This is a genomic window from Falsiroseomonas sp. E2-1-a4, assembly GCF_051433165.1.
GTDB lineage: Bacteria > Pseudomonadota > Alphaproteobacteria > Acetobacterales > Acetobacteraceae > Falsiroseomonas.
In genome coordinates, this window is record NZ_JBHMFS010000006.1 from 109,462 (window position 1) to 220,011 (window position 110,550).

Annotated in this window: 102 protein-coding genes (2 of these 102 cut by a window edge); 55 read left to right on the forward strand and 47 right to left on the reverse strand. The window is 70.3% G+C overall.

The window, feature by feature from the left end:
- Window positions 1–372, reverse strand: partial view of an aspartate--tRNA ligase gene (gene aspS, locus ACFHNC_RS08665; RefSeq protein ID WP_437168823.1) — the 5' end (the start) only. It extends 1,446 nt beyond the left edge of the window; only the first 372 of its 1,818 coding nucleotides appear in the window; the start codon lies at window positions 370–372; the stop codon falls past the left edge of the window.
- A 111-nt stretch (window positions 373–483) separates the two neighbouring features.
- Here aspS and rnd point away from each other — a divergent pair, with 111 nt between their 5' ends.
- Entirely contained in the window at window positions 484–1,665 is a 1,182-nt protein-coding gene (rnd, locus tag ACFHNC_RS08670; RefSeq protein ID WP_437168824.1) for a ribonuclease D, read from the forward strand.
- 72 nt (window positions 1,666–1,737) lie between these two features.
- Window positions 1,738–2,304 carry a YSC84-related protein gene (locus tag ACFHNC_RS08675; protein ID WP_437168825.1) on the forward strand — a complete coding sequence of 189 codons (567 nt, stop codon included), beginning with the start codon at window positions 1,738–1,740 and terminating at the stop codon, window positions 2,302–2,304.
- A 103-nt stretch (window positions 2,305–2,407) separates the two neighbouring features.
- Here the strand turns inward: ACFHNC_RS08675 and ACFHNC_RS08680 are convergent, their stop codons facing one another.
- From ACFHNC_RS08680 to ACFHNC_RS08690, 3 genes are all read right to left on the reverse strand, one after another.
- A complete protein-coding gene (locus ACFHNC_RS08680) occupies window positions 2,408–3,907 on the reverse strand; it encodes a Ppx/GppA phosphatase family protein (RefSeq protein ID WP_437168826.1) in 1,500 nt (499 codons plus the stop codon).
- A gap of 97 nt (window positions 3,908–4,004) precedes the next feature.
- Window positions 4,005–6,236: an RNA degradosome polyphosphate kinase gene (locus ACFHNC_RS08685; protein WP_437168827.1), complete on the reverse strand. Its 2,232-nt coding sequence runs from the start codon at window positions 6,234–6,236 to the stop codon at window positions 4,005–4,007.
- 42 nt (window positions 6,237–6,278) lie between these two features.
- Entirely contained in the window at window positions 6,279–7,001 is a 723-nt protein-coding gene (locus ACFHNC_RS08690; RefSeq protein WP_437168828.1) for an HdaA/DnaA family protein, read from the reverse strand.
- Window positions 7,002–7,133: 132 nt separating this feature from the next.
- Between ACFHNC_RS08690 and ACFHNC_RS08695 the strand changes: the two genes are divergently transcribed.
- A complete protein-coding gene (locus ACFHNC_RS08695; RefSeq protein ID WP_437168829.1) occupies window positions 7,134–8,351 on the forward strand; it encodes a sensor domain-containing phosphodiesterase in 1,218 nt (405 codons plus the stop codon).
- Window positions 8,352–8,414: 63 nt separating this feature from the next.
- On the opposite strand, the gene ACFHNC_RS08700 is transcribed toward ACFHNC_RS08695, so the two are convergent.
- Genes ACFHNC_RS08700 through ACFHNC_RS08710 form a run of 3 tightly spaced genes read right to left on the reverse strand, consistent with a single transcriptional unit; the run spans window position 8,415 to window position 10,886 of the window.
- Window positions 8,415–9,626, reverse strand: a complete 1,212-nt coding sequence (locus ACFHNC_RS08700; RefSeq protein WP_437168830.1) for an AI-2E family transporter — start codon at window positions 9,624–9,626, stop codon at window positions 8,415–8,417.
- Window positions 9,623–10,198, reverse strand: a complete 576-nt coding sequence (locus ACFHNC_RS08705) for a CDP-alcohol phosphatidyltransferase family protein (RefSeq protein WP_437168831.1) — start codon at window positions 10,196–10,198, stop codon at window positions 9,623–9,625. Before ACFHNC_RS08705 ends, ACFHNC_RS08700 begins: the two co-directional genes overlap by 4 nt.
- On the reverse strand, window positions 10,182–10,886 hold the full coding sequence (locus ACFHNC_RS08710) for a hypothetical protein (RefSeq protein WP_437168832.1): 705 nt from the start codon (window positions 10,884–10,886) through the stop codon (window positions 10,182–10,184). Before ACFHNC_RS08710 ends, ACFHNC_RS08705 begins: the two co-directional genes overlap by 17 nt.
- A gap of 141 nt (window positions 10,887–11,027) precedes the next feature.
- Between ACFHNC_RS08710 and purM the strand changes: the two genes are divergently transcribed.
- From purM to ACFHNC_RS08725, 3 genes are read left to right on the forward strand one after another with little or no spacing between them, the layout of a single operon-like run.
- Window positions 11,028–12,089: a phosphoribosylformylglycinamidine cyclo-ligase gene (gene purM, locus ACFHNC_RS08715; RefSeq protein ID WP_437168833.1), complete on the forward strand. Its 1,062-nt coding sequence runs from the start codon at window positions 11,028–11,030 to the stop codon at window positions 12,087–12,089.
- Window positions 12,090–12,091: 2 nt separating this feature from the next.
- Entirely contained in the window at window positions 12,092–12,778 is a 687-nt protein-coding gene (purN, locus tag ACFHNC_RS08720; protein ID WP_437168834.1) for a phosphoribosylglycinamide formyltransferase, read from the forward strand.
- An 8-nt stretch (window positions 12,779–12,786) separates the two neighbouring features.
- Window positions 12,787–12,945: an aa3-type cytochrome c oxidase subunit IV gene (locus ACFHNC_RS08725; protein ID WP_437168835.1), complete on the forward strand. Its 159-nt coding sequence runs from the start codon at window positions 12,787–12,789 to the stop codon at window positions 12,943–12,945.
- Window positions 12,946–12,982: 37 nt separating this feature from the next.
- Here ACFHNC_RS08725 and ndk read toward each other — a convergent pair whose 3' ends face one another.
- Window positions 12,983–13,405 (reverse strand): nucleoside-diphosphate kinase, encoded by a 423-nt coding sequence (ndk, locus tag ACFHNC_RS08730; RefSeq protein WP_437168836.1) that lies wholly within the window; start codon window positions 13,403–13,405, stop codon window positions 12,983–12,985.
- A gap of 91 nt (window positions 13,406–13,496) precedes the next feature.
- Entirely contained in the window at window positions 13,497–13,988 is a 492-nt protein-coding gene (locus ACFHNC_RS08735; protein ID WP_437168837.1) for a deaminase, read from the reverse strand.
- 80 nt (window positions 13,989–14,068) lie between these two features.
- On the opposite strand from ACFHNC_RS08735, the gene ACFHNC_RS08740 reads away from it, so the two are divergent.
- The 6 genes from ACFHNC_RS08740 (at window position 14,069) to arsJ (ending at window position 21,435) form a co-directional block, all read left to right on the forward strand.
- Complete coding sequence (locus tag ACFHNC_RS08740) at window positions 14,069–15,946, forward strand: ABC-F family ATP-binding cassette domain-containing protein (RefSeq protein WP_437168838.1); 1,878 nt, start codon at window positions 14,069–14,071, stop codon at window positions 15,944–15,946.
- A 279-nt stretch (window positions 15,947–16,225) separates the two neighbouring features.
- Complete coding sequence (locus ACFHNC_RS08745) at window positions 16,226–17,185, forward strand: Bug family tripartite tricarboxylate transporter substrate binding protein (RefSeq protein ID WP_437168839.1); 960 nt, start codon at window positions 16,226–16,228, stop codon at window positions 17,183–17,185.
- Between the two features lie 5 nt (window positions 17,186–17,190).
- The gene (locus ACFHNC_RS08750; protein ID WP_437168840.1) at window positions 17,191–18,240 is read left to right on the forward strand and encodes an ArsO family NAD(P)H-dependent flavin-containing monooxygenase; all 1,050 of its coding nucleotides are present in this window, start codon (window positions 17,191–17,193) and stop codon (window positions 18,238–18,240) included.
- A gap of 53 nt (window positions 18,241–18,293) precedes the next feature.
- The gene (locus ACFHNC_RS08755) at window positions 18,294–19,163 is read left to right on the forward strand and encodes a helix-turn-helix domain-containing protein (protein ID WP_437168841.1); all 870 of its coding nucleotides are present in this window, start codon (window positions 18,294–18,296) and stop codon (window positions 19,161–19,163) included.
- Entirely contained in the window at window positions 19,160–20,203 is a 1,044-nt protein-coding gene (locus ACFHNC_RS08760) for an ArsJ-associated glyceraldehyde-3-phosphate dehydrogenase (RefSeq protein ID WP_437168842.1), read from the forward strand. Before ACFHNC_RS08755 ends, ACFHNC_RS08760 begins: the two co-directional genes overlap by 4 nt.
- Complete coding sequence (arsJ, locus tag ACFHNC_RS08765; protein WP_437168843.1) at window positions 20,200–21,435, forward strand: organoarsenical effux MFS transporter ArsJ; 1,236 nt, start codon at window positions 20,200–20,202, stop codon at window positions 21,433–21,435. The genes ACFHNC_RS08760 and arsJ overlap by 4 nt, the downstream gene beginning before the upstream one ends.
- A gap of 73 nt (window positions 21,436–21,508) precedes the next feature.
- Here arsJ and ACFHNC_RS08770 read toward each other — a convergent pair whose 3' ends face one another.
- The 4 genes from ACFHNC_RS08770 to ACFHNC_RS08785 form a co-directional block, all read right to left on the reverse strand.
- Window positions 21,509–22,330 (reverse strand): N-acetylmuramoyl-L-alanine amidase, encoded by an 822-nt coding sequence (locus ACFHNC_RS08770; protein WP_437168844.1) that lies wholly within the window; start codon window positions 22,328–22,330, stop codon window positions 21,509–21,511.
- Between the two features lie 77 nt (window positions 22,331–22,407).
- Window positions 22,408–22,866 carry a DNA polymerase III subunit chi gene (locus tag ACFHNC_RS08775; RefSeq protein ID WP_437168845.1) on the reverse strand — a complete coding sequence of 153 codons (459 nt, stop codon included), beginning with the start codon at window positions 22,864–22,866 and terminating at the stop codon, window positions 22,408–22,410.
- Entirely contained in the window at window positions 22,866–24,305 is a 1,440-nt protein-coding gene (locus ACFHNC_RS08780; protein WP_437168846.1) for a leucyl aminopeptidase family protein, read from the reverse strand. Before ACFHNC_RS08780 ends, ACFHNC_RS08775 begins: the two co-directional genes overlap by 1 nt.
- Before the next feature lie 67 nt (window positions 24,306–24,372).
- Window positions 24,373–25,881, reverse strand: coding sequence for a leucyl aminopeptidase (locus ACFHNC_RS08785; protein WP_437168847.1), 1,509 nt, complete (start codon window positions 25,879–25,881; stop codon window positions 24,373–24,375).
- A 100-nt stretch (window positions 25,882–25,981) separates the two neighbouring features.
- Here ACFHNC_RS08785 and ACFHNC_RS08790 point away from each other — a divergent pair, with 100 nt between their 5' ends.
- Both ACFHNC_RS08790 and ACFHNC_RS08795 read left to right on the forward strand, forming a co-directional pair.
- Window positions 25,982–26,740 (forward strand): 3'(2'),5'-bisphosphate nucleotidase CysQ family protein, encoded by a 759-nt coding sequence (locus tag ACFHNC_RS08790; protein ID WP_437168848.1) that lies wholly within the window; start codon window positions 25,982–25,984, stop codon window positions 26,738–26,740.
- Window positions 26,737–27,708: an L-threonylcarbamoyladenylate synthase gene (locus ACFHNC_RS08795; RefSeq protein WP_437168849.1), complete on the forward strand. Its 972-nt coding sequence runs from the start codon at window positions 26,737–26,739 to the stop codon at window positions 27,706–27,708. Before ACFHNC_RS08790 ends, ACFHNC_RS08795 begins: the two co-directional genes overlap by 4 nt.
- Window positions 27,709–27,753: 45 nt before the next feature.
- Here the strand turns inward: ACFHNC_RS08795 and ACFHNC_RS08800 are convergent, their stop codons facing one another.
- Both ACFHNC_RS08800 and ACFHNC_RS08805 read right to left on the reverse strand, forming a co-directional pair.
- Complete coding sequence (locus ACFHNC_RS08800) at window positions 27,754–28,137, reverse strand: hypothetical protein (RefSeq protein ID WP_437168850.1); 384 nt, start codon at window positions 28,135–28,137, stop codon at window positions 27,754–27,756.
- A gap of 108 nt (window positions 28,138–28,245) precedes the next feature.
- Window positions 28,246–29,307, reverse strand: coding sequence for an esterase (locus ACFHNC_RS08805; RefSeq protein WP_437168851.1), 1,062 nt, complete (start codon window positions 29,305–29,307; stop codon window positions 28,246–28,248).
- 155 nt (window positions 29,308–29,462) lie between these two features.
- Here ACFHNC_RS08805 and ACFHNC_RS08810 point away from each other — a divergent pair, with 155 nt between their 5' ends.
- The 13 genes from ACFHNC_RS08810 (at window position 29,463) to ACFHNC_RS08870 (ending at window position 45,726) form a co-directional block, all read left to right on the forward strand.
- Window positions 29,463–30,023 (forward strand): chromate transporter, encoded by a 561-nt coding sequence (locus ACFHNC_RS08810; RefSeq protein WP_437168852.1) that lies wholly within the window; start codon window positions 29,463–29,465, stop codon window positions 30,021–30,023.
- Between the two features lie 13 nt (window positions 30,024–30,036).
- On the forward strand, window positions 30,037–30,567 hold the full coding sequence (locus ACFHNC_RS08815; RefSeq protein WP_437168853.1) for a chromate transporter: 531 nt from the start codon (window positions 30,037–30,039) through the stop codon (window positions 30,565–30,567).
- 27 nt (window positions 30,568–30,594) lie between these two features.
- On the forward strand, window positions 30,595–32,031 hold the full coding sequence (locus ACFHNC_RS08820; RefSeq protein WP_437168854.1) for an FAD-binding oxidoreductase: 1,437 nt from the start codon (window positions 30,595–30,597) through the stop codon (window positions 32,029–32,031).
- Window positions 32,032–32,072: 41 nt separating this feature from the next.
- Window positions 32,073–32,741, forward strand: coding sequence for a trypsin-like peptidase domain-containing protein (locus ACFHNC_RS08825; protein WP_437168855.1), 669 nt, complete (start codon window positions 32,073–32,075; stop codon window positions 32,739–32,741).
- Between the two features lie 66 nt (window positions 32,742–32,807).
- A complete protein-coding gene (lptF, locus tag ACFHNC_RS08830) occupies window positions 32,808–33,995 on the forward strand; it encodes an LPS export ABC transporter permease LptF (RefSeq protein ID WP_437168856.1) in 1,188 nt (395 codons plus the stop codon).
- Window positions 33,996–34,002: 7 nt separating this feature from the next.
- Window positions 34,003–35,139, forward strand: a complete 1,137-nt coding sequence (gene lptG / locus ACFHNC_RS08835; protein WP_437168857.1) for an LPS export ABC transporter permease LptG — start codon at window positions 34,003–34,005, stop codon at window positions 35,137–35,139.
- Window positions 35,139–37,436 (forward strand): LPS-assembly protein LptD, encoded by a 2,298-nt coding sequence (locus tag ACFHNC_RS08840; RefSeq protein ID WP_437168858.1) that lies wholly within the window; start codon window positions 35,139–35,141, stop codon window positions 37,434–37,436. The genes lptG and ACFHNC_RS08840 overlap by 1 nt, the downstream gene beginning before the upstream one ends.
- 112 nt (window positions 37,437–37,548) lie before the next feature.
- Window positions 37,549–38,847, forward strand: coding sequence for a peptidylprolyl isomerase (locus ACFHNC_RS08845; RefSeq protein ID WP_437168859.1), 1,299 nt, complete (start codon window positions 37,549–37,551; stop codon window positions 38,845–38,847).
- Window positions 38,848–39,020: 173 nt separating this feature from the next.
- Window positions 39,021–39,872, forward strand: a complete 852-nt coding sequence (rsmA, locus tag ACFHNC_RS08850; protein WP_437168860.1) for a 16S rRNA (adenine(1518)-N(6)/adenine(1519)-N(6))-dimethyltransferase RsmA — start codon at window positions 39,021–39,023, stop codon at window positions 39,870–39,872.
- 49 nt (window positions 39,873–39,921) lie between these two features.
- Window positions 39,922–40,887, forward strand: coding sequence for a D-2-hydroxyacid dehydrogenase (locus tag ACFHNC_RS08855; protein ID WP_437168861.1), 966 nt, complete (start codon window positions 39,922–39,924; stop codon window positions 40,885–40,887).
- Window positions 40,888–41,451: 564 nt separating this feature from the next.
- Entirely contained in the window at window positions 41,452–43,284 is a 1,833-nt protein-coding gene (locus ACFHNC_RS08860; RefSeq protein WP_437168940.1) for a DEAD/DEAH box helicase, read from the forward strand.
- A 155-nt stretch (window positions 43,285–43,439) separates the two neighbouring features.
- Window positions 43,440–44,687, forward strand: coding sequence for an acyl-CoA dehydrogenase (locus ACFHNC_RS08865; RefSeq protein WP_437168862.1), 1,248 nt, complete (start codon window positions 43,440–43,442; stop codon window positions 44,685–44,687).
- 70 nt (window positions 44,688–44,757) lie between these two features.
- Window positions 44,758–45,726 carry a Bug family tripartite tricarboxylate transporter substrate binding protein gene (locus tag ACFHNC_RS08870; protein WP_437168863.1) on the forward strand — a complete coding sequence of 323 codons (969 nt, stop codon included), beginning with the start codon at window positions 44,758–44,760 and terminating at the stop codon, window positions 45,724–45,726.
- Between the two features lie 7 nt (window positions 45,727–45,733).
- On the opposite strand, the gene ACFHNC_RS08875 is transcribed toward ACFHNC_RS08870, so the two are convergent.
- From ACFHNC_RS08875 to ACFHNC_RS08915, 9 genes are read right to left on the reverse strand one after another with little or no spacing between them, the layout of a single operon-like run.
- Window positions 45,734–46,444: a PP2C family protein-serine/threonine phosphatase gene (locus ACFHNC_RS08875; RefSeq protein ID WP_437168864.1), complete on the reverse strand. Its 711-nt coding sequence runs from the start codon at window positions 46,442–46,444 to the stop codon at window positions 45,734–45,736.
- The gene (gene tagF / locus ACFHNC_RS08880) at window positions 46,441–46,959 is read right to left on the reverse strand and encodes a type VI secretion system-associated protein TagF (RefSeq protein WP_437168865.1); all 519 of its coding nucleotides are present in this window, start codon (window positions 46,957–46,959) and stop codon (window positions 46,441–46,443) included. Before tagF ends, ACFHNC_RS08875 begins: the two co-directional genes overlap by 4 nt.
- An 18-nt stretch (window positions 46,960–46,977) precedes the next feature.
- Complete coding sequence (gene tssM, locus ACFHNC_RS08885) at window positions 46,978–50,457, reverse strand: type VI secretion system membrane subunit TssM (RefSeq protein WP_437168866.1); 3,480 nt, start codon at window positions 50,455–50,457, stop codon at window positions 46,978–46,980.
- A gap of 1 nt (window position 50,458) precedes the next feature.
- Window positions 50,459–51,829 (reverse strand): type VI secretion system protein TssL, long form, encoded by a 1,371-nt coding sequence (gene tssL, locus ACFHNC_RS08890; protein ID WP_437168867.1) that lies wholly within the window; start codon window positions 51,827–51,829, stop codon window positions 50,459–50,461.
- Window positions 51,826–53,166 (reverse strand): type VI secretion system baseplate subunit TssK, encoded by a 1,341-nt coding sequence (gene tssK / locus ACFHNC_RS08895; protein ID WP_437168868.1) that lies wholly within the window; start codon window positions 53,164–53,166, stop codon window positions 51,826–51,828. Before tssK ends, tssL begins: the two co-directional genes overlap by 4 nt.
- A 16-nt stretch (window positions 53,167–53,182) precedes the next feature.
- Window positions 53,183–54,583: a type VI secretion system-associated FHA domain protein TagH gene (tagH, locus tag ACFHNC_RS08900; RefSeq protein WP_437168869.1), complete on the reverse strand. Its 1,401-nt coding sequence runs from the start codon at window positions 54,581–54,583 to the stop codon at window positions 53,183–53,185.
- A 3-nt stretch (window positions 54,584–54,586) separates the two neighbouring features.
- Entirely contained in the window at window positions 54,587–54,856 is a 270-nt protein-coding gene (locus tag ACFHNC_RS08905) for a PAAR domain-containing protein (RefSeq protein ID WP_437168870.1), read from the reverse strand.
- Window positions 54,857–54,888: 32 nt separating this feature from the next.
- The gene (locus tag ACFHNC_RS08910) at window positions 54,889–55,515 is read right to left on the reverse strand and encodes a DUF6931 family protein (protein ID WP_437168871.1); all 627 of its coding nucleotides are present in this window, start codon (window positions 55,513–55,515) and stop codon (window positions 54,889–54,891) included.
- 1 nt (window position 55,516) lies between these two features.
- Window positions 55,517–57,502, reverse strand: coding sequence for a type VI secretion system Vgr family protein (locus ACFHNC_RS08915; protein WP_437168872.1), 1,986 nt, complete (start codon window positions 57,500–57,502; stop codon window positions 55,517–55,519).
- A gap of 306 nt (window positions 57,503–57,808) precedes the next feature.
- On the opposite strand from ACFHNC_RS08915, the gene ACFHNC_RS08920 reads away from it, so the two are divergent.
- Together ACFHNC_RS08920 and ACFHNC_RS08925 are read left to right on the forward strand one after the other, a co-directional pair.
- Window positions 57,809–58,783 (forward strand): hypothetical protein, encoded by a 975-nt coding sequence (locus ACFHNC_RS08920; protein WP_437168873.1) that lies wholly within the window; start codon window positions 57,809–57,811, stop codon window positions 58,781–58,783.
- A gap of 1 nt (window position 58,784) precedes the next feature.
- On the forward strand, window positions 58,785–61,688 hold the full coding sequence (locus tag ACFHNC_RS08925; protein ID WP_437168874.1) for a caspase family protein: 2,904 nt from the start codon (window positions 58,785–58,787) through the stop codon (window positions 61,686–61,688).
- A gap of 70 nt (window positions 61,689–61,758) precedes the next feature.
- Here the strand turns inward: ACFHNC_RS08925 and ACFHNC_RS08930 are convergent, their stop codons facing one another.
- Together ACFHNC_RS08930 and tssH are read right to left on the reverse strand one after the other, a co-directional pair.
- Window positions 61,759–62,238 (reverse strand): Hcp family type VI secretion system effector, encoded by a 480-nt coding sequence (locus ACFHNC_RS08930; RefSeq protein ID WP_437168875.1) that lies wholly within the window; start codon window positions 62,236–62,238, stop codon window positions 61,759–61,761.
- A 67-nt stretch (window positions 62,239–62,305) separates the two neighbouring features.
- Window positions 62,306–64,960 carry a type VI secretion system ATPase TssH gene (gene tssH / locus ACFHNC_RS08935; protein ID WP_437168876.1) on the reverse strand — a complete coding sequence of 885 codons (2,655 nt, stop codon included), beginning with the start codon at window positions 64,958–64,960 and terminating at the stop codon, window positions 62,306–62,308.
- A 287-nt stretch (window positions 64,961–65,247) separates the two neighbouring features.
- Between tssH and tssA the strand changes: the two genes are divergently transcribed.
- The 12 genes from tssA (at window position 65,248) to ACFHNC_RS08995 (ending at window position 78,161) form a co-directional block, all read left to right on the forward strand.
- On the forward strand, window positions 65,248–66,360 hold the full coding sequence (tssA, locus tag ACFHNC_RS08940) for a type VI secretion system protein TssA (protein ID WP_437168877.1): 1,113 nt from the start codon (window positions 65,248–65,250) through the stop codon (window positions 66,358–66,360).
- A 169-nt stretch (window positions 66,361–66,529) separates the two neighbouring features.
- On the forward strand, window positions 66,530–67,036 hold the full coding sequence (gene tssB / locus ACFHNC_RS08945) for a type VI secretion system contractile sheath small subunit (protein ID WP_437168878.1): 507 nt from the start codon (window positions 66,530–66,532) through the stop codon (window positions 67,034–67,036).
- Window positions 67,037–67,039: 3 nt separating this feature from the next.
- Window positions 67,040–68,533, forward strand: coding sequence for a type VI secretion system contractile sheath large subunit (tssC, locus tag ACFHNC_RS08950; RefSeq protein ID WP_437168879.1), 1,494 nt, complete (start codon window positions 67,040–67,042; stop codon window positions 68,531–68,533).
- A gap of 3 nt (window positions 68,534–68,536) precedes the next feature.
- Window positions 68,537–70,051 (forward strand): type VI secretion system contractile sheath large subunit, encoded by a 1,515-nt coding sequence (tssC, locus tag ACFHNC_RS08955; RefSeq protein WP_437168880.1) that lies wholly within the window; start codon window positions 68,537–68,539, stop codon window positions 70,049–70,051.
- A gap of 122 nt (window positions 70,052–70,173) precedes the next feature.
- On the forward strand, window positions 70,174–70,962 hold the full coding sequence (locus ACFHNC_RS08960) for a type VI secretion system accessory protein TagJ (RefSeq protein WP_437168881.1): 789 nt from the start codon (window positions 70,174–70,176) through the stop codon (window positions 70,960–70,962).
- A gap of 31 nt (window positions 70,963–70,993) precedes the next feature.
- On the forward strand, window positions 70,994–71,491 hold the full coding sequence (gene tssE, locus ACFHNC_RS08965) for a type VI secretion system baseplate subunit TssE (RefSeq protein ID WP_437168882.1): 498 nt from the start codon (window positions 70,994–70,996) through the stop codon (window positions 71,489–71,491).
- On the forward strand, window positions 71,491–73,326 hold the full coding sequence (gene tssF / locus ACFHNC_RS08970) for a type VI secretion system baseplate subunit TssF (RefSeq protein ID WP_437168883.1): 1,836 nt from the start codon (window positions 71,491–71,493) through the stop codon (window positions 73,324–73,326). Before tssE ends, tssF begins: the two co-directional genes overlap by 1 nt.
- On the forward strand, window positions 73,323–74,294 hold the full coding sequence (gene tssG / locus ACFHNC_RS08975; RefSeq protein WP_437168884.1) for a type VI secretion system baseplate subunit TssG: 972 nt from the start codon (window positions 73,323–73,325) through the stop codon (window positions 74,292–74,294). Before tssF ends, tssG begins: the two co-directional genes overlap by 4 nt.
- Window positions 74,291–75,796 (forward strand): class I SAM-dependent methyltransferase, encoded by a 1,506-nt coding sequence (locus ACFHNC_RS08980; RefSeq protein ID WP_437168885.1) that lies wholly within the window; start codon window positions 74,291–74,293, stop codon window positions 75,794–75,796. The genes tssG and ACFHNC_RS08980 overlap by 4 nt, the downstream gene beginning before the upstream one ends.
- Before the next feature lie 14 nt (window positions 75,797–75,810).
- A complete protein-coding gene (locus ACFHNC_RS08985; RefSeq protein ID WP_437168886.1) occupies window positions 75,811–76,365 on the forward strand; it encodes an OmpA family protein in 555 nt (184 codons plus the stop codon).
- Between the two features lie 37 nt (window positions 76,366–76,402).
- Window positions 76,403–77,059 carry an OmpA family protein gene (locus ACFHNC_RS08990; protein ID WP_437168887.1) on the forward strand — a complete coding sequence of 219 codons (657 nt, stop codon included), beginning with the start codon at window positions 76,403–76,405 and terminating at the stop codon, window positions 77,057–77,059.
- A gap of 43 nt (window positions 77,060–77,102) precedes the next feature.
- Window positions 77,103–78,161: a hypothetical protein gene (locus ACFHNC_RS08995; protein WP_437168888.1), complete on the forward strand. Its 1,059-nt coding sequence runs from the start codon at window positions 77,103–77,105 to the stop codon at window positions 78,159–78,161.
- Between the two features lie 3 nt (window positions 78,162–78,164).
- Here the strand turns inward: ACFHNC_RS08995 and ACFHNC_RS09000 are convergent, their stop codons facing one another.
- Both ACFHNC_RS09000 and ACFHNC_RS09005 read right to left on the reverse strand, forming a co-directional pair.
- Window positions 78,165–80,231 carry a protein kinase domain-containing protein gene (locus tag ACFHNC_RS09000; protein ID WP_437168889.1) on the reverse strand — a complete coding sequence of 689 codons (2,067 nt, stop codon included), beginning with the start codon at window positions 80,229–80,231 and terminating at the stop codon, window positions 78,165–78,167.
- Window positions 80,232–80,455: 224 nt separating this feature from the next.
- Window positions 80,456–81,283, reverse strand: coding sequence for an FkbM family methyltransferase (locus ACFHNC_RS09005; protein ID WP_437168890.1), 828 nt, complete (start codon window positions 81,281–81,283; stop codon window positions 80,456–80,458).
- A gap of 46 nt (window positions 81,284–81,329) precedes the next feature.
- Here ACFHNC_RS09005 and ACFHNC_RS09010 point away from each other — a divergent pair, with 46 nt between their 5' ends.
- The 3 genes from ACFHNC_RS09010 (at window position 81,330) to ACFHNC_RS09020 (ending at window position 84,653) form a co-directional block, all read left to right on the forward strand.
- Complete coding sequence (locus ACFHNC_RS09010) at window positions 81,330–82,610, forward strand: class I SAM-dependent RNA methyltransferase (protein WP_437168941.1); 1,281 nt, start codon at window positions 81,330–81,332, stop codon at window positions 82,608–82,610.
- A gap of 103 nt (window positions 82,611–82,713) precedes the next feature.
- Window positions 82,714–83,718 carry an MBL fold metallo-hydrolase gene (locus ACFHNC_RS09015; RefSeq protein ID WP_437168891.1) on the forward strand — a complete coding sequence of 335 codons (1,005 nt, stop codon included), beginning with the start codon at window positions 82,714–82,716 and terminating at the stop codon, window positions 83,716–83,718.
- A 5-nt stretch (window positions 83,719–83,723) separates the two neighbouring features.
- A complete protein-coding gene (locus ACFHNC_RS09020; RefSeq protein WP_437168892.1) occupies window positions 83,724–84,653 on the forward strand; it encodes an MBL fold metallo-hydrolase in 930 nt (309 codons plus the stop codon).
- Between the two features lie 57 nt (window positions 84,654–84,710).
- Here ACFHNC_RS09020 and ACFHNC_RS09025 read toward each other — a convergent pair whose 3' ends face one another.
- Window positions 84,711–85,688: a hydroxyacid dehydrogenase gene (locus ACFHNC_RS09025; protein WP_437168893.1), complete on the reverse strand. Its 978-nt coding sequence runs from the start codon at window positions 85,686–85,688 to the stop codon at window positions 84,711–84,713.
- Window positions 85,689–85,816: 128 nt separating this feature from the next.
- Here ACFHNC_RS09025 and ACFHNC_RS09030 point away from each other — a divergent pair, with 128 nt between their 5' ends.
- Window positions 85,817–85,987 (forward strand): KGG domain-containing protein, encoded by a 171-nt coding sequence (locus ACFHNC_RS09030; RefSeq protein ID WP_437168894.1) that lies wholly within the window; start codon window positions 85,817–85,819, stop codon window positions 85,985–85,987.
- A gap of 85 nt (window positions 85,988–86,072) precedes the next feature.
- Here ACFHNC_RS09030 and ACFHNC_RS09035 read toward each other — a convergent pair whose 3' ends face one another.
- The 9 genes from ACFHNC_RS09035 to ACFHNC_RS09075 all read right to left on the reverse strand — a co-directional run bounded on the left by ACFHNC_RS09035 (window position 86,073) and on the right by ACFHNC_RS09075 (window position 93,344).
- Window positions 86,073–86,795 (reverse strand): 2OG-Fe dioxygenase family protein, encoded by a 723-nt coding sequence (locus tag ACFHNC_RS09035; RefSeq protein ID WP_437168895.1) that lies wholly within the window; start codon window positions 86,793–86,795, stop codon window positions 86,073–86,075.
- A 74-nt stretch (window positions 86,796–86,869) separates the two neighbouring features.
- The gene (locus tag ACFHNC_RS09040; protein ID WP_437168896.1) at window positions 86,870–87,235 is read right to left on the reverse strand and encodes a HesB/IscA family protein; all 366 of its coding nucleotides are present in this window, start codon (window positions 87,233–87,235) and stop codon (window positions 86,870–86,872) included.
- 14 nt (window positions 87,236–87,249) lie between these two features.
- On the reverse strand, window positions 87,250–87,645 hold the full coding sequence (locus tag ACFHNC_RS09045) for an SUF system Fe-S cluster assembly protein (protein ID WP_437168897.1): 396 nt from the start codon (window positions 87,643–87,645) through the stop codon (window positions 87,250–87,252).
- The gene (gene sufU / locus ACFHNC_RS09050; protein WP_437168898.1) at window positions 87,614–88,093 is read right to left on the reverse strand and encodes a Fe-S cluster assembly sulfur transfer protein SufU; all 480 of its coding nucleotides are present in this window, start codon (window positions 88,091–88,093) and stop codon (window positions 87,614–87,616) included. Before sufU ends, ACFHNC_RS09045 begins: the two co-directional genes overlap by 32 nt.
- Window positions 88,090–89,331 (reverse strand): aminotransferase class V-fold PLP-dependent enzyme, encoded by a 1,242-nt coding sequence (locus tag ACFHNC_RS09055; protein WP_437168899.1) that lies wholly within the window; start codon window positions 89,329–89,331, stop codon window positions 88,090–88,092. The genes sufU and ACFHNC_RS09055 overlap by 4 nt, the downstream gene beginning before the upstream one ends.
- A complete protein-coding gene (sufD, locus tag ACFHNC_RS09060) occupies window positions 89,331–90,641 on the reverse strand; it encodes a Fe-S cluster assembly protein SufD (protein ID WP_437168900.1) in 1,311 nt (436 codons plus the stop codon). Before sufD ends, ACFHNC_RS09055 begins: the two co-directional genes overlap by 1 nt.
- Window positions 90,638–91,387, reverse strand: a complete 750-nt coding sequence (gene sufC, locus ACFHNC_RS09065) for a Fe-S cluster assembly ATPase SufC (protein ID WP_437168901.1) — start codon at window positions 91,385–91,387, stop codon at window positions 90,638–90,640. Before sufC ends, sufD begins: the two co-directional genes overlap by 4 nt.
- Window positions 91,388–91,389: 2 nt before the next feature.
- A complete protein-coding gene (gene sufB, locus ACFHNC_RS09070) occupies window positions 91,390–92,883 on the reverse strand; it encodes a Fe-S cluster assembly protein SufB (RefSeq protein ID WP_437168902.1) in 1,494 nt (497 codons plus the stop codon).
- Window positions 92,884–92,894: 11 nt separating this feature from the next.
- Window positions 92,895–93,344, reverse strand: a complete 450-nt coding sequence (locus ACFHNC_RS09075) for an SUF system Fe-S cluster assembly regulator (protein ID WP_437168903.1) — start codon at window positions 93,342–93,344, stop codon at window positions 92,895–92,897.
- Between the two features lie 152 nt (window positions 93,345–93,496).
- Between ACFHNC_RS09075 and ACFHNC_RS09080 the strand changes: the two genes are divergently transcribed.
- Window positions 93,497–94,384: an alpha/beta fold hydrolase gene (locus ACFHNC_RS09080; RefSeq protein ID WP_437168904.1), complete on the forward strand. Its 888-nt coding sequence runs from the start codon at window positions 93,497–93,499 to the stop codon at window positions 94,382–94,384.
- 5 nt (window positions 94,385–94,389) lie between these two features.
- Here the strand turns inward: ACFHNC_RS09080 and ACFHNC_RS09085 are convergent, their stop codons facing one another.
- The 4 genes from ACFHNC_RS09085 to ACFHNC_RS09100 are packed head-to-tail and all read right to left on the reverse strand — an operon-like array spanning window position 94,390 to window position 97,250.
- The gene (locus tag ACFHNC_RS09085; protein WP_437168905.1) at window positions 94,390–94,716 is read right to left on the reverse strand and encodes a hypothetical protein; all 327 of its coding nucleotides are present in this window, start codon (window positions 94,714–94,716) and stop codon (window positions 94,390–94,392) included.
- Between the two features lie 19 nt (window positions 94,717–94,735).
- Window positions 94,736–95,689, reverse strand: a complete 954-nt coding sequence (locus ACFHNC_RS09090) for an ABC transporter substrate-binding protein (protein ID WP_437168906.1) — start codon at window positions 95,687–95,689, stop codon at window positions 94,736–94,738.
- A gap of 20 nt (window positions 95,690–95,709) precedes the next feature.
- Window positions 95,710–96,486 carry an ABC transporter permease gene (locus ACFHNC_RS09095; protein WP_437168907.1) on the reverse strand — a complete coding sequence of 259 codons (777 nt, stop codon included), beginning with the start codon at window positions 96,484–96,486 and terminating at the stop codon, window positions 95,710–95,712.
- Window positions 96,483–97,250 carry an ABC transporter ATP-binding protein gene (locus ACFHNC_RS09100; protein ID WP_437168908.1) on the reverse strand — a complete coding sequence of 256 codons (768 nt, stop codon included), beginning with the start codon at window positions 97,248–97,250 and terminating at the stop codon, window positions 96,483–96,485. Before ACFHNC_RS09100 ends, ACFHNC_RS09095 begins: the two co-directional genes overlap by 4 nt.
- 114 nt (window positions 97,251–97,364) lie before the next feature.
- Here ACFHNC_RS09100 and ACFHNC_RS09105 point away from each other — a divergent pair, with 114 nt between their 5' ends.
- The 5 genes from ACFHNC_RS09105 to ACFHNC_RS09125 are packed head-to-tail and all read left to right on the forward strand — an operon-like array spanning window position 97,365 to window position 102,971.
- Window positions 97,365–98,276 (forward strand): SDR family NAD(P)-dependent oxidoreductase, encoded by a 912-nt coding sequence (locus ACFHNC_RS09105; protein WP_168051738.1) that lies wholly within the window; start codon window positions 97,365–97,367, stop codon window positions 98,274–98,276.
- The gene (locus ACFHNC_RS09110; protein ID WP_437168909.1) at window positions 98,276–99,427 is read left to right on the forward strand and encodes an acyl-CoA dehydrogenase family protein; all 1,152 of its coding nucleotides are present in this window, start codon (window positions 98,276–98,278) and stop codon (window positions 99,425–99,427) included. The genes ACFHNC_RS09105 and ACFHNC_RS09110 overlap by 1 nt, the downstream gene beginning before the upstream one ends.
- Window positions 99,424–101,466, forward strand: coding sequence for an acetate--CoA ligase family protein (locus ACFHNC_RS09115; RefSeq protein WP_437168910.1), 2,043 nt, complete (start codon window positions 99,424–99,426; stop codon window positions 101,464–101,466). Before ACFHNC_RS09110 ends, ACFHNC_RS09115 begins: the two co-directional genes overlap by 4 nt.
- 22 nt (window positions 101,467–101,488) lie before the next feature.
- Window positions 101,489–102,301, forward strand: a complete 813-nt coding sequence (locus ACFHNC_RS09120) for a nitroreductase family protein (RefSeq protein ID WP_437168911.1) — start codon at window positions 101,489–101,491, stop codon at window positions 102,299–102,301.
- Window positions 102,294–102,971, forward strand: a complete 678-nt coding sequence (locus ACFHNC_RS09125) for an NUDIX hydrolase (protein ID WP_437168912.1) — start codon at window positions 102,294–102,296, stop codon at window positions 102,969–102,971. Before ACFHNC_RS09120 ends, ACFHNC_RS09125 begins: the two co-directional genes overlap by 8 nt.
- 3 nt (window positions 102,972–102,974) lie before the next feature.
- Here ACFHNC_RS09125 and ACFHNC_RS09130 read toward each other — a convergent pair whose 3' ends face one another.
- Genes ACFHNC_RS09130 through ACFHNC_RS09150 form a run of 5 tightly spaced genes read right to left on the reverse strand, consistent with a single transcriptional unit; the run spans window position 102,975 to window position 108,219 of the window.
- Window positions 102,975–103,847, reverse strand: coding sequence for an MBL fold metallo-hydrolase (locus ACFHNC_RS09130; protein WP_437168913.1), 873 nt, complete (start codon window positions 103,845–103,847; stop codon window positions 102,975–102,977).
- On the reverse strand, window positions 103,844–104,755 hold the full coding sequence (locus ACFHNC_RS09135) for a DMT family transporter (protein ID WP_437168914.1): 912 nt from the start codon (window positions 104,753–104,755) through the stop codon (window positions 103,844–103,846). The genes ACFHNC_RS09130 and ACFHNC_RS09135 overlap by 4 nt, the downstream gene beginning before the upstream one ends.
- Window positions 104,755–105,789, reverse strand: a complete 1,035-nt coding sequence (locus tag ACFHNC_RS09140) for a DMT family transporter (protein WP_437168915.1) — start codon at window positions 105,787–105,789, stop codon at window positions 104,755–104,757. The genes ACFHNC_RS09135 and ACFHNC_RS09140 overlap by 1 nt, the downstream gene beginning before the upstream one ends.
- Window positions 105,782–106,615 carry an FAS1-like dehydratase domain-containing protein gene (locus ACFHNC_RS09145; RefSeq protein ID WP_437168916.1) on the reverse strand — a complete coding sequence of 278 codons (834 nt, stop codon included), beginning with the start codon at window positions 106,613–106,615 and terminating at the stop codon, window positions 105,782–105,784. Before ACFHNC_RS09145 ends, ACFHNC_RS09140 begins: the two co-directional genes overlap by 8 nt.
- Complete coding sequence (locus tag ACFHNC_RS09150; protein ID WP_437168917.1) at window positions 106,615–108,219, reverse strand: hypothetical protein; 1,605 nt, start codon at window positions 108,217–108,219, stop codon at window positions 106,615–106,617. The genes ACFHNC_RS09145 and ACFHNC_RS09150 overlap by 1 nt, the downstream gene beginning before the upstream one ends.
- Window positions 108,220–108,406: 187 nt before the next feature.
- Between ACFHNC_RS09150 and ACFHNC_RS09155 the strand changes: the two genes are divergently transcribed.
- The 4 genes in view from ACFHNC_RS09155 to ACFHNC_RS09170 are tightly spaced (at most 13 nt apart) and all read left to right on the forward strand, a layout consistent with a single transcriptional unit that may run on beyond the window.
- The gene (locus tag ACFHNC_RS09155) at window positions 108,407–109,117 is read left to right on the forward strand and encodes a class I SAM-dependent methyltransferase (protein ID WP_437168918.1); all 711 of its coding nucleotides are present in this window, start codon (window positions 108,407–108,409) and stop codon (window positions 109,115–109,117) included.
- 13 nt (window positions 109,118–109,130) lie between these two features.
- Complete coding sequence (locus tag ACFHNC_RS09160) at window positions 109,131–110,141, forward strand: glycosyltransferase family 2 protein (protein WP_437168919.1); 1,011 nt, start codon at window positions 109,131–109,133, stop codon at window positions 110,139–110,141.
- Window positions 110,138–110,488 carry a DMT family transporter gene (locus ACFHNC_RS09165; protein ID WP_437168920.1) on the forward strand — a complete coding sequence of 117 codons (351 nt, stop codon included), beginning with the start codon at window positions 110,138–110,140 and terminating at the stop codon, window positions 110,486–110,488. Before ACFHNC_RS09160 ends, ACFHNC_RS09165 begins: the two co-directional genes overlap by 4 nt.
- A gap of 5 nt (window positions 110,489–110,493) precedes the next feature.
- Window positions 110,494–110,550, forward strand: partial view of an MFS transporter gene (locus ACFHNC_RS09170; protein ID WP_437168921.1) — the beginning only. It continues 1,089 nt past the right edge of the window; the window shows 57 of its 1,146 coding nt (coding positions 1–57); the start codon lies at window positions 110,494–110,496; its stop codon lies off the right edge, out of view.

The window sequence follows — 110,550 nt, forward strand, 5'->3', positions numbered from 1 at the left end:
GAGGTCCTCGGGAAACTCCTGCTCGCCAGCGACTTGAATCGGAAGGATTTCTGCGGCGGATTGCACGGTTACGTCGCGCACGCGCAGCTCGATTTCGCCGGTCGGCAGCTTGGTGTTGATGGTCGCACCCTCACGCGGCACCACCTCTCCGGTCACGGTCACCACGGATTCGGGGCGGGCGCCGTCGAGCGTGGCAAAACCCTCGCCGCCCTGGGCGACCACGCATTGGGTCAGGCCGTAATGGTCGCGCAAATCGACGAACAGCAGCCCGCCATGGTCGCGCTTGCGGTGAACCCAACCCGAGAGGCGAACGGTCTTGCCGGAATCGGCGGCGCGGAGGGCGCCGCAATGGTGGGTGCGGTAGGCGTGCATGGGGGTATTGGCCTGGCGGTGATGTGCTGAGACGGCAAACCGCCCGACCGGACCCGCGATGTCAAGGCCAACGCCTTCCGCAAGCGCCTCGCGGGCGCTACAGACAGCTTCATGAGCCGCCGGAACGTCGGCGCCGAAGCGGCGCCCTACCTGATCACCGATACCGAGGCGCTGGTCGCCCTGTGCACCCGATTGCGCGCCGAGCGCTTCGTGACGGTGGACACGGAGTTCATGCGGGAGCGGACCTATTGGCCCGAGCTCTGCGTCGTCCAACTCGCCGGGGACAATGAGGTGGCCGTGGTGGACGCCCTGGCGCCGGGGATCGATCTGACCAGCCTCGGCGAATTACTGGCCGACCCGGCGGTGATGAAGGTGTTCCACGCCGCGCGCCAGGATGTGGAAATCTTCCTGCTGCGCTACGGCGCCGTGCCCACCCCCATCTTCGACACGCAGATCGCGGCCACCGTCGCCGGCTTTGGCGACCAGGTGAGCTACGACCAGCTCGCCCGCTCGCTCGCCAACGCCCAGATCGACAAGGCGCACCGCTTCAGCGATTGGGCCGCCCGCCCCCTGTCCCCCGCGCAGATCGCCTATGCCGCCGCGGATGTCACCCACCTCCGCCGCATCTATACCGGCCTGACCACCAAGCTGGAGCGCGAAGATCGCACCGCCTGGGTGGCGGAGGAAATGGCGGCGCTGGCCGAGCCTGCCACTTATCGCCAGGACCCCGAGACGGCGTGGGAGAAGCTGCGCCCGCGCACAACCAACCGCCGCTTCCTCGGCGCCTTGCGCGCCGCCGCGGCGTGGCGGGAGCGGGAGGCGCAGCGCGTCAACATCCCGCGCGGCCGCCTGGTGAAGGACGAGACGCTGCTGGAGATCGCGGCCACGGCGCCGGAGACGGTGGGCGACCTCTCCCGCGCCCGCGGCATCAGCGAAGGCTTCGCCAAGGGCAAATCCGGCGCCTCCCTGCTCGTCGCGTTGCAGGAGGCGAAGGCGCTGCCGGAGTCGGCGCTGCCGGAGGCGCCGAAGGAACGCGCCAATGGCGCCAACCCCTCCCCCGCTCTGGTAGCGCTGCTGAAGGTGCTGCTGGCCGCGAAAAGCGAGGAACATCAGGTTGCCCCCCGCCTGCTGGCCAATTCCGAGGAGTTGGAACGCCTGGCGGCCGGGGAGACGGAACTGGCCGCGCTGCAAGGCTGGCGGCGGGAGGTGTTCGGCGAAGCGGCGCTGGATCTGCGCGCCGGCCGCGTGGCGCTGGGCGTGGATGGGCGGAAGGTGCGGCTGATCCAGGCTTGATTATTACCGCGCCGACGCAACCGGATCGGGTTGGCCACGTTTTCCCCGGCATCTGAAGCCGGAGCCATCATCATGCCGATCGATCGCCGTACCCTGAGCCGCCACGCCTTGCTGAGCCTGGCCGGCGGCAGCCTTCTGTCCACCCTGCCGCGCCCGTCCCACGCCGCATCGCGGGCGGAAATCCAGGCCGAGACCGATGCCGCCATTACCCGGCTGCGCGCCCAGCCCAACACCGCCGTCCTGTTCGAGCGTGCCCGGGCGGTGCTGATCTTCCCGCGCATCGTCAGCGGCGGGCTGATCGTCGGCGGGCAGTATGGCGAGGGCATCCTGTATCGCGGTGCCGAACGCCAGGGCTTCTACCGCATCGTGGGCGCCAGCTTCGGCTTCCAGGCGGGCGCGCAGGTGGCGGGGCTGGCCATGTTCTTCATGACGGATGAGGCGCTGCGGGCGTTGCAAGCCTCCGATGGCTGGGAGATTGGCACCGGCCCGTCCGTGGTGGCACTCGACCGCGGGCTGCAGGCCAACATGACCAGCACGACGCTGACCGAGCCGGTCTATGCGATCAGCTTCAACCAGCAGGGGCTGATGGCGGCGCTGGCGGTGAACGGGACGAAGATCACGGCGTTCAACCCGAGCTGACCGGCTTTCGGGGGTCGCGTTCTCCCCTCACCCAACCCTCTCCCCGCTGGGGAGAGGGCCCTTCGATTTGGGGCTGCACCCCCCGCAAGGGCGGGAGGGGCCTTCAGATCGCCGCCACCTCCACACTCGCCGTCAGCCCCACCGCGTTGGCCAGCGAATCCAGCCGCCGCTGCACACTCTCGCCCGCGAACACGCCGCTGCCCTCCACCAACCGCAGCACCAACTCCCCGCCCCGCTGCCGCAGCGCGGTGCCGGCCAGCAGTACGGGCGTGCCGCCAGACAGGGTAAAAGCCAAGCGCAGCGCGGCGCCGAGGGTTTCCGCCCGCTTCACCGCCGCCGGGTCCAGCAGCAGTCGCGCGGTGGCCAGGAAGGGGGAGGCGGCGTCGGCCTCGTAGCGCAGGGCGACGACCATCGCCAAAAAGGCGCGCTGGTGGTGGTCCAGGCCCACGCCGGGCTGGCGCAGCACGCGGAAGAAGGCCTGTTCGGCGCGGTAATCCGGGTGGTCGTGGCTGCCGATGTCGGCGATCCAGCAACTGGCCTCGCGCAGCACCGCCTCATCCGGTGTCTCCGCCTCGAACAGCGCCCCGGTCCAGGCGAACAGGGCGGGGGGCAGGTCCGGGTCGCGGCCAAAGCGCTGGGCCAGTTCGTGGCCCGCGGCCAGCATCGGGTCTTCCTGCCGCACGGCTTCGGGCAGCAGGCGCGAATACCAACCCTCCCGCAGCCCGTTGGCGGAGAACACCACGCGGCTCGCCCCGGTGGCGCGCAGCAGGCGGCGCAGCACCACGGCGGCGAAGGGCATGTCACCCAGGCGCTTGGCCGGCGCGCCGGGCATGGCGGCCAGCATCTTGCGATCCGCCTTGGCGACCACGCCGGCCAGGTCCCGTGCTTCCTCCCGCCGCAGCACGTAGTGGTGGACAATGGAGAGTGGGTAGCTGGTCTGGGCGATATGCATCCGCGCCAAGGCGCGCCAGGCGCCGCCCACCAGATACAAATCCCGCCCCTCCCCGCGCTTCAGCCAGGGCACGCGGGCCAGGTCCGATTCCACCAGGCCGCGGGCCTTGGCGATGTCGCCGCCGGCGCGGTCCGCCAGGCGGATGGCGCCGGCCGGCAGGCTGGCGGCGTTGGCGGCGCGGCCGCGGTCCAGATCCACCACCTCCAGCGACCCGCCGCCGATATCGCCCAATATGCCATCCGCCTCGGGGAAGCCGAGCAGCACGCCGTCGGCGGAGAGATTCGCCTCCTCCTCCCCGGTCAGGATCCGCACTTGCAGGTCGGGCAGGCGGTCGCGCAGCGCCTGGATGAATTGCGGGCCGTTCCCGGCATCCCGCGCCGCGGCAGTGGCCACCACCTGCAGCGACTCGGCGCCCATGGCGCGGGCGACGGCGGCGTAGCGGCCCATCACGGTCAGCGCCGGGCCGATCGCGTCCTCGTTCAGCATGCCGGTGTTCTGCAGCCCGCGGCCGAGGCCGAGCACCGCCTTCTCGTTGAATATGGTAAGCGGATTGCGGGAGAGACCCTCGAACACCACCAGGCGAACGGAGTTGGAGCCGAGGTCCACCACCGCCAGGCGGGGCGGCGGGCCGTCGATACGGTTACGGGGCATGGTGCGATGCAGCGTCCAGACGGAATGGGTGGTGCGTGGCGAAATCCGCGCGGCCCGTCAACGCCTGGGGCAGCCCTGTCCGGCAGGAGGCGAGCGATCAATCCTGCAGCACCCGGTCCTGGCGCCGGCGAACCGGGCCGGCCGGGCGTTGCAGCGCGCTGCCGCGGCCGGAGAGCGAGGGATTGGTCATAAAGTACTCATGCGCCGAGACCTGCTTCGGCCCCGGCGCCACGCGGCGATAGGTGCCATCGGCGCGAAGCTGCCAGGATTGCAACGTGTCCTGCATGTTCACCACCATCACCTGATCCAGGATCTGGGTGTGCACGGTCGGGTTCTCGATCGGCACCATCGTCTCCACCCGCCAATCCATGTTGCGCGCCATCAGATCGGCGCTGCTGATGAAGACGCGGGCGCGGCGGGATGGCAGGCGGTGGCCATTGCCGAAGACATAGACGCGGCTGTGTTCCAGGAAGCGGCCGACGATGGATTTGACGCGGATATTCTCCGACAGGCCAGGCACGCCGGGGCGCAGGCAGCAGATGCCGCGGACGACGCACTCCACCTTCACGCCGGCCTGGCTGGCGCGGTAGAGCGCATCGATCACCTGCTCATCCACCAGGGAGTTCATCTTGAGCCAGATGCCGGCGGGCTTGCCTTCGGCCGCGAAGGCAATCTCGCGCTCGATCAGGCCGAGCAGGGCGGGGCGGATGGTGAGCGGCGCGAAGGCCAGGCCTTCCATGGTCTCGGGGCGGGCGTAGCCGGTCATGTAGTTGAACAGCTTCGCGGCATCGCGGGTCAGCGCCGGGTCTGCCGTGAAGAAGGACAGGTCCGTGTAGATGCGCGCGGTGATCGGGTGGTAGTTGCCGGTGCCGAAATGGGCGTAGCTGCGGAGAATCTCGCGTTCGCGGCGGACCACGAGCGACACCTTGGCGTGGGTTTTCAGCTCGACGAAGCCGAACACCACCTGCACGCCGGCGGCTTCCAATTCGCGGGCCAGCGCGATGTTGCGTTCCTCATCGAAGCGGGCCTTGATCTCGACGATGCCGGTGACGGATTTGCCGGCCTCCGCCGCCTCGATCAGCGCGCGGGCGATCGGGCTGTCGCGGGATGTGCGGTACAGAGTCTGCTTGATGGCGACCACGCTGGGGTCGCGCGCGGCCTGGCGCAGGAACTGCACCACCACATCGAAGGATTCATAGGGGTGGTGGACGAGAATATCCTTCGCCGCGATGGCCGCAAAGCAGTCGCCGCCGAAATCCAGGATGCGTTCGGGGAAGCGCGGCGTGTAGGGGGTGAACAGCAGATCCGGCCGGTCATCGACGATGAGCTGCTTGATGTCGGCAATGCCGAGCAGTCCTTCCACCTTCACCAGGCCGGCACGGTCCGATTCCACTTCCTCCGCCACCAGCTGCACCATGTCCTCGGCCATCCGGCTGTCGACGGAGAGCAGGATGGCCTGGCCACGGCGGCGGCGCTTCAGCGCGGTTTCGTAGGAGCGGACGAGGTCTTCCGCCTCCTCCTCAAACTCCACATCGGTGTCGCGGATCAGGCGGAACAGGCCGTGTTCGGCGGCGATGAAACCGGGGAACAGGCGGCGGAGGAACAGGACGATCAGATCCTCCAGCATCACGAAGCGGATCTTCTTCGAATCCGGCTCCGGCGGCAGGCGGATGAAACGCTCGATCTGCGGCGGCAGCGGCAGCAACGCGCGCATCGTGCCGCCATCCTCCTCCCGCACCAGCTTCAGCACCATGCACAGCGCCAGGTTGGCGATGAAGGGAAAGGGGTGGGCGGGGTCCACGGCGAGCGGCGTCAGCACCGCGAAGACCCGGTCCATGAACCAGCCTTCGAGCCAGGCGCGATCCGCCTCGGTCAATTCCGCCGGCTTGCAGACGGAGACGCCGGCAACATCCAGCAGGCCGCGCAATTCATGCCAGGCCTGCTGCTGGCCCTCGATGAGGGACTGTGCGGCGGCGTTCACGGCGGAAAGCTGCTGCGCCGGGGTCAGCCCATCGGGCGAGGGCGTGGAGATGCCGGCGCGGTCCTGGCCGATCAGCCCGGCGACGCGGACGGAGTAGAACTCATCGAGGTTGGAGGCGGAGATGGCGACGAAGCGCAGCCGTTCCAGCAGCGGGTGGCGCGGGTTGGCGGCTTCCTCCAGCACGCGGGTGTTAAAGGCGAGCCAGGACAATTCGCGGTTGATGAAACGCGCCGGGCTATCGGCTGCGATCGCCGGCGTTCGCACCGCGCCGGCTGGCGCGCCGGGCTTGGGCGTGGCGGGATGGGCTGGGGTCGCAGTCGGGCCTGCGGGCGTGGGCATCGTGTCCATGCCGATCAGACTAGCCCAGCGGCCTGCCAGTCGGGAGGCTGATTACGCGGACGTCTCGGAACGGTCATCCAACGCCAGCACCTGACGTGCCAAGGGGCGCGTGATCGGCGTGGCCCCGGCGAGCGCCGCCGCATCCAGCGCCGCCACGGCACGGGCGATGGCCGCCGCATGGCGCGGCAGGCGGGACAGCAGGAAGGCCTGCACCCCCGGCTCCACCCGCAACTGCCGGTCCGCCAGATGCTTGGCCAGCAGGGCCGCCAGCAAGGGTTCAGTTGGCGTCAACACGCCCACCGCCTGGGTGGCGCGCAGCCGGCTGGCGAGGTCCGGCAGGATGGTACCCCAGCGGGCGGGCGGGGCGCGGGCGGCCAGCAGCAGCGGCGCGCCGGCCTCCGCCGCATGGTTGATCAGGTGGAACAGCGCCTGTTCGGGTGCCGCATCGGCGCGGTCCAGTGCGGTGCCGGCCACATCGGCCAGCGCCGCATCCATGGTCAGGCCCGGCCCCTCCAGCCGCCGCCAGCCGCGCTCCGCCGCCGCCGCGTGCAGCATATGCGACTTGCCCACCCCCTCCGGCCCATGCAGGGCCAGGCGGTGCAGCGGCCAGCGCTCCGGCGCCTCCAGCCAGGCCAGGGCCTCCGCGTTGCTGGCAGCCGGAATCAGGTCGGACGCCGCGGAGGACGCGATCTCCGGCAGCGGCAGCGGCAATTGCAGGGCCAGGGGGGCGAGTGCCATGAAGGCGGCTTTAGCGCAGGCCATCGGCGCCCGCATCAACCCATCCTTCACCCGCGCCCGGCCAGAGTGCCGCCGGGGCAAAGCCTGCCCCTGCCGCAAGGAATGCCGCAACACCCCCTGCAAACGCCTGCCCGGCAAGCGAAAACCGACAGGCGAATAGGACGCGGCATGTTCGACGGATTGATGACGCCCGCCAGCGCCGGGCAAAGCACCATCCAGCGTGGTCTGGAGGCGGTGCGCCGCCATCTCGGCATGGAAGTCGCCTATGTCTCCCGCTTCGAGCGTGGCCGGACGGTGTTCCGGGAGGTCGATGCCCCGGGGCTGGAAGGGCTGATCAAGCCCGGCGATTCGCGCCCGCTGCATGAGGTCTATTGCCCGCACATCCTGGCCGGGCGCCTGCCCGAGCTGATCCCGGACACCGCCGCCCTGCCGCTGGCAGCAAGCCTGCCGATCACCCGCGCGGTGCCGATCGGCGCGCATGTCTCGGTGCCGATCCACCTGCGGGATGGCCGCGCCTATGGCATGTTCTGCTGCCTGAGCCCGCACCCCAACCCGAGCCTGAACGCCCGCGACCTTCAAGTGATGCGCGTCTTCGCCGAGGTTGCCTCGCATGAGATCGGCCGCGAAGTGGCCGAGGCCGAGGCTAGCGAGGCCCGGCTGGAGGAGCTGGAGGCGGTGATGGAGGGGCGGCTTTTCACCTTCCGCTTCCAGCCCATCCTGGCGCTGCAGCCCTTCCAGGTGGTGGGGTTCGAGGTGCTGTGCCGCTTTGGCCCGGAGCCCTACCGCGCGCCGGACCAATGGTTCGCGGCCGCGCATGCCGCGGGATGCGGGGTGGAACTGGAACTGGCAGTGCTGCGGCGTGCGGTGCAGGCGGTGCGCCGGCTGAAGGCGCCGGCCTTCCTGTCCTTCAATGCGGCGCCCGCCACCGTCCTCAGCGGGCGCCTCACCGCGCTGCTCGCCGGGCTGCCGACGGAACGCCTGGTGCTGGAGGTGACGGAGCACAGCCAGGTGACGGACTACGAGGCGCTGCGCGCGGCGCTCGCACCGCTGCGCTCGGCCGGCGTAAAGCTCGCCATCGATGATGCAGGCGCCGGCTATTCCAGTCTGCAGCACATCCTGCAATTGCAGCCGGACATCATCAAGCTGGATATGGGCCTGGTGCGCGACGTGGACCGCGACCCGGCCAAGCGTGCCCTGGCCGCGGCGCTGTGCTTCTTCGCCCGCGAAACCGGCTGCCAGATCGTCGCGGAGGGCATCGAGACCGAGGCGGAAGTCGCGGCGCTGGAGGCACTGGGCGTCTCCAAGGGCCAGGGCTACCTGCTCGGTCGGCCGGGCGATCTGGCGGCAGCGCAGGAGATGGTGGGCGCGGCAGCGCCAACGGGGTAGCGGCGCCCCCTTTGCACGGTCGTGACGCGCGGGCGGCGGAGATGCCGCTGCCGCCGCGTGCCTTCAACCGCTGCCGGTGCGCGGCGGGTCCAGGTAGAGCGGGCTTTCCAGGTAGCGCCGCAGCCAGTAGCGCGCGATCACGCCGATGGCGGCCGCCATCGGCACTGCCAGCAGCACGCCGAGAAATCCGAAAGCCACGCCGCCGGCGAACAGGGCGAAGATGACCCAGACCGCGTGAAGTTCCACCCTGTCCCCCAGCAATCGGGGATAGATGACATAACCCTCGACGATGTGGCCGAGCAGGAAGACGCCGGCCACCAGAAGCACCTCGTTCCAGGTGCCGAACTGCGCCACCGCCAGCACCACCGCCATGACGAAGCCGGTCAGCGACCCGACATAGGGAATGAAGGACAGCAGGCCCGCCAGCAGCCCCACCGTCAGCCCCAGTTCCAGCCCCAGCGCCGACAGCGCCGCGGCGTAGTAGGCGGCCAGGATGGCGCAGCACAGTAGCTGGCCGCGCAGCCAGGCGGACAATACCCGGTCCGTATCCCGCGCAAGCTGGCGCAAGGTCTGGGCGGATTTGCGGGGCAGCCAGCTTTCAATCCGGCCCATCATCCGCTGCCAGTCGCGCAGCAGGTAGAAGCCCACGATCGGCGTCACCACGAGCAGCGCGAACACATTGAACAGCGCCACGCCGCCGCCGATCAACCGCGCCACGGCGGTGCCGAGGAAGGTGACGATCTGCCCGGCCTGGCCGATCACCAGGTCCCGCAACTGGGCGTCCATCACCTCCGGCCCCAGGGCGTTCTGCGCGGCTTCCAGCGCCTGGCGCACCGCTTGGCCGATGCCGGCGACATAAGCGGGCATGCGCAGCACCAGCACGCCGATCTGGGCCACCAGCAGCGGGTACAGCAGCAGCAGCGCCATCAGCGCCAGCGCCGTCAGTGCCAGCACCAGCAGGAAGGCCGCCACCGGCCGCGGCACGCCGAGGCGGGCCAGCCGTGTGGTCGGCGGGTCCAGGAAATAGGCGATGCAACCGGCCAGCACGAAGGGCGTGAGGATGGCGGAGAACAGCCACATCGTCAGCAGCAGCGCGGCCAGCGTGCCGATCACCATGCCCCAGCGCTCACCCCGCGTGGCCTGGCGGCCCGGCTGCACCGGCGGCGGCAGCGGCGCCGGGCCGGGGCGCGGCTTCGGCAGTTCGCCGGCCGGCATCTTCACGGCCGGCGGCAGTGCCGGCGGTGGCAATTGCGGTGGGGGCGGCGGGCGGCTCATCTGCCGGAACGGGCCGCCTGCACCACATAGGCGGCGCCGGAGGCGAGGGTGGTCGCAGCCACAAGCCAGATCGCCGCATCCAGCACCGCGCGGGTACCCAGGCCGTATCCGGCCATCAGCAGGGCGAAGGCCGCGAGGCCGATCTGTGCCAGAGTGTTCAGCTTGGAGATCCACAGCGGTTTGATCAGCGGCGGCTGCCCCAGCATATACAGCACGACCACGCCGCCGACGATCAGCAGATCACGGAACACCACCAGAATGGCCAGCCAGTCCGGCAGAACGCCGAGGGCCGCCAGCGTGACATAGACCGAGACCAGCAGCGCCTTGTCCGCCACCGGGTCCATCATGGCCCCCAGGGCGGAGCGGCTGTTCCGCACCCGAGCCAGCCAGCCATCCAGCCCATCCGAGATGCCGGCCGCGACGAAGACCCAGAAGGCGAGGTCCAGCCGGTTGTGCAGCATCAGCCAGATGGCGGCGGGCACCGCGCAGAGCCGGGCGAAGGTGATGGCATTGGGCAGCGTGAACGGCCCGCCATCGGGTTCATGCGGGGGCGTGTCAGCGGAACCCGGCAAGGCTCAGGCGCCATCCCTCGCCGCGCGCCGCGCCAGCGCGGGGGTCGTTGGTGGCCGGCATTGCGGGTGCCAGGGCCAGGCCTGCCGAGGCCAATGCCATCGCCGCCTCCGACGCCTCGCTCCGCAGCCCGAGTCGCAGCCTCGCCTGGTCCCCCGCCACCGAAACCACCTGCACGCGCGCCACCGGCGGGGCGGCGGAAAGCCGGCGGGTGATCTCCACCCATTCGGCGAAGCTGCGATAGCTGGCCAGCGCATCCACCGTCGTCACCGCGGGGCCGCTGGCCATGGCAGGCGGCGGGGCTTCGGAGGGTTGCACGCCTTCCCGGGGCGCCGCCGCCGCATCCGGGCTGGCGGGTATCCGGCCGCCGGCGGCGGCGACGCGCTGCGGGTTAAAATTCACCGTGATGCGGGCGGTGTAGGTCCGCGCCGTGATCCGCTCCGATTCGATCACCAGCGACCGCACCATGGATTCGATCTGCTGGGTGGAGGCGTTGGCGCTGAGGCCGAGGCTGGCGGCCATCCGCTCATAGGCCAGGCGCTGGCCGGCATTCAGCGCCTGTTCGCGCGCCAGCACCGCGGTCTCGGCCGTGGCCGTGGCCGGGACGCCGCGCTGTACCAGGGGGTCTTCCTGCGCCACGGCCGGCGCCAGCGCCATGCCGCACAGCAGCAGGAGGAGCAGACCGAGCATGCGGATTGCGGAGGCCACGCTCGCGTGGTTGTTTCCCCCCCGCTTTGCCCGCCAGGCTCGCCGCAGGCTGACCGGCATGCTTGTAACCGGCATCTCGCCATCCTTTTCCGTTCTCAGCCGCATACCCGATCGGGGGCCGCCATGACCAGCCTGACCTACCGTGACGCGGGGGTGGATATCGAAGCCGGCGACGCGCTGGTGGAGGTGATCAAGCCCCTCGCCCGCAGCACCGACAGGGCTGGAACGATGGGCGGCCTCGGCGGTTTCGGCGCGCTGTTCGATCTGAAGGCGGCCGGGTTCCGCGACCCGGTGCTGGTTTCCTCCACCGACGGGGTCGGCACCAAGCTGAAGCTGGCGATCGATTCCGGCATCCATGGCTTCGTCGGCCAGGATCTGGTGGCGATGTGCGTGAACGACCTGGTGGTGCAGGGGGCGGAGCCGCTGTTCTTCCTGGACTATTTCGCGACCGGCAAGCTGGAGGTGGCGCAGGCCGCCGCCGTGGTGGGTGGCATCGCGGAGGGCTGCCGGATTGCCGGCTGCGCCCTGGTGGGCGGCGAGACGGCGGAAATGCCGGGGCTTTATAGGGGCGGCGACTACGACCTGGCCGGCTTCACCGTGGGCGCCGCGGAGCGCGATGCGCTGCTGCCGAAGCCCGATGTCGGGCCGGGCGATGTGCTGCTGGGGCTGGCCAGTTCCGGCGTGCATTCCAATGGCTTCTCGCTGGTGCGGCGCATCCTGGAAGGCACGAACCTCACCCTGGAAGCCCCCGCCCCCTTCGCGACCGGCAAAAGCGTGGCGGAGGCGCTGCTGGTGCCGACGCGGATCTACGTGAAGCCGGTGCTGGCGCTGCACAAGGCGGGGCTGCTGAAGGCGGCCGCCCACATCACCGGCGGCGGCCTGCCGGGCAATCTGCCGCGTGTGCTGCCGGCGGGCGTGGTGGCGGCGCTGGATGCGCGTTCCTGGTCGCTGCCGCCGGTGTTTGGCTGGCTGGCGCGGAAGGGCAATGTGGCGGCGGAGGAAATGCTGCGGGTGTTCAACTGCGGCCTCGGCATGGTGCTGGTGGTGGGCGAGGCCGAGGCCGAGGCCGCCCGCGCGCAGCTGGAGGCGGCAGGGGAGACGGTGTTTCGCATCGGCGTGCTGGAAGCGGGCGAAGGTGCCGCCGCCGTGCGGATCGACCATCTGGGTGCCGGCTGGCCCGCCTGAGCATGCGCGTCGCCATCCTGATTTCCGGCCGCGGCAGCAACATGGCCGCGCTGCTGCACGCCGCCGCCGTGCCGGGCTACCCGGCGACCATAGCGCTGGTGCTGTCCAACCGCGCTGATGCCGCCGGGCTGGCCGTGGCGCAGGCGGCCGGGGTGCCCACCGCGGTGGTGGAGAGCCGCGCCTTCAAGTCGGACCGCGATGGCTTCGAGCGGGCGATGGAGGCGGAATTCGCCCACCACGGGATCGAGCTGGTGGCGCTGGCGGGCTTCATGCGGGTGCTGACGGAAGGCTTCGTCGAACGCTGGCGCGACCGCCTGGTGAACATCCACCCCTCCCTGCTGCCCAGCTTCAAGGGGCTGGACACCCATGCGCGCGCGCTGGCCGCCGGGGTGAAGCTGCATGGCTGCACGGTGCATCTGGTACGGCACGGCGTGGATGACGGGCCGATCCTGGCCCAGGCCGCCGTCCCGGTGCTGCCCGGGGATGATGAGGCGGCGCTGGCGGCGCGGGTCCTCGAACAGGAACATCTTCTGTATCCGGCAGCCCTCGCCTGGCTGGCGGCGGGCCAGGTGCGGATGCAGGGGGAACTGGCGGTGGTGACCGCGCCGGGGGCGCAGGGTGTGCTGGCAAACCCCTTGCCGGCCCCGGCCCCGCTACCTACAACCGATGCTTGGCGCGTATCCGGATGAGGGTGATCATGGCCGAACAGGCACCGACGTATGAGATGGTCGAAGTGAAGGCCGAGGATCTGATGGCGGAGCGCCAGGGCCTGTATGCCGGCTTCCTGCGCGCCAGCGTCTGGAGCATCGGCGTGACGGTCGCCGTGCTGTTGCTGATGGCGATCTTCCTGGTTTGAGGCAGGTCGGGGGGCGCCAGCGCCCCCCGTTCAGGCTTCAGCCGACGATTTCGGTGCCGGCGAAGAAGTAGGCGATCTCGATCGCGGCGTTCTCCAGGCTGTCGGAGCCGTGGACGCTATTGGCCTCGATGCTCTCGGCGAACAGCTTGCGCACGGTGCCCTCGGCGGCATTGGCCGGGTTGGTGGCGCCCATCACGTCGCGGTGCTTGGCGACCGCATTCTCACCTTCCAGCACCTGCACGACCACCGGGCCGGAGATCATGAAGGTCACCAGGTCGTTGAAGAAGCCGCGCTCACGGTGCACGCCATAGAAGCTCTCGGCCTGGGCGCGAGACATCTGGATGCGCTTCTGGGCGACGATGCGGAGGCCCGCCTCCTCGAACACGGCGTTGATCTTGCCGGTCAGGTTGCGACGCGTGGCGTCGGGCTTGAGGATGCTGAAGGTGTGCTCGATGGCCATGGGGATGATCCTTGGTTGGTGGCGCGCCGGATAGGCGGGGTTTTGCCTGCGCGCAAGGGTCGGGCCGGTTACGGCTGGGCCGGGGGGGCCATCAGGGCTGCACCGCCCAGGCTTCCAGCACCTCCACCGCCTCCGCCACCAGCGCGCGTCGCGCCTTCATCCGGCCCTGGCCGATGGGGCCGGCAGCTTCCGCCCGAAGCGCCCTGATATCCGTGCGGAAGCGCCGGTCTGGCCCGACGCCGGACAGCGCGCGGGCGCTGTCGGACAGGGCGGCCGCGAAGACCACGGCATCCACCTTCGCCATCTGCATCGTCGCGACGCACAGCGCGCAAGGCTCGCAGGAGGTGAAGACGGTGCAGCCTGACAGGTCCAGCGTGCCCAGACGCTGGCAGGCGTCGCGCATCGCCTCCGTCTCCCCATGCGAGGTGATGTCCAGCTTGCCGATCGCCTGGTTGAACCCCTCCCCCACCACCACGCCATCCTTCACCACCACGGCGCCGAAGGGCTGCGCGCCGCGGGTGGAGGCGGCCTGCTGCGACAGCGCGATGGCGCGGCGCATGAAGGTCTCGTCGGTCTGTTCCATGGCGGGCGCCTCGCTGTGTGAAGGGTCCGGCAGCTTGAAGCCCCTACGCCTGGCGGGAAAGGCCCGCTATGAAGCGGCCCATGACCGTTCTCATCATCCGCGACCTCACCATCCGCTTTGGCGGGCGGGAACTGCTCAATGGGGCTGAACTGACGCTCGATACCGGGCACAAGCTCGGCCTGGTCGGGCGCAACGGCGCGGGCAAGTCGACTTTGCTCAAGGCCATCACCGGGGAGCTGATCCCGGATGGCGGCGAGATCCGCCTGGCCGCCCGCGCCCGCATGGGCGTGGTGGCGCAGGAGGCGCCGGGCGGTGAATCCAGCCTGCTGGAAGCGGTGCTTGAAGCCGATACGGAACGCGCCGAGCTGCTGGCGGCGCTGGAACGCCCCGACCAGGCAAACCGGGCGGCGGAAATCCATGAACGCCTGATGGCGATCCAGGCCGATGCCGCGCCGGCCCGCGCGGCGACGGTGCTGGCCGGCCTCGGCTTCGATGCGGAGGCGCAGGCGCGGCCGCTTTCCTCCTACTCCGGCGGCTGGCGGATGCGCGTGGCGCTGGCCCGCGCGCTGTTCCTGGAACCCGATCTGCTGCTGCTGGACGAGCCGACCAATCACCTCGACCTGGAAGCGACGCTGTGGCTGGAGGGCTGGCTGAACCGGTTCTCCGGGGCGGCCATCATCGTCAGCCATGATCGCGGGCTGCTGGACCGCGCGGTGGGCGGGATCGCGCATCTCGATCGCGGCAAGATCCTGTACTACCCGGGCAATTACGAACGCTTCGTCCGGGTGCGGACCGAACGCGCGGCGCAGGTGGAGGCGCAGCGCGGCAAGATCGCGGCCCAGCGCGCCCATATGCAGGCCTTCGTGGACCGGTTCCGCGCCAAGGCCTCGAAGGCCAAGCAGGCCCAGTCGCGTATCAAGGCGCTGGAAAAACTGCCAGTGCTGGATGCGGTGATCGAGGACGCCAGCACCACCTTCGCCTTCCCGGAGCCGGAGGAGCTGGCGCCGCCCGTCCTGGCGCTGGAGCATGTCGAGGTCGGCTATGGCGGCGCGCCGATCCTGCGGAACCTGGATCTGCGGATCGATCAGGAGGACCGGATCGCGCTGCTGGGCGCCAATGGCAACGGCAAATCCACCTTGGCAAAACTGCTGGCCGGGCGGCTGGGGCCGTCGAAGGGGACGGTGAAGCGGGCGCCGCGGCTGCGCGTCGGCTTCTTCGCGCAGCATCAGTCGGAGGATCTGGACGCCACCGGCACGCCGCTGACGCATATGCAGGCCGCCCTGCCCAATGCCACGGTCAGCCAGTGCCGCAGCCAGCTCGCCCGCTTCGGGCTGACGGTGGAGCGAGCCGAGACGAAGATCGCCAATTGCTCGGGCGGTGAGAAGGCTCGGCTGCTGCTGGCGCTTTGCACGCGGGATGCGCCGCAACTGCTCATCCTCGACGAGCCGACCAACCACCTCGACATCGATGCGCGGGAGGCACTGGTACGCGCGCTGGCGGAATTCGGTGGTGCGGTTCTGTTGATTACCCACGACCCGCATCTGGTGGAGCTGATCGCGGACCGGCTGTGGCTGGTGGCCGATGGCCAGGTGAAAAGCTTCGACGGCGACATGGACGAATACCGCACCCTGCTGGCCGATCGCGCCCGCGGTGGCGGCCGGCCGGCGACGGAGGCGGAGGGCGGCGGCAAGGGGTCGCTGGAGCGGAAGAAATCCGCCTCCTCCCGCGCCGCGCTCGCGCCGATGCGGACCCGGCTGAAGGAGATCGAGCGGGAGATGGAGAAGCTGGCGCTGGAAGCGAAGCTGATCGAGAAGCGCCTCTCCGATCCCGCGACCTACGCCAAGCGCAAGCCCGAGGACATCACCTGGGCCAATACCCGCCGCATCGTCATTTCCCGCCAGACCGCGAATCTGGAAGAGGAATGGCTGAAGCTTTCGGAGCAGTTGGACGCGGCCTGAGCGGCGCGGCCTTCAGGCTGTCCTCGGCCAGAGTTCGGCGCAGGAAGGTTGGCCATAGGGCCCGCGCGGTGGCGGGCTCGGCGGGTGTGGTGCGCTCCAGGGTCGGCGGATCGGCTCGCATGGGCCTCATTCCTCCCGGTCTCTGCCGGGGAACCCTGCGCCAGGGTTGAGGGCGGATGCAACCTTGGCGTGCAGGGTGCCGCAGGCGTGAACGAGAGCTCTTGACGGGCCGGGGCGGAGGTTGCCAAACGCAAGGCAAGTCCTGGGGGAAACCGCATCATGATCCGCCGCCGCAGCCTTCTGGCCCTGCCGCTTCTGGCCGCGCCCGCCATTGTTCCGGGTGCAAGGGCACTGGGGGCGGGGCCAATCCGCCTGATCGTGCCGGCACCGCCCGGCGGGCCGACCGATATCCTCGCCCGCGTCACCGGCGAGCGCGCGGCGGCCCTGCTGGGCCAGCCGGTGGTGGTGGATAACCGCGCCGGCGCGGGTGGCGTGATCGGCGCGGAAGCCGCGACGCGCGCGGCGCCGGATGGGCTGACGCTGATCCTCGGCCACAACCAGACCCATGCCTCGAACCAGGCAATGATGGCCCGCCTGCCCTACCACGTGGTGGACAGCTTCACCCCGGTGGCGAAGCTGGCAACGGTGCATCACGCCACGGTGGTGCCGGCCAGTTCGCCGGCGCGCAGTATGGCGGATCTGGCGAAGTTGAGCGGCGCGGTGAGCTACGCCTCCTCCGGCGCCGGCTCGGCCAGCCATGTCATCTCGGAGAGCTTCGTGCGGCGGTCGGGGCTGAATGCCACGCATGTGCCGTATCGGGGGGCGGCGCCGGCGGCGACGGATACGGTGGCGGGCGTGGTGAATTTCTACACCTCGACCTTCCCGACCGTGGCGGGGCTGGTGAAGGATGGCCGGCTGCGCGCGCTGCAGATCGGCGCGCCGGCGCGGCTGGCGGATTTCCCGGATGTGCCGACCTCGGCCGAGGCCAACGTGCCCTACATGGCCGTCGATGCCTGGTTCGGCCTGTTCGCCCCGGCCGGCGTGCCCGCCGCGGCGGCCGAGCGGCTGGCGCAGGCCTTCCTCGGCGCGCTGGAGGATGCGGAGGTGAAGCGCCGCCTCGCGGCCGCCGCCTTCACGCTGGACCCGCAGGGCCCGGCCGCCTTCGCCGCCTTCCAGCGCGCCGAGGTGGCGCGCTGGGCGGAGCTGGTGGCTTTGACAGGCGTGAAGCTGGACGGCTGAGACGGGTGACGCTCGACGTCGCCATCATCGGCGGCGGCCAGGCCGGGCTGGCGGCGGGGTATTTCCTGCGCCGTACGGCGCTCACCTTCGCCATCCTGGATGACGGGACGGCGCCTGGTGGTGCCTGGGGCCATGCCTGGGAGTCGCTGACGCTGTTCTCCCCGGCGCAATGGTCCTCCCTGCCCGGCTGGGCGCTGAAGCCGCCCGCCGATGGGGGCTATCCGCCGCGGGGGGATGTGCTGGCCTATCTCGCGGCCTATGAGGCGCGCTACGACCTACCGACGCGCCGGCCGGTGCGCGTCACCGCCGTGCATCGGACCGCCGAGGGGCTGCGGCTGGAGGGCGCGGATATCACCGCCCGCGCGGTGATCAGCGCCACCGGCACCTGGAGCCACCCCTTCATTGCGGACATTCCCGGCCGCGATCTGTTCCGCGGCGTGCAATGCCACTCAGCACAGTATCACCGGCCGGAGGATTTCGCCGGGCAGCGCGTGCTGGTGGTGGGCGGCGGCAATTCCGGCGCGCAGATCCTGGCCGAACTGTCCCGCCACGCCACGGTCACCTGGGTGACGGAACGCGCGCCGGTGTTCCTGCCCGATGACGTCGATGGCCGCGTGCTGTTCGAACGCGCCACCGCCCGCTGGCAGGCGCAGCGGGAGGGACGGCCGCCGCCGGAGGCGCTGGGCGGCCTCGGCAATATCGTCATGGTGCCGCCAGTAAAGGACGCCCGCGGCCGCGGGGTCTTCGACCAAAGCCTGCGCGGCTTCGCGCGGCTGGAGGCGGATGCGGCGGTCTGGGCGGATGGCACGCGCATCCCGGCCGATGCCATCCTGTGGTGCACCGGCTTCCGGCCGGCGCTGGACCATCTGGCGCCACTCGGGGTGGTTGATGCGGAAGGGCAGGTGGCGGTCGGGCCGGATGGGCGGGCGGTGGCGGAGCCTCGGCTGTGGCTGCTCGGCTATGGCGATTGGACGGGCATGGCCTCGGCCACCCTGGCCGGGGTGACGCGCGCGGCGCGGGAAGCGGTGCAGGGCGTGGCGCGGGCGCTGGGTTAGCTTTCATCGAAGCGTCACGCCGAGCGGCCTGATGTTTCGATACTACTGGAAGCATGGACAGCGATCAGGCGGCCCTGGGCTTCACCGCCCTCGGCCAGGGCACCAGGCTGGAGTTGATGCGCGCTCTGCTGGCCGCCGGGCCTTCCGGCCTGCCGGCGGGCGAGATCGGCCTGCGGCTCGGCGTGCCGGCCTCCACCCTGTCCTTCCACCTGCGGGCGCTGGAACAGGCGGGGCTGGTCGCGGCGACGCGGCATGGCCGCAGCCTGGTCTATGCCGCGCAGATCGCCCGCCTCCGCGGGCTGGTCGCCTTCCTGGCCGAGGCCTGCTGCGGCGGCGAGCCCGCACGCTGCGGCGACCTGCATCGCCTGTTCGACACCGAGAGGGAGATTCCTCAAATGGAAGCGCCACGTTTCAATGTGCTGTTCCTGTGCACGCGCAATTCGGCGCGGTCGATCATGGCGGAGGCCATCCTGAACCGCATCGGCGAGGGTCGCTTCAAGGCCTTCTCCGCCGGCTCCGACCCCGCCGATGAGGGGCCGCTGCCGGAGGTGCTGAGCCAGCTCAAGGCGCTTGGCCATGATGTCTCCGCGGCGCGTTCCAAATCCTGGGACAACTTCACCGGGCCGGACGCGCCGCGCATGGATTTCGTGATTGCGCTGTGTGACACGCTGGCCGGCCAGGCCTGCCCGGATTTCGGCGACACGGCGCTGACCGCCGCCTGGCCGCTGCCAGACCCGGCGAAGTTTTCGGGCAGCGCGGCTGAACGGGCGACGCTGCTGAATGAGCTGTATGCCGCGCTGCAGCGGCGCCTCGGCATCTTCACCAGCCTGCCCTTCGGCACGCTGGACCGCATGGCGCTGAAGGCGCGGCTCGATGAACTGGCAACGCCGCAAGGGATGGCCCAAGGGATGACGCGCGCATGAGGGTTGGTATCAGCGGCATGGGCCGCATCGGGCGTCTGGCGTTGCGTGCGGCGCTCGGCGCTGCGGAACGCCAGGCGGAGGACCCGCGCGCCGGCAACCGGCTGGACGTGGTGCATCTGAACGAGATCAAGGGCGGCGCGGCCGCCTGCGCGCATCTGCTGGAATTCGACAGCGTGCAGGGGCGCTGGCGCGGCGGCATCGCGGCGGAGGGCAGAGACGCCATCCGCATCGGCGATCGTCGCCTGAGCTTCTCGGAACATGCCAAGCCGGGGGATATTCCCTGGGGCGACATGGGCGTGGATGTGGTGCTGGAATGCACCGGCAAGTTCCTGACGCCGGAGGTGCTGCAAGGCCATCTGGCGCGCGGCGCCAAGCGGGTGATCGTGGCGGCGCCGGTGAAGTTCGACAGCGTGCTGAACGTGGTCGTGGGGGTGAATGAGAACCTCTACGATCCAGCAAAACACCCGATCGTCACGGCGGCATCCTGCACCACCAACTGCCTCGCCCCGGTGGTGAAGGTGGTGCATGAGGCAATCGGCATCCGGCATGGCCAGATCACCACCATCCATGATCCGACCAACACGAATGTCGTGGTCGATGCGCCGCACAAGGATCTGCGCCGGGCGCGTTCCGCCATGCTGTCCTTGCAGCCGACGACGACGGGCAGCGCGACCGCGATTGCGCTGATCTATCCGGAGTTGAAGGGCAAGCTGGATGGCCATGCGGTGCGCGCGCCGGTGCTGAATGCGTCGCTGACTGACTGCGTCTTCGAGATGAAGCGCGAGACCAGCGTGGCGGAGGTGAACGCCTTGTTCCGCGCCGCCGCCGAGGGGCCGCTCGCCGGCATATTGGGGTACGAGGTGCGGCCGCTGGTTTCCATCGATTATGCGCGGGACACGCGCAGCGCCATCATCGATGCGCCGAGCACGCTGGTGACGGATGGCACGCTGCTGAAGGTCTATGCCTGGTACGACAATGAGATGGCCTATGCCTGCCGCATGGTCGATCTCGCCTGCCATATGGAACAGATCGGGCTGTGAGCACGGCGGTGGCCAGCGCCGCAGGCACGCGCAACTACGCCATCGTCACGGCGGCCTATTGGGGCTTCACGCTGACCGATGGCGCGTTGCGGATGCTGGTGCTGCTGCATTTCTTCCGCCTCGGCTATTCGCCCTTCACGCTGGCCTTCCTGTTCCTGCTGTATGAGGCGGCGGGGGTTGGCGCGAACCTGATCGGCGGCTGGCTGGCGGTGCGCTTCGGCATCGCGCGGATGCTGGCCGTTGGGCTGACGACGCAGATTCTCGGCTTCCTCATGCTGTCCGCGATGTCGCCGGATTGGGCGGCGGCGACATCCGTGGCCTGGGTGGTGCTGGCGCAGGGCGTCTGCGGCGTGGCCAAGGACCTCACCAAGACCGCCAGCAAATCGGCGATCAAGCTGACGGCCGGTGAGGCCTCGGGGCGGCTGTTCCGATGGGTCGCCTTCTTCACCGGCAGCAAGAACGCAATGAAGGGCGTGGGCTTCTTCCTCGGCGGCGTGTTGCTGGAGTTTCTGGGGTTTCGCGGCGCGCTCTGGGCCATGGCGGCGGGGCTGGTAGTGATCCTGGCGGCGGTGCTGCTATCGCTGCCGCCGCTGATGGGGCGGGCGAAGCCGTCGCGCAATGCGCGGGAGTTTCTGGGAAAGAGCCGCGGGGTGAACCTGCTGGCGGCGGCACGGGTGTTCCTGTTCGGCGCGCGCGATGTGTGGTTCGTCGTCGGGCTGCCGGTGTTCCTGTATGCGTCGGGCTGGAGCTTCCCGATGGTCGGCGGCTTCCTGGCGCTGTGGACCATCGGCTATGGCGTGGTGCAGGCGGCGGCCCCTGCGGTGGTGCGGCGCAGCCCGGATGGCCTGTCCTCCGAGGTGCCGGCGGCGCGGCTGTGGTCACTGCTGCTGGCGCTGCTGACGATCGGGCTGGCCGCCGCGCTGATGGCGGATGTGCCGCGGCCGGATCTGGTGGTGGTGGTGGGGCTGGGCCTGTTCGGCTTCGTCTTCGCGGTGAATTCCTCGGTCCATTCCTACCTGGTGCTGGCCTATGCGGGGTCGGAGAAGGCGGCGGAGGATGTGGGCTTCTACTACGCGGCCAATGCCGCCGGGCGCTTCGGCGGCACGCTGCTGTCGGGGCTGCTATACGGCATGGGCGGGCTGGCGGCGTGCCTCGCCGGGTCGGCGCTGATGCTGCTGGCCTGCTGGGCGCTGACCCGGGCCTTGCCGGTGGTGTGGGAGGCGCGAACTTAAGCCCCCGCCCCGACCAGCCTGCGGCGTTGCGGCCGTGCCGCAACCCCCCGCGAGAGCGGGGGAGGGAGACAGATCAGCCGCCGATGCGGCGGAGGAAGGCGCCGTGGACGAAGCCATCGGGCACCGCATCGCCCTGCAGATCCACCAGGCGCCAATCGCCTTCCTCCCGCAGCACCCGCAGTTTCGTGCCCGGCGATATCTTGCCGAGCACGGTGAAGCCGGTGCCGGGGCCGCCGCGCAGGTTCAGATTGTCCCGAGCCGCGACCTCGAAGGCGCCGAGATCATTCTCCGCCAGCGTGCCGGACCCGGCGGCGCCGCCCAGATGCTGGAAGCGCGCCAGCGGGAAGGCGGGGCCGGGGTCCAGCTTGCGGCCGGGGGAGATGTCGTCATGGCCCACCACCTCCTGGATGCTGGGATAGGCGGCACGGATGGCCTCGGTCAGGGTGGCCAGCGCCTTGAGCTGCGCCTCGGGATAGGCTTCCCATCCCATGTTGGGGCCGCCATTGCGGTGGCGCGCCACCAGCACATCCGGCTCCGGCAGGCAGCGGCCGCCGAGGTCGCTGCGCGTCCAGCCCGCCGCCTCCTTGCGGTCGAACCAGCCGAGATTGGCGATCTCGATGCCGATGGAGCAGTTGTTCAGCCCGTCATGCCCGCGCCATTGCGACGGGCCGGCATGATGCGCCAGGCGGTTGCCGGGCACGGTCTGGATGATGGCGCCGTCGCGATCGACGAAGAAATGCGCGGACAGGCCGCGGTTGCGGATGGCGCGGACGGAGTTCAGGGCGGAGCCGCCGGCGGTGTAGTGCATCACCAGGAAGCGCGGCGTGATCTCGCGGCCCATATGCGGCGTGGCATCGAAGGGCACGTCCTTCAGGCGGTGGTTCTCGACATGCATCGTCGTGTTCCCCCTGGGGCTGATTTAGGAACACTATCCTTTCTCGTTTGCCGATTGCAATCAGAATTGCGAGCCGCTCAGGCCTTCTTCTCCCAGCCGCGCGCGCCCTGCTGCCAATAGGTCAGGGCGTGGCCACCGGCCTTGGCGCTGCGCCAGCGGCTGCGGGCGGCGGCCACCGCCTCCGCATCGCCGCCATCGAACAGGTCCAGCACGCGATCGAAGGCGTCCAGGCGCCCGGATTGCGTGGCTTCCAGCAGGAACAGGAAACGCGCGCCGTTCGGCGCACCCTCCGGCCCCGCATCCTCCGTGGTGAGCCAGATGGGTTGCAGATGCGGGTGGCCGGTGCGGGGCGTGCCGTGCGGCAGCCAGTCGGGGTCCGGGCAGGCCCACAATGCCGCATCCAGCGCCTCCAGCCGCTGCGGTTCCGCCAGCCGCACCATGGCGCGGCCGCCACCCGAAAGCACGCGGCCGAGCAGTTTGGGCAGGGCCTGTTCCAGCGGTGTGCGGGTCAGGTGGTAGAAGCCGTATTCGGCCATCAGACGCGGCCTCCGGCTGGCTCAGGTGGCTCCTCATACTGCGCCGACAGCAGCCGATCCAGCAGCCGAACGCCGAAGCCGGTGGCGCCGGCGGGGCCGAGGTCATGCGGCTTATCCTGCGTATCCACCCCCGCGATGTCGAGATGCGCCCAGGGCATGGTGCCTGCGAATTCGGCCAGGAAGGCGGCGGCGTGGCTGGCATCCGGCTGCAGCCGGCCGGCGCTGGCGGGCATGCATTGGCGGATATCGGCGATGTCGCTGCGCAAATCCTCGCGGTGCCGGGCGCCGATCGGCATGGGCCACAGACGCTCCCCGGTCTCCTCCCCGGCCGCGGCCAGCGCCGCCAGCAGCGCATCGTCATTGCCGAACAGCCCGGCGCGGTGCGGGCCGAGGGCGGTGACGATAGCGCCGGTCAGCGTCGCCAGATCCACCACCACCCGCGCACCGAGGGTGGCCGTCGCGTGGTGCAGCGCATCGGCCAGCACCAGGCGGCCTTCCGCATCGGTGTCCACCACCTCCACCGTGCGGCCGGAGGCGGTCCGGAGCACGTCGCCGGGGCGGTAGCTGTCGGCGCCCGTGGCGTTCTCCGCGATCGCCAGCACGGCCACCACCGGCGCGGGGGCATTTCGCAGCGCGAGCGCCAGCATGGCGCCGGCGCAGGCGGCGGCGCCGGCCATGTCGGCACGCATCGCCTCCATCCCCTGCGCACCCTTGATGGAGAGTCCGCCGGTATCGAAGACCAGGCCCTTGCCGACCAGGGCGATGGGCGGCGCATCGAAGCTGCCGCGCCAGCGCAGCACGGCCAGCCGCGGTGGCTCCGCGGCGCCGCGGCCGACCGCGAGCAGCGCGCCGAAGCCGGCCTTTTCCAGCCGCTTACGGCCCCAGACATCGACATGGATGCCGAATTCGGCGAGCTCCTCCAGCCGCGCGGCGAAGCGGCGGGTGGTCAGGTGGTTCGCGGGTTCCGAGACCAGGTCGCGGGCGAACAGGCAGCCCCGGATGGCCGGTGCGGCCGCTTCCCACGCCGCGCGGCAGGCGGCGGGGTCGTCCACCAGGCAGGTGACGCGGGCCAGCGCCGGCTTGCGGCCGCGGGTGCGATACGGGTCGAAGCGCCAGGCGCGCAGCACCATGCCGGCGGCGAAGGCGGCCACCGAATCCGGCGCCAGGCCCGGCGCCGCCAGCGTGGCGATGGGGGCTTCGGCCAGCACAGCAGCAGCAGCGGCGCCGGCCTTTTCCCAATCCAGCCGCAGCGGCGCGGCGGGCAGGCCGACCAGGATGCGGCGCGGCAGGCCGGGCGCATCCAGCACGCGGCCGGCTTCCGCGACGAAACCGGCGGCCTGGGCCAGCGCGGCGATCTCCGCCGGCCAGGTTTGGCCGGCTGGCCAGATCATGGGCAGGCCGGGGGTCGGGTCGCCGCGCCGGAAGTGGAGCTTCAGCATGAAGCGGTGGCGCTCACACCTCGCCCCAGAGGGGCGGCAATCAACCCTCGCCCCACAGGGGCGGCAATCAACCTTCGTCCCAATCCGCCACCAGCCGGTCGAGCAGCCGCACGCCATAGGCGGTGGCGCCCTTCGGGATGGTGGGGTGGTCCTTGTTGGTCCAGGCGGTGCCTGCGATGTCGAGATGCGCCCAGGGCATCGGCCCGTCCTTGGTGTTAACGAAGCGCTGGATGAACTGCGCCGCCGTCACCGCGCCGCCCGGCCTGCCGCCGACATTCTTCATATCCGCGATCTCGGAGCGCAGCGCCTTGTCGTAGGCCTCGCCCAACGGCATGCGCCAGGCGCCCTCCCCGGTCACCTTGGCGGCGGCCAGGATGCGCTGGGCCAGGTCGTCATCATTGGCGAACAGGCCGGCATGTTCATGGCCCAGTGCGACGATGATGGCGCCAGTCAGCGTCGCCAGGTCGATCATGCAGCGCGGCGCGAAGCGTTCCTGGCAGTACCAGAGCAGATCGGCGAGGACGAGGCGGCCCTCGGCGTCGGTGTTGATCACCTCGATGGTCTGGCCGGAATAGGATTTCACCACATCGCCCGGGCGCTGTGCGGTGCCGGACGGCATGTTCTCCGCCAGGCCGACGATGCCCACCACATCGGCCTTGGCCTTGCGGCCGGCCAGCGCCGCCATCAGCCCGACCACGGTGCCGGCGCCGGCCATATCCCATTTCATATCCTCCATCCCGGCAGCGGGCTTGATGGAGATGCCGCCGGTGTCGAAGGTGACGCCCTTGCCGATGAAGGCGAAGGGCTTGCCCTTACGGCCCTTGGGCGCGCCCTTCCACTGCATCACCACCATGCGGGGCTCCACCGCGCTGCCCATGGAGACGCCGAGCAGCGCGCCGAAGCCGAGGCGCTTCATCTCCTTCGGGCCGAGGATCTCGACCTCCACCCCCAGCTTCTCCAGCGCCTTGCAGCGATCGGCGAATTCCACCGGGTGCAGGATGTTGGGCGGCTCGCTGACCAGTTCGCGGGTCAGGAATACGCCATCGGCCACGGCGCGCAGCGGCGCGAAGGCCTGCTTGGCGGCGGTGGTATCCGCGGTGGCGAAGGCGAGGCGTTCCAGCTTCGGCTTGTCCTCCTCCTTCTCCTTCGTCCGGTAGCGGTCGAAGCGCCAGGCGCGCAGCAGCGCGCCCATGGCCAGCGCGGCGGCGATGGCGGGCGGCAGCGCATCGGCGGCGATGGTGGCCTCCCGGTCCTGGGCCACGGCCGGGATCATGGCGCCGCCGGCGGCCTCGGCGGATTGCGGGGTGAGGTCGGTGGCTTTGCCGAGGCCGATGGCGACCACCTTGGCCAGGCCACCGCCCGGCAACCACAGCGTGGTGGCCTGGCCCTTGCGGCCCTTGAAGCCGGCGGCTTCCAGCGCGCGGGACAGGGCGCCACCGGTCGCGGCATCAGCCTCCGCCGCCAGGCCGGACCAGCCCCCCGAGGAGGCAGAGGGTGGCGTATCGGCTTCGTGAAGCGGCAGGACCAGGGTGCCGGAGCGCGGCAGTGCAGGCTTCGCGAAGGCGATATCGGGCATGGGGTTCCGTTCCAGCGTTTCTTCAGCTTCAGCCTATCATCCCATCGTCACGGTGCGAGCGCCACTCGCGCGGCGTCCGAGCGAGGGGTAATGCCTTGGCATGGATGAAGATGACCTTCTGGCGCTGGCGGTGCGCCTGGCCGGGGCGGCGGCGGCGGCCATCACCGCGGTGCGCGCGGCCGGCTTCGCGGTGGAACGCAAGCGCGACCATTCCCCCGTCACCGCCGCCGACCGGATCGCGGAGGCGCTGATCATCGAAGGGCTGCGCGCGGCGGCGCCGGGCATTCCGGTGGTGGCGGAGGAAGCGCATGAGGCCAGCGCGGTGGCGGTGCCGGAGGGCTGTTTCTGGCTGGTGGACCCGCTGGACGGCACGCGCGACTTCGCCGCGAACCTGGATACCTTCGCGGTGAATATCGGGCTGGTGGCGCATGGCCGTCCGATTCTCGGCGCCGTCGCCCTGCCCGCCTTCGGAGAAGTGTTTTCGGGCATAATCGGGCGCGGCGCCTGGAAGCTGGATTCGGCCGGCCAGCGACCCATCGCGGTGCGGCCAGTGCCCGCCACCGGCGCCATCGCGGTGGCCAGCCGGGACCATGAGCGCGATCCGCGCATCCTGGACTTCGTGCGGGAACGCGGCGCGCGGCTGGTTCCCATGGGATCGGCCGCCAAGCTGGTGCGGGTGGCGGAGGGTGCGGCGGATCTCTACCCCCGCCGCGGCCCCACCATGGAATGGGACACGGCGGCGCCGGAGGCGGTGCTGCTGGCCGCCGGCGGGCGCATGGCAGACTGGGATGGCGCGGCTTTGCGCTACGGCAAGCCGGGCTGGCGCAATCCGGGCTTCCTGGCGGAGGGAAGCATATGACCTGCCTGCTGACCGACCCGGCCGAGGCGGCCGCCTTGCTGCGGGACGGCGCGCTCGTCGCCTTCCCCAGCGAGACCGTCTATGGCCTGGGCGCCGATGCCTGGAACGGCCGCGCCGTCGCCGCGGTGTTCGAGGCCAAGGGCCGGCCGCATTTCAACCCGCTGATCTGCCACTTCGCCGATGCCGAATCCGCCTTTGCCGAGGTGGTGGCGGATGACCGTGCCCGCGCTTTGGCCGCCGCCTTCTGGCCCGGCCCGCTGACGCTGGTACTGCCGCGGCGGCCCGCCTGCCGGGTGGATCTGCTGGCCGGGGCCGGGTTGGATACGCTGGCGGTGCGGGTGCCGGCGCATCCGCGGACGCTGGCGATGCTGCGCGCGGCCGGGCGGCCGATTGCCGGGCCATCGGCCAACCGCTCCGGCCAGGTCAGCCCGACCACGGCGGCGCATGTGATGGCCGGGCTCGCGGGGCGCATCGCCGCGGTGCTGGAGGGGGGCGATTGTGCGGTGGGGGTGGAGAGCACGGTGCTCGACCTGACCGGGCCAGGCGCGGTGATGCTGCGGCCCGGTGGCGTGCCGGCGGCGGCGATCGAGGCGGTGATCGGCCGCATCGGGCGGCCCCTGAAGCTGGCGGCGGCGGATGCCACGCGCAGCCTGCGCAGCCCGGGGATGATGCTGTCCCATTACGCGCCCACACTGCCGCTGCGGCTGGACGCCACGGCGGTGGACACGGCGGAGGCGCTGCTCGCCTTCGGGCCGCGGCCGCTGCCCGGTGCGGGGGCGCTGTGGAATCTCTCGCCCGGCGGCGATGTGGCGGAGGCGGCGGCGCGGCTGTTCGCCGGGCTGCGCTGGCTGGATGCGGAGGGGCAGCGTCTGGGTCTGCGGGGTATCGCTGCCATGCAAGTGCCGCCGGATGGGCTGGGTGAGACGATTGCCGACCGGCTGGCGCGGGCGGCCGCACCGCGGGGCTGAAAGCGCTGCAGCCCGTCCTCCGTTTTGGAGGAACAGCGCGAAGGGTCAGGCGCGATCGGGCGTGAGCAAGGCTGGCTGGTAGGCCTTCAGGGCCGTTTCGAGCATGGCGGCCAGCCGGGCCGCCACCTCCGTCTCGGTGCCGCCGCCGTCCTGCGCGCCGAACAGCACGCCGAGCATTTGGTCGCTCAGGGAGCCAGGCTGGCCGGGTGGGGGTTCGGGGGGCGGGCCACCTTCGGTGTCGCGCAGGTCGGGGGCCGGCGACTCGGCAGGATTTGCCGGCACCTCGGCATTGTCTGCCGGGCGGCTGGCAGAAGATGCCGCCTGCAGGAGCGTGTCGCTGCCCTCCTTTTCCGTGCGGGCGAGCAGCCTTTCCCGCCACTGATGCAGCAGGGCGGCGTTGCCAGCGCCGCCCGAGCCTGAAATCTCCATCCTGGAGCCTCCTTGCACCCGCCGGCGGGATGCCGACGGGGTGTGAAGGCCGATCAAGCGGCGTGCCGCGCTATGCCAAATGCCGCAGATCGTGACTGCGCCAGCGACCTACCGGTGCAGCCCCTTCGCCACCAGCCAGTCCTGCACCAGCTGCGCCACCTGGTCGCTGTTGCGGTCCATCATGATCATGTGGCTGTTGCCCTGGATGCCGCGCTCCGGCAGGTCCACCACATCGACGCTGCCGCCCGCCGCGCGAACGGCTTCCGCGAAGCGCACGCCATTGCCGCGGATGGTGGGCCAGCGGCTGTCCTGGGCGATGTAGTCGCCATAGACCATCAGCACCGGGATGTTCCGCAGCGCCGCGACCTTGGCGATGTCGCCGATCGCCGCCGGCTCGATCAGCACCAGGGCGCGAACCTTGTCCGGCCGTTCCTGCGCCGCGCGCCAGCCGAACAGGCCGGCCTGGCTGTGGGCGACGACCACGCTCGGCCCGACGCGGTCGAGCAGGGCGAGGTAGGCCTCCAGCGTCAGCCCATCCGTGGTGGTGAAACGCGGCACGATCTGGCGCATGAAGTTCATGTAGCTGTCGCGGTCGGCCGGGAACTGGTTGCCGGGCAGCAACTCACCCCGCTGGAAGCTGCCCTGGCCGGCGCCGATGCGGAAGCGCTCGAAGGGGTTGTCCACGGTGAGCAGCACGGGCTGGCCGCCGGTCTGCTCCGGGATCATGGACCAGCCGGCGCGGCCGCGCTCCACCGCATCCGAGACATAGGTCGGCCAGCCGCGGCGCAGGAAGAAATTCTGCCAGCCTTCGCGGCCATCCGGCGTGGTTTCCCAGGTCACGCCGGTCAGCCCGCCGCCATGCCACAGCAGCAGCGGCACCTGGCCGCGTGGATTGGCGGGGATCATGTACTGGGCATACATGCCGCCCATCAGGTAGGTGCCGTTCGGATCGACGCGGGCGGGCACGCCGCCGGGGGTGAACAGCACCTCCCGCACCGGCTGGCCGGAGATCACTACCTCCCGCCCCCCAACATGGAAGCTGCCCCAGCTTTGCAGGCTGATGGGCGGCGAGGCGCTGGGCTGCTGGGCAACGGGCTGCTGGGCAACGGCGGGCAGCGACGGGCCGGCCACCACGGCGGCGAGCGCCATGGCGAGGATGGTCTTGTGCATGTTCTCTCCCCAATCTCCGGCACGCGCCGGCCGCCGGAGTGAACCATGGCGGGCGGGGCCCGCACCATGCACAACGGCGCCCTTCACCCGTGCGCAGCGCTGGAATGCAGTGGACGGGACTTGATCCGGAACGCCGTGCGCGGTCCCCTGCCGGCATGTCCGATTCCACCGGCCGGCCAAGGCCCAGCGTTTCCGCCCTGTTCCTGACCTATCTGAAGATCGGCCTGGTCGGCTTCGGTGGCGTCAATGCCTGGGCGCGGCGGGTGCTGGTGGAGGAACGCCGCTGGGTGACGGAGCAGGAATATGCCGAGGTGCTGGGCCTCGGCCAGGTGCTGCCCGGCCCGAATGCGCTGAACGTGGCCATTCATCTCGGGGAACGGTTCCGTGGCGGACCCGGTGCGCTGGCGGCGAGCGTGGGGCTGTTCGGCGGACCGTTGCTGGTGCTGCTGGGGCTGGCGATGCTGCATGATGCCTATGGCGATGTGCCGATGGTGCGGGCGGTGCTGGCCGGCACGGCGGCGGCGGCGGCCGGGATGATTCTCGGCACCGCGGCCAAGATCACCACCAATCTGCGCCCCGCCTGGCCGATCCTGGTGGTGGGATGCGTCGCGCTGCTGGCCGGTTCGGTGCTGCGCTTGCCGCTGCCCTGGATCGTGCTGGGCCTGGCGCCCTTCGGCATCCTGGCCGCCTGGTGGACCCTGCGAGGCCGGGCATGAGCGGGGGCCGAGCATGAGTGATGGCGAGGATGTGCTCGGCCAGCTCGCCATCGGCTTCCTCGCGATCTCCCTGATCGCGGTGGGCGGCGGCATCGCGGTGGTGCCGGAGATGAACCGGCTCGCGGTCGATGTGCATGGCTGGATGGACAATGCGCGCTTCGCGCAGTTGTTCGCCCTGGCCCAGGCCGCGCCGGGGCCGAATGTGCTGGTGGTGGGGCTGATCGGCTGGCATGTGGCGGGCCTGGCCGGGATGCTGGTGGCGACGCTGGCCATGACCGTCCCGGCCGGGCTGCTGGCCTTCGGCTTCGCCCGGCTGCGGACCCGCCTGGCCGGGGCGCGCTGGCTGCGGACGCTGGAGATGGGGCTGGTGCCGATCGCGGTCGGCCTGATCTTCTCCTCCGGCATCATCCTGACGCAGGCGGCGGCGGTGCATTGGACGGCGCTGGTGATGACGATTGGCTCCACCCTGTTCGTCTGGCGCACGGAGTTTTCGCCGCTCTGGGTGCTGGGCGCGGGCGCGCTGCTGGGCGCGGTTTTCCTCTAGTCGCCGATCCTGTAGGGAGGCTCGACCATGCCCGATACAACCGCCTCCCCCACCCCACCCGGCCTGCTCGATGCGCTGGCCGCGCTCCTCGGCCCGCGCGGCCTGCTGACGGCGCCGGAGGATCTGGAACCGCATCTGGCCGATTGGCGGGCGCTGTACCGGGGTGCGACACCCTGCGTGGTGCGCCCGGCGGATACCGCGGAACTCGCGGCGGCGGTGAAGCTGTGCGCCGCGGCGGGGGTGGCGATGGTGCCGCAGGGGGGCAATACCTCCATGGTCGGCGGTGCCACGCCGGATGAATCGGGGCGGCAGGTGGTGGTCAGCCTGGCCCGGCTGAACCGCATCCGCGCCATCGACCCGGTCGATCTGACCATGACGGCGGAGGCCGGGGTGGTGCTGAAGGCGGCGCAGAACGCCGCTGCCGAATCCGGCTGCCTGTTCCCACTGAGCCTGGGGGCGGAGGGGACGGCGACCATCGGCGGCGTGCTGTCCACCAATGCCGGCGGCAACACCACGGTGCGCTACGGCAATGCCCGCGAATTGATGCTGGGGCTGGAGGTGGTGCTGCCGGACGGCCAGATCTGGGATGGCCTCCGCCGGCTGCGGAAGGACAATACCGGCTACGCGCTGCGGCATCTGTTCACCGGGGCGGAGGGTACGCTGGGCTTCATCACGGCCGCCGTGCTGCGGATGTATCCGCGGCCGCGCGACACCGCGCTCGCCTTCTGCGCCGTGGCGGACGAGGACGCGGCGCTGGCGCTGTTCCGCCGCTTCCGCGACCGGGATGAAAGCGCGGTGCGCGCCTTCGAATACATGTCTGGCACCGGCGTCGATTTCTGCATGAAGCATATCGAGGGGCTGGCCCTGCCGGTGCAGGCGCGGGCGGACCATTACGTGCTGGTCGACCTCGCCTCCCCCCGCCCCGATGCCGGGCTGCGGGACATGGCGGAATCCCTGCTGGGCGAGGCGATGGAGGCGGGCGAGGTGCTGGACGCCGTGCTCGCCGAGTCGGAGGCGCAGGCCCAGAAGCTGTGGAAGATCCGGGAGGAACATCCGGAGGCACAGAAGCGCGAGGGGGCCTCGGTGAAGTCCGACGTCTCCGTCCCCGTCTCCCGCGTGCCGGAGATGATCCGGCGCTGCTCGGCGGCGCTTGTCGCGCTGATCCCCGGCAGCCGGCCGGTGCCCTTCGGCCATATCGGCGACGGCAACATCCACATGAACCTGGAACAGCCGGGAGGGATGGACCCCGCCGCCTTCCTGGCCCGCAGCCACGACATCATGGATTGCGTGAACGCGATCGTGCGGGAGATGGACGGGTCGTTCAGCGCGGAACATGGCATCGGCCGGCTGAAGACGGATATGATGCCGGAATGGCGCGGCGGGGCGGAGCTGGACACGATGCGCCGTATCAAATCCGCGCTCGACCCCTGGGGCCTGATGAATCCGGGCAAGGTCTTCCCCTGAAACGCTGGCTGCTGCTGCCGTTCGCGCTGGCCGGCTGCGCCGTGCCGCCGCCGCGCGCGCCGGACCCGGCGCTGCGGGCGGCGACCGCCGTGGTGCAGCTCCACTCCGGCGAATCCGCGCGTTGCCGGGCCACGGGGGCGGCGATCCACCTTGGCCAGGGGCGCTTCGTGACCGCGGCGCATGTGGTGGATGGCTCCGCCCAACGGATGCGCGGTGGCTGCCCGGCGGGTGCGGCGCCGCTGATGATTTCGGTGGCCGGCAGCCCCGCCCCGGCGCGGCTGGTCGGCGCCGGGCAGGACCGCATCGATCCGGGCATCGGCCAGCGCTATCTGGGCGGGCAGGATGTGGCGCTTGTCGTGCCGCTGCGGCCGCTGCCCAGCCTCGGCACCGCCACGTTGTGCGCCGGACTGCCGGCGGCGGGCACGCCGGCGCTGCTGGTGACGCCGCGACGGTCCCAGCGCACCCGGCTGCTGGGCATGGTGGTGGAGACTGATCCGCGCTTCGGCGCCTATCTCGAAATCCCCGAGACCCTGGCACCGGGCGAATCCGGCGGCGCGGTGTTTGAGGCCGCATCCGGCTGCCTGGCCGGGCTGGTGAGCCACCGGGACGAGCCGGCGGCGGGCCAGCCGGCGCTGCCGCGGACCCGGCTGGTGCCGGCGCCGGTGGTCGCGCGTTTCCTGGCCCAGGCTGCCCCGGTCACCGCACCGTGATGGGCGCAGTTGCTCCCGGCCCAGCTTCTTTGCAGCCTGCCCCCTGCGGCTGGTAGAAGGGGCCGGATGACACGGATCGACCGCTATATCCTGCGCCAGCTTGTCGGCGGCCTGCTTGCCGTGACCCTCGGGCTGGCGGCGCTGGTCTGGCTGACCCAGTCCCTGCGCTTCATGGAGCTGGTGCTGGACCGCGGGCTGTCGATGGCGGTCTTCGTGCAGCTCACCGGGCTGATGCTGCCGGGCTTCATCGCCGTGATCCTGCCGATCACCACCTTCGTGGTGGTGCTGTTCATCTACGTCCGGATGAACAGCGACCGCGAACTGGTGGTGATGCGCGCCGCCGGCCTGTCCCAGCTTCGCCTCGCCCGGCCGGCGATGCTGCTGGCGTTGGCCTCGGTCGGGATCGGATATGCGCTGAACCTGTGGCTGGTGCCGATGTCGCACACCGCCTTCCGCATCTGGCAATTCGAGATCCGCAACGAGATGGCGGCGATCCTGGTGCAGGAAGGCGTGTTCTCCTCCGTCGGTGGCGACCTCACGGTCTATGCCAGGCTGCGCGATCGGGACGGCACGCTGCGCGGCATCCTGGTGCATGATGCGCGGGAGGTCGGCGCGCCGGCCACAATCCTGGCCGAATCGGGCCGCATCTCGACGGGACCCATGGGCCCCCGCGTGACGTTGCAGAACGGTGTGCGCCAGCAGATGGAACGGGTCCCGCCGCCGGCCAATGCGCCGCCGGGCACGCCGGCCACCATGCGGCTGTCGGTGCTCAGCTTCCAGGAGAACAGCGTCGACCTCGCCCGCGCCACGCGGCAGGAGGAAGTGCGCTTCCGCGATTCGCGGGAACGCAGCATCCCCGAATTGCTGAATCCAGACCCGGCGGAGGAACTTCGCCCGCGCGACCTGGCCCGCTTCGTGGGAGAGGCGCATCAGCGGCTTTCCTCGCCGCTGACGGCACTGACTTTCGCGCTGGTCGGCATGGCGGTGGCGCTGACCGGCCAGTTCCGCCGGCATGGCGGCGGGCTGCGGCTCGCGATCGGCGTCGGGCTGGTGGTGGGGCTGCTGGCGGCAGGGCTGACCATCGGCAATCTGGCGACGCGCGAAAACGCCTTCGTCTGGCTGATCTGGGCGCATGCCATCCTGCCCGGCGTGATCGCCGCCTGGTGGCTGGTGGGCGCGCCCGGTCTGCCGCGCTTCCGCCCCGCGCCGATGCCCCCCGCCTCGATGCCCCCCACCTCGATGCCGGCCGGCTGAGCCCCGCATGGTCTTCACCCCCACGCTGACCGGCTATGTGGCACGCGGCTTCCTGGTCGCGACATTGCTGGTCATGGCGGCGCTGATCGGGCTGGTCGCGCTGTTCGACTTCATCGAGCTGCTGCGCCGGGCGGCGACGCGGCCGGATGTGGGCTACACCATCCCCTTGCAGATCGCGGCGATGCGGCTGCCCTTCGTCGCCCTGCAGATTCTGCCGTTTGCCATCCTGCTGGGTGGCATCATCGCTTTCTGGCGGCTGACGCGATCTTCCGAGCTGATCGTGGCGCGGGCGGCCGGCATTTCCGCCTGGGGGTTCCTGACCGGGCCGCTGGTGGTGGCGCTACTGCTCGGCATGCTGGGCACCTTCGGCATCTCCCCCGTTTCCTCCGCCCTGCTGGCGCGGGCGGAGCGGATGGACATGTCCTTCCTCCGCACCGGGGGCGGCCTGTCCTCCCTCGCCGGGGGGCGGCTCTGGCTGCGGCAGGCGGACCGGGCGCTGGACCCGTATGGGGTGGCCATCATCTCCGGCCGTCCCTTGCCGAGCCAGGATACGGCGAACCTGGTGGCCCGCGGGCCGCGCTTCGAACTGCACGAGGTCACGGTCTGGCGGCTTTCCGCCGATGACCGCCCGCTGGCCCGGCTGGAGGCGCCGCGCGCCCGGCTGATCGACGGCGCCTGGGTGTTCGACCAGGCGGTGAGCTTCGGCGCCGACCGCATCGCCAGCCCTGCGGCGCAGATCAGCCTGCCCACCGAACTGACGCCCGACCGCATCCAGGACAGCTTCGCATCGCCGGAGACGCTGGGCTTCTGGGCGTTGCCGCGCTTCATCGCGGTGCTGGAGGAGGCCGGTTTCTCCGCCGTGCGCCACCGCATCCAGTTCCAGTCGCTGCTGGCCCTGCCGGCCCTGGCGCTCGGCATGGCACTGCTGGCGGCCGGCTTCTCGATGCGCCAGACCCGGCGCGGCGGGGTGGCGCAGATGATCGGTGGCGGCGTCGCCGCGGGATTCGCCCTGTTCGTGCTGGACAAGGTGAGCAATGAAATGGGCGAGGCAGGTTCCCTGCCCGTGATCCTGGCGGCCTGGGCGCCGACGCTCGCCGGGCTGCTGCTGGCGTTGGCTTTATTGCTGCACCTGGAGGATGGCTGATGCCGCCGACCACCCGGCCATCCCGGAAGCTGCCGCCGCCGATCCGGCCGCTGATCCGGCAGGCGGCAACGCCCGCGTTGCCCGCCCCTTGCGTCGCAGCCGGGGCCGGGCGGTGGCGCCTGGCCGGGCTGGCGGCGCTGACCGCCCTGGGCCTTGTCCTGCATCCGACCGGGCCGGGTGCCCAGCAGGGCATGATGGGGTTGGGCAACCGCGCCGTCGGCGAAGGCCCCGTCACCTTCACGGCCGATGAGGTCCAGTACGACCAGACCACCAACACCGTCACCGCCCGCGGCAAGGTGGAAGCCTGGCAGGGCGACCGCGTGCTGCGCGCCGATGAATTCACCTACAACCGCGAAACCGGCCTCGCGACCGCAACCGGCAATGTCGCGCTGATCGAGCCGGATGGGCAGACCCTGTTCGCGGACCGCGTGGAACTGACCGATGGCATGCGCGATGCCGCCATCGAGGGTATCCGCGGCCTGCTCGCCGCCAATGCCCGAATCGCTGCCGCCGGCGCGCGGCGCACCGGCGGCACAGTCACCGACCTGGCGCGGGTGGTCTATTCGTCCTGCGACCTGTGCCCGGAGGACCCGACGCGACCGCCGCTGTGGCAGTTGCGCGCCCGCATCGCGACGCTGGACAGCGAGGAACAGCGCGTGCGCTACCGCGATGCGTCGGTGCAATTCGCCGGCGTGCCGCTGCTGTACACGCCCTATTTCAGCCATGCCTCGCCGGATGCGCCGCGCGCCTCGGGCTTCCTGTCGCCGACCCTGGGGCAGTCGCGCTTTCTCGGTGGCTTCGCCGTGCTGCCCTATTACTGGGCGATCGACGACCATTCGGACGCGACCATCAGCCTCACCACCTCCACCAACCAGGTACCCAACCTGGGTGGCGCCTATCGCCGCCGCTTCAACAATGGCGAGGTGACGCTGGAAGGCTCGGTCGGCACGCTGGAGGGGACGGATGCGGATGGCCTGGGCGGGCATATCTTCGCCCAGGGCCGCTTCACGCTGAATGAGAATTGGCGCACCGGCTTTGCGCTGAACCGCGCTTCCTCCCGCGAATATCTGCAGGCCTGGCGCTACGGCTCGCCACGGGTGCTGACCACCACGGCCTATGCGGAGGGCTTCTGGGGGGCGGAGGGCTACGCCCGCATCGACACGATGCTGTACCAGGGGCTGGATGCCGCCAATTCGACGGACCTGACCCCCTTCGTGTTGCCGCGCGGCTACGCCGACTACGTCTTCCCGACCGACGGAATCGGCGGGCGCTTCACGGTGGATGCCTCCGCCTTCAGCCTGTTCCGCGCCAGGGGCACGGACACACGGCGCATCGCGACCCGCGCGGCCTATGAACTGCCGCTGGTCGGCGACATGGGCGACATCTGGACCTTCCGCACCCATGCCGATGTGGTTGGCGGCTGGGTGGATGGGCTGGCGCTGGCGCCGACCTTCGGCAATGCCGGCGGCGATGGCTTCTTCGGCCGCGGCCATATCCGCACGGCGGTGGATTGGCGCATGCCCCTGGTCCGCAGCGCCGGCGAGTATGGCTCCCAGATCATCGAGCCGCGCGTGCAGCTGGTGACCGGCCCTGCCACTGGCGCGCAGCTGCGCTTACCGAATGAGGACAGCCTCGATTTCGAATTCACCGACGCGAACCTGTTCAGCCTGAACCGCTTCCAGGGCCGCGACCGCTTCGAGGGTGGCACGCGGGCCGATGCGGCGCTGCGCGGCGCCTGGCTGTTCCCCAATGGCGGGCAGCTGGAGGGCCTGGCCGGGCGTTCCGTCCGCCTCGCTACTGATGAAACCTTTGCCGATGGGTCGGGGCTGGAGAACCGGTCCTCCGACTGGGTCGGGCGGCTGCGGCTGGCGCCGGTGACCTGGCTGGAACTGCTCGGCCGCGGGCGGCTGGACCGTGACACCGGGGAGGGCAGGCTGTGGGACGCCACCGCCACCGTCTTCGGCGGACCCTTCAGCCTGTCCGGCGGCTACCTGCTGACCAACCCGGCGCCCAACGTCACCACCCGCAAGCGGGAGGAAGTCTCCCTCGGCGGCACCTTCCGGTTGAACGAGAATTGGCGGGTCGGGCTGTTCGGGCGCTATGATATCGGGCTGGACCGGCCGGTTGCCGCCCAGGTCTCCGCCACCTATGAGGATGAGTGCTTCATCTTCGAGACCCGCTTCGTCCGAAGCTGGGCGGAGGACCCGACGACCCGGGCCGATTATACCGGTGGGACCTTGCTGCTGTTCCGGGTCGGGCTGAAAACGGTCGGCGATTTCGGGCTGCGGGCGCTGTGATGCGCCGGCGATCTGCCAGGTGACGATCTGCCAGGTGACGTGCCCGGCCGGGCCGCCGAACCCGGACTGCAAGGCGATTACGCCTGATCTGAAAATGCTTTAGGAACGCGCCATGCGCCTTACCGCCCGAGCCCTGCTGCTGCTGTCCACCCTGGCCAGCGCGCCCATCCTGACCCTTCCCGCCCCTGTGCTCGCCCAGGCGGCCGGGCAGCAGGTCAATCGCATCGTCGCCGTGATCAACGGGGACATTGTCACCCAGGCCGATGTCGATGGCCGGCGACGGCTGTTCGCGCTGAATGCCGGGCTGAACATGACGCCCCAGGTGCTCGAACGCCTGACCCCGCAGGTGACGCGCCTGCTGGTCGATGAGCGCCTGCGGGTGCAGGAAGTGCAGCGCCGCCGCATTCCGGTGACGGATGCCGACATCGCCGGCGCCGTGGCCGAGCTGGAGCGCCGCAACGGCCTGCCCGCCGGCGCCCTGGTGGCCCAGCTGCGCCGCGCCGGGGTGGAACCCCGCGTGCTGTATGACCAGCTTCGGGTGCAGATCGGCTGGGCGCGGCTGGTGCGCCAGTTGCTCGGCCCGCAGGCGGAACCCTCCGAGGCCGCGGTGGCGGAGCTCATCGCCTCCCAGCGCGCCCGCACCGGGCAGCCCGAATTCCTGGTCAGCGAGATCTTCGTGCCAGTGGACGACCCGGCCGAGGAGCCGGAAGTGCGGACCTTCGTCGATGAGGTGGTGAGCCAGCTCCGCCGCGGTGTGCCCTTCCCGGTGGCGGCGACGCAGTTCAGCCAGGCGCAGACGGCGCTGCAGGGCGGCGACCTCGGCTGGGTGGGGGCGGAGGCGCTGGACCAGGAAGTGGCGGAGGTGGTGCGCCAGATGCCGCCCGGCGCCATCGCCAACCCGATCCGCGTCCCCGGCGGCTTCCAGATCGTGGCGCTGCGCCAGCGGCGGGAAGTGGGGCGCGACATGGCAACCGTCCTGACGCTGCGTCAGGCCTTCTTCCCCTTCACCGGGCAGCTCGACCCGAACAACCCGACGCAGCAGCAGATCCAGACGGTGGAACGCGCCCGCGCCCTGTCCAACTCCGCGCGAAGCTGCGAGGCGGTGGAGGCGGCCGCCCGCGCCGGCGGCAGCGGGCGGGACCCCAACCCTGGCGAGGTCAGGCTGGAAGGCGTGCAGCCGCCGGCGCTGCGCCAGTTGATTGGCGGGCTTCAGCCCGGCCGGGCCAGCCAGCCGGTGATCGCGCCCGATGGCGTCGCCATCATCATGGTCTGCACGCGGGAAACACGGAACCAGGCGGAGCTGACGCCGGATGCCGCCCGCGCCCAGTTGCTGCGCGACCGTGCCGAGCTGCTCTCCCGCCAGGTGCAGCGCGACCTGCGCCGCCGCGCGCAGATCGAGATGCGCAGTTGAGGCTGTCGCCTCAACTGCTGTTTTTCAGCCTTCAGGCGCCAGGCGCCGCCTCCGGCGGCTTGGCTCGCCGCATGGGCGGCGGGCGCCATTCGGCGCCTCGGCGGCCTGCGGCCACCGCAGGGCGTGCCCGGCGATCTTGGTCGTGAGTTTTCGGGTACCCGGCGCTGTCCAGAATGTCTGAGCTTTCGGCGCTCCCCTCCCTCCGCGACACGGTCCGCGAATACGGGCTGGATGCGCGCAAATCGCTCGGGCAGCACTTCCTGCTGGACCCGGCGATCTGCGGCCGGATCGCGGCGCTGGCCGGCGACCTGACCGGGCGGCATGTGCTGGAGGTCGGTCCCGGCCCTGGCGGATTGACGCGCGCGCTGCTGGCGACGCCGGTCGCGCATGTGTTGGCGGTAGAGCTGGACCGGCGCGCGATCGCGGCGCTGACGACGCTCGCGGCGCATTACCCCGGCCGCCTGACGGTGCAGGAGGCGGATGCGCTGGATACCGACCCGCTGGCCGAATTGCCGGCGCCGCGCCGCATCATCGCCAACCTGCCCTACAATGTCGCCACGCCCCTGCTGGTCGGCTGGCTGCGCCATGCCTCCGAAATCGAGGGCATGACCCTGATGTTCCAGCAGGAAGTGGCGGAGCGCATCTGCGCCGCACCGGGCAGCGACGCCTATGGCAGGCTCGGCGTGCTGGCGCAGTGGCGCTGCCGCGCGCAGTTTCTGCTCAGCCTGCCGCCGGGCGCGTTCAGCCCGCCGCCCAAGGTGTTCTCCGCCGTGGTCGGGCTGACGCCGCATGCGGAAGACCCCGGCCCGGCGCTGTTCGCCGCCATGGAACGCACCACCGCCGCCGCCTTCGGCCAGCGCCGCAAGATGCTGCGCGGCGCGCTCAAGCAGCTCGGGCAGGCGGAGGCGCTGCTGGAAGCCGCCGAGATCGCCGGCGACAGGCGGGCGGAGACGCTGACCATCGCGGAATTCGACCGCCTCGCCCGCGCATTGCTGGCCCGCGAGGCCTCTGCCGGGGTTGCCTGACAAGCTGGCAGCGGGTTTGGTGCGCCCGGGACGCCAGGAGAAACGCGCCATGCTGCCACCCGATGACCAGCTCACCCTCTGCTTCGCCCATGTCGCCTACCGTTTCAGCGAGCGCTACGCCCAGCGCGGCGGCAAGCTGAAGCATTTCGAGGTGCGGAGCCTGGAGGAGCTGGAGGCGCGGCTGCCGGAGGCGGATGTGCTGCTGGTCTCCGGCATGTGGCGCAACCACCTGGCGGCGAAGGCGCCGCGGCTGAAGTTCATCCAGTCCATCAGCGCCGGCGTCGACCAGTACGACAAGGCGGTGCTGGCCGGGGCCGGCATCCGCCTCGCCTCGGCGCAGGGCGCGAACGCCAATGCGGTGTCCGAACACGCCATGTCGCTGATTCTGGCGCAGGCACGGCTGCTGCCGCAGGCGCGCGACAACCAGGTGAAGCAGCATTGGCGTGGCATGATCGGCGACCTGACCCAGCGCGAGGATGAGCTTGGCGGCAAGACTCTGCTGGTGGTCGGCATCGGCCGCATCGGCGGGCGGCTGGCCCGCCTCGCCAAGGCCTTCGACATGAAGGTGGTGGGCCTGCGGCAGGACCCGTCCAAGGGCAGCGAGGGTGCGGATGAAATCCACGGCATGGATGCGCTGCACGCGCAGCTCGGCCGCGCCGACATCGTGGCGCTGACCTGCGCGCTGACGCCGGAGACGCGCGGCCTGATGAATGCCGCCGCCTTCGCCGCCATGAAGCCGGGTGCCACGCTGGTGAATGTGGCGCGCGGCGCGGTGTGCGACGAAGCGGCGCTGATCGCGGCACTCGCCTCCGGCCAGCTTGGCCAGGCGGCGCTGGATGTGACGGCGGAGGAGCCGCTGACCGGCGCCAGCCCGCTCTGGGCCATGCCGAACGTCTTCATCACGCCGCATACCGGGGGCGAGACGCGGGCCTATGAGGGCAATGTGCTGGACCTGCTGGAAGCCAACCTGCCCCGCCTGCGGGCCGGGGAGAAGCTGGTCAACCAGGTGGTGTGACGGGTTGCGCCGGAGGCATGGCCGCCACGCGGTATGTATCCGGCTGGCCTGCCAAATGCGGCCGGGGCGGCGTCTTGCCTTGATTTCCCGGCCATTGCGGCGCATATGCGCTGCATCCCGCCCGGCCCCGCCAAGCGCCCGTCATTGCGCCTGTGGGGCGCCCCCGCCGAATGCGCGTCCCTGCGGGGATGCGTGCAGGTGGCGGGCAGGTCCGAGGCATGCAGAGAACCAAGCACGTTGAGCGATCATAGCGACGCGACCGCCCCGCGCGCGGCCGAGACCGAACACACCACCGCCCCGGCCGAAGCCGGCATCCCCGCGACGGAAACGTCCGCGGTGGCTGCGCCTGCGGAGGCTGCGGACGCGGCCCCCGCGCCGCGCAAGCGCCGGGCACCAAGCGCCAAGACCCCGGCGGCCCGCACCGCCAAGGCGGAAGCTGGCACGGAGGCGGAGCCCGCACCCGCACGCAAGCCCAGGACACGCAAGGCCGCCGCGCCCAAGGCCGAAGCACCCCTGCTCGCAGAGGCGCCGGCCGCCGAACCGGCAGCGGAGCCCGTCGCCGAGATCTCGGCGCCGGAGTCCGTTGTGGCGCCGGCCTCGGAAACGGCTCAGCCCGTGGCGGAAACGCCGGTGGCCGAGCCTGTTGCCGAAAGCCCTGCGCTGACCGAGGCCGAGGCCGAAGCCGCCAAGGATGAGGCGGAGGAAGCCGCGAGCTGGGCCGCGGAGGAACCGCCGCGCACGACCTTCACTGATCTCGGCCTGTCCGAGCCGATCCTGCGGGCTGTTGCCGAGACCGGCTACCTGCACCCGACGCCGATTCAGGAACAGGCGATCCCGATAATCCTGATGGGCCGGGACGTGCTGGGCTGCGCGCAGACCGGCACCGGCAAGACCGCCGGCTTCACCCTGCCGATGCTCGACATCCTGGCCGGGTCCCGGGCCAAGGCGCGCATGCCGCGGTCCTTGATCCTGGAGCCGACGCGCGAGCTGGCGCTGCAGGTTGCCGAGAACTTCGTGAAGTACGGCAAGCACCTGAACCTGAATCATGCCCTGCTGATTGGCGGCGAGAGCATGAACGACCAGCGCGACGTGCTCGAAAAGGGCGTGGACGTGCTGATCGCGACGCCGGGCCGGTTGCTCGACCTGTTCGATCGCGGCCGCATCCTGCTGGCCGACTGCAAGGTGCTCGTCATCGACGAGGCCGATCGCATGCTGGACATGGGCTTCATCCCGGATGTCGAGCGCATCGTTTCCATGCTGCCGCGCATGCGCCAGACGCTGTTCTTCTCCGCCACCATGGCGCCCGAGATCCGGCGCCTGGCCGATGCCTTCCTGCAGAACCCGCGCGAGATCACCGTCTCCGCCCCCGCGACCGTCGCTTCCACCATCACCACAGGCCTCGTCTGGGTGCGGGAGCATGAGAAGCGGGAGGCGCTGCGCCAGCTTCTGAACAAGGAAGACGTGCAGAACGCGCTGATCTTCTGCAACCGCAAGGTCGAGGTCGACGTCCTCTATAAGTCGCTGAAGAAGCACGGCTTCTCGGTTGGCGCGCTGCATGGCGACCTGGAGCAGTCGGTGCGCTTCGCGACGCTGAACCGCTTCAAGGCGAATGAGGTCCAGCTTCTGGTGTGCAGCGATGTGGCGGCGCGTGGCCTCGACATCGGCGGGCTCAGCCATGTCTTCAACTTCGACGTGCCCTTCCATGCCGAGGACTATGTCCACCGCATCGGCCGCACCGGTCGCGCGGGGCGCGAGGGCAAGGCCTATTCGCTGGCCGTGCCCGAGGATGCGAAATCCGTCGCCGCGATCGAGCGCCTGACCGGCAAGCCGATTCCGCGCATGGAAATCGCGGGTCTGGAGCCGGTGACGGCCGAGGAAATCGAGGAAGGCGCCAAGGCCCGCCGTGGCCGGGGCGGCCGCGCCGCGCCGGGTGGGCGTGAGGCTGCTGGTGGCAAGGGCCGTGGGCGTGGCCGGGGCGAAGCGCCGCGCCGTGACGCGCCGCCGCCGCGTGCCGAGGAGGCCGTGCGCGCCGAGCGTCCGCCGCGGGAGGATCGCGGCCCACGCCGTGATGCCCGCCCGCCGCGGGACGAGGCAGCCCCGCCACGTGAGGAAGCCCGTCCGCCGCGCGGCGAGGCACGTCCGCCGCGCGACGAGGCACGTCCGCCACGTGAGGATGCGCGTCCGCCGCGTGACGAGGCGCGTCCGCGCCGTGGGGACACGAAGCGTGAGGAGCCGCAGTCACTGGAGGCGCGCCGCGAGGAATTCCGGCGCGAACGCCGGGAAGACCGCGAGGCCGGTCCCTCCCCTCTCGGCTTCGGCGATACGGTACCGGCATTCATGCTGCTGAGCGTGCCGAAGCCGCGGCGCGATCCTGGCTCGGATGCCGAGGCGGCCTGAACGGCTCGCCTTGAATTGGTTGCCGCGCGGTTGCCGGATGCCGGGGACCGCGCCAGATTAGGTAAGCGGGACCTTCGGGTTCCGGCCAGCCCTTTCCGTATCTCGGGCCCTTACCCTGGCTTTGCCGGATACGAGGCCGCCCCCAGGAGGAAGCCATGAACGTCGTTACCCCGGTGCCCAGCAGCGCAGGCGCACCCATCGAGGCCCAAGGCACGGCCAAGGCATCCGGCAAGTCCAGCTTCACCTGGGACGATCCCCTGCTGCTCGACCTGGAGCTGTCGGAAGACGAGCGCATGATCCGCGATGCGGCGCGCGACTTCTGCCAGGAAAAGCTGATGCCGCGCGTGCTCATGGCCAACCGGAACGAGAGTTTCGACCGGGAAATCATGAACGAGTTCGGCGAGATGGGCTTTTTGGGCGCGACGCTCGAGGGCTATGGCTGCGCAGGCGTGAACTACGTCTCCTACGGGCTGATCTCCCGCGAGGTGGAGCGGGTCGATAGCGGCTACCGTTCCGCTTTCTCGGTGCAGTCGTCCCTGGTCATGTACCCGATCCACGCCTTCGGCTCCGAAGAGCAGAAGCAGAAGTTTCTGCCGAAGCTGCGGACCGGCGAGTGGGTGGGCTGCTTCGGCCTGACCGAGCCGGATGCGGGCTCCGACCCCTCCTCCATGCGCACCCGCGCCAAGAAGGTGGATGGCGGCTACCTGGTCAGCGGTTCCAAGACCTGGATCACCAATTCGCCCATCGCCGACGTGGCGGTGGTCTGGGCCAAGGACGACGAGGGCATCCTGCGCGGGTTCCTGCTGGAGCGCGGCATGAAGGGACTTTCCTTCCCGAAAATTGAAGGAAAATTCAGCCTGCGCGCCTCCGTCACCGGCATGATCATGATGGATGAGGTCTTTGTGCCGGAGGAGAACAAGCTCCCCGGCGTGAAGTCGCTCGCCGGCCCCTTCTCCTGCCTCAACCGGGCGCGCTACGGCATCGCCTGGGGGGCGCTGGGCGCTGCCGAATTCTGCTGGCATGCGGCGCGAACCTACACGCTGGAGCGCAAGATGTTCGGCCGTCCGCTGGCGCAGACTCAGCTGGTGCAGAAGAAGCTGGCTGACATGCAGACCGAGATCACGCTAGGCCTGCACGCCGTGCTGCGCGTCGGCCGGCTGTTCGACGAGCACAAGGTCGCGCCGGAGATGATCTCCCTGGTCAAGCGCAACAATTGCGGCAAGTCGCTGGATATCGCGCGCATGTCGCGGGACATGCATGGCGGCAACGGGATCGTCGACGAGTATCACGTGATCCGTCACGTCATGAACCTGGAGACGGTGAACACCTATGAGGGCACGCATGACGTCCATGCGCTGATCCTCGGCCGCGCCCAGACCGGCCTGAACGCCTTCGGCGGCTGAAACGAAACGAAACCCCGGTTGCTGCGTCGCAGTAACCGGGGTTACGCTTTGGGCATCAGGAGTATCCCAGATGCCCACACGTCGCGCCCTCGGCGCTGCCGCCCTTACCCTGCTTGCTGCCCCCGCGGTCCATGCCCAGGGCGCCTGGCCGAACCGGCAGGTGCGGCTGCTTGTGGGCTTCGCGCCGGGCGGCTTCACGGACATCGTCGCCCGCGCCATCGCGGAGCAATACACCGCCATCCTCGGCCAGAATTTCGTGGTGGAGAACCGCTCCGGCGCCTCCGGCACGATTGCCGCGGATGCGGTGGCCAAGGCGCCGGCGGATGGCTCCGTGCTGCTGCTGGGCCACTCCACGCCGAATGCGGTGGCCGCCGCGCTGTTCTCCAACCTGCCCTATGACCCGCTGAATGATCTGACGGCGGTGGCGCAACTGGCCGTGCACCCGCATCTGCTGGTGGTGCCGGCTGCATCCCCCTTCCGCAGCACGGCGGCGCTGATCGAGGCGGCGCGGGTGCGGCCGGGAGCGATTTCCTACTGCTCCGCCGGGATCGGGTCCGTCCACCACACGGCCTGTTCCATGCTGGCGCAGCGGGCCGGGGTGGAGTTCACCCATGTGCCCTATCGCGGCAGCGCGCCCGCCATGGCGGATCTGATCGCCGGGCGGGTGGACATGACGATCGAGGGCATCAATACGGTGGGCCCGATGATCGCCGATGGGCGGCTGCGCCCGCTGGCCGCCGGCACGCTGGCGCGCATCGGCCCGCTGCCCGATCTGACGACGCTGCAGGAACAGGGCTATGGCGATATCGATGCGCAGAGCTGGGTCGGCATCTTCGGCCCGGCCGGGCTGCCGGCGGAGGTGGTGACGAAGCTCGGCGCGGCGTCCGACCAGGCGATGGGCGCACCGGCTTTCCAGCGCATCCTGACCACAGGCGGGTCCATCCCCGCCAGCCGCCGCGGCGCCGAATTCCGCGCCTTCCTGGCGATGGAGATCGAGCGCTACAAGGCGGTGCTGGGGGATGGGAAGATCGCGCTGTAGCGGCGCATCAACCCGCGCGGACGGTGATGGCGGTCACATTGTCCCGCGCGCCATTGGCGAGAGCGGCCTGCAACAGCAACTCCGCGCCAAAGCCATCGGCCAGCATGCGGCCGATCTCGGCCTCCGGCACCGCTTTGAACAGGCCATCGCTGCACAGCAGGAACAGGTCGCCCGGGGCCAGGCGGGCGCTGGTCTTGTCCAGCTCCAGCGCGCCCTCCGCCCCCACCGCGCGGGTGATGATGTTGGCCTGGGGGTGGGACTCGGCCTCATCCTCCCGCAGCACGCCCTGGTCCACTAGGTCCTGCACCAGGCTGTGGTCGCGGGTCAGGCGGGTGAAGGCGCCGTCGCGCAGCAGGTAAATGCGGCTGTCACCCACCCAGAGGCAGGCGAAATGCCCGCCGCGGGCCAGCAGCACCACCAGCGTCGTCGCGATCATCCGGCCCGGCCCGGCCTGGGCCGCCTGGTGCTGCAATTCCGCATGCACGGCAGTGATCCGCAGCCGCACCTGCGCCAGCATTTCGGCCGCCGAGAGCGCCGGGGGCAGGTCCTGCAGCGCGGCGACCACGGCGGCGGAGGCCACATCGCCGGCGCCATGCCCACCCGCGCCATCGGCCACCGCCCAGAGCCCGACATCGGGGCGGTCCAGCAAGGCATCCTCGTTGCGATGCCGCACCGCGCCGGGGTGGGTGGCGGCCTCGCTGGTCAATGCGCCCTTCATCCCCCGCCCTCCAGCAGCACACGGAACAGCATCGGCGGTGGCAGGGCCGGCAGCGGCCAGTGGTGCTCGGGTGTCAGCCACCAGCCTTCCTCGGGTGCTGCGCCCTCCGCCCAGGGTTCGGGCAGGGCGGCCAGCAGCGTATCGGCATCCTGGCCGAGCGCACGGGCCTGCTGGCCGGCGGCGTGCAGTTGATCGAACCAGGCCTCCGCGGGAGGCGGGGCGTGGTCGGGCAGAAGCGCCGCCAGGGTCAGCGGGTAGCGGCGGCCGACCATGTCCTCGCTCGCCAAAATCACCCCGGCAACACGGGATGTGCCGCAGGCGCCGGCTGGCAGCAGGAAGCGCCAGGCGGGGGCGGCTTCCCAGGCGGCGGCGAATTCCGCCTCGCCCAGATCGTCGCGCAGGGCCGAAAGCCCGGCTTGCAGCCATTCGTCCCAGGGCAGGGCAAAATCCTCCGGCAGCGCGCGCCGCAGGAAATCGCCATGCGCCGGCAGCTTACCGAGGAAACCGGGGGGCATGTCAGGCGCCCGGCCGGATCATGGCGCCAGCGCCGGGCAACGGAAATCCTGCAACTCACGCAGCCCGAAGGGATGCATGATGGAGGAGGCGCGCAGCTCGAACTCCGCGCGCCGGTCGCCATGCTGCACCGTCAGGCGTAGCCGGTCCGCCGCGCGGGTCGTGGTCAGCCGGCCGCGCGAGACCAGACGCATCGCCGCCCAGGCGCCATCGGTGGCCAGCGGCCCGGCGGAGCTGGGTGGGTCGAAGGTGAGCGTGATGCCGCCGCGCGCCGGCCATTGCATCGGGATGGGGCGGCTGGTGGCGCCTTCGCCTGCCAGCACCACGCGGTTGCCCTCCACCTCCAGCACCGCGACGGTGGCGCCGGGGTCAATGCCGAGCGGCACCAGCTCGAAGCGCAGCCCCATGGCGGCCCCGGCGGCACCGGCCGGCCAGAAGGCGTCGCGGATGGCGGCGGCGCGCTGGAATTGCAGCAGATCCGCCGGGGTGACGGGCGGCACCAGGCCATCGGCGGCCACCGGCCGCCAGGGGCGCTGGGTGGTGTCGACGAAGTTGCGCAGATGCTGGGCGAAGAACTGGTCGAAGACGCCACCCGGGCCGAACAGCCGGACGAAATCATCATAGGGTGTGTCGGCGGCGGAAATCGTCTGGCGGAACGGGAAGCGCGTCTCCAGCCCTCGGCAGAAGGGCGCCAGCGCCGCGCCGCCCGCCGCCGCGATGGCGGCGCGTGCGCCGCCGCTGCGGGCGGTGGCGGTGGACAGCGACAGGGTGGTCAGCCAGCGGGAGAGTGGCTCGGGCGCGCGCTGCGCCTCCGCCGCCAGGCGCTGGCCGGGGTCGAGGCCGATGCTGGGGGGAATGACCGTGCCGGGTGGGGAGGACACGACGCGCGCCACCTGCACATACAGCTCGTTCACGATGGCCAGGATGGCGTCCAGCGGCTGGCCTGCGACCTCCCGCAGCGGCTTGAAGCGCTCCTCCACGATGGTTGCGACCGGGGCGGCGGAGGAAGGCTGCAAGGCGGCGCCGACCGCGGCGGCGAGGCGGCTGCTGGTCGCAGCCTGCTGCGCGGCATCAGCGGCGGCGGCGGCGCCGGGCGGCGCCTCGGGCGGCGTGCCCGGGGAAAGCTGGCGGGCGGCGCCGCGCAGCACGTCGCGCAGGGGGGAGTTGGGCGCGCCGAGCAGGTTCAGCGCCTCCGCCGCCTGGGGCAGGCTGCTGAAGGGCGGCAGCACGATGTCGGCCAGCATGGCCTGCCAGGCGCGGGCGTAATCCTCCGCATACAGGCGCAGCACCGAGGCTTCGAGCTGGCGCGGGTCGCCGGCCATGGCTGTGGCGGCCTCCGGCCCCAGCACCCAGCTTTCGGAGGCCGCTTCCAGGATGGCGCGGGGCAGTTGCGGCAGCAGCGCCTTGTGCAGCCCATCCACCGTGAACAGGCCGGGCACGGCGAGCTCCGCGATCGGGCGGCCCGAGGCGGTGGCGAACCAGCGCTGGCCGGCAACCCCCATGGCATCGCCGGGCTTCCAGGGCTGCGTGCTGTTCGCCGCCGTCCGCAGGCGGCTGTAGATGCGCTCGGCCATCGGCAGGCGGGAGAAGATGCGCCGCGCCTGGTCCACCAGCGCGCCATCCAGCGCGTAGCGGCTGAAATCGGTGGCGAGCAGGGCGTTCAGATGGCCGGCCAGCGCATCGCGCACCGGCGTGCCGACGGCGCCGGGGAAGGCCTGCTGCCAGTCCAGCGTCATCCATTCCTGCACCAGCGCTCGGTCCATCGGGCCGGCGCGACCGAGCATCAGGTAGATGCGGGTGGCCTCGTACAGGAATTCGGGGCGCTGCATGCCGGCGCGGATCTGGTTTTCCAGCCGGGCCAGCAGGCGCGGCAGCAGCACGCGGTCGAGCGCGTTTTCGTAGGAGAGGCCGCCGGCCTCCACCAGCTTCGCCTCCTGGCTCAGCCCGAGGCCGACGCCATCGGCGCGGGCGGCATCCGGCAGTGCGCGGGTGGCATCCAGATAGGGGATGACGCGCAGCAGCTCGTCATTCGCAGTGATGCGATCCAGCGGTAGGCCTTGCGCGGCCTGTTCGGACCGGGTGATGGCGGCTTCCAGCGCCGCGCGGCGCGTGGATTCGGCATTCACCGCGGCGTAGCCCCAGGCGCCGCCGCCGATCAGCAGCAGCAGCGCCGCGGCCCAGGCGCCGGCCTGCACCAGGCGGCCGCGCTGGGCCTGGCCGCGATCCCGTGCCGCCAGCCGCGCCTCGCCGAACACCACATCCCGCAGCAGCCGGCCGAGGAAGTAGCTGCGCCCCTTCTGGCCCATGACGGAGGCCGGGCGGCGCGGATCCAGGCCGAAGGCGCGGGAGAGTGCGCCGGTCAGCCGGTCGATCGGCGTGCCTTCCTGGGTGCCGGAGGTAAAGTAGATGCCGCGCAGGAAGGGCGCGGGGTCGAGCTTGGATCCGCCAAAGGCCGCGGTGACGAAGGCCTGCAACGGCGCTTCCAGTGAGGCGAATTGCGCCGGGAAGCCGCCGATGCGGGCGCGCTGTTCCGGGCCGCGCTCGGCCTGCAGGCGTTCCAGCAGCCGGTCCTGCAAGCGCTGGGTCAGCGCCGCGAATTCGGTTGGCAGGCTGGTGGCATGGCCCTCGGGCCCCGCCTTTTCGGGGAAGGTGACGCCCCAGACCTGGGCGCGGGTTTCCTTGTCGAGATCGTCGAAGAATTCGGAAAAACCGACAATGAGATCGGCCTTGCTGACGACGAAATAGACCGGCAGGCGCTGGCCGAGCTTCTGTTCCAGCTCCCGGATCCGGCTGCGCACGGTCTGGGCATGCGCGTCCCGCTGCGCCGCATCCAGCCGGCTGATCATATCCGCGCCGAATGCCACGACCACGCCGTTCAAAGGCTGCTTCGGCCGCTGCCGCTTCAGTAGGTCGAGGAAGCGTTCCCAGCCAGCCTTGTCCGCCTGCGCGTCCGAATCCTGGGTGGTGTAGCGGCCGGCGGTGTCGATCAGCACGGCCTGTTCCGCGATCCACCAATCGCAATTCCGCGTGCCGCCAACGCCCTTCACCCGGCCGGCAGCAAGAGGAAAATTCAGGCCGGAATTCTCGATCGCCGTGGTCTTGCCGGAGCCGGGCGGGCCGATGATGACGTACCAGGGCCGCTCATACAGATAGCCGCCCTTGCCGCCGCCGGCGGATTTCAGGGCGCCCAGCGCCTCCGCCAGCCGGGCAGAGACGGCCTGTTCCTCGGCGCTCGCGGCCTCCGCATTCGCCTTGTCCTTGGCGGCGCGCGTATCGGCCTCGGTAACGCCGGCGATCAGCCCGGCCTCCCGCTTGCGGCGGCGCATCACCACCACGAGCATCACGACGAGCCAGGCCAGCACCGGCAAAGCGGCGAGCAGGGCGAGCAGCCATAGCGCCTCGATACCCAGCAGGGCCGGGGCGAACAGCCAGATCACCGGCACCAGGATCAGCGCGCCGAACAACCCGCCCAGCGCGGGGATGGTGAGGAAGGCCTTCATCTCAGCGGACCTCCCCACGCGTCAGCACCAATTCGATGCGGCGGTTTTCCTCGCGGCCGGCGGCGGTGGCGTTGCTGGTCAGCGGTTCCGTATCGGCGCGGCCGACGGCGCTGAAGCGGCCGGGATCGGCGCTGGCGGCGGCGATGACGCGCATCGCGGCCTCGGCGCGGGCGAGCGACAAATGGTGGTTGGAGGGGAAGCGGACGGTCCGGATCGGCTGGCTGTCCGAATGGCCGTAGAGGACCACGCGGCCGCGTTCCTCCGCCATCGCCTCCGCGATGCGGTTCAGCAGCGGGAGGAAGCTTGGCTCCACGGAGCCGCTGCCGGAGCCGAACATGCCGCGGCCCTTGATTCGAATGGTCAGGCGCTGCGCGTCGCCATCCACCACGACCAGTTCCTGACGGATTTCCGGCGCGAGGAAGGTGCGGACGCGCTCGATCAGATCCGGCCGCGCGGTGGGGGGTGGTGGTGGTGGTGGCGCGGGCGGCACCGGGGGGGCGGTGCGGTCGATGCCGGGCAGCGCGCCAGGGGGCAGGCTGGCGAGGCGGGTTTGCAACCCGTCGCCTGCCGCATTCACCTGGTCCGAGGCGAAGATCCAGCCGAAGGCCAGCAGCGCCACGGCGACGGCGCCCGCCACCCAGGCCGGCACCGAGCGGCCCGGGCCGCGATGCGGCGCATCCACGCCACGCCAGCGCGGCGACAATTCGCGTTCCCAATTGCCGCGAAGCTGGACCAGAAGCTGGAACAGCCCCTCGCGGATGCGGTCCAGTTCCGCATGGCCGCGCGGCGCCAGGCGATAGCGGCCCTGGAAGCCGAGGGCCAGGCAGAGGTAGCAGATCTCCAGCGCCGGCAGGTAGCGGCCGGGGTCCTTCTGCATGCCGGCCAGCAGGTCAAAGAAGCGCTCGCCGCTGCGGACCTCCTGGTGGAAGGAGGACACCAGCGAACGGGTCGCCCAGCCGCTCGCCTGGCCCCAAGGGGTGGCGAGCGCCACATCGTCCAGCGCGGCGCACAACGCGTAATGCGCCGCGCGAAGCTGGTCGGGCGAGACCTCCAGCGCGCGGGCCTCGGCCTCGAAGGCGCGAAGGGCGCGCATGGCGCGTTCGCGGAGTTCCTCGGGGTTCGCGACCTGCGCGGCCTGCGGGCCGGCGCCGAGGCGGGCCAGCAGGTCCAGCAGCGGCGCGGCGGCGGCGGCGAGTGGCGATAGGCCAACCTTTGGCAAAGCCTCCGCTTCGCCCGCCATGCGCGGCGCGGCGGGCATCGGCCCGGCGGGCTGGGCGGGTGCGGCGGCGCGGGGTGGCGGCACCGCCCCGCCGGGTCCGCGGACCACGGTGCGGTCATTGTCGTCGGGTTCGGAGAAGGGATTGTCGCTCATGCGCGGATCGCCCAGAGCTCCATGCGCAGCCCAGGGAATTCGCCGGAGACATGAATGGCGAAGCCGCCCGAGGTCTGCATCTGCTGCCAGTGCGGACTGCCCCTATCGAGCTCGAAATAGGTGGCGCCGGCGTTGAAGGGAATCTGCCGCGGGGCGACCGGCAGCGGCCGCACGGCGATGCCGGGCAGCGCCACATTCACCAGCTCGCGGATATGCTCGACGGCGCCGATCTTCACCTGGTTCGGGAAGATTCGCCTGATCTGCTCGCTAGGAACGTCCGCCGCAACGGTCAGCACGAACTGACTGGCGCGCAGCAGGTTGCGGTCGGTGATGGCGCCGACGCGGACGCCGAAATTGCGGTCCTGCAGCGGGATGGCGACCGCATTCGTCTCCAGCACGGCGGAGAGCGAGCGGCGGAGATCGGCCACGACGGGCGCGAAGCTGCGTTGCAGATCGTCATGCCGATAGGCGGGGTAGGCCGTCGCGCGCTTGTCCGGCGCGGTGAAGGTGGCCAATTCGCCGGCCACCTGCACCAGCGCCGCGAACAGCGTTTCGGGATGCAGATTGCCCGCATCGGCCCAATGCGCGATCAACGGCTGCCAGCGGTTGATGGTCTGCAACAGCAGGAAATCCGCCACATCGGCGACGCCGCGCGCACCGGGCTGGCCGAGGCGGGCGGCCAGCGCCTCCCCCCTCTGGCCGAGCATGCCGACCAGTTCCGCCACCAAATTGTTCAGAACGGAGGCTGCGGAGACGCGCAGGCAGGGCGGGATGAAGCGGTCATCCAGCACCACGCGGCGATCCGCCTGCACCTCGACGACCCGGGCCAGGCCAAGGCAGGCATAGCCGGCGCGTTCCTCGCCCTCGAGCATGTAGCGCATGCGCAGCCGGCCGATGCCGAGCTCGGCCGCCATGGTGCTGTCACTATGGGTGTCGAAAGCCTCAAAGGCACGCAGCGTGTGGCGGGCGCGGGCGGCTTCGGGGCCGGCATCGGGGTTGGCGACCTCCGGGCTGCCGGGCTGGCGCAGCGGCAGGGCCAGGTAGACCACGGCGTTGCGCGTGCCCTCCGGCAAATCGAGCGGCAGCGGCGCGTCGGCGGTGCCGGGGATGGCGAAGGGCGTGCCATCCTCCATCACGCCCATGGCGCCGGACAGGGCAAAGCGGCCGGCTGCCAGCAAATCCCGGTCCAGCGACAATTCGGTCACGCCCCAGGGGTGGGCGCGCAGCGGCGCAGTGCGCGCCTGGAGCAGATGCTCGAAGTGCCGGTCCTGCTGCTGGAAGTGCTGCGCGCGAAGGAACATGCCTTCCTGCCAGACCACCTTGTCGTGCCAGACCATCTGCGTTCGTTATCCCTCAGCGCTCTCGCCGCGTGGTGGCTTGTTCATAGGCCCGGGCGAAGGCTTTGCCGAAGGCGCTGTCGAAATCATCCTCGAACTGGTCGGCCAGCAGCGCGTGGCGGCGCTTGTACGCCTCCCACAGCCGCTTTTCCTTCGCGCCGGGCAGCAGGCCGCCGCCGGGGTCCTCGGCCTCGATCGAGGCCGGGGCCAGGCGTTCAAGCAGGGCGCGGGCGGCGGCCTGGGTGGCGGCCAGCGTGGCCACCTGATGCGCCGTCAGGTCCTCCACCGTTTCCTGTACCGCGGCGAGCGCGGGTGTGCGCGGGTCGAGCAGCGCGGCGAGGGCCTGGTCCTCGGTGGCGGCGAATTTCAGCGGATTGTTGTTGGCGGCGCGGAGCATGGTCTGCTCGATGCGGAATTCCCGCTTCACATCAGCCCGCGCGATCAGCAAGGCGCGGATGCCGGTGATGGCGGCGCGCAGCACGGCCCCGGCGGCACGCAGCGCCGCATCCGGGTCCTGCGCCGCCATTTGCGCGGCCATCTGCGGCGGCAGCCCGGCGCCGGCCAGCAGCGCGGCCAGCGCGGCGGCGCTGTCCGGTGCTGCGGTGGGCGGCGGCGGGGCGAGGGGCACGGCAGGCGGCGGGGCGCGGAAGCCGTCATCGGTTTCGAGGAAGGGATCGCGGGGCGGCGGCGCCGGGGGTGAAGGCGGGGACGGCGCGAAGGGGTTCGCCGCCGGCGCCGCGAAAGGATCGGCCGCGGGGGGTGGTGGCGCAGGGGGTGGCGCAGGGGGTGGCGCCGGGGGTGGCGCCGAAGGCGTCGGTGGCGTCAGGCCCAGATCCCAGTCATCCGGGATCAGCGCCTTGCCGGCGGGCAGGCTCGGCGGGACCATGAAGGCCTCGGCGGTGGAGGGCGCGTGGTCCGGCATCGGCCCCTGCTGCCCGGCGGGGCCGAAGGGGTCGAAATCATCCGGCAGCGGCCCGCCGCCACCCGGGCCGGGCGGTGGGGCGCCGAAGCCGGGCAGCGCGGCATCCCCGAAGCCCTGGCTCGGTGGCGGGTTCGCGAAGGGGTCGGCTGCCGTGCTCCAGCCTGGCTGCGCCGCGGTTTCGGTGATCCGAACCTCGATCTCATAGGCCCCGAGGCGCAGTCGGTCGCCATCCCGCAATGGCCGGATCTGGTCGCGGCCGACCGGTGCATCGCCGTGGTTCACGAAGGTGCCGTTGGTGGACAGGTCGCGCACCTGCCAGCCACCGCCGAAATACTCCAGCACGCAATGCCGTTTGGACAGCACGCGGTCTGGGTCCTGCAATGGCCAGTCGCATTCCCCGGCGCGGCCCAGGCTGATCTCGCCGCCGGTGGCGCGGCGCTGGCCGGGCACCACGGCATCGGGGCAGCGCAGAACGGAGAGGATGATTTCGGACATGGCTCAGCCGCCGATCAGCACGGTGGGGAAGCCCATGATCAGCGCGCCGCCATGCGCGCAGGTATCGCCGATGCGCGCCGCCGGCAGCTTGTTCACCAGGACCGTCATGCTGCCCTTCACGATGATGTCCGGCGGCCCGACGCAGAGGCAGGTATCGGTGATGCGCGCCTGCGGCAGCTTGCCGGTCAGCACGGTGGGGGAGCCCATCAGCACCGGCCCGCCGACATGCGGAATCGGCGGCACGCCCGGCGTGACCATCGGGCAGATATGCATATCGGTGATCCGGGACGCCGGTGGCCCTGGCATCAGCCGACCTCCACCCTTTGGGCTTCCATAACCTGGCCGCCGTCCTCCGGCGCGATACGCCCGGCGCCGCCGGCGGCGATGTCCCGCGCCGAGGCCAGGAAGCGCGCCAACCGGTCCTGCGCCCGTTCGGGGCGGATGCGGACCGCGGCCAGCACCACGCCGCCGCTGACGGCCACGCCGGTCAGGTGGTCCGGCGGCGGTACCTCCGGCTGGCCGGCCGGCGCCATGCTGCCGCCGGACCAAAAGGCCCCCACCGCGGCCCAGGCCTCGGGGGATCGGAAGCCGGTGCGTTGCGCCGCTTCCATCGCCGCGCGCCGCAGCCCGTCATCGCCCGGCTTGCGGACCCAGGCTTCCGCGGCCTGCAACGCCGCGGCATCGGCCGGGGTCAGCGCCGGGTCGGGCACCGCGCGGGCGCACATGCAGCTCCACCACACGGCTTCCCGCTTCGGCAGCGCATGGGCGGCCAGCCGCGCGGCCTCGTTCCGCAGCCCGGCGGCTTCGAGCTTCGCAATGCCCTCCGCCGCGGTGGTGGCACCGGCGATGGCGGCCATGGCCGGCGGGTCGAGCTCCAGCCGGGGCAGCAGGGGCGGGAGCGGCGCGGCGAGCTTGGGGAGGGGCTCGGTCATATCAGTTGATCATCACCAGGGCGCCCTCGACCTGGACCAGCGCATCCGCCTTCTCCTGCACCATCAGGCCCTTTACCTTGTGCACGAGCTGCGCCTCGCTGGTGATGAGCATGCCCTTCAGCGTGATGCCGGTCTGATCCACCACCAGGGAGGATTGCCCGACCTTCAGCGTGATCGACTGCATCGCCTCCAGCGTGATGGCGCCAAGGTCGCATTTGACGGTCAGGTTGCCGAGCTTCAGCTGGGTGCTGTCATTGCCCATCTTCAGCACGGTGTCGCGGTTACCCATCTCGATGGCAAGCGAATCATTGCCCATTTTAATTGTTTCGATTCGGTTACCCTTTTCCAGGGTCAGCGTGTCATCCGCATCCTTGACCGTGACCGTGCGGGCATTCTGCACCACCTGCGTCTGGTTGCGGCCGATGGTGGTCTTCTCGTCGTTCTCGACCTCCACCGTCAGGTTCTTCTGCGCGTGCAGCGTGATGTCCTCGCTGCCCTTCTTGTCCTCGAAACGCAGCATGTTGGCGTCCGACGCGCTGTCCGATTTGTAGCTGCGCGTCAGGATGCCGCTTTGCGCCTTGTTGGTGCCGGGCTTGAAGGGCGGCGGCGCATCCTTGCCATAGACTGAACCCACGACGATCGGCCGGTCCGGGTCGCCATCCAGGAACGCCACCAGCACCTCATCCCCCACCCTTGGCGGGAACCAGGTGCCGCCCCAGGCGCCGGCCGCGGTCTGCATGACGCGCACCCAGATGGAGGCGGTATCATCGTCCTTGGCGACCCGGTCCCAGCGGAACTTCACCTTCACGCGGCCAAATTCGTCGAGATGGATCTTCTCCCCGCTCGGGCCGGTCACCTTGGCCGAATGCATGCCGGGCATGATCGGCCGGTCGTGCCGCGGTTGCGGCATCCAGACGCGCGCGGCGAAGACCAGCCGAAGCTGCGCCGCGTAATGCTCCGTCTGCCCGGCGCCGGCCGCAAGCCCGGAAGCGTCGGAGGCCTGGTGGCGGACGCCGGTGACCAGATACTGCTTGTTGTTGAGGCTGCCATCCTCCCGCTTCACGCCGACGAACAGCCGCACGCCGGGGGTGAAGCGCGGGTCGCGCGCATCGGCGCCGTATTCCTCGGACGCGGCTTCCTGCGCGCCCATCAGCACCTCCCCGCTCTCCAGATCGGGGCGGGTGGACATGCCGCCGGGCCAGTGGAACACCTCACCGGCCGCCCACATCTTGGCTTCCTCCGGGTAGGCGCGGGTCTGTCGCGTGGCGGCGAGCACTTCGGAGGGGCGCGACCTTTCGCTGTCCATGTCGTCCAGCTTGGTCATGGCGCTGCGCGCGCGGTTGATCCGCCGCCAGCCACCGAGATAATCGAGCTGCGGCGCGCCGTGCTCCGCCGTCATGCTTTCCTCGACATGCTGGGGAAAGCCCTGCGCGCTGTAGGCCACGTTCATCTCATGGCCCGACGCGCTGTGCGTGAAGCTGTAGGTCAGCCCATGCTCCTCCAGCAGGCGGGAGACGAAGTGCAGGTCGGTCTCGTTGAACTGCGTGCAGTAGGGCATCGGCGTGAAGCCGGGCAGCATGCTCCATTTCGGCTCCGCCAGGCCGTGATCGGCGAGCACCGCCTTCACCACCTCCTGCACCGTCTTGTCCTGGAAGATGCGGCAGTTGCGGCGCAGGCCGAGGCGCCAGAGGTTGGGCACCGCCACCAGCCGATAGGCCATGCGCCCGCCCGGCCCCGGGCCAAGGCGCTGGAATTCCGCCACCACGCCATGGAAGTGCCGCACCAGCGCCGAAGGCCCGCGCTGCGTGACGGTGATGCAGAGATCCTTGGTCAGCAGGCTTTCGGGCAGCAGGTCCGGGTCCTCGCCCAGCACCTCGGCCTCGATGCTGTAGGGGGCGCCCACCTCCTCGGTCACGTTCAGACGCACGACCAGAAGCGCCCGGTCAGGCAGATGCGTCTTGATGCCGAGTAGTCGCGGAGGCTGCATGCCCGTCAGGTCCTCCCCTGGGAATCCGACCGGCCGTGAAACTCAACCGGAACGCAGGAACCCCTGCCCATTTGGACAGGATAGACAGGCTTTGCCGCCGACGGAAGCAACCGCGGCACCCGATGGAACAGGATGCAACAATGTTGCGCCGCCCGCGCAACCGTGGCGCGAATTGTGCAGTGGCCATGAATGATGGGCGCTGTTACGGTTCGTTTCCTGACTTTGCGCTGGAATGCCGAAATGCCCTTTCGCACACCCGCTGCTGCCCCACCGCCAAGCCGGATGCGCGGCAGGCTGAAGCGAGGCTTGGCGCTGCTGACCGCCACCGCCATGCTGACCGCCTGCGTCTCGACGCGGGAAGCGCGGATCGGCGCCGAGGATGGCGATGCCTGCCGCACGCAGCTCGTCGCGCTCGACAGCACCGGCAATTTCTTCGCCGAGGACATCCTGCGCGGCGCCGCCATGGGCGCGGTCGGCGGCGCCCTGCTCGGCGGGCTGCTGGCCGCGGCCACCGGGCAGCGCGGCAGCGGCATCGCGGCCGGCGCCGCGATCGGCGCGGTGGGTGGCGGCGTGGCGGGCGGTACCGCCGGCTACTTCTCCGCCCGCCAGCAGCAGGCGACCGACCAGGCCTCGCTCAGCCTAGCTGTGGCGAGCGACCTGGCGGCGGAAAACGTGCAGCTCGATCGCACGCAACTGGCCTTCAACCAGCTGATGGATTGCCGCTTCCGCAGCGCCGAGCAGATCCGCGCCGATCTGCGAACCGGCCGCCTCGCCCGCCCTCAGGCGGCGGCGGCGATGGAGAACATCCGCGCCCGCACCCAGCGTGACATCCAACTGGCGCAGACCATCAATGGCCAGATCGCCAACCGCGGCGCGCAATTCGACACCGCCATCGACACGCTGGCCCCGGATGTGAAGCAGGCCGCCGCCATGCCGGTGCGCGCGCTACCGGCACAGCCGAGTGGCGCGGTGAAGCTGTATCTGCGCCCCGATGCCGGGTCCCCGGAAGTGGCGCAACTGCCGGCGCGGCAGCGGGTGACGCTGCGCCCGTCACGCAACGGCTTTGCCCAGGTGGAAACCAGCTCCGGCGTCCGCGGCTATGCGGCGGCGCAAGCCTTTCCGGAGGCGCAGAAGCTCGGCGACCGTCCCGCCCTGGCGGAGGGCCGCGATGTGCGGTCCCTGGCCGCCAGCAACATCGCTCGGCGCGACAATTTCGCCGAGAGCGTCGGCACCGCGGAACGCCTGACCGCGCAGGGCCAGGGCTTCGAACTGGCCACCTGAGATGCGCCGGCTCGCATTCCTGCTGCTGTGGCTGGTCGCGGTTCTCGCGCCGGCCGCGGCGCAGGTGCCCGAGCCGCCGCAGCAGCCCTTCCTGCGGGTGGAGGCCGCCGCTCACACCGCGCCCGTGGCGCGACTGGCGACCGATGCGGCGGGGCGAATCCTGGCCAGCGTCTCCGACGACAAGACGCTGCGGCTGTGGGATCTGCCCGAAGGCACCCTGCGCGCCGTGCTGCGTCCGCCAATCGCCCCCGAAGCGGAGGGCGAGCTGTATGCCGTGGCGCTGACGCCGGATGGAAGGCGCGCCTTCGTCGCCGGCTGGACCGGCGCGGCCTGGGATCGCAGCTACGCCATCTATCTGTTCGACACCGGCAGCGGCCGCATGCTGGCGCGGCTGCCCGGCCTGCCGGCGCCGGTGCAGCACCTGGCGCTATCCGCCGATGGCACGCGTCTGGCCGCGGCGCTGGGCGGGCGCGCCGGCATCCGCGTCTGGAACGCCACCACCGGCGCGTCGCTGTGGGCCGATGCGGGATTCACCGGCCCCGCCCGCATGGTGGCCTTCGAACCGCGGGGCGAGAGGCTTGCCGCCAGCGGCGCCGATGGAAGGCTGCGGGTGTACGACGCCACCGGCCGCAAGCTGGCGGAGCGTGTGCCGCTGGCCAATGCGCGGCCCTTTGGCCTGGCCTGGTCGCCCGATGGCGGGCTGATCGCGTTGGGCTTCGAGGACCGGCTGCGGGTGGAGGTGCTGGCCAGCAACGATCTGCGCGCCGTCTTCACGCCGGATGTGGCGGGGCTGGAGGGCGAGGGCCTGCCGGCGGTGACCTGGGCGCAGGATGGCAGCGGTGGCGTGCAGCTGCATGCGGCGGGCTATGCGCGCCGTGCCGGGGGGCAATTTCTCATCCGCCGCTGGGGCGATTACGGCCTTGGCGGCTTCACCGATGTGGCGGCGGCGCGGGACGCCATCGCGCATCTGCTGCCGCTGCCAGGTGGCGGGCTGGCCTTCGCCGCGGCCGATCCGGGCTGGGGCATGCTGGCGCCGGATGGGGCTTTGGCGATCGCGCCACGGCCGCCGGGGGCGGATTTCCGCAATACCGGCGCCGGGCTTGCGGTTTCCGCCGATGGCACGCGGCTGCGCGTGGCGCTGCGCCAGGGCGCGGCACCGCTGGTGTTCGATGCGCTGGCCGGCAGCCTCGGCGCCGCCAGCGGCGATTTCGCGACGGCGCGGACCGAGAGCGCGCGGCTGGTGGTAACCGATTGGCGGGACACCAACCGCCCGCGGCTCGGCCGCACGCTGCTGACGCTGGGCGCCGGGGAGTTCGCTCGCAGCCTGGCCTTGCTGGATGGGGATGCGGGGCTGCTGCTTGGCACCGACAACCATCTGCGGCTGTTCAATGCATCCGGCCGCGCGGTCGCCAGCCTGCCGGTGCCGGGCGCGGTCTGGGGGCTGGCGCTGGCGGGCGATGTCGCGGTGGGCGCGCTGGGAGATGGCACGCTGCGCTGGTGGCGGATCACGGGCGGGGTCATCACCGAACAGGCGGCGCTGTTCATCCACGCGGAATCGCAGCGCTGGGTGCTGTGGACGCCGGAGGGGCTGTTCGACCATGCGCCGAATGGCGGGCAGGAACTGGTCGGGCTGCATCTGAATGGCGGCCGCGCGCAGACGCCGGAATGGGCGAGTTTCCAGCAGGCCTATCGCGCGCTGTATGCGCCGGCCGCGGTGCGCGCGCGCATCGCCGGAGACGGCGCGCCGGCCCGCGCGCGGCTGGCACAGCTTGGCGAATTGCGTGCCCGCGTCGGCCGGCTGCCGCTGCTCGCGCCCGAATCGGCCTGCGCCGTGACACCCAGCGGCTGCACGGAGCTGGCCTGGGACAGCCGCAGCCTGCCGGAGGGGGCCACCGCGCTGCGGCTGCGCTTCGCCACCACGGATCGCGGCCTGGGCCTCGGCCCCCTCGACGTGCTGGTGAATGACCGGATCGCGGCGCGGGCCGAACCCGAGCTCGCGCCCGGCACGCGGGGCGGCGCCGGCGCGCTGGAGGCGGAGGTGCCGCTGGACCCCGGCCCCAACCGCATAACCACGCGGCTGTATGCGGAGGACCGCGCCCTGTTCGCGGAAGGCCCGGCGCTGGATCTGCGCCGCGCCGGAACCCAGGCGCCGCCGGAAGCCGGGCGGCTCATGGTGCTGGCCATCGGCATCAACCGCTACGCCAACCCGGCGCTGAATCTGAACTTCGCCGTGCCGGATGCGGAATCCGTGGCGCGTGCGCTGCGTGCCCGCGCCGGCGGGCTGTTCCGCGAGGTGCAGGTGACGGTGCTGCGCGATGCCCAGGCAACCCGCCGCGGCGTGCTGGCGGCGCTGGAGGATCTGGCGCGCACGACGCAGCCGCAGGACACCTTTGTGCTGTATCTCGCCGGCCATGGCGTGCGGACGGAGCCGGACCAGCGCTTCCTGTTCCTGCCGCAGGATGCGACGGAAACCGGCAACTGGGCCGCGCTGCGCCGCCAGGGGATCGAGGACTCCGTGCTGGTCGCGGCCATCGCCCGCATCCGTGCGCGGGATGGGCTGCTGCTGCTGGATACCTGCCACGCCGGGCAGTTGACGATGGACCAGCTTTCCGCCTTGGGCAACGAGACCGGGCGCTTTCTGCTCGCTGCCAGCACCTCGGTGCAGGAGGCGCTGGACAGCTATGATGACCGCAACGGCGTCTTCGCCTTCGCGGTGCTGGAGGCACTCGGCGGTCGCGCGGCGGCGGATGGCGAGGGACGGGTCAGCGCGCTGGCGCTGGGCGAATGGGTGATGCGCCGGGTGCCGCAATTGGCGGCGGAGAAGCGGCACCGGCAGGATGCGGTGTTCCGTAGCGCAAGCCGCGATCTGCGGAGTTTCTCGCTGGCCATCGTGCCGCAGCCCTGATCGCCGCATGAAAAACCCCACCCGGTGCAACACCGGGTGGGGTGGCAGGCGCGGGCCTGGCCCGGGTGGCTCAGCCGGACTTGGCGGAAGCGATGTCGTAGATCACGTGGCCGGTGGTGGTCGACTTGAACTTGTCATCGACCTTCAGATACTCGCTGTCCACCTTGGTGAAGTTCAGCGACAGCGACTCCGACGGACGGTCGCCGCCGCTGCTCAGCGAATAGCCGCTGACCAGCGTGTTGGTCAGGATGTATTTCTGGTAGGCGATGTGCTTGCCGCTCGCATCCGTCTGCGTCATGTCGATCTTCACGGTCTTCGCGTCACCGCCGATCGCTTCCTTCAGCATGAGCGGGGAGATCGCGTCCATCGTCTTGGTCACGACGATCTCGGACACGCTCGGCGCCGACGCCTCGCGCTTGGAGCCACCGCCGACGCCGGAGGAGATGCCGCGGCCCACGCCCCACTGAAGGCTCTGGACCTCCATCCACTTCTCGTAGCCCGTCGCCGTCGCCTCGCCCGCGAGGTCGCCATATTTGATGAAGATCGCCATTGTCAGGTCCCTTGCCTTTGGTTGACCAACATGTCCCCGAATGAAGCTGCCTCGGCGGCGGGGCCTATCAGCCGAGGTCGTACCGGAAGCCGCCGGCATCATTGATGCCGACCTGCACCCGGTTGATCTCATCCCCCGCCGCGAGCCGTTCCAGGATGCCGGCGGAAAGCTCCGGCAGCAGGGTGCGGCTGAGGATGTTGTCGATGTTGCGCGCGCCGGATTCGACTTCCTTGCAGCGGGAGACGATGGTCTCCGGCACCGCATCGTCGAATTCCAGCGGCACGCCGTAACTCTCGACCATGCGCCGGCCGATGCTGCGGAGCTTGAGGATGCAGATGCTTTTCAGCACCTCGTCCGCCAGCGGGTAGTAGATGACGGTGTTGCAGCGGCCGAGGAAGGCCGGCTTGAACACCTTCAGCAGGTCCGGCTGTAACGCTTCCCGCAGCGGCTCCGGCTCGGGCGCCGTGTCGGGGTCCGCGCAGAGCTTCGCGATGGTGTCGGTGCCGGCATTGCTGGTCATGATGATGACGCAGTTGCGGAAGTCGATGTCCCGCCCCTCGCCATCCTTCATCTGGCCCTTGTCGAAGACCTGATAGAACACGTCCTGCACGCCGGGATGCGCCTTCTCCATCTCATCGAGCAGGACCACGGAATAGGGACGGCGGCGCACGGCTTCCGTCAGCACGCCGCCTTCGCCGTAGCCGACATAGCCGGGGGGCGAGCCCATCAGGAGCGAGACCTTATGCTCCTCCTTGAACTCGGACATGTTGATGACGGTGAGGTTCTGTTCGCCGCCATACAGCAGGTCCGCCACCGCCAGCGCCGTTTCCGTCTTGCCGACGCCGGAGGTGCCGGCCATCAGGAAGACGCCGATGGGCTTGCGCGGATCGGTCAGCCCGGCGCGGCTGGTGCGGATGGCCTGCGCGATGGCATCCAGCGCATGGTCCTGGCCGACGACGCGCTCCATCAGCTTCTGCTTCAGGTTCAGCACCGTCTTGATCTCGTCCGAGACCATGCGGCCGACCGGAATGCCGGTCCAGGTCGCGACGACCTCCGCCACCGCCTGGCCATCGACCACCGGATGCACCAGCGGGTTCTCGCCCTGCAGCGCCTTCAGTTCCTTCGACGCATCCGCCAGATCCTTGCGGACCTGCTCTGCGTCCAAAGGTGGCGCATCCGGGGTCAGGTTCAGCGCCGCGGTCTCGGCCTGCAGGCGCAGATCGCGGATCTTGGCGACCAGCGCCTTCTCCGCCTCCCACCGCGTGTTCAGTTCGCCAAGCTCGGCCTCGGCCTTTGCGCGCTCGGCTTCCAGTGCCGCGATGCGGGCGGCGTGGTCGCTGCCGGTGGCGGATTCGCGGCCGACGGCGCCAAGCTCCGTCGCGATCATCTCAAGCTTGCGGGTACGGTCCTCGATCGGCGCCGGGATGGAGGCCTGGCTCATGGAGACGCGGGCGCAGGCGGTATCCAGCAGCGACACGCCCTTGTCGGGAAGCTGGCGCGACGGGATGAATCTCGCAGAAAGCTTCACCGCATCGCTGATCGCCTCGTCCAGGATGCGGACACCGTGATGCTTCTCCAGCGTTGTCACCAGGCCGCGCAGCATGGCCATGGCCAGCGGCTCGGAGGGTTCATCCACCTTCACCACCTGGAAGCGGCGGGTGAGCGCGGCGTCCTTCTCGAAATACTTCTTGTACTCGGCCCAGGTGGTGGCGGCGACGCAGCGCAGCTCACCGCGCGCGAGTGCCGGCTTCAGCAGGTTCGCGGCATCATTCTGCCCGGCCTGGCCGCCGGCGCCGATCAGCGTATGCGCCTCGTCGATGAACATGACGATCGGCGTGGGGGAGGCCTTCACCGTGTCGATGACACCTTTGAGGCGATTTTCGAACTCGCCCTTCACGCCCGCGCCGGCCTGCAACAGGCCGAGGTCGAGCGACATCAGCTTCACGCCGCGCAGCGCCGCCGGCACGTCGCCCTGCGCGATGCGCAGCGCCAGGCCCTCGACCACCGCGGTCTTGCCGACGCCGGGCTCGCCGGTGAGGATCGGGTTGTTCTGGCGGCGGCGGGTCAGGATATCCACCATCTGGCGGATTTCCGCGTCGCGGCCGAGGATCGGGTCGATCTTTCCGGCTTTCGCCTGCGCCGTCAGGTCGGTGCAGAACTGCTCCAGCGGACCATCGCCGCGCGGTGCGCCACTGGCGGCCGGTGCGGCACCGGGGGCGGTTGCAGTGGCCTCGGCCTGGGTCGCTTCCTCGCTGCCGCTGGTCAGGTCGGGCAGGTTGCGGCGCACGCGGTCCGCCGGCACGGCGGCGAGAGTCGGCGAACTGTCACGCAACGTGCGCGCCAGCGCGTCATCCGCCAGCAGCGCGGCCAGCATGTGACCGCTACGAATGCGTGAAACATTGGCTTCGAGCGAGGCGATCAGCCAGGCTTCCCGCAGCCAGGCGACGATATCGGGCGACAGCGCCGGGGCGCGGGCATTGCCGGTGCGAAGCCGGTCGAGCGCCTTGGTGAGTTCCGCGGCAACCTTGCCGGCATCGACCTCGAGCTTGCGGAGGATATGGGCGATGTCGCTGCCGCTGGTCTCGACCAGCTTCAGCAGCACATGCTCGACTTCCACATTGTAGTGGCTGCGCGAGAGCGTCAGCCCGGCGGCCGCCTCCACCTGCCGGCGGCAGATATCGCTCAGCCGCCCGACAACGGATTTCAGGTCCACAGCCACCATGTGACGGTTCGCTCCTCGGGTCCTGCACCTGACGTTAATCGCCGGGCCTTAACGAACGGTCCTTCGCATGGCGAAAGCCGTTTCGAAGGCGTAGGCTAATCAGCGGTAGCGCAGGTGTCCACAATGCCAGCGGCGGGGGTAGGGCGTGTTTCGCCACGTTTCGTGGCGTTTCATGAGCCTCACCTGGAGGTATCGCGACGACTTGAAGCTGCGGCAGAATGGTGTGGCGCTGCCGGGGCGGTTCCGCTCCGGCATGTTGCGGCCAGGATTTGGCAGGGAGTGACTGCGTGTCCGAGGACCCGATCGACCTGGAGGCGCTGCTGGCGCCGCTCGATGCTGGCGAGGGTGGCGCCGGGGTGGATCTGCGCGGCGATTTCTCGCCCAGCTCACCCTATCAGCGCCTGCGCGACGCCCGTGCCGCGGCCAGGGCCGAGGAACGGGCGCGCGACAGCGACGGGGACACCGAAAGCCCGCCGGCCGAGGCCTGGCGCGACGTGGCGCGCATCGGGCAGGAAACGCTGGCGACGCGCGCCAAGGATTTCGAGGTGGCGGCCTGGCTGACGGAAGCGCTGGTGCGCCAGCATGGGCTGGCCGGCCTCGCCGCCGGGGCGAAGCTGATCACCGGGCTGTGCGAACAGTACTGGGATGCCGGCTTCCCGCAGCCGGATGAGGATGGGCTGGATGCTCGCGCCGCGCCGATCGGCGGGCTGGCCGGCAGCGGCAGCGACGGCACGGTGATGCAGCCGCTGCGCCGCCTCCCCCTGTTCCGCCGCACGGACGGCACGCCGCTGGGACTGTACCAATGGGACCAGGCGGAGGAGACGGCGGCGATCGTCAATGAGGAACGCCTGGCCGCGCGGCGAGCGGCGGGCGTGCCGGAGTTGGCGACGTTGCAGGCCGAGGCACGGATGGACCGGGCCTTTCTGAGCGGCGCCGGCCAGGCCGCCATGGTGGCGCGCGAGGCCTGGCTGGCGATGGAGCAGGCCACCGACACCCGCTTCGGCAGCGAGGCGCCCGCCACCCGCAATGTCAGCCGGCTGCTGGACCGGATCATCGAGGTGGTGGGCAGCCTCGGCGGCGCGGTGGCGGAGGCGGCCCCGGTGGCGGCCACTTCCGCCCAGTCGCCAACAGCCGGCACGGCAGCCGCGGCGCCGGTGGCGGCCGCCGGCGGCCCGGCGGTTCTGGCAACGCGGGAGGATGCGTTGCGGGAGCTGGGCCGCATCGCCGAATATTTCCGGCGCACCGAACCGCATTCGCCCCTGTCCTACACGCTGGATGAGGCGGTGCGGCGCGGACGTATGACGCTGGCCGAATTGCTGGCGGAGGTGCTGCCGGATATGGAGGCGCGGCACGGCCTGCTGGCCCGCCTCGGCATTCGGCCGGAGGAGCTTTCGGAATGAGCGCGCGCCACCAGCATGCCGCGCCCTGGGTACGACGCACACCCGCAAAGGTTGACGCGCCGGGCACCGAAAGCGTTATCTGCCGACAAGGCAACGGCTTCGGTCGCGATCCCTTGCGACCCGACACGGTCAAGACCGGCACGTTCAACCTGAGGGTACGGAAAACGCCATGACAAGCGTCCATGACAAGCTGGCGCGCGTGCGCAAGCCGCGCGTCCACATCACCTACGAAGTCGAGACCGAAGGCGCCGCCATCGTGCGGGAACTGCCCTTCGTCGTCGGCGTGATGGGCGATTACGCCGGGGATCCGACGGAACCGTTGAAGCCGCTGGCCGACCGGAAATTCGTCCAGATCGACCGCGACAATTTCAACGACGTCATGGCGCGCATCGCGCCCGGGCTGAACCTGAAGGTCGACAACACCCTGGCCGCCGATGGCAGCCAGATGGCGGTGAACCTGAAGTTCAAATCGATGGAGGATTTCGAACCGGCAAAGGTGGCCGAGCAGGTCCCGGCGCTGAAGGCGCTGCTGGAAACCCGCGCCAAGCTGCGTGACCTGATGAGCAAGGTCGACCGCTCCGATGAGCTGGAAGGCCTGCTGGAGCAGGTGCTGAACGACAAGTCGAAGCTCGACGCGCTGTCCGCCGAGCTTGGCCTCGACAAGAAGGAGGGCTGAGCCATGAGCTCGACGCAGTCACAACCGGGCGGCGCCACAACCACCACCGAAGAAGGCGGCCTCGGCCTGCTGGACCAGGTGATCGGTGCCACCAAGCAGACCGAGCGCGACCGGGCGCAGGAGCTGATCAAGGCGCTGACCGAGGAAGCGCTGAAGGGCACCGTGACCTTCAGCCGCAACCTGACCCAGACCTTCGACCGCGCCATCGCAGCGATCGACGCCAAGGTGAGCGAACAGCTCAACCAGGTGATGCACCATCCGCGCTTCACCAAGCTCGAAGGCTCCTGGCGCGGGCTGAACTACCTGGTGATGAACAGCGAGACGGGCACCAGTCTCAAGATCCGCATGTTGCAGGCCAGCAAGAAGGACCTGTCGCGGGATCTGCAGCGGGCGGTTGAGTTCGACCAGTCCGGCCTGTTCAAGAAGATCTACGAGAACGAGTTCGGCACGCCCGGTGGCGAGCCTTACGGCGCACTGGTCGGGGACTATGAGTGGACCGCGCATCCGGATGACGTGGAGACGCTGCGGCTGATCTCCAATGTTGCCGCCGGCGCCTTCGCGCCGTTCATTTCCGGCGTGGGCGCCGGGATGTTCGGCTTCGAGGATTGGCGAGAACTGTCCAAGCCGCGCGACCTGGCGAAGATCTTCGAGACGCAGGAATACGCCAAGTGGCGGTCCTTCCGCGAGACGGAAGATGCGCGATTCGTGGCGCTGGTCATGCCACGCGTCATCGCCCGCCTGCCCTATGGCGCCGCGACCAAGCCGATCGAGGAATTCGACTACGAGGAAGCCCCGCGCAACGCGGATGGCTCCGCCCAGGCGCAGGGTCACCACGATTACTGCTGGATGAACGCGGCCTATGTGAAGGCGGCGCGGCTGACGGATGCCTTCGCGCAATACGGCTTCTGCACCGCGATCCGCGGCGCGGAGGGTGGCGGCAAGGTCTCCAATTTGCCGAACCACACCTTTACCAGCGATGACGGCGACGCGGATGCCAAGTGCCCGACGGAGATCGGCATCACCGACCGGCGCGAGGCGGAGCTTTCCGGCCTCGGCTTCCTGCCGCTTTGCCACTACAAGAACACGGATTACGCGGTGTTCTTCGGGTCGCAGTCGGCCCAGAAGCCGAAGAAGTATGACCGGCCGGAGGCGACGGCAAATGCCGCCATCTCCGCGCGCCTGCCCTACATGATGGCGACAAGCCGTTTCGCGCACTATTTGAAGGTGATGGCGCGGGACAAGATCGGGTCCTTCATGGAGGCGTCGGATTGCGAGGTCTGGCTCAACCGCTGGATCCAGAATTTCGTCAATCCGATGGAAGGCGCCGGTCAGGAAGCCCGCGCGAAGTACCCGCTGCGCGAGGCGCAGATCGAGGTGAAGGAAGTACCGGGCAAGCCGGGCGTCTACAACGCGGTGGCGCATTTGCGGCCGTGGCTGCAAATGGAGGAGCTCACCACCTCGATGCGGATGGTCGCGCGGATTCCGCAAAAGTCCTGAACCATGGACCCGGCCACGCCGTTGCGCGACGCGGTGCTGGCCGGGCGATTCCTCGGCCGCGATCCGGCTGCCGAGGGTCTGGCGGCTCTGCTGGCGGAGACGGACGCGGCGCAGCTTCTGCGCGGCTGGTTCGGGGAAGCGCGGCTGGCCACGCTGGCCCGCGACCCCTGGCCGGCGGAGGCGCTGCGCGGTGCGCTGGACCGGGATGTCGCGGCGCTGGATGCGATGCTGTCGGCGCAGTTGGATGCCGTGCTGCATGCGGCGCGGCTGCGGCGGCTGGAAGGATCCTGGCGCGGCCTTGCCTGGCTGGTGGACAGGCTGCCGGCCGCTGGCGGCAAGGTTCGGCTGAAACTGCTTGCGGCGCGCTGGGCGGAACTGTGCCGCGACCTGGAACGCGCGGTTGAATTCGACCAGAGTCAGGTCTTCAAAGCGATCTATGAGCGGGAGTTCGGCATCGCCGGCGGCGAGCCCTTCGGCCTGATCGCGGCCGATTACGAAATCCGACACATGCCCGCCCCCGGCCACCCAACCGATGATGTCGGCGCGCTGACCGCCTTCGCCGCCGTCGCCGCCGCAGCCTTCGCGCCCATCATCTTCGCCGCATCCCCGGCTTTGGTCGGGCTGGACAGCTTCGCGGAAGCCGCTCCGGCCTTTGATCTCACGGATGCGCTGGGCGGGCCGGAACATGCGCGCTGGCGCAATGCGGCAGCGCTGGAGGATATGCGCTTCCTGTGTGTCGCGCTGCCGCGCGTGCTGGGCCGCGCGCCCTGGCCGGATGATGGCAGCCGCGTCGATCGCTTCCGCTATCGCGGCCATGCCGCGGGCGCGGAACAGCGCGTCTGGTCCACGCCCGTGTACGGCCTGGCCGCCGCCGCGGTGCGCGCCTTCGACCGCTACGCCTGGCCCGGCGAGGTGCGCGGGGCGGAGCCGCAGGAGGATGCGATCGGCGGCGTGCTGGACGGCCTGCCCTATGAGCGCTTCCCCTCCGACCCGCCTGGCCCTCCGCCGCGGGCGCCGTTGGATCTGGCGCTGACGGATGAACAGGAACGCCAGATCAGCGATGGCCGCCTGGTGCCGCTTTCGGCGCTGGAGGGGCTGGCGGAGGCGAGTTTTGGCGCGCTGCCCGCGTTGCACCGCCCGCCGCGCATGAACAGCGCGATCGCGGAGGCGAACCAGCGGCTTTCCACGCAGATCAACACGCTGCTCTGCGTCAGCCGCTTCGCGCATTGCATCAAGCTGATGGGCCGCGACATGGTGGGGTCTTCGCGGGAAGCGCCGGAGGTGGAGTATGAATTGCAGCGCTGGCTCGACCGCTTCGTCAGCGGGCTTGGCTCCGGCGGGGCCGAGGTCACGGCGAAATATCCGCTGATGGATGCGAAGGTCGAGGTGCGGGAGCGGCGCGACAAGCCGGGCGTCTACGGCTGCACCGTGCATCTGCGTCCGCATCACCAGTTGGATGAGGTCGGCGCCGCCTTCCGGCTGACCACGGAATTCGCCCCCCGCAGGAATGCGGCATGAGGTCGCCCCGCGGCGGAACGCCGCATGAGGTCGCCCCGCGTGCAGCGGCGTGAAATATTATGCAGCGCAGGGCGGCCTAGGCTGCGCTCTGCGCGAATTGTCCAGTCGAGGAAATGCCCAGAATGACCACCGCAGGGGATGCCTTCCATGCCGGCGACCTGGCCGCGGCGCTGGCCGCCGCCACCGCCGCGGTGAAGGCCGCGCCGACCGATTCGGATGCGCGCTGGCTGCTGGCGGAGCTGATGCTCTATGTCGGGGAAGCCGAGCGCGCCGACCGCATGTTGGACGCCGCCGCGCTGCACGAGCCGAACCCGGCCGTGCTGGAATTCCGCAAGCTGCTGCGCGCGGAGGTGGTGCGCGGCCAGGTGCTCGTCGAGGGCCGCGCGCCGAAATACCAGGGCGATGACGCGACCGCCGCGCAGCAGGCGGCGCTGCGCGCCCGCGTGCTGCTGCGGGCGGGAGAGCTGGAGGCGGCAAATGTAGCGGCGGAGGAGATCGAATCGCTCCGCCCCCGCGCGCCCGGCCGCGCCGATGACACACCCTTCGACGATCTGCGCGATGCGGATGATCTGTTCGCCGCGGAGTTCGAGGTGCTGACCACTGCCGGCGACCACATGCTGGTGCCGGTGGAGCGTGTGCGGTCCCTCACCTTCGACCCGCCGCGCCGGCCGCGCGACCTGTTCTGGCGCCGCTGCGCGATCGAGCTGAAGGACAGCACCGAGGGCGTGGTGTTCATGCCGGCGCTGTATTTCGGCGCTCATGCCGAATCCGAGAATCCGCTGAAGCTCGGCCGCGCCACCGAATGGACGCATCCCGAGGATGGGCCGGTGCGCGGCCGCGGGCAGCGACTGCTGCTGGCGGGGGATGACGCGCTGGCCATTTCCGCCGTCACCACGCTGGTGTTCGATTGAGCGCCGGGCTGGCACCGGCGCGCGGGGAAAGATGAGCGGAACACGAATCAGGGGGCCGGCGCATCGGGCGCGGCTGCCGCTGCTCGACCGGCTGCTGGATGCGGACCCCGGCGCGCCGGAACCGCCGCCGCCCAGCATCGCCGTGGCGCTGGAACTGCTGCATCGCGCGGTGCGGCGGGATCTGGAAGCGGTGCTGAACGCCCGCCGCCGTCGCCGCCCAGTGCCGGCGGGGCTGGATGAGTTGGTGGTCTCGCCGCTGAACTACGGCATTCCGGACGCAACCTCCGGCGCCTATGCCGTGCCGGCGCGGCGCGAGGCGCTGGCGCGGGAGGTGGAGGCGACGATCCGCCGCTTCGAACCGCGGCTGATGTCCATCCGCGTCGAGCTGGTGGGCGGGGAGAATGAGCTGGACCGCGCGCTGCGGCTGAAGGTGGACGCCGTGCTGCGCGCCGATCCGGTGCCGGAGCCGGTGAGCTTCGAGACGCTGCTCGAACCCGTCTCTCGCGACGTGACGGTGCGCGAAAGCTGATGTCGGACGACCTTCTCCCCTTCTACAACCGCGAGCTGGCCGCGATCCGGCGCCTCGCGGGGGAATTCGCGGAGGCCAATCCGAAGGTTGCCGGCCGCCTGCGGATGACGCCGGATGCGGTGGATGATCCGCATGTCGAACGCCTGCTGGAGGGCGTGGCCTTCCTCGCCGCGCGGGTGCAGCACCGGCTGGATGATGAACTGCCGGAACTGACGGATGCACTGCTGGAACTGTTGTGCCCGCATCTTCTGGCGCCGGTTCCCTCGCTGACCACCGTGCGCCTGCTGCCGAAGCCGGAAGCCGCCGGCGCCGCGCTGGTGCCGCGCGGCACGCGGCTGGAGACGGAGGCGGTGCGCGGCGAACGCCTGACCTTCCGCACCTGCCAGGACACCACGCTGTGGCCCGTGGCGGTGGAGGCGGCGCGGCTCGCCGGCCTGCCGCTGCCGGCGCCGGCCAACCCGCAAGCGCAGGGCGCGGTGGCGGTGCTGCGGCTGACGCTGTCGACCACCCTGCCCGGCCTGACCTTCGCCGAGATCGGCATCGACCGGCTGCGGCTGCATCTGCGCGGCGCCGGGCCGGTGCCGGTGCAGCTTCTCGAATTGCTCTGCACCTCGACCCTGTCGATCGCGCTGGCCGATGGCCCATCCGATCCGCGTCCCGTGCTGCTGGGGCGGGAGGCGCTGAGCCAGGGCGGCTTCGCGCCGGAGGAAGCGGCCCTGCCCTGGCCGCCGCGCGCCTTCACCGGGCACCGGCTGCTGACCGAGTTTTTCGCCTTCCCCGAGAAGTTTCTCTACCTCGACCTCGATGGGCTGGACCGCCGCAGCCTGGTGCAGCGCAGCCCGAAGATGGAGATCTTCATCTATCTCTCGCGCGCGGTGCCGGAGCTGGAACGCGCCGTCTCGGCGGAGAATTTCGCGCTCGGCTGCACGCCGGCGATCAACCTGTTCAAGCAGATCTGCGAGCCGATCGCGCTGGATGGCACGCAATCCGATTGGCTGGTGGTGCCCGATGCCCGCCGCCCCGCGGCGCTCGAGGTCTACGCGGTGGAGGCGGTACGGCTCAGCCGGGCGGAGGATCCGCGCCCGAGACGCGTGCCCGCCTTCCACCGCCTGCGCGCGGAGGCACCCAGCGAGGCGGAGGCGGAAGCGACGGATGTGAGCTGGATCGCCGCGCGGCGCCCCGCGCCGGGCATCCTGGGCGGCAGCGAGACGCGGCTGATGCTGCGCGATCCGCATTTCGATCCGTCCCTGCCGGCGGATGGGGTGCTCGGCGTGGATGCGCTGTGCTGCAACCGGGATTTGCCTTCGCTGCTGCCCTTCGGCGGCGGGCAGCCTCGGCTGCGGATCGCGGATCCCGCCACGCCGGCCGGCAGCGCTGAATGCCTGTCCCCGCCGACGCCGACGCTGCGGCCGCAATTGCGGGAACGCAGCGGCTGGCGGCTGGTCTCGCACCTCGCGCTGAACCATCTGGGCGTCACCGGCGGGCCGCAGGCGGCACTCGCCTTGAAGGAAATGCTGCGGTTGCATGATCTGCGGGACACGCCGGAAACGCGGCTGGCGCTGGAGGGCCTGATCTCCGTCACCGCCACCCCCGGCGTCGCCCGTCTGCCCGGCGTGCGGCCCGGTAGCTTCGCGCGCGGGCTGGAAGTGGCGCTGACCTTCGAACCGCAGGCCTGGACCGCGGGCGGGCTGTTCCTGCTGTGCGGGGTGCTGGAGCGGTTCCTGGCCTTGCAGGTTTCGGTGAATGGCTTCGTGCGATCCAGCGCCCTGCTGCGCGGGCGCAGCGGTGCCGTTGCCACCTGGCCGGCGCGCAGCGGAACGCGGGTGCTGTTGTGAAAAAAGCACCCTCCCCGCGCGAAAAGCTGGCTGCCGAGCCGGCGCGGTTCAGCCTGGACCAGGCGGCGGCGGTGCTGGCGCCGGGGCGGGACCCGGTGGACCTGCCCTACCGCACCCAGGCGCGGCTCGGGGCGCCAGGTGGGGAGGTGGCGGGTAGCAACCCGCAAACCGGAGAGATCGTCACGCCGACCTTCGGGCTGATCGGCCCGGGCGGCGTGCTGCCGCGGCACTACACGGCAACGGTGGCGGCAGAAGCCCGGAAACGGTCCGTCGCGTTGCACAATTTCCTCGACATGCTGGCGCGGCGCTTCACGGGGCTGTTCGTGAAGGCCGGCGCGAAATACCGCCCGGCGCGGGACCCGGTGCCGGCGGAACGCGTGCTGGCGGCGGCGAGTGGCCTTGGCACGCCGCATCTGGTGCAGCGGCTGGCGACGCCGCTGCCGGCGCTGCTGTACCATGCCGGCGCGCTCGCCTCTCGCTCCCGCAGCGCAGAACGTCTGCGCGGGCTGCTGACGGAGGAAACCGGCACGCCGGTGGAGATCGTGGAATTCGCCGGCGGCTGGATCCGCCTGCCGACCGGCGAGCAATCCCGCATGGCGGCGCGCGGCCAGCCCGGCGTGAATTGCGGGCTGGGGGTGGATGCGGCGCTCGGCGCCCAGGCCTGGGACCCCTCCGCCCGCTTCCTGCTGCGGCTGGGTCCGCTGAAACTGAAGGAGTTTGAGGCGCTGCTGCCCGGCGCGTCGCTGCATGGGCGGCTGGTCGAGCTGATCCGCCTGCAGGTCGGGCTGGAGCAGGATTTCGCGCTGAACCCGGTGCTGGCGGCCGCCGAAGTGCCGCCGTTGAAACTTGGTGTTGGCGGCGCCAGGCTTGGCTGGACCGGCTGGCTCACCGCCCCCCGCCCGCGCCGCGCCGATGCGCGGGAGGCGCTGCTCAGTCCCATTTCTCCCTCGCGTCAGGATGCCGCATGAGCACGCAAACCGGCTGGTCCCGCGGCTACCCCGTGGGCGAGCCCTACCCGGCCGCCTGGCACGCCTTCCAATCCCCCGCGCATCTCGCCGCCGCCTGCGCGCTGATGGGCGTGGCGTGGGAGGTGGGGCCGGAGACGCCGATGCAGATCGCGGAGATCGGCTGCGGATCGGGCTACACTGCCAATGTGCTGGCCGCCGGCAATCCGAAGGCACAGGTTCTGGGGCTGGACTACAACCCGGCTCATATCGCCGAGGCCCGGTCCATGGCCGCCGAGGCACGCCTGACCAATGCGCGCTTCGAGGCGACGGACCTGGCGGAGCTGGACGGGGCGGAGCTGGACCGGCTGCCGGAATTCGACCTGGTGACGGTGCATGGCCTGTGGTCCTGGGTGGCGGACCCGGTGCGGGAGGGTGTGCTGCGGTTGCTGCGGCGACGGCTGAAGCCCGGCGGCGTGGTGCTGATCACCTACAACGCGCTGCCCGGCGCCGGCGGGGCGCTCGGCCTGTCCCGCCTGGCACGCGGTGCGTTGCGGGGTGCCGGCAGCACGGCGGCGGGCATCGATGCGGCGCGGGACATCGTGCAGAAGCTGGTGGCGGCGGAGGCGCAGCACCTTCCGCCCTCCACTTGGCGCGCGCTGATGACCGGGGAGATTTCCGGCGCCCGGGCCGGCTACCTGCTGCATGAATTCATTACCGACCATTGGCGCCCCTGCTTCTTCGCCGATGTGCAGGAGGCGATGGCCACGGCGCGCTGCGAGTTTGTCGGCAGCGCGACCCTCGACGAAAATTTCCCGACCATGTCGCTGACCCTGGCGCAGCAGGAAATCTGGCACGCGGCACCGGATGACACGGCGCGGCAATTGGTGCTGGATCTGTGCGTGCCGCGCGCCTTCCGGCGCGACATCTATGTGCGCGGCCTGCGGCGCGTTCCGCGGGATGCGGCGGTGGCCGCCATTCCGCTGGCCTCGGCCAGCCATGCCAAGGGCGCGCGCAAGCTGCGGACGCAGGCGGGCGAAGCGGAACTGCCGCCGCAGATCATCGAACCGATCCTGGCCGCGCTGGAATCCGGCCCGGAGACCATCGGCGCCCTGCTGTCCCTGCCCGGCTGCGGCAGTGTGACGCCGCCGGAGGCGCTGGCCATGCTGGTGGGCAGTGGCAGCGCGATGCCACTGTGGTCGGCGTCCGGCACCGGGGCTGCACCGGCGCGGCACTTCAACGCGGTGGCGGCGCGGCGGCTGACGCCACATGGCACGGGCTCCGGCCGCATGGCACTCGCCAGCCCGGCGCTGGCCGGGGGGCTGGCGGTGGATGCGATGGAACTCGCCATCGCCGATCTCGCCGCCCGTGCTCCGGAAGGTGGGGTGGCGGTGGAGCCGCTGCTGCGCGGCCTGCTGCCGCCGGGCGCGGAGCCGCCAGAGGAGATGCTGGCGCATCTGCGCGAACAGATTGGCTTCCTGTTGCAGAACCGGCTGCCCGTCTGGCGCAGCCTGGGGATCGTCTGAAGGGAGGATTTGCCATGCTGCGTATAGGGCTTGGCCTCGCGCTGCTGCTGGCACCCGCCGCGGCCTGGGCGCAGGTGCCGGAGGTGGAGCGGCTAATCGAGGGGCTGGACCCGGCCAGCCCGGTGACGCGCGGCATCCGCGTGCCCGCGCCGCCCGGCGCTGGTGTCCCCCCTGGCATCCCGGCGCCGGATCTGACGACGACGACGGCCCCGCCAGGCGCGGCCGCCATTTCGTTGACCGTCACCTTCGCCAGCGGCTCGGCCGAGTTGGGGCCGGACGCGACCCGCGTGCTGGACAATCTTGGCCAGGCGCTCGGCTCGCCACGCCTCGCTGGCTACCGCTTCCGGGTTGAGGGGCATACGGATACGGCCGGCCCGGCCTCGATGAACCAGGCGCTGTCCGACCGCCGCGCCGCGGCGGTGCGGGACCTTCTGATCAAACGGCATAGCGTGGACCCGGCACGGATCGAGGCGGTGGGCCTCGGCGAGACGCAATTGCTGGTGCCGACACAGGATGAAACAGCGGAACCGCGCAATCGCCGCGTCCAGGTGGTTAATCTGGGTGGCTGAGGCGTAGGCTTCGCCGCAAATGAACGGAGACTGTCCCATGTCCCTTGCCCCTTTCCCGCTCGCGCTTCTGGCCCTGGCGGCGGGCGCCATGCTGTTGCCGGCGCCGGCCCTGGCGCAGAGCGACCCTGCGGCGGCGCGGCTGATCGAGCAGCTTCGCCCGCGCGGCGACGGCGCCACGCGCGGCATCCGCCTGCCCTCCGCACCCGCCCCGACCCCTTCGGCCGAGACCGCACCCGTGCGGCCCGCCCCGCTCGGCGCCACCGCTACCCCCGCGCCGGCCACGCCCAGCGCTCCGCGACCGGTGGCGCGACCGGTGGTGCCGGACACCACGGCGCCGGAGGGGGTGCCGGCGGTGTCCATCACCGTCACCTTCCCCAGCGGCTCCGCCAATCTGACGCCGCAGGCGGAGGCAAGGCTGGCGCCGCTCGGCCGTGCCCTGGCCTCGGCCGACCTGGCGCCGTTCCGGTTTCGGATCGAGGGACATACGGATTCGGTGGGCGCCGCCTCGATGAACATGGCCCTGTCGGAACGCCGCGCCGCCGCGGTGCGGGATTACCTGATCCGGCAATACGGCGTCGATGGCGCCCGGCTGGAGGCGGTGGGGCTGGGCCAGACGCGGCTGCTGGTGCCAACCGGGGACGGGGTGAATGAGCCGCGGAACCGGCGCGTGCAGGTCATCAACCTGGACGGCTGACGACCGGGCTCCTTCAACGGTTCCGATCCAGGCGGCACGCAGCATGTCGGCAGAAAACGACGCCACCATCCGCCAGCTGCCTCCCGGTCGCGCCGGGCCGCCGCCGCGTGTGGAATGGGGCCGGGTGCCGCCGCCGCCGAAGCCGGCGGCCCGCCCGGCCTGGCCCTGGGTGGCGCTCGGCCTGAGTGGGGTGGTGGTGGCGGGGCTGGGCGGCTGGTGGCTGGCGCTGGCGCCGCTGCGGGTGGCGCCGGTGGCCGAGGTGCCCGTCGCCGTGGTGGCGCCGGCGCCGCAGCCCGTTCCACCGCCGCAACCCGCGCCGGCGCCGGAGCCGGTTGCCCTGGCCGTCCCCTCCCGCCTCGCGGCGCTGCCGCCGCTGATGGAGGAGGCGGCGATCCGGGACCATCGCGCGGACCAGCCCCGGCTGATCCGCTACGCCGGCAACCCCGCCATCTTCCTGATCGACTACCCGACGCTCGCAGCCCAGGGCGCGGCGTTGAACCGGGTGGCGGCGCTGGTGGAAAAGGCCGGGCTGCCGCGCGACCGGGTGCTGACGGAGGCCGAGATGGCCGAGGCCATCGCCCGCACCGGCGAGAGCGCCGCCACCTTCTATTTCGGCCACAACTACCGCGGCACCGATCTGGCACGCTTCTTCGCGCTGGCGGCGCGCGACGGGCTGGCGCTGTCGCCGGCGGAGGAGTGGCTGCGCGCGCAATACGGGCGGGCGCGCGACCTGGTACCGGCGGGGCAGGAGATCGTGCTGCTTTCGCTCGCCGCGCCGGGGGCGGAGATGGATGAAGCCGGGCGCGCCACCATCCTGCACCATGAACTCAGCCATGGCCGCTTCGGCACCGATGCCGCCTATGCCGCGCATATCCGCGGGGTCTGGACCACGCGCTTCACCGAGGCCGATCGCGCCGCCTTCCGCGCCTTCCTTGGCCGCGAGGGCTACGACACGGGCATCGAGGAGCTGATGATCGACGAGGCGCAGGCCTATCTGCTGCACACGCCGGACCCGCGCTTCTTCACCGCCGCCCATCTCGGCGTGGCGGAGGCGGAACTGGCGCGGCTGCGGGCGCTGATGCGCGAGGGTATGCCTCCGTGACCGCTACCGCTGCGCCACCGTCTCAAGCAGCACGGCACGGGCGCTGACGCGGATGCCCTGGGCGCGGGCGTCGCGCAGCGCGGCGGCGAGCGCCGGGATGTAGTCATCCAGCGGCTCCACCACCGGGCGGGGTTGCGGAAACAGCGGGCGCTCCGAGGCGAAGACGATGATCATGTCGGTGCCGAAGGGCTCGTCCACCTCCCATCCGGCGAAATTCGGGCCGGGTTCGCCGAGACGCAGCCGGGCGCCGGCGGCCTGCGGCTCCGACGGCACCAGGTGGACGATCTCGTTCGATTTCATCAGGTAGCTGACATAGAGCTGCCCGGCGCGTGGCGGCATCTGCACATCGAGCCGCAGCAGGTCGCCACGTTGCAGCGGCATGGTGCCGGCGATGGAGACCAGCGGCGCCTCGCCGGGTGAGGCGGCGACCTGGCGGATGGTGTCGATGGCGCCGCAATAGGGGCCTTCGAAGCTTTGCAGGCGCAGCGTGGTGGCGGCTTCGGGCACGCCGCGCCCAGCCAGCACGCGCCGCATCTCGGCCTCTCCGCCACGGCGCAGGATGCCTTGGATGGTGAGGCTGGTCTCGGTGGCGCTGGCGTCCAGCAGGCTGCATGGCGCGGCGGCAGCCGCGGCGGTGGCGGCGGCGCGCAGATCGGGGCGCGGCGGGGGCGTTGGCGTCGGCGCGGGCGCAGGAGCTGGCGCGGGAGTCGGCGCGGGCGCAGGGGCTGGCGCGGGAGTCGGCGTCGGGGCTTGTGCCGGTGCGGGTATTGGGGTGGGCGCAGGCGTCGGGGCTGGTGTGGGCGTCGGAGTCGGCACAGGCGCCGGCGTCGGCACAGGCGCCGGAGTGGGCGCGGGCACGGGGGTCGGCACGGTGGTCGGACCTGGCGCGGGCGTGGGCGCGGGGCTTGGTGCCGGCTGCGGCGGATCAGGGGTCGGGCGAGGCTGTGGCGGCGCCGGCGGGATCGGCGCCGGGGCCGAACCCTGGGACTGGGCCAACTGGTCCGGCGGAATCGCGGGCGGATCCTGCCGGGTCGCGAAATACCCCGCAGCGCCGGCCGCCAGCAGCGCCACGCCGCCCAGCAGCGCCCATTTCAGCCCGCCGCCCGAGGATCTGGCAGGCGGCGCGGGCGCGGCAGGGGGCGGGGCCGTGGGCGCGCGCGTGGCGGTCGCCACCATCGTCGCATCATCCAGCCCGGGCAGCTTGCCGGCCCCGGCAAAACCCATCCCCGCCGGCTCCGCCGTGTCGCCCGCCTGGCGGATCGCCTCGGCGAAGGCGCTTGCGGTGGGGAAGCGGTCATCGGGGCGCTTGGCCAAGGCGCGCGCCACCACCGCGTCGAAGCCGCGCGGTGCGCTGACGGCCAATTGGCTCGGCGGCGGCGGTTCGGTGTTCAGCACGCGGTGCATCAGCGCGCTGTAGCCGCCATCGAAGGGCTTCTCGCCGGTCAGCAACTGGTACAGCAGCACGCCGGCGGCCCAGATATCGGCGCGGGCATCCACCGGTTCCCCGCGCAACTGCTCGGGGGCCATGTAGCTCGGCGTGCCCATCACGGTGCCGACCTGGGTCATGGTCGAGCTTTCGATCCGGGCGATGCCGAAATCCGCGATCTTCACCTGCGGGCCGGATGGATCGTCCGCCGTCAGCATGATGTTGGCCGGCTTGATGTCCCGGTGCACCACGCCGCGGCCATGCGAATAGGCCAGCGCGCCGAGGATCTGGTCCATCAGCCGGACCACTTGCGCCACCGGCATACGTTCCCCGCGGTCCATCACGCCTTTCAGCGTGCCGCCCTCGACCAGCTCCATGACGATCCAGGCGGTGTCGGCGTTCTCGCCATAGTCGAAGACGGCGACGATGTTGGGGTGGGACAGGCGCCCCGCGGCCTGTGCCTCGCGCCGGAAGCGAGCATGGGCCTCCCGCGCCTCCGCATCGTCGCCGGCGGGCAGGCGCACCAGCTTTACCGCGACGCGTCGTTCGATCATGCGGTCGAAGGCGTCGATCACGGTGCCCATGGCACCAGCGCCGAGCGTGCCGCGCGCCTCGTACTTGCCCGTCAGCTCGCTCGGCAGCATCAGCCGCAATCTCCCTGTCGCCGCCGCCCATGCCGGCTCCCTGCCGGAACCATAAGACGGGCCGCGCCTTGCAGGAAGCGTTAGACCAACGGTCGCTGTCAGCAACTCGTTGGTTTTTGCCTTCTTTCATGCGCCGGGCACGGCCTTCGGCTGCTGGGCTACGCGCTACAAGGCGCGGCGGCCATTCGGCCGCTCACCCGCTTTCGGCGGGCGCCGGGCAACAGTCAGACCACGCCGTCGCCGCGGCTCAGCACAACGTCGCAGTGTGTCAGGTTCGGCATCTCGGCCGCCGTCACCGGGGTCAGCACGCCCTGGCGCTCGATGCGCTGGCAGCGGAAGCCGAGCGATACGATCCAGTTCGCCAGCTCCGCCACATCGCCGCGGGCGGCCAGCATGGCGGGCGACCATTCCATCACCACCACCAGCTTCGGCGAGCGTTCCATGATCTGCTGCGCGCCGAGCAGGACCAGCCCCTCCGTGCCTTCCGAATCCATCCGCAGCAGGTCGAGCACCGGCACATCGGCCAGCGCATCGTCCAAGCGGGTGGCGGGGACGGCGAAGCTCTCGGTGTAGCTCGCCGCCGCCAAAGCAATCGCCAGATGCGCGCTGCCGGCCTGGGACGGGTCGGCGGCGAAATGCACATCGCCGGGGGCGTGCAGCACCGCCACCTCGCGCAGCGTCACCCGATCCATGAATCGGTTGCTGGCCAGGGTGTTGCGCAGCAGGGGCAGAACCTTGGGATAGGGCTCGAAGGCATGGATGTGGCCGGTGGGGCCCACCGCCTCCGCCATCACCAGCGTGTGGAAGCCGAGGCTGGCGCCGACCTCCGCCACCTGCATCCCGGGCTTCAGGACACGGCGCAGCACCGCCTCCACATGCGGCTCCCACGTCCCGCTCAGGATGATCTCCGGCGTCATTCCGGCATCACCGCCAGGAAGGAAGATCTTGCGGCCGAAGTGGGTGAGGCCCAAACCCACCCCATTGCCCAGATAATACCAGTCGCTCCGACGGCGGAGCCGCGCACGCAGCAGGGAAAGCAACTTGTCGAGCATGGAGCCCCGTCCTGGTTCGGACCCCCATCGCACCCAGCCCGGCGGGATGCAACCGTTGCGCGAGGTTACGATCGAGCGGTTGGGCTCGGCCGGGGATGGCGTGGCGGAGACGCCGGAAGGCTCGCTTTTCGTGGCCGGGACCCTGCCGGGCGAACGCATCACCGCGCGCCCCGTCGGCAAGCGCGGCGAGGGCCAGGCGGCGGATGCGGTGGAGATCCTGGCGGCCAGCCCGGATCGTGTGGTGCCCCCCTGCCCGCATTTCCTGACCGAATGCGGCGCCTGCGCGCTGCAGCATTGGGCGATGCCCGCCTATGCCGCATGGAAACGCGCTCGGCTGGTGGAGGCGCTGGAGCGGGCGGGACAGCCTGGGGTCGCGGTGGCGGAGATGGTGATCGCGGCGCCGAATACCCGCCGCCGCGCCGACCTGGCGCTGAAGCGGCTGCAGGGCGGCGCGATGGCGCTGGGCTTCCATCAGCGCGGCAGCGCCGCGGTGGCGGACCTGTCCACCTGCCATGTGCTGGACCCGGCGCTGGTGGCGCTGTTCCGGCCGCTGCGCGAGTTGCTGCGGCGGATGCCGGCGCTGAAGCGGGAAGGCTCGGCGGTGCTGAACCTGCTGGATAGCGGGCCGGACCTGCTGCTGCGGACGGATGGTCCGATCGATGCCTCCCAGCGCGCCATGCTGGCCGCCTTCGGCACCACGCATGGCATTCCGCGCGTTGCCTGGGCGCTGAAGGACGGCGTGGTGGAGAATGCGGCGCAGGCCGGGCCGGTGTTCCTGAACCTGTCCGGCGTGCGGGTGGCGCCGGCGCCGGGCGCCTTCCTGCAGGCGGCGCCGGAGGGGGAGGCGGCGATCATCGCGGCGGTGTTGGCAGGGCTTGCGTCGCAAAAGCTGCCGGTGCGGGCGCGCATCGCGGATCTCTATGCCGGCATCGGCACCCTGTCCTTCCCGCTTTCCGCCCGGGGCCGCGTCGCGGCCTATGAGGGGGATGCGGCGGCTGTCGCCACGCTGGATGCGGCGGCGCGCAAGGCCGGCGGCCAGGTGGAGGCGATTCGCCGCGACCTCGCCTATCGCCCGCTGCTGCCGGCCGAACTGAACCGCTTCGGCGCGGTGGTGCTGGACCCGCCCTATAATGGCGCGGTGGAGCAGGTGGCGCAGATCACCCGCAGCACGGTGGCGGTTGTGATCTATGTTTCCTGCAACCCGGTGGCGCTGGCGCGCGATGCGGCTTCGCTGGTGAAAGCCGGGTTCAAGGTGACCTCCGCCGTGCCGGTGGACCAGTTCCGCTGGTCGCCCCATCTGGAATCGGTGGTCAGCTTCCGGCGCTGATCCAGGCACGCTCACGAAAGATCGTTGCGCTGGGCGGGCGGTGGGGGCTTGCAACGCCTCCCCCGCATCCAAACTGACGGCCTGGACGAAGCGGGAGACTTCCATGGACCGACGCCATCTGATTATGGGCGCCGCCGGCGCACTGGCCGCCCCGGCGCTACTGCGTGGCGCTCCGGCCTCGGCACAGGGCACCCCGGCGCAGGGCGCCCCGGCCCCGGCGCAGCCAGCCCCGCTGGTCCAGGCGCCGGGCTTTTTCCGCACCCGCATTGGCGCCCGCACCGTGACCATGCTGCATGATGGCAGCCGCGCCGTTCCGCTGGCGCAGGGCCTGGTGCCCGCCACGCCGCTGGCGGAGGTGCAGCGCGTGCTGGCCGAGAGCTTCCTGCCCACCGATACCTTCCGAATCCCCTTCACCCTGACCTGCCTGGAGACGCCGAACGGCCTGGTGCTGTTCGATACCGGCAATGGCGCGCAGCCGGCGGGGTCGCCGGTTGGCCTGCTCGGCGCCAATATGCGGGCGGCAGGGCTGGACCCGGCGCGCGTGACCACCCTGGTGTTCAGCCATTTCCACGGCGACCATGTGAACGGCCTGCTGAACGCCGATGGCAGCGCCGCCTTCCCGAACGCGGAAATCGTGGTACCGGAGGCTGAATGGGCCTGGTGGAACGACACCGGCAATGAGGGCCGCACGCCGCAGGGCCAGCGCGGCAATTTCGCCAATGTGGCGCGGCGCTTCGCACCCTATCGGGGCAAGGTGCGGCAGATCGCCGGTGGGGCGGAGCCGGCACCGGGTGTCACCGCCATCGCCGCGCATGGCCATACGCCGGGGCACACCATCTATCGGATCGCCGATGGCGCGGACCAGATGATCTTCCTGGCGGATCTGACCAACCGTCCCGAGCTGTTCGCCCGCCGGCCGGATTTCCACCTGTCCTTCGATTTCGACGGCGCGGCCGCGGAGGCCACGCGGCGGCGGGTGCTGGACATGGTGGCGACCGACCGCATCCGGATCAGCGGCTACCACTTCCCCTTCCCCGCCATCGGCCACATGGCGAAGGAAGGCCAGGGCTACCGCTTCGTGCCCGCCGATTGGGCCGCTTCCATCTGAGGGAGATGACCGTGATCGATCGCCGCACCCTGCTGGCCGCCGGCACCGCCGCCGTGCTCGCCCCTGCCCTGCCCGCCGCCGCCCAGACCCCCGCCATCACCCCCGCATTCCGCCATGTGATGGTGGGCGGGCTGCGCGCCACCGTGGTGAATGACGGTGCCGCAACCCGGCCCGATGTGACCCAGGGCTTCGTCGTGAACGCCCAGCCCGCGCAGATTTCAGCCGCGCTGGAGGCAGCGGGCCAGCCGGGCCCGGCGCTGGTGAACCCCTACAACGTCACCATCATCCGCACTCCCGCTGGGCTGGTGGCGCTGGATGTCGGCACCGGCGCGACGCCGGCGCTGATGGTCAACATGCGCAACGCCGGGCTGGACCCGGCGGAGGTGGTGCTGATCGCCCATACGCATTTCCATGGCGACCATATCGGTGGACTGCTGGCCGCCGATGGCAGCGCCGCCTTCCCGAATGCGCGCATCGCCGTGCCGGAGGGCGAGTGGAATTTCTGGATGGATGCGGGCGAGGAAGCCCGCGCCACCCCGGCCCGCCGCCCCGGCTTCGCCAATGCCCGCCGCCGCTTCGTTCCCTATGAGGGCCGGATCACCCGTTTCGCGCCGGGGGCGCAGGTGGCGCCGGGCATCACTGCGGTCGCCACGCATGGGCATTCGCCGGGCCATGTCTCCTTCCTGGTGGCGGATGGGGCGGCGCAGTTGATGGTGATCGGTGATGCCATCACCACGCCGGCGCTGTTCCTGCCGAATCCGGACTGGTACCCGATCTTCGACATGGATCCGGCCATGGCGGTGGCGACCCGCAAGCGGCTTCTGGACCAGCTGGCGACCGACCGGATCGCGGTGGTGGGCTACCATTTCCCGATGCCGGCAACCGGGATCGTGGAGCGCGCCGGCACCGGCTACCGGCTGGCGCCGCTGGCCTGAGCAGGCGCCAGCGTCGTTTCCGATGCGTCAGGCGATTCCGCCTGACCTGAAAATGCCTCAGCGCCCCAGGGCGTCCGGATTGACGCAGGCGCCCTCGGGCAGCGCCTCCCCGCGCAGCGCGGCCAGGACATGGATGGCGGCGGCTTTGGCGGTGGCGCTGCGGGCCACGGTGGTGGCCGCACCCATATGCGGGCTGAGCACGGTGTTCGGCGCGCCGACCAGCGGGTTGCTGCCCGGCGGCGGCGGCTCGCTTGACAGCACGTCGAGTCCGGCGCCGTAGATGCGGCCCTCGCGCAGCACCTCGGCCAGGGCGGCCTCATCGATCAGCCCGCCGCGGCCGGTGTTCACCAGGATCGCCTCCGGCCCCAGCAGCGCCAATTCGGCGGGGCCGATCATCTGGCGGGTCGCCGCGCTGAGCGGCGCGTGCAGCGAGACCACGTCGGACTGCGCCAGTAGCGCATGCAGCGACGGCGCCGCGGTGACCGGCGCGATATTGCCGTGCCGCGCCAGATTGGGGCTGTAGGCGCAGACCTTCATGCCGATCGCCAGCGCCATCCGCGCCAGGCCCTGCGCGATGCGCCCATAGCCGACCAGGCCGAGCCGCCTGCCATGCAGCTCCAGCCCGATGCGGGTGCGTTCCCAGCCGCCGGCCTGGGTCGCGGCGTTGTGCCGGGGGATGTTGCGGGCCACGGCCAGGATCAGGCCGAGGCTGTATTCCGCCACGGATTGCGCGTTGGCGCCCACCGCCGTCAGCACCGGAATGCCGCGCGCCGTGGCGGCGGGCACGTCGATCAGGTCGTAGCCGACCGCGGCGCGGGAGATCACCCGCAGTGTCGGGCAGCTTGCGATGGCGGCGCCGCCAATCGGCAGGAAGCGGGAGATCACGCCCTGCACCAGCTGGGTCGCCAGCTTCCGCTCCAGCTCCGCCCTGCCGCCTTCCGCGGTGACGAAATCCACCTGGCAGCCGGCTTCTTCCAGCAACGACAGGCCGGCGGGTTCGAGGCGCGGGGCGGTGACCAGGACATGAAAGCTCATGAAATGGGAATCGCCCAGCCGGACCGGTGGGTCAATACGCTGCCGCAGCCGAACCCGGCCCTGTCGCGCTGCGTTCCGGAAGCCCGCCAGACAGCAGGGTCGGGCGGCCGCGAAGGGAGGCTGACATCATGGCAAAGCAGCAGGCGAACCAGGACAAATCCAGCGGTGCCGAGGGACAGAAGGGCGTGTCACAGGAAACCGTGGGCGCGGGCAAGGACAAGGACCCGAACAACTTCGCCAACGACCCGGAGCGCGCGGCGGAAGCCGGCCGCAAGGGCGGGCAGTCCCGCAAGGGCTGACCTGTCGCGCCAGTCGTCTCACTGGTCGGACGCTGCGGCCGCCCGCGCCTGGGCCGCGGATCGGTCACGATCCGCGGGACGTGGTTTAACCGCGGCGCTTGAAGGTCAGCACCAGCACGTCACGCCAGGCCGGCCGCGCCGGATCATGCGGCGTCACCGGGGTGACGCCGTGCAGGATGCGGCGGTCATCTAGCAGCACGGCGTCCAGCGGATCGGTCAGGGTGAAGGCGCCGAGGCGGCGGCCCTCGGGGGCGGCGATTTCGGTGACGCCCTCATCCACGTTTTCGCGGCGGATCAGCAGGACCAGCACCCAATCCACACCATCCCGGTGCATGCCTTCCGGCGTCGGGCGGCCGACAGAATCGGGGGCGGCCTCGATGCGGAACTGGTGGGCCTCCACATGCCAGTCGCGGCCCGGATCGGCGCGGTCGAAGGCTTGGCGCGCCCATTCGGCGAGGCCGGCGAAGGCGGCACCCTGGGTGATGGCGGGGGGGATGGCCTCGAAATGGCGCTGCACGCCGCCATTCAGCGGGTTGTGATCCACCGCCTGGAAATGCGGCGCATCCGCCTCCCGCACCAGGCCCGGCGTGCCGGCGCGGGCGGAGAGCACGGCGTGACGGCGGCGGCGGTAGCGGCCGCCATCGGCCATGTGCTGGTCCCGCGCCATGCCATCCCAGCTTGCGGCTAAGGCGGCGAAATCAGCGAGGGCGGCAGCCGGGATCTGCGCCGCGGTCTCGGCGGCATACAGATGGATGAAACCCTCCTCGACCAGCGGAGGCAGCAGCTCGGTCGCGGGATCGGTGCTCATGCGGTGATGCTAGGCGCGTCTTCGGTCAGGAGCGATGCGCGAAAACTTCATCCCGGCTCTGCATCGGTGGCCTGTCAGACGTGGAAGCTCTCGCCGCAGCCGCAGCGGCCCTTCTCATTCGGATTGGTGAAGGTGAAGCCGGCGGACATGGCCTTCACCTCGTAATCCATGACGGTGCCGATCAGGAACAGGGTGGCCTTGCGGTCCACGACCACGGTCACGCCCTTGTCGGTCACGACCTCATCCCCCGGACCCGGGCCATCGACCCAGGTCAGGTCATAGGCCATGCCGGAGCAGCCCTTGGTCTTCACCGCCACGCGCAGCGTCTTGCCTTCCTCGCCGGCGGCGTACAGGGCGCGCAGGCGCTCGGCGGCGGCGTCCGACAGGCCCATCAGCGGCGGCAGGGCGCGGCGCGGGCGGGCTTCGGTGGTGGTGCTCATGCCGTGGGCCTCCCTTAGTACATGTTCAACGCGAGCCGCGCGTCTTCGCTCATCCGGCTCTGGTCCCAGGGCGGATCCCAGACGACCTCGACGGTGACGTCGGTGACGCCCGGCACGGCGCGCACCGCTTCTTCCGCCTGCGCCGGCAATTCCTGCGCCGAGGGGCAGGACGGGGTGGTGAGCGTCATCTCCACCTTCACATGGCCGTCATCGCCAATCTCAACGGCGTAGATCAGGCCGAGTTCGTAGATATCGACCGGGATCTCCGGGTCGAAGACGGTCTTGAGGACGGAGACCACCGCATCCTCATTCACCCGCACCGGCGGCTCCGTGCCACCGTCCGGGGTCCAGGCACCGTGGATGGGTGCTGTCGGGGTTTCACTCACTGCTCGCCTCCTTCGCGCCGCCATCCAGCGCCGCGTTCAGCGTGTGCCAAGCCAGCGTCGCGCATTTCACGCGGCTCGGAAAGTCATGCACGCCGGAGAGCGGGGCGAGGCGTTCCATGTCTTCCGCGATGTCGCCGCCGCAATCCGGGCAGACGCCGGTCATGGCCAATGCCCTGAAATTCTCCCCCATCTGCCGCGCCTGCGCCTGGGTCTTGCCCCTGACCGTATCGGTCATGAGGGAGGCGCTGGCCATGGAAATGGCGCAGCCGCGACCCTGGAACGCCGCATCCTGGATATGGCCATCCGGGGCGAGTTTTACGAACAATTCCATCCGGTCGCCGCACATCGGGTTGTCCCCGCGCGCGGTGCGATCCGCATCATCCAGCCGCTTGAAATTCCGCGGCTTGCGGCCGTGATCGAGGATGACTTCCTGGTACAGGTCACGCAGGTCGTCGAACAAGCCGCCACTCATCGGAAGAACTCCCGCGCCTGGTGCAGCGCATCGGCCAGCAGATCGACCTCCGCCGGCGTGGTGTAGAGGCCGAAGGAGGCGCGGCAGGTGCTTTCCACATCGAAGCGCGCATGCAGCGGCTCCGCGCAATGGCGCCCGGAGCGGACGGCGATGCCGGCGCGGTCCAGCAGCGTCGCCACGTCATGCGCATGGGCCGTGTCGATCGCGAAGGCGAAGACGCCGCCACGGTCCTGCGCGCGGCCAAGCAGGGTCACGCCCTCGATCTGCGGCAGGCGGGCCATGGCGCGATCGACCAGGGCGCGCTCATGCGCCTCAATGGCCGGCATGCCGATGGCGGTGACATAGTCGATGGCGGCGTGCAGGCCGATCGCCTCGATGATCGGCGGCGTGCCGGCCTCGAACTTTGCGGGATAGGGCGCCCAGACCGAACGCTCGAAGGACACTTCCGCGATCATGTCGCCGCCGCCGAGGAAGGGGGGCATCGCCTCCTGCAAGGCGCCCTTGGCGTAGAGCACGCCGATGCCGGTCGGGCCGTATAGCTTGTGCCCCGTGAAGACGTAGAAATCCGCGTCGATCTCGCGCACATCGACGCGGCGATGCACGGCGGCCTGGCTGCCATCGAACAGCACCTTCGCACCCGCCTCATGCGCCATGCGCGCAATCTGCGCGGCCGGCGTCACGGTGCCGAGCACGTTGGACATATGCGTCACCGCCACCAGACCGACCTTGCCATCGGCCAGCTTGGCCGCGAGGTCGTCGAGGTCCAGCTCGCCGCTATCGGTGATGCGGCACACCCGCAGTTCGATGCCGACGGCGTCGCGCGCCATCTGCCAGGGCACGATATTGGCGTGGTGCTCCATCTCGGAAATCACCACGGCCTGCCCCGGCTTCATCACGCCGCGGCCGTAGCTGTATGCAACGAGGTTGATGGCGTTGGTGCTGCTGCCGGTGAAGATGATTTCGCGCGCATCGCCGGCGTTCAGGAAACGCGCGACGGCGCCGCGCGCGGCCTCAAAAGCTTCCGTGGCCTGCTCGCTCATGTGATAGGCGCCACGATGGACGTTGGCGTAGGCCGTCTCCATCATCCGCACCATCGCGCCGATCACCTGGCGCGGCTTCTGGGCGGAGGCGCCGCTGTCGAGGAAGGTGAAGGGTTTGCCGCGCACCTTCTCCGACAGGATTGGGAAATCTGCCCGCACCGCATCCAGGTTCAGCATCGGTGCGACATGTCCGTCCATCACGCGACCTCAATCCCACCCTTGATGCCCTGGCGCTGCCACCAGCCGGTGACGGCGCGCGACAGCGCATTGCGGATCGCCTCATCCTCAACCGCTTCCACCGCTTCCGTCAGGAAGGCCTCGACCAGGATGGCCCTGGCCTGTTCCAGCGGGATGCCGCGGGAGCGCAGGAAGAAGATCTGCTCGGCGTCCAATTCGCCCACCGTGGCGCCGTGGCTGCACTTCACGTCATCGGCGTAAATCTCAAGCTGCGGCTTGCTGTCGATCTCGGCTTCGGGGGACAACAGCAGCGCCTGATTCATCTGGTAGCCATCGGTCTTCTGCGCCACCTGGCGGACCAGGATCTTGCCCTGAAACACGCCACGCGACTTGCCCGACAGCACCGTCTTGTAGGTCTGCCGCGACGAGCAGTTGGGCGCCGCGTGGTCCAGCGACGTGGTGGTGTCCGCATGCTGGCCATCGGCCAGAAGCTGCACGCCGTTCATGTGGCACTCGGCCTTGGGGCCGCACAACGCCACATGAATCTCGTTGCGTGCCAGTCGCGCACCGCCATTCATGGTGAAGTTGTCGTAGGTGCCGCCGGCCTGAACGCGGGCATAGACGGTGGACAGGAAGAAGGCATCGCGGCCTTCCTGCTGCAGCCGCCCGTGATTCATTCGCGCGCCTTCCGCCACCTCGATCTCGAAGACCGGGTTGTGCAGGTAGCGCGCGGTGGCGGGGCCGGACGCGGTCTCGACCAGGGTCAGCGAGGCGTTGGCGCTGAGCCGCACCAGATGGCGCGGGTGGAAGGCGGGCGCGCGTTCGCTTTCGGTGGCGAAGGAGAACAGCTCCAGCACGCCGGCCTCGACACCCTCCGGTACCGTCACCACCAGGCCGTCCTCGAACAGCATGCCATTCAGCGCGGCCAGCGCCTGTTCCTCCGGCCGCACCAGCGCGCCGAGGCGGGATTCGAGGCGCGGCAGCGCGGCGGCCAAATTCTCCACCGCATAGGCCAGTCCAGCCAGCGCCGAGAGGTCCGCGCGGAAGCGGCCATCGATGAAGACGGCGCGCGGGTTCTCCGCCGGCGGCAGGGCCAGCGCATCATCCACTCCGGTCAGCGGCTCGCCGAAGACGCTGGCATTGACCGCGGCGAGGTCGGTGTATTTCCAGGCCTCGACGCGCCGCGTCGGGAAGCCCTGCGCGCGGAAGGCGGCGGCGCTGCGGTCGCGCAGCGCCTCCACCCAGGGAAGCTGCGCGCCGGGCAGCCGCCCGCGCAGCCCTTCGTGCCGGCCGAGGAAGGCGGCGGGGCCGGTGCTGCTGATCGCCGTCATGCCGCGGCCGCCTCGATGGCGCCGTAGCCGGAAGCTTCCAGTTCCTGCGCCAGTTCCGGCCCACCGGACTTCACGATGCGGCCGGCGGACAGCACATGCACGCGGTCCGGCACGATGTGGTTCAGCAGGCGCTGGTAATGGGTGATGACGAGCGCAGAGAAGTCCGGCCCGCGCAGGCTGTTCACCGTATCCGACACCAACTTCAGCGCATCGATGTCGAGGCCGCTATCGGTCTCGTCCAGCAGCGCCAGCTTCGGCGTCAGCAGCGCCATCTGCAGCATCTCGTTGCGCTTCTTCTCGCCGCCGGAGAAGCCGACATTCACCGGGCGCTTCAGCATGTCGTCCGACATGTTCAGCACCTTCATGCGGGCGCGCGCCAGCTTGAGGAACTGGATGGCGTCGATCTCCGCCTCGCCCTTCGCGCGACGCACCGCGTTCAGCGCCGTGCGCAGGAAGTTGGCATTGCCCACGCCCGGCAATTCCACCGGCGCCTGGAAGGCCAGGAACACGCCGGCCACGGCGCGCTCCTCCGGCTCCATCGCCAGCAGGTCGAGGTCGCCGAAGGTGACGGAGCCTTCCGTCACCTCATAGCCCTCGCGCCCCGCGAGCACGTAGCTCAGCGTGGATTTGCCGGAGCCGTTGGGGCCCATGATGGCGTGGATTTCGCCCGACGGGATGGTCAGGTTCAACCCATTCAGGATCTGCTTGCCGTCGACCGTGGCGTGCAGGTTTTCAATTTTCAACATGATTAGCCCACCGAACCTTCAAGACTGATCTGCAGCAGCTTCTGCGCTTCCACGGCGAATTCCATCGGCAGCTCCTTCAGCACCTCGCGGCAGAAACCGTTGACGATCATGCCAACCGCATCTTCCTGCGTCAGGCCGCGGGAGCGGCAGTAGAACAGCTGGTCCTCGGCGATGCGGCTGGTGGTGGCTTCGTGCTCCACCTTCGCCGTCATGCAGCGATTCTCGATATACGGCACGGTATGCGCCCCGCACTGGTCACCGATCAGCAAACTGTCGCACTGCGTGAAGTTGCGCGCGCCGGACGCCTTCGGGCTGATCTTCACCAGGCCGCGATAGGTGTTCTGCCCAAAGCCGGCGCTGATGCCCTTGCTCACGATCGTGCTGCGCGTGCGCTGGCCGATGTGAAACATCTTCGTGCCGGTATCGGCCTGCTGATGGTTGTTGGTGATGGCGACGGAGTAGAACTCGCCAACGCTGTCATCGCCGATCAACAGGCAGGACGGGTACTTCCAGGTGATGGCTGAACCGGTCTCCACCTGCGTCCAGGACACCTTGCTGCGCTTGCCACGGCAGGCGGCGCGCTTGGTGACGAAGTTGTAGATGCCGCCCTTGCCATCCGCATCGCCCGGATACCAGTTCTGGACGGTGCTGTACTTGATGCTGGCGTCATCAAGCGCCACCAGCTCCACCACCGCCGCATGCAGCTGGTTCTCATCCCGCATCGGCGCCGTGCAGCCTTCCAGGTAGCTGACCGTGCTGCCCTCATCGGCGATGATCAGCGTGCGTTCGAACTGCCCCGTGCTCTTCGCATTGATGCGGAAGTAGGTGGACAACTCCATCGGGCACCGAACGCCCTTTGGAATATAGACGAAGCTGCCATCGGTGAAGACGGCGCTGTTCAGCGCGGCATAGTAGTTGTCGCCCTGCGGCACGACGGAGCCGAGATACTGCTTGATCAGCTCGGGATGCGTCTGCACCGCTTCGCTGATCGCACAGAAGATGATGCCGTCCTTCGCCAGGCGCTCCTTGTAGGAGGTGGCGACGGAAACGCTGTCAAACACCGCATCGACGGCGATAGGCATGCGCCCGCTGTCGGAGGGGCTGTCGCCCGCGCCTTCGACGCCGGCCAGAATCGCCTGCTCCTTCAGCGGAATACCGAGCTTGGCGTAGGTCTTCAGCAGTTCCGGATCGACCTCATCCAGCGACTTCGGGCCCTGCTTCGGCGCGGCGTAGTAGAAGGCGTCCTGGAAATCGATCGGCGGATGCTTCACGGCGGCCCAGTGCGGTACTTCCATGGTCAGCCAATGGCGATAGGCCTTCAGCCGCCAGTCGAGCAGCCAGGCGGGCTCCTTCTTCTTCGCACTGATGAAGCGAACGATATCCTCGTTCAGCCCCTTGGGCGCGAAGTCCATCTCGATATCGGTCTCGAAGCCCCACTTGTACCCGCCGTCATTGACGGCCTGGACGGCTTCGATGGTCTCGGTGACGGCTGCCATAGCGGCTGATCCTACTCGGCGACGAGAACGGGCTGCAGTGCGGCAGCCTGACGGGGTACGGGCGGGGAGGCGATTTCGCTGACCATGATGGCCGAGAGCGCACCGCGAATGGCGGCATTCACCGGGTCCCAGCGGCCGCGGACGGGGCAGGTATTCTCGGCCTCACACAGGCCGAAGCCGCCATCGACACAGGCGGTCAGGGCGATCGGGCCATCCACCGCCACGATCACTTCGGACAGGCCGAGGGAGGCGAGCGGGCGCAGCAGGCGGTAGCCGCCGCGGGCACCGCGCAGCCCCTCGACAAGACCTGCCTGGGACAGCATCTTCAACACCTTGGCGACCGTGGGCTCGGCAATGCCGGTGCCGGCGGCGAGTCCAGGTGCGGTCTGCACCCCACCCTCTGCCTCCAGCCGGGACAGTACCACCACGGCGTAGTCGGTGAATTTCGAGACCCGCAACACCCGGCGGAAACTCCCTTGCCCTGTTGAAAGGGGACCCATTGGGTCCGGATTGCAGATGCGCCCGCCCCCCCTGACTGTCAAGGCGGGGGCGGCTTGCGGCGGGGGGATTCGGGCGGCACGATCCGGGCTTCGCAGACTGGGATACCGAAGCCATGCCGATGCTGCAGACCGACGATGGGGTGAGCCTGCATTACGAGGAGGCCGGCAGCGGCACGCCCATGGTCTTCGTGCATGAATATGCCGGCGACCATCGGTCCTGGGAGGCGCAGCTGCGCTTCTTCTCCCGCCGCTATCGCTGCATCACCTATGCCGCCCGGGGGTATACGCCATCCGAAGTGCCGTCGGACCCGACGAAGTACAGCCAGGACCGGGCGACGGATGACATCGCCGCCGTCATCAAGGCGCTGGGCCTCGGGCCGAGCCATGTAGTGGGACTGTCCATGGGCGGCTTCGCCACGCTGCATATGGGGCTGCGGCACCCCGGCTTGGCCCGCAGCCTGGTCGCAGCCGGCGTCGGCTATGGCGCCGCGCCGGGCAAGACCGCGCAGTTCCATGCGGAGACGGACGCCGCCATCGCCCGCATCCGGGCAGAGGGGATGGACAAATTCGGCCTGACCTACAGCCGCGGCCCGACCCGCCTGGTGTTCGAGGAGAAGGATCCGCGCGGCTATGCCGAGTTCCAGGCGCAGCTTTGCGAGCACAGCACCGAGGGCTCCGCGCTGACCATGAACGGCGTGCAGCGCCGCCGGCCCAGCCTCTTCGACCTGGAGGCGCAGTTCCGGGCGATGACGGTGCCGACGCTGGTGATCGCGGGCGATGAGGACGACCCGACGCTGGAGGCCAGCATATACCTGAAGCGCACCATTAATAGCAGCGCGCTGCTGGTCATGCCGAAATGCGGTCACACCATGAATTTGGAGGACCCGGACGCCTTCAACCGCGCGGTGCTGGACTTCGTGACCCAGGTGGATTGCGGCCGCTGGACCAACCGCATCCCGGCCAGCCTGGCCGGCGGCATCATCGCGGCGGCGGAGAAGTAGCGGCCCTAGGCCTGGCGCAACCCCTCAACGCGGCGGAGCTGATAGGCCTCGATCGCCCGCGCCATGGGCAGGCGCGGGTCGAAGCGAAGATGAGTGAGGGAGACGTAAGCCGCATGGCCCGTCTCATCCACCCCGAAATCGAGCTTGCAGACGATGCCGCCCTCGTCGCCCGCGTAGCTGATCGCCACGATGCGGCAGGTGGGGGCGAGCTTCATCTTCGGGCTTTGCTGCCGGAGCATGGCGAGCAGCTCCGGCGTCGGCCGCGCCGGCAGCGGCAGCGCGGCCTCGATCTGCGCCTGCAGCCGGCCGGTGGCTTCGCTATCGTCGATCACCCCGGCCGGCCCTTTGCTCTCAGATCTGCACGCGGCCGGCGGCGGCGGCGGCGAGGGGTTCCTTCCAGATCACCTCAGCCGGCGTCACTTCCTTGGACAGGCGGTTCATGCCGCGCAGCTGGTCGATGGCGAGCTGGATGTTGCTGACGCTATCGGGCGTCAGGTTCATCTTGTACTCGACCTTGGTCATCAGCTCCGCGATGAAGGCACGGTCCTGGCGCAGGAACCGGGCAACCTGGGCGGCGGCCTCGGTGGGGTTCGAGGCGATGTATTCCTGCGCCTGGATCAGCGACCGCATCAGGCGTGTCGTCGCCTCCATGTTCGACTGCGCCCAGCCCTTGTTCATGTAGACGAAGTTGCGGACGATCTGGATCTGCTCGTTGGAGACGAGGATCTTGGTGTTGGGGATGGCGCGCATGGCCCGCGTCGGCCACGGCTCCCACACCGCGAAGGCGTCGATATTGCCGCGCTCCAGCGCCGCCACCATCTCCGGCGCCTCGACATTGACGATTGTGTAGTCGGCCGGGTTCAGGTTGAGCTTGGAAACCACGGACAGCCAGAAGGTCTCGCTGCCGGTGCCGCGGGCGACGCCGACCTTCTTGCCCTTCAGGCCTTCCATATTCTCGATATTGCGGCCGAGCACGCTGATCCAGCGCAGCAGCGCGGTGCCCTCGGCCACCGCCACGACATTCGGATCCACCAGATGCGCGGAGACGCCGGCCTGTTCCGCGCCATAGGCGGAGTTGATCTGGTTGCCGATCAGGAAGGCGATCATGGCGGAGCCGGAGGGGCCGGTGTTGACCGTCACGTCCAGCCCGTTGCGGGTGAAGAAGCCACCCTCCCGCGCGACGTAGTAGGGCGCGAAGGACGGGTCCACGCCGGTGGCGATGGTCATCTTGATCGGCGCGTTCTGGGCGAAGGCGGGGGCGGCAAGCGCCGCGCCACCGGCGGCGAGAAGGGTTCGGCGAAGCATGTTCTTGTTCTCCCTGTTTGTCACATGGTCGGGTTGAAGCGGCCCGCAAAGGCGCGGATCAACAGGCGAAAGACGCGGTCCGTCGCGAAGCCGAGCAGGCCAAGCGAGATGAGGGCCACGAAGATGTCCTCCACCTGCATGAACAGCCGGGCATCCCACAGCATCTTGCCAAGGCCATCATTGCTGGCGACGAGCTCCGCCGCCACGATGGTGACAAAGGCATTCGCCATGGCCAGCCGCATGCCGGTGAGAATGTAGGGCACCGTCGCCGGCAAAGCGACGAGGGCGAAGACCTGCAGTTTGTTGGCGCCGAGGCACTGCGCCGCCCGGATCTTGTCGCGGCCCACGGCGCCGACGCCGGCCGCCGTGGCGATGATCACGACGAAGACGGTGGTATAGGCGATCAGGAAAATCTTGCTCTCCTCCCCGATGCCGAACCAGATCACGGAGACGGTGATCATCGCCACAGCGGGGATGAAGCGGAAGAATTCCGTCCAGGGCTCCAGCAGCAGCCGCACCGGCCGGAAGCTGCCGATCGCGAGGCCTACGGGGATGCCGATGGCGGAGCCGAGAAGGAAACCCTGGATGATGCGGCGCATCGAGGCCCAGACGGATTCCTGCAGCAGCCCTTCCTCCAGCAGCACCCAGCCACGCTCGAAGACCGGGAAGGGCGAGGGGAACAGCACGGAGCTGACCAGGTACTGCGACGCCAGGTGCCAGATCACGAACAGCAGCGCGAAGCCCAGCACATAGCCGATGACGGTGGCGGATCGGGTGTTCATCATCGCGCCGGTCATTGAGGATGGATCTCCGCATGAATCAGCTCATGCACCTGGCGGAAGCTGGCCATGAACCCGTCCGAGGTGCGTTCGCGCGGGTAGGGCAGGTCGATCGGCACCACCGCCTTCAGCGTGCCGCCCGGCCCGCGCTTCATCACGCCGACACGGGTGGCGAGCGCGCAGGCTTCCTCGATGTCATGGGTAATGAACAGCACCGTCTTGCGGTTCTCCGACCAGATACGGGACAATTCGCCCTGCAGCACGGCCCGCGTCATCGCATCCAGCGCGCCGAAGGGCTCGTCCATCAGCAGCATGCGCGGGTCGTTGGCCAGCGCGCGGGCAATCTGGATGCGCTGCTTCATGCCGCCCGAAAGCTCGGAGGGGTGCTTGGACCCCTGCCCGGTCAGGCCGACCATGTTGAGGAAGCGATCGGCAATGGCGCGCCGCTCGCTGCGGCCCATGCCGCGCAGGCGCAGACCGAAGGCGATGTTGTCGCGCGCCGTCAGCCAGTCATACAGGCTGTCATGGCCCTGGAAGACCACGCCGCGATCGGCGCCCGGGCCGCGGACGGGCTTGCCCTCCAGCCGGATCTGACCAGCGGTGGGTGTGTCGAACCCCGCCAGCATGTTCATCACCGTGGTCTTGCCGCAACCCGAGGTGCCGAGAAGGCAAAAAAACTCGCCTTCCGACAACTCCAGGTTGAAGTCGCGCACGGCCTCATAGGCGCCGGTGCGCCCGCGGAAGGTCATGCCGACCCCATCCAGCTCCACGAACCCCACCATGTCCCCCACTTGTATCCAGGCTTGAGTTTACGGCACCGCCGAGATGCGGCAACCCGGCTTCACGCCCCTTCGGCAGGGGATTAGAAGCGGGCTGCATGGATAGGAGGCAACGGGATGATGCTCGAAGGCAAGGTGGCAATCGTCACCGGGGCGGGCGGCGGCATTGGGCGGGAGATTGCACTCGCCATGGCGCTGGCCGGCGCCTCCGTCGTGGTGAACGACATCGGCGCGAGCCTGACGGGCGAAGGCCCGACCTCCGCCACCCCCGGCGAGCAGACGGTGGCCATCATCCACCAGCGCGGTGGCAAGGCGGTGGCAAATACCGACAGCGTGGCGGAATGGGGCAGCGCGCAGCGGATCGTGGCGCAGGCGATGGACGCCTTTGGGCGCATCGACATCGTGGTGAACAATGCCGGCATCCTGCGCGACCAGATCTTCCACAAGATGTCGCCGGAGGAATGGCTGGCGGTCATCAATGTGCATCTGAACGGGTCGTTCTTCGTCAGCCGTGCCGCGGCGGAGCAATTCCGCAAGCAGGGCAGCGGCGCCTATGTGCACATGACGTCCACCTCCGGCCTCATCGGCAATTTCGGCCAGGCGAATTATTCCGCGGCGAAACTCGGTGTGGCGGCGCTGTCGAAGTCGATCGCGCTGGACATGCAGCGGTTTGGCGTGCGGTCCAATTGCATCGCGCCGTTTGCGTGGTCGCGAATGACCAGTTCCATCCCGTCCTCGACCGAGGCCGAGAAGGCGCGCGTGGCGCGGTTGCAGCAGATGACACCGGACAAGAATGCGCCGCTGGCGGTGTTCCTGGCCTCAGACGCGGCGAAGGACGTGACGGGCCAGATTTTCGCGGCGCGGCACAATGAGCTGTTCCTGTTCAGCCAGCCGCGCCCGATCCGCTCCACGCATCGCGGTGAGGGCTGGACGCCGGAGACGATCGCCGAGACCGCCCTGCCCGCTCTGCGCAGCCATTTCCTGCCGCTCGATCGCTCCGGCGACGTGTTTTCCTGGGATCCCGTCTGATGGATTTTTCGCTCACCGAGGAACAGGTTGCGTTCCAGGATTCCGTCCGCCGCTTCGCCGAGCAGCACCTGGCCAAGGACGCGCTGGCCCGCGCGCATGATGAGCGCTTCCCCTGGGATGTCGCCAAGCTGATGGCGGAGAACGGGCTGTTCGGCATCATGGTGCCGGAAGCCGATGGCGGCCAGGGTGGCACGCTGTTCGACGCGATCCTGGCGATGGAACAGATCGCCTATGTCTGCCCGCGCAGCGCGGATGTGCTGCAGGCCGGCAATTTCGGCGCTTTTCGCACCTTTGCCGAATACGCCACGCCGGACCAGAAGACGCGCTACTTCGAACCGCTGCTGCGCGGCGAGACCATCGCGGCCGTGGGCATGACGGAGCCGGATGCCGGTTCCGCCCTGACCGACCTCAAGACCACCGCGACAAAGGTCGAAGGCGGCTACCGCCTCAATGGCGGCAAGGTGTTCACCTCGAACACCGAGGATGCCGGCGTTTTTGTCATCTATTGCCGCTTTGGCCCGGGCGTGAACGGCATCGGCTCCGTGTTGCTGGAGCGCGGGATGGAGGGTTTTCGGCTCGGCCAGCCCAGCCGCTACATGAACGGCGAGACCTGGTGCGCGCTGTATTTCGACGATGTCTTCGTGCCCGACGCCAACCTGCTGCTGGGCGAAGGCGGATTCCGCAAGCAGATCGCGGGCTTCAATGTGGAGCGTGCGGGCAACACGACGCGGGCGCTGGCGCTCGGCGAATACTGTTTTCGGCAGGCCAAGGCGCATGCGGAACAGCGCAAGCAGTTCGGGCGGGCGCTGATGGAATTCCAGGGTCTGCAATGGAAGTTCGCGGAAATGCGCGTCGCGCTGGATAGCGCGCAGCTGCTGCTGTACCGCGCCGCCGTGCGCGCCAAGGACGGGCTGCCGGATGCGCAGGACGTCGCGATGGCGAAGTACGCCTGCAACCAGGCGGGCTGGATGTGCTCGAATGAATCCATGCAGATCATGGGCGGCACGGGCTACAGCCAGGATTTGCTGATCGAGTATTGCGTGCGCAAGACGCGCGGCTGGATGATCGCGGGCGGCAGCCTGGAAGTGATGAAGAACCGCATTGCCGAGGGTGTCTTCGGCCGCAGCTTTTCGCAAAGGCCGCCCAAGTGACGAAGCTGGCGCAGGCGCTGCTCAATCCGCGCCGCATCGCGCTGATCGGCGCCTCCGCCGACGAACAGCGACTGACGGCGCGGCCGCAGCGCTATCTGCGCCGGCATGGATTCACCGGAGAATTGTTCCCGGTGAATCCGCGGGCGGCGGAGGTATTGGGCGAGCGCGCCTATGCCTCGCTGGCTGACATCCCGGGCGAGATCGACTTTGCTTACATTCTGCTCGGCACGGACAACGTCGAGGCGCATGTTGTGGCCTGTGCCGCGCGCGGCATTCCGGTGGCCTGCGTGCTGGCCGATGGGTTTGCGGAAGCGGGTCCGGAAGGTGCGGCCCTCCAGGCGCGCGTGCTGGCCGCGGCGCAGGCCAGCGGGCTGCGGCTGCTCGGGCCGAATTCCATGGGCGTGGTCAACCTGCATGCCCGCACGGCGCTGACCACCAATGCGGCGCTCGAAGCCGAGGATCTGCCAGCCGGGCGCGTGGCACTCGTCTCGCAGTCCGGTTCCATGATGGGGGCGCTGCTGTCGCGCGGCGCGGCGCGGGGCTTGGGCTTCTCGCATCTGATCGGCACGGGGAACGAGGCGGATCTGACGGCCGGGGAGATCGCCTCCCTGCTGCTGGATGATCCGCATGTGGATGCGGTCGCGCTGTTCCTGGAAGCGATCCGTGCGCCGGAACAGATGGCCGCCGCTGCCGCCAAGGCGCGCGAGCTGCGCAAGCCGATCATCGCGCTGAAGCTCGGCCGCAGCCCCTTTGGCGCGGAGCTTGCCACCAGCCATACCGGCGCCTTGGCCGGCAGCGATGCGGCGGCGGATGCCTTCTTCCGCGCGCATGGCATCCTGCGCGTCTCCATGCTGGAATCGCTGCTGGAACTGCCGCTGCTGGTCGCGGGGCGGCGCGCGCCGGCGCGCAACTACCGCGCCGTTAGCGTGATGACGACAACGGGCGGCGGCGGCGCCTTGGCCGTCGATGCGCTCGGCGTGCTGGGCATCGAGGCGCGCAAGCCGGATGCGAAGGCGGCCGCGAAGCTGGAGGCGGCGAATTTCAACGCACATGCGCGGCTGCTGGACCTGACCCTGGCCGGCGCACGGCCGGATCGCGTCATTGCCGCGCTGGATGCGCTGCGCGCAGCGGAAGATACGGGCCTGGTGCTGGCCGTCATCGGCTCCTCCGCCCAGTTCCGGCCGAAGGATGCGGTGGCGGGCATCGTCGAGGGGGTGAAGGTGCCGGGCAAGCCGGTGGCGGCCTTCCTGGCCCCGCAGGCCGAGGCGTCGCTGCGCCTGCTGGCGGAGGCCGGCATCGCCGCCTTCCGCACCGCCGAATCCGCGGCCGATTGCATCAATGCGTTCTGCGCCTGGCAGGCGCCGCGCGACATTGCCGAAATGGCCGCACCGGCCATCACCCTGCCGGCGCGGCCGGATGAGGCGGATGCGCGGGGGGTGTTCGCGGCGCTCGGGCTGGAATCGCCCTTCGCCGTCATGCAGGACACGCCGCCGGAGGGCATGCGTTACCCGGTTGCGCTGAAAATCCTCTCGCCGGATCTGGCGCACAAGACGGAGGTGGGCGGCGTCGCGCTGAACATCGCCGATGCGGCGGCACTGGCCGAGGCGGCGTCTGCCATGCGCGCGCGCGTCACCGCCGCGGCGCCGGGGGCGAAGATCACCGGGATGCTGGTGCAGCCCATGGCGAAGGGGCTGGCGGAGGCCATTCTCGGCTTCCGGCGGGACCCGGAGGTGGGACCGGTGGTGCTGCTGGGCGCCGGCGGCGTGCTGTCCGAACTGCATCGCGACATCGCGCTGCGCCTGGCGCCGGTGGACCTCGACACGGCGCGGGAGATGATCGCGGAGGTGCGCGCGCTGAAGCCGCTTTCGGGCTGGCGCAACCTGCCGCTCGGCGATCTGGAGGCGCTGGCGCAGGCCGTGGTCGCGGCGTCCCGCCTCGCTGCGGTGGAGCAGGTGGCGGAGGCGGAAATCAACCCGCTGATCGTCGGCAAGCCGGGCGAGGGCGTGACCGTCGCCGATGCCTGGCTGGTATTGCGCTAAACTGCGTGGGAGGCTGCGGCACATGGACACCGAAACCCTGATCCGCGGCCGCTACGGCGCGCTGCCCTTCGCCCCCCCCGCCGAAATCCCCGCCGGCCTGGCGATGCTGCTGGACCGGCGGGTGACCCGCAGTTACCGGCCGGACCCGGTGCCGGATGCGCTGCTGGACCTGGTGCTGGCCGGCGCGCAATCCGCGCCTGCGAAATCCGATTTGCAGCAATTCTCCATCCTGGTCACGCGGGATGCGGTGAAGATCGCGCAGGTGGCGGATGCGATCGGCACCATGCCCTGGATCAAGCAGGCGCCGGTGCTGCTGCTGTTCTGTGGCGACATCCGGCGCGGTCGGCAGATCTGCGCGGCGCATGGCCGCGAACACGCCAATGACAGCATCGACACTTTCCTGAATGCGAGCGCCGACGCGGCGCTGGCCATGGGCTTCGGCATCATGGCGGCGGAGGCCCTGGGCCTCGGTACCTGCCCGATCTCCTATGTCCGCAACAATCTGGCGCTGGTGCAGGGGCTGTTCGGGCTGCCGGAGGGGGTGTTCCCGCTGGCCGGGCTGACGCTCGGCTTTCCAGAGCGGCGCAACGAGACCTCGCCGCGGCTGCCGCCTTCCGTGGTGGTGCATCGGGAGGTGTATGACGATAGCGGCCTCGCCGCCGCGCTGCCCGGCTATGATGCGCTGCGCCCGCCGGGCAAGCCGCGCTATCCGGATGTGCATGGGCCGAAGGCGGAGGGCTGCACCTGGTCCGAGAATGCGGCGCGGCAGCTATCCGTGCCGGAGCGGGCCAATTTCCGCGCCTGGCTGGCGACGCGGGGCATCAACCTTGTCTGACCCGACAGCCGACAATCCCGGTGGCACCGGTGACCTGGTTCCGTCGCCCCGCAAGCGCACGGTGGTGCCGCGCCATGCGTCGAGCTTGATCGTCTGGCGGCAGGGCTCGGGCGAGCCCGAGATCCTGATGGGCATGCGCCACCCCAAGCACAAATTCATGCCCAGCATCCTGGTCTTCCCGGGCGGTCGCGTGGATCGGGGCGACCACGGCGTGAAGGCAGTTTCCGAGATGAAGCCGGAGACGTTTGGGTTGCTGGCGCAGCGGGCGAAACCCTCGCTGGCGCGGGCGCTGGGCGTGGCGGCCGTGCGCGAATTGTATGAGGAAACCGGGCTGCTGCTGGGTGAGCGGAAGGGGCAGAGGTTGCTCGCGGACCTCGCGCCGCTGGACTACCTCTGCCGCGCCGTGACGCCGACGACGCGCAGCATGCGCTTCAACGCCCGCTTCCTGATCGCACCGGCGGAGGCGGTGCGGGGTGAGATCAGCGGGTCTGGGGAGCTGGAGGGGCTGGCCTGGTACGGGCTGCGCGCGGCGCGGGCGGCGAAGCTGGCGGATATTACGGCCAAGATCCTCGGCGAGTTCGCCGAATGGCTGGACGTGCCGGCGGAGCGGCGCGCGGAGCGGCCGCGCATTGTCTTCAGGGGGCAGGACAACCGGATGAGCGACGGCTGAAATTCAACGCGGCTCGAAGCTGTCCCCGTCCCGCGCGGCCTGGCCCTCGGCGGCCAGCTTGATCAGATGCGCCAGCAGGCTGCGTGCCGCCGCTGGAACCAGCTTCGCATCCAGCACGGGGCCATAGACCGCAGGCACCAGTTCCAGCGCCGTGGCGCGCTGGGCGACGCGCAGGGCATCCAGCACTTTCGCCTCCCGCTCCCGCCGATGCGCCGCCAGCGCCGCGACGAAGGGCGCGGGGTTGGGCAGGGGCGGGCCGTGGCCGGGCAAGTACAGGCGGGCATTGTGCGCGGCCAGCTTGTCGAGCGAGGCCATGTAGGCGGCCATGTCGCCATCCGGCGGGCTGACCACGGTGGTGGACCAGCTCATCACATGGTCGGCGCTGAACACCACGCCGTCTTCCCGCGCGAAGCACAGATGGTTGGCGCAATGGCCGGGCGTGTGGATCGCGGTCAGGCGGAATTCCTCACCCTCCAGCACCGCGCCGTCGGCCAGGGTCACATCCGGTGTGAAGCCATGGTCGCCCCCCTCCCCGCCCTGGTCGGGCGGCGTCAGGTGCGGGCCGAAGCCGTAGCTGCGTGCGCCCGTGGCTGACTGCAAGGCGGCGACGCCGGGGGAATGGTCGCGATGGGTGTGGCTGACCAGGATGTGGGTGATGGTCTCGCCCGATGTCGCGCGCAGGATGGCGGAAAGCTGCGCGGCATCCGCCGGCCCAGGGTCCAGCACCGCCACGCGGCCCTGGCCGATGAGGTAGGTGTTGGTGCCACGCCAGGTGAAGGGGCCGGGATTGTCGCACAGGATGCGCCGCACACCGGATGCCACCTCCGCCACCACGCCGGGCGGCAGCGGATCCTCGCGCAGGAAGGGAATGCTCATCGCTTTTTTCCTCGGCGCATGATCTCGCGGTGCATGATGTAGAGGCTGGCCAGCACGATGGCCGCAGCGCCGGCCAGCGTCGAGAGGCCCGGCACGTCGCCGAAGGCCACCCAGCCGAACAGCACGGCCCAGAGCAGCGATGAATAGGAATAGGGCGCGAGGAAGGACACCTGCGCGCTGGCCCAGGCCTCCGTCAGAAGCACCTGCGCGGCGCCACCGATCAGGCCGATGGCGATCAGCATCGCGAGGTCGGCGGGCCCCGGCGTGACCCAGACGAAGGGCAACGCGAACAGGGTGAAGAAGGTCATCAGCAGTGATTGCCACAGCACGATGGTGCCGGAGGTCTCGGTGGAGGATAAAGTGCGGACCAGCATGGTGGTGCCGGCCGAGAACAGCCCATGCGCCAGCGCCGCCACCATGCCCCAGCGCGCCGCACCGCCGAAATCGCCGGTGAAGGCGCCTTGGCCGAGGGCGATGATGACGATGCCGAGGAACCCCACCAGCACCGCACTGGCGCGATGGATGCCCACCTTCTCACCCAGCAGCGGAATCGACAGCAGCGTGACGAAAAGCGGCGTGGTGTTGGTCAGCGCCGTATGCTCGGCCAGCGGCAGCAGGCCCAGCGCGAAGAAGGCGCAGGCCTGCGCCGCCGTGCCGGTGAATGCGCGCAGCACATGGCCAGGGAAGCGCTTCGTCCGCAGCGTGCCGACCAGGTCGCCGCGCAGGCCGATGCGATGCATCACCACCAGCACCACCACCGGCAGGGCGAAGAAGCTGCGGAAGAACATCTGTTCGACGAAGTGGATCCGGTCCGCCAGTTCCTTCACCAGCACGCCCATACCCGTGAACAGGGCGCAGGCCAGCAGCATGTAGACCACGCCGCGCTTCGGATCATGCCGGAGCGCCATCAGCGTCGCCGCGCCGCGGCGCGATCCTCGCGGCTTGCCGCGGCGCGATCCTCGCGGCTTGCCGCGGCGCGATCCTCGCGGCTTGCCGCGGCGCGATCCTCGCGGCTTGCCGCGGCGCGATCCTCGCGACGTCGCACCTGTTCGCGGTGCAGGTTGTACAGGCCCGCGCTGATGACCACGGCGGCGCCGGCCACGGTGTACCAGCTCGGCACCTCCGCCCAGATCAGGAAGCCAAGCACGCCGCCCCACAGCAGCGTGGTGTATTCGTAAGGCGCAAGTGCTGAGACCGGAGCGATGGCGAAGGCGCGGGAAAACAGCAGATGCGCGAAGCCATTCGCCATGCCGAGGAAGGCCAGGCACAGGAAGATGTCCCAGCGCGGCACCAGCGGGCCGAGTGGCGGAAACACCGGCAGCAGAAGAATGCCCACCGGCACATGCGCCGCCAGCAGCCAGAAGGCGATGGTCTGCGGCGTATCGGTGGCCGCCAGCACGCGGGTCCAGATGCGCGTCAGGCCGAGGGTCGCGGCGCCGGCCAGCAGCATCGCCGCCTCCCACCGCCACAGCTCGCCGCCGGGTTGCAGGATGATCATCACGCCGACGAAGCCGACGCAGGTGCTGGTCCAGCGGCGCCAGCCCACCTTCTCCCCCAGCAGCGGAATCGCCAGCAGCGTCATGATCAGCGGCGCCGCGGCATTCACGGCGTAGGAGGCGCCGAGCGGGAAGGCGTTGAACCAGGCCAGGTAGAAGGCCACCGTCACCACGCAATGCAGCAGGGACCGCAGCGCCAGCAGCGGCTTGCGCACCGGCATCAGGCCCCGCCCGCGCACCAGCAGCGCGATCGCCAGCATGCCGAAGACGCCGCGCCAGATCATCGCGACGGCGACGCCGACCTCGGGCAGCGCCCATTTCACCGCGGCATCGGCGGCGGAGATCACGGTGTAGCCGGCGACGATGATACCGATGCCGCGCAGCGTGTCCTGGGTCAGCGGCAGCAGCGGCAGGATGCGCGCGGCTACCGGTTTTCGATCACGCAACAGCCGGGGCCAGCACGGCTTCGGCCTGCATGCAGGTGGCGCCGGTCTCGTCCCGCGTCTCCAGCTTCACCTCCTCACCCGCCACCCGGCCGAGCACGGTCAGGGGGCGGCTGTCGAAGGCCGGGCGGCGGCCGCGGAAGGCGAAGCTGTGCAGGCGCTGGCCGGGGGCGTGGTCCAGCGCGTGCTGGGCCATCAGCGTCGCCTGCAAGGGACCATGCACCACCAGCCCGGGATAGCCTTCCTCCCCGGTGACGTAGGGGTGGTCGTAATGGATGCGGTGGCCGTTGCCGGTGAGTGCGGAATAGCGGAACAGCATCACCGGGTCCGGCAGCACGGTGGCGGTGGCCGCATCCGGCCAGGCCTCGGCGGCCGGGGCGGGCTTCACGGCGGCGCCCTCGGCCCCGCGATAGACGATGTCCTGCTCCTCCTCCAGCGCCAGGCCCTTGGGTCCGTGCAGCAGGTGGCCGACGGTGACGAAGACCAGGCGGCCGGAGCCGCCGGATTTCTCCGTGACCTTCAGGATGGTGCTGGTGCGCGTCACGATGTCATCGGCATGCAACGCAACAGGGTGGAAGCGCAGCCGCCCGCCGGCCCACATGCGGCGCGGCAGGTCGTGCACCGGGGGCAGGAAGCCGCCGCGCTTCGGGTGGCCATCCGGGCCGATCTGGTCCGGCATCACCCAATCCTGGAAGAACATCCAGTGCCACAACGGCGGCAATTCGGCCGGCACCGGGCGGCCAAGCGTGGCGGCCATGCCGCGCAGCAGGCGGGGGTCCAGCCGGTCCTCGCGGGTTTCCGTGCGGCCGACGTAATCCTGATGCGACATCAATCCTCGCGCAGATAGAGAAGATAGGTGTTCATGTGCACCACCCGTGTGTAGTGCCGCCAGGTCTCGGCGAAGGCGGGGTGGCGGGTGAAATAGGCGATCGGGTCGAAATCCTCCGCCCCGCAGCGGGGGATGCCGGAGTTCTTGGCGACCAGTACGGCACCCGGCGGGGCGCGGGCGAAATCCTCCGCCACGGTGCGATAGACCAGGAATTCGGGGCGCGACATCTCCCACGGTTCGCGGTAGCGCGGCGCGCCCTCGGGGCAATTGGGATAGGCGCCGATCAGCAGCCACAGATTCATCGTCCGCAGCGTGGAGCGTGCGCGGGCGTAGTTCAGCGCCGGATAGACCGGGTAGATGTCGGGCGAGAGCACCAGCAGGCGCTCCCCCGCAACCTCCCGCTTCAGCGTGGCGGTCAGTTGGCCTTCGGCCAGGCTGGCGTACCAGATCTGCCGCCAGGGGCTTTCGCCGCGCACATGCACGATCGTCACGGCGACGACCAGCGCCAGGGCCAGGGCTGGTGCCGCCTCCGCCGCGCGGCCGGAAGGCAGGGCGCGGTCGAACCAGCGGGCCACCACCCAGCAGGCCATCAGCGCGGTCGCCATGGCCATCGGCACCACGTGATAGGACCAGCCCTTGTGCTGCACCCAGGCGGAGAGCAGCCCACCCACCGCGACCGCCGCCAGCATCCGCGCCGGCATCCCGGCGCCCTTCCAGGCGAGCAGCGGCAGCGTCACCAGCAACGCAATTAGCGCCGGGCCGAGCTGGTTGGTGAACAGCACGTCGAACAGGCCGATGCCGCCATTGTCCAGGTAGAATTCCATCACCAGCGGCACGACGAAGCCGAGATAGTCCGGGAAGAACACCGGCAGGCTGGCCAGGTACAGCAGCCAGACCCCGGCCATGATCCAGGGCAGCCGGTCCCGCAGCGCCGCGGCCGGGCCGCGATGCAGCAGCACCAGCGCCTCCACCAGCGCCGGCACCGCCAGGAAGTGCGGCTTCAGCGCGAAGCCCACCGCGGCGGCGATGGTCACCGTCATCGCCAGCCCGCCCGGTGTCGGCAGGCCCTGTGCCCGGCGCGCCGCCAGCAGGGCGTAGGGCAGCGCGAACAGCCCCATCAGGTGCTCCCGCTGGCCCACATCATAGGCGACCATGACGATGATGAGCGGGATCAGCGCGTTCAGCGCCGCGGCCTCGACCGGGCCTTCCTCGATCCCCTGGCGCAGCCGCGCGCAGAGCCACCAGGCCAGGCCACAACAGGCCAGCACGCAGAGCAGCCAGGACTGCACGATATCCAGCGGCGTGAAACGGTCGACCAGCGCCGGAATCGCCGCCAGCACGAAGATCAGCGGCGGGTTCACGTCGATCAGGTCGCGGAACAGCGATTCGCCGCCAACCCAGCGTTCGGCGAAGTTCAGGATGGCCGCTACGTCGTGGTTCAGCGGTGGCGTCAGCACCACCATCAGGAAAAACAGCGCCGGCAGGGCGGCCAGGACACGCAGCAGCCCGGCCCAGTTCGCCGGCTCGGCGGGGCTGAAGCTGCGCGGTGCCGGGGCGGCCTCGGCAATCGGGTGGGCCGGCTTGGGGCGGTGTTTCGGGGTCATGAACGGCTCACTGAAGCCGCATCCTCGGCGGGCTTGCCGGAAGGTGCAACCGCATTGCGGCGCGCATGCGGCGGGGCTGCCCTGCCCAGGCTGCGAGGCAGCCGCCTTATCGCCGCCTTGGGGAAGCCTTGCGGATGCCCCGGTGCGGCGTCAAAACCGCGTGGTGGAACCTGCAGAATACGAATTGATGGACGCGGCCGAGGACGGCATGTGGTGGTTTCGGGCCGCCCATGCCCGGATCCTCGACGCGCTCCGCCACCGCCCCGGCGTCGCCGGGCCCGTGCTCGATGCCGGTTGCGGCACGGGCGGCTTCCTGCTGCGCCTGGCGCGGGATTTGCCGGACAGGCCGGCGATGGGCCTGGAATACATGGCGACTGCGGCGCACCGCGCGGCCCAGAAATCCGGGCGGCCGGTGGCGGCGGGGGATGCCAATGCCCTGCCCTTCGCCGATGCCAGCTTCGGCGCGGCGGTCTCCATCGACGTGATCTGCCATGCCGGTGTGGACCCGGCCCGCGGCATGGCCGAACTGCACCGCGTGCTGCGGCCCGGCGGCACCGTGGTGCTGAACCTGCCGGCCTATGAATGGCTGCGCAGCGCGCATGATGCGCGCGTGCACACCGCCCGCCGCTACACCGCCGGCCGCGCCCGCGCGCTGCTGGAGGAGGCGGGCTTCAACCAGGTTTCCGCCCGTTATTGGAACGGCCTGCTGCTGCCGCTGATGGCCCTGCAACGCAAGGTGCTGCACGCGCGCGCGGATGCCCCCAGCGACGTGACCAGCTTCCCCCCCTGGATCGACAAGACCCTGCACGCCGTCTCGGAGATCGAGCGGCGGATCGGCGGCGCGGGCATTGCCATGCCCGGCGGCGGTTCCGTCCTCGTCATCGGCACGCGGCCTTGACGGAGAACGCGACGTGACTGAGATCCTGGCCCCGCCTACCGGCGCCTTCGAAGCCGACCTCGAGGCGGGATTGTCCTCCCGCGGCACGCCGGTCGGACTTTCCATCGTCGTCCCGGTCTATCGCGGGGCCGGCACGGTTGGCGCGCTGGTGGCGGCGCTGTCCGCGCTGCGGCCGGCCGGCGGGCTGGAGATCATCCTGGTGAATGACGGCAGCCCGGACAATTCCGGCGAGGTCTGCCGCGCGCTCGCCGCCAGCGCCACCGTGCCACTGGTCTATGTGGAACACGCCCGCAACTTCGGCGAGCACAACGCCGTCATGTCCGGGCTGCGCCAGGCCCGCGGCGCCTATGTCATCACCATGGATGACGACCTGCAGAACCCGCCGGAGGAGGTGGTGAAGCTGTACGACCATGCCCGCCTCGGCGGCTGGGACGTGGTCTATACCCGCTACGCGAAGAAGGAGCATGAGGGCTGGCGCAACCTCGGCAGCCGCTTCGCCAATGGCGTGGCGGACATGCTGCTGGACAAGCCGAAGGGGCTGTACCTGTCCTCCTTCCGTTGCATGAGCGCCATGGCGGTGCGGGAAGTGGCGAAGTACAGCGGGCCGTACCCTTACGTGGACGGGCTGCTGATGCAGGTGACGCAGCGGCTGGACAGCATCGAGGTGAAGCACCTGCCGCGGGCCGAGGGCCTGTCCAACTACACGCTGAAGCGGCTGGTGCTGCTGTGGCTGAACCTCGCCACCAATTTTTCGGTGCTGCCGCTGCGGCTGGCGATCCTGGCCGGCGCGGTGATGGGCGTGTTCGGGCTGGTCGCCGCGGCCGTGGTGCTGTTCGAGGGGCTGAGCGGGGAGACACCCTCCGGCTGGGCCTCGATGATGACGGTCACGCTGCTGGTGGCTGGCGTGCAGTTCCTGATTCTCGGCGTGCTGGGTGAATATGTTGGCCGCGCCTTCCTCTCGGCCAATGGCAAGCCGCAGGGCGTGGTGCGGGATGTGGTGCGGGCCGGGGGCGCCGAACGGTGATCACTGCCTGGGTCACCCTGGCGGCCGCCATCACCACCTCCCTCATCGGGCAGATCCTGCTGAAGGCGGGCGCATCCGGCTCCGTCGCGGCGGAGGCCGGGTTCGTGGACCAGTTGTTCCGCTGGCAGACGATTGTCGGACTTGGCTGCTACGGGGGCGCGGCGCTGCTGTACATCATCGCCCTGCGCAAAATCCCGATGTCGGTCGCGCTGCCCTGCACGGCGGCGAGCTATGTGGTCATCGCGCTGATCGGCTGGGGCATGTTCGGGGAAAGCCTGGGGATGGCGAAGATCGCGGCGATCGGACTGATCTCCGCCGGCGTGGTGCTGCTGGCGACCACAGCCTGAAAGCGATGCGGCCCGGGCTGGTCCTCGCGGCGCTCGGCGTCACGCAGATCCTGGGCTGGGGC

What these genes read in the sequence shown, in the direction of transcription:
- ACFHNC_RS08875 (WP_437168864.1), bottom strand. Translation starts at nt 46,444, where the DNA reads ATGAAGGGCGCATTGACCAGCGAGGCCGCCACCCACCCCGGCGCGGTG.
- ACFHNC_RS08775 (WP_437168845.1), bottom strand. Translation starts at nt 22,866, where the DNA reads ATGGCCGAATACGGCTTCTACCACCTGACCCGCACACCGCTGGAACAG.
- ACFHNC_RS08915 (WP_437168872.1), bottom strand. Translation starts at nt 57,502, where the DNA reads ATGCAGCCTCCGCGACTACTCGGCATCAAGACGCATCTGCCTGACCGG.
- ACFHNC_RS09025 (WP_437168893.1), bottom strand. Translation starts at nt 85,688, where the DNA reads ATGAGCTTTCATGTCCTGGTCACCGCCCCGCGCCTCGAACCCGCCGGC.
- ACFHNC_RS08700 (WP_437168830.1), bottom strand. Translation starts at nt 9,626, where the DNA reads ATGAGCCGCCCGCCGCCCCCACCGCAATTGCCACCGCCGGCACTGCCG.
- ACFHNC_RS08675 (WP_437168825.1), top strand. Translation starts at nt 1,738, where the DNA reads ATGCCGATCGATCGCCGTACCCTGAGCCGCCACGCCTTGCTGAGCCTG.
- ACFHNC_RS08785 (WP_437168847.1), bottom strand. Translation starts at nt 25,881, where the DNA reads ATGCCCGATATCGCCTTCGCGAAGCCTGCACTGCCGCGCTCCGGCACC.
- tssH (WP_437168876.1), bottom strand. Translation starts at nt 64,960, where the DNA reads ATGGTGGCTGTGGACCTGAAATCCGTTGTCGGGCGGCTGAGCGATATC.
- tagH (WP_437168869.1), bottom strand. Translation starts at nt 54,583, where the DNA reads ATGTCCGAAATCATCCTCTCCGTTCTGCGCTGCCCCGATGCCGTGGTG.
- ACFHNC_RS09145 (WP_437168916.1), bottom strand. Translation starts at nt 106,615, where the DNA reads ATGTCGCATCAGGATTACGTCGGCCGCACGGAAACCCGCGAGGACCGG.
- ACFHNC_RS09040 (WP_437168896.1), bottom strand. Translation starts at nt 87,235, where the DNA reads ATGAGCACCACCACCGAAGCCCGCCCGCGCCGCGCCCTGCCGCCGCTG.
- ACFHNC_RS09005 (WP_437168890.1), bottom strand. Translation starts at nt 81,283, where the DNA reads ATGCTCGACAAGTTGCTTTCCCTGCTGCGTGCGCGGCTCCGCCGTCGG.
- ACFHNC_RS09120 (WP_437168911.1), top strand. Translation starts at nt 101,489, where the DNA reads ATGGACACCGAAACCCTGATCCGCGGCCGCTACGGCGCGCTGCCCTTC.
- ACFHNC_RS09035 (WP_437168895.1), bottom strand. Translation starts at nt 86,795, where the DNA reads ATGAGCACCGATCCCGCGACCGAGCTGCTGCCTCCGCTGGTCGAGGAG.
- ACFHNC_RS08695 (WP_437168829.1), top strand. Translation starts at nt 7,134, where the DNA reads ATGTTCGACGGATTGATGACGCCCGCCAGCGCCGGGCAAAGCACCATC.
- ACFHNC_RS09130 (WP_437168913.1), bottom strand. Translation starts at nt 103,847, where the DNA reads ATGAGCATTCCCTTCCTGCGCGAGGATCCGCTGCCGCCCGGCGTGGTG.
- ACFHNC_RS08740 (WP_437168838.1), top strand. Translation starts at nt 14,069, where the DNA reads ATGACCGTTCTCATCATCCGCGACCTCACCATCCGCTTTGGCGGGCGG.
- ACFHNC_RS08710 (WP_437168832.1), bottom strand. Translation starts at nt 10,886, where the DNA reads ATGCTCGGTCTGCTCCTCCTGCTGCTGTGCGGCATGGCGCTGGCGCCG.
- ACFHNC_RS08910 (WP_437168871.1), bottom strand. Translation starts at nt 55,515, where the DNA reads ATGACCGAGCCCCTCCCCAAGCTCGCCGCGCCGCTCCCGCCCCTGCTG.
- purN (WP_437168834.1), top strand. Translation starts at nt 12,092, where the DNA reads ATGCGCGTCGCCATCCTGATTTCCGGCCGCGGCAGCAACATGGCCGCG.
- tssB (WP_437168878.1), top strand. Translation starts at nt 66,530, where the DNA reads ATGACAAGCGTCCATGACAAGCTGGCGCGCGTGCGCAAGCCGCGCGTC.
- ACFHNC_RS08745 (WP_437168839.1), top strand. Translation starts at nt 16,226, where the DNA reads ATGATCCGCCGCCGCAGCCTTCTGGCCCTGCCGCTTCTGGCCGCGCCC.
- ACFHNC_RS09100 (WP_437168908.1), bottom strand. Translation starts at nt 97,250, where the DNA reads ATGGTGGGGTTCGTGGAGCTGGATGGGGTCGGCATGACCTTCCGCGGG.
- ACFHNC_RS08725 (WP_437168835.1), top strand. Translation starts at nt 12,787, where the DNA reads ATGGCCGAACAGGCACCGACGTATGAGATGGTCGAAGTGAAGGCCGAG.
- ACFHNC_RS08925 (WP_437168874.1), top strand. Translation starts at nt 58,785, where the DNA reads ATGCGCCGGCTCGCATTCCTGCTGCTGTGGCTGGTCGCGGTTCTCGCG.
- ACFHNC_RS08905 (WP_437168870.1), bottom strand. Translation starts at nt 54,856, where the DNA reads ATGCATATCTGCCCGATGGTCACGCCGGGCGTGCCGCCGATTCCGCAT.
- ACFHNC_RS08845 (WP_437168859.1), top strand. Translation starts at nt 37,549, where the DNA reads ATGCGCCTTACCGCCCGAGCCCTGCTGCTGCTGTCCACCCTGGCCAGC.
- ACFHNC_RS08800 (WP_437168850.1), bottom strand. Translation starts at nt 28,137, where the DNA reads ATGGAGATTTCAGGCTCGGGCGGCGCTGGCAACGCCGCCCTGCTGCAT.
- ACFHNC_RS09155 (WP_437168918.1), top strand. Translation starts at nt 108,407, where the DNA reads ATGGACGCGGCCGAGGACGGCATGTGGTGGTTTCGGGCCGCCCATGCC.
- lptF (WP_437168856.1), top strand. Translation starts at nt 32,808, where the DNA reads ATGACACGGATCGACCGCTATATCCTGCGCCAGCTTGTCGGCGGCCTG.
- ndk (WP_437168836.1), bottom strand. Translation starts at nt 13,405, where the DNA reads ATGGCCATCGAGCACACCTTCAGCATCCTCAAGCCCGACGCCACGCGT.
- ACFHNC_RS08930 (WP_437168875.1), bottom strand. Translation starts at nt 62,238, where the DNA reads ATGGCGATCTTCATCAAATATGGCGACCTCGCGGGCGAGGCGACGGCG.
- tssF (WP_437168883.1), top strand. Translation starts at nt 71,491, where the DNA reads ATGTCGGACGACCTTCTCCCCTTCTACAACCGCGAGCTGGCCGCGATC.
- ACFHNC_RS08995 (WP_437168888.1), top strand. Translation starts at nt 77,103, where the DNA reads ATGTCGGCAGAAAACGACGCCACCATCCGCCAGCTGCCTCCCGGTCGC.
- ACFHNC_RS08855 (WP_437168861.1), top strand. Translation starts at nt 39,922, where the DNA reads ATGCTGCCACCCGATGACCAGCTCACCCTCTGCTTCGCCCATGTCGCC.
- rsmA (WP_437168860.1), top strand. Translation starts at nt 39,021, where the DNA reads ATGTCTGAGCTTTCGGCGCTCCCCTCCCTCCGCGACACGGTCCGCGAA.
- ACFHNC_RS09150 (WP_437168917.1), bottom strand. Translation starts at nt 108,219, where the DNA reads ATGACCCCGAAACACCGCCCCAAGCCGGCCCACCCGATTGCCGAGGCC.
- ACFHNC_RS08815 (WP_437168853.1), top strand. Translation starts at nt 30,037, where the DNA reads ATGAGTGATGGCGAGGATGTGCTCGGCCAGCTCGCCATCGGCTTCCTC.
- ACFHNC_RS08735 (WP_437168837.1), bottom strand. Translation starts at nt 13,988, where the DNA reads ATGGAACAGACCGACGAGACCTTCATGCGCCGCGCCATCGCGCTGTCG.
- tagF (WP_437168865.1), bottom strand. Translation starts at nt 46,959, where the DNA reads ATGCCCCCCGGTTTCCTCGGTAAGCTGCCGGCGCATGGCGATTTCCTG.
- ACFHNC_RS08680 (WP_437168826.1), bottom strand. Translation starts at nt 3,907, where the DNA reads ATGCCCCGTAACCGTATCGACGGCCCGCCGCCCCGCCTGGCGGTGGTG.
- ACFHNC_RS09105 (WP_168051738.1), top strand. Translation starts at nt 97,365, where the DNA reads ATGATGCTCGAAGGCAAGGTGGCAATCGTCACCGGGGCGGGCGGCGGC.
- ACFHNC_RS09030 (WP_437168894.1), top strand. Translation starts at nt 85,817, where the DNA reads ATGGCAAAGCAGCAGGCGAACCAGGACAAATCCAGCGGTGCCGAGGGA.
- tssM (WP_437168866.1), bottom strand. Translation starts at nt 50,457, where the DNA reads ATGAAGGCCTTCCTCACCATCCCCGCGCTGGGCGGGTTGTTCGGCGCG.
- ACFHNC_RS08865 (WP_437168862.1), top strand. Translation starts at nt 43,440, where the DNA reads ATGAACGTCGTTACCCCGGTGCCCAGCAGCGCAGGCGCACCCATCGAG.
- ACFHNC_RS08760 (WP_437168842.1), top strand. Translation starts at nt 19,160, where the DNA reads ATGAGGGTTGGTATCAGCGGCATGGGCCGCATCGGGCGTCTGGCGTTG.
- ACFHNC_RS08770 (WP_437168844.1), bottom strand. Translation starts at nt 22,330, where the DNA reads ATGCATGTCGAGAACCACCGCCTGAAGGACGTGCCCTTCGATGCCACG.
- ACFHNC_RS08690 (WP_437168828.1), bottom strand. Translation starts at nt 7,001, where the DNA reads ATGCGGGCGCCGATGGCCTGCGCTAAAGCCGCCTTCATGGCACTCGCC.
- ACFHNC_RS09110 (WP_437168909.1), top strand. Translation starts at nt 98,276, where the DNA reads ATGGATTTTTCGCTCACCGAGGAACAGGTTGCGTTCCAGGATTCCGTC.
- sufD (WP_437168900.1), bottom strand. Translation starts at nt 90,641, where the DNA reads ATGACGGCGATCAGCAGCACCGGCCCCGCCGCCTTCCTCGGCCGGCAC.
- ACFHNC_RS09055 (WP_437168899.1), bottom strand. Translation starts at nt 89,331, where the DNA reads ATGGACGGACATGTCGCACCGATGCTGAACCTGGATGCGGTGCGGGCA.
- ACFHNC_RS09090 (WP_437168906.1), bottom strand. Translation starts at nt 95,689, where the DNA reads ATGCTTCGCCGAACCCTTCTCGCCGCCGGTGGCGCGGCGCTTGCCGCC.
- lptG (WP_437168857.1), top strand. Translation starts at nt 34,003, where the DNA reads ATGGTCTTCACCCCCACGCTGACCGGCTATGTGGCACGCGGCTTCCTG.
- ACFHNC_RS09045 (WP_437168897.1), bottom strand. Translation starts at nt 87,645, where the DNA reads ATGGCGGCGCGAAGGAGGCGAGCAGTGAGTGAAACCCCGACAGCACCC.
- tssC (WP_437168880.1), top strand. Translation starts at nt 68,537, where the DNA reads ATGGACCCGGCCACGCCGTTGCGCGACGCGGTGCTGGCCGGGCGATTC.
- tssE (WP_437168882.1), top strand. Translation starts at nt 70,994, where the DNA reads ATGAGCGGAACACGAATCAGGGGGCCGGCGCATCGGGCGCGGCTGCCG.
- ACFHNC_RS08990 (WP_437168887.1), top strand. Translation starts at nt 76,403, where the DNA reads ATGTCCCTTGCCCCTTTCCCGCTCGCGCTTCTGGCCCTGGCGGCGGGC.
- ACFHNC_RS09015 (WP_437168891.1), top strand. Translation starts at nt 82,714, where the DNA reads ATGGACCGACGCCATCTGATTATGGGCGCCGCCGGCGCACTGGCCGCC.
- ACFHNC_RS08820 (WP_437168854.1), top strand. Translation starts at nt 30,595, where the DNA reads ATGCCCGATACAACCGCCTCCCCCACCCCACCCGGCCTGCTCGATGCG.
- sufU (WP_437168898.1), bottom strand. Translation starts at nt 88,093, where the DNA reads ATGAGTGGCGGCTTGTTCGACGACCTGCGTGACCTGTACCAGGAAGTC.
- ACFHNC_RS08985 (WP_437168886.1), top strand. Translation starts at nt 75,811, where the DNA reads ATGCTGCGTATAGGGCTTGGCCTCGCGCTGCTGCTGGCACCCGCCGCG.
- ACFHNC_RS08780 (WP_437168846.1), bottom strand. Translation starts at nt 24,305, where the DNA reads ATGCTGAAGCTCCACTTCCGGCGCGGCGACCCGACCCCCGGCCTGCCC.
- ACFHNC_RS08960 (WP_437168881.1), top strand. Translation starts at nt 70,174, where the DNA reads ATGACCACCGCAGGGGATGCCTTCCATGCCGGCGACCTGGCCGCGGCG.
- rnd (WP_437168824.1), top strand. Translation starts at nt 484, where the DNA reads ATGAGCCGCCGGAACGTCGGCGCCGAAGCGGCGCCCTACCTGATCACC.
- sufC (WP_437168901.1), bottom strand. Translation starts at nt 91,387, where the DNA reads ATGTTGAAAATTGAAAACCTGCACGCCACGGTCGACGGCAAGCAGATC.
- tssL (WP_437168867.1), bottom strand. Translation starts at nt 51,829, where the DNA reads ATGAGCGACAATCCCTTCTCCGAACCCGACGACAATGACCGCACCGTG.
- ACFHNC_RS09095 (WP_437168907.1), bottom strand. Translation starts at nt 96,486, where the DNA reads ATGACCGGCGCGATGATGAACACCCGATCCGCCACCGTCATCGGCTAT.
- ACFHNC_RS09000 (WP_437168889.1), bottom strand. Translation starts at nt 80,231, where the DNA reads ATGCTGCCGAGCGAGCTGACGGGCAAGTACGAGGCGCGCGGCACGCTC.
- ACFHNC_RS08790 (WP_437168848.1), top strand. Translation starts at nt 25,982, where the DNA reads ATGGATGAAGATGACCTTCTGGCGCTGGCGGTGCGCCTGGCCGGGGCG.
- ACFHNC_RS08810 (WP_437168852.1), top strand. Translation starts at nt 29,463, where the DNA reads ATGTCCGATTCCACCGGCCGGCCAAGGCCCAGCGTTTCCGCCCTGTTC.
- sufB (WP_437168902.1), bottom strand. Translation starts at nt 92,883, where the DNA reads ATGGCAGCCGTCACCGAGACCATCGAAGCCGTCCAGGCCGTCAATGAC.
- ACFHNC_RS08755 (WP_437168841.1), top strand. Translation starts at nt 18,294, where the DNA reads ATGGACAGCGATCAGGCGGCCCTGGGCTTCACCGCCCTCGGCCAGGGC.
- ACFHNC_RS08795 (WP_437168849.1), top strand. Translation starts at nt 26,737, where the DNA reads ATGACCTGCCTGCTGACCGACCCGGCCGAGGCGGCCGCCTTGCTGCGG.
- ACFHNC_RS08805 (WP_437168851.1), bottom strand. Translation starts at nt 29,307, where the DNA reads ATGCACAAGACCATCCTCGCCATGGCGCTCGCCGCCGTGGTGGCCGGC.
- ACFHNC_RS08840 (WP_437168858.1), top strand. Translation starts at nt 35,139, where the DNA reads ATGCCGCCGACCACCCGGCCATCCCGGAAGCTGCCGCCGCCGATCCGG.
- tssK (WP_437168868.1), bottom strand. Translation starts at nt 53,166, where the DNA reads ATGGTCTGGCACGACAAGGTGGTCTGGCAGGAAGGCATGTTCCTTCGC.
- ACFHNC_RS09020 (WP_437168892.1), top strand. Translation starts at nt 83,724, where the DNA reads ATGACCGTGATCGATCGCCGCACCCTGCTGGCCGCCGGCACCGCCGCC.
- ACFHNC_RS09010 (WP_437168941.1), top strand. Translation starts at nt 81,330, where the DNA reads ATGCAACCGTTGCGCGAGGTTACGATCGAGCGGTTGGGCTCGGCCGGG.
- tssC (WP_437168879.1), top strand. Translation starts at nt 67,040, where the DNA reads ATGAGCTCGACGCAGTCACAACCGGGCGGCGCCACAACCACCACCGAA.
- ACFHNC_RS09135 (WP_437168914.1), bottom strand. Translation starts at nt 104,755, where the DNA reads ATGGCGCTCCGGCATGATCCGAAGCGCGGCGTGGTCTACATGCTGCTG.
- ACFHNC_RS08980 (WP_437168885.1), top strand. Translation starts at nt 74,291, where the DNA reads ATGAGCACGCAAACCGGCTGGTCCCGCGGCTACCCCGTGGGCGAGCCC.
- ACFHNC_RS08685 (WP_437168827.1), bottom strand. Translation starts at nt 6,236, where the DNA reads ATGGACACGATGCCCACGCCCGCAGGCCCGACTGCGACCCCAGCCCAT.
- purM (WP_437168833.1), top strand. Translation starts at nt 11,028, where the DNA reads ATGACCAGCCTGACCTACCGTGACGCGGGGGTGGATATCGAAGCCGGC.
- ACFHNC_RS09080 (WP_437168904.1), top strand. Translation starts at nt 93,497, where the DNA reads ATGCCGATGCTGCAGACCGACGATGGGGTGAGCCTGCATTACGAGGAG.
- ACFHNC_RS08870 (WP_437168863.1), top strand. Translation starts at nt 44,758, where the DNA reads ATGCCCACACGTCGCGCCCTCGGCGCTGCCGCCCTTACCCTGCTTGCT.